General features: G+C 31.4%; 101 protein-coding genes and 1 other annotated feature. Of the genes, 20 read left to right on the top strand and 81 right to left on the bottom strand.

What is annotated here, in order from left to right:
• Positions 1 to 260: 260 nt before the first annotated feature.
• The 41 genes from KTF99_RS08840 to KTF99_RS08640 all read right to left on the bottom strand — a co-directional run bounded on the left by KTF99_RS08840 (position 261) and on the right by KTF99_RS08640 (position 48,687).
• Positions 261 to 2,033: an immunoglobulin-like domain-containing protein gene (locus KTF99_RS08840; protein ID WP_003536164.1), complete on the bottom strand. Its 1,773-nt coding sequence runs from the start codon at positions 2,031 to 2,033 to the stop codon at positions 261 to 263.
• Between the two features lie 16 nt (positions 2,034 to 2,049).
• On the bottom strand, positions 2,050 to 2,445 hold the full coding sequence (locus KTF99_RS08835; RefSeq protein WP_008791326.1) for an RrF2 family transcriptional regulator: 396 nt from the start codon (positions 2,443 to 2,445) through the stop codon (positions 2,050 to 2,052).
• A gap of 258 nt (positions 2,446 to 2,703) precedes the next feature.
• Positions 2,704 to 3,309, bottom strand: a complete 606-nt coding sequence (locus KTF99_RS08830) for a recombinase family protein (protein WP_003536161.1) — start codon at positions 3,307 to 3,309, stop codon at positions 2,704 to 2,706.
• Positions 3,310 to 3,554: 245 nt separating this feature from the next.
• Positions 3,555 to 4,883, bottom strand: a complete 1,329-nt coding sequence (gene nox, locus KTF99_RS08825; RefSeq protein ID WP_009009154.1) for a H2O-forming NADH oxidase — start codon at positions 4,881 to 4,883, stop codon at positions 3,555 to 3,557.
• Between the two features lie 123 nt (positions 4,884 to 5,006).
• A complete protein-coding gene (gene glpK, locus KTF99_RS08820; protein ID WP_003536141.1) occupies positions 5,007 to 6,500 on the bottom strand; it encodes a glycerol kinase GlpK in 1,494 nt (497 codons plus the stop codon).
• Positions 6,493 to 6,864: a DUF1667 domain-containing protein gene (locus KTF99_RS08815; protein ID WP_008791325.1), complete on the bottom strand. Its 372-nt coding sequence runs from the start codon at positions 6,862 to 6,864 to the stop codon at positions 6,493 to 6,495. Before KTF99_RS08815 ends, glpK begins: the two co-directional genes overlap by 8 nt.
• Before the next feature lies 1 nt (position 6,865).
• Positions 6,866 to 8,110 carry an NAD(P)/FAD-dependent oxidoreductase gene (locus tag KTF99_RS08810; protein ID WP_008791324.1) on the bottom strand — a complete coding sequence of 415 codons (1,245 nt, stop codon included), beginning with the start codon at positions 8,108 to 8,110 and terminating at the stop codon, positions 6,866 to 6,868.
• Positions 8,103 to 9,542, bottom strand: coding sequence for an NAD(P)/FAD-dependent oxidoreductase (locus tag KTF99_RS08805; protein WP_118672017.1), 1,440 nt, complete (start codon positions 9,540 to 9,542; stop codon positions 8,103 to 8,105). The genes KTF99_RS08810 and KTF99_RS08805 overlap by 8 nt, the downstream gene beginning before the upstream one ends.
• 169 nt (positions 9,543 to 9,711) lie before the next feature.
• Positions 9,712 to 10,581 (bottom strand): DMT family transporter, encoded by an 870-nt coding sequence (locus KTF99_RS08800; RefSeq protein ID WP_003536137.1) that lies wholly within the window; start codon positions 10,579 to 10,581, stop codon positions 9,712 to 9,714.
• A 40-nt stretch (positions 10,582 to 10,621) separates the two neighbouring features.
• Positions 10,622 to 12,064 carry a glycoside hydrolase family 1 protein gene (locus KTF99_RS08795; RefSeq protein WP_003536136.1) on the bottom strand — a complete coding sequence of 481 codons (1,443 nt, stop codon included), beginning with the start codon at positions 12,062 to 12,064 and terminating at the stop codon, positions 10,622 to 10,624.
• Between the two features lie 64 nt (positions 12,065 to 12,128).
• Positions 12,129 to 13,292 (bottom strand): YibE/F family protein, encoded by a 1,164-nt coding sequence (locus KTF99_RS08790; RefSeq protein WP_003536135.1) that lies wholly within the window; start codon positions 13,290 to 13,292, stop codon positions 12,129 to 12,131.
• 46 nt (positions 13,293 to 13,338) lie between these two features.
• The gene (locus tag KTF99_RS08785) at positions 13,339 to 15,852 is read right to left on the bottom strand and encodes an FN3 domain-containing metallophosphoesterase family protein (RefSeq protein WP_020994267.1); all 2,514 of its coding nucleotides are present in this window, start codon (positions 15,850 to 15,852) and stop codon (positions 13,339 to 13,341) included.
• A gap of 270 nt (positions 15,853 to 16,122) precedes the next feature.
• The gene (locus tag KTF99_RS08780; protein WP_020994266.1) at positions 16,123 to 16,806 is read right to left on the bottom strand and encodes an HAD family hydrolase; all 684 of its coding nucleotides are present in this window, start codon (positions 16,804 to 16,806) and stop codon (positions 16,123 to 16,125) included.
• A gap of 4 nt (positions 16,807 to 16,810) precedes the next feature.
• Complete coding sequence (locus KTF99_RS08775; protein WP_034558995.1) at positions 16,811 to 17,473, bottom strand: HAD family hydrolase; 663 nt, start codon at positions 17,471 to 17,473, stop codon at positions 16,811 to 16,813.
• 73 nt (positions 17,474 to 17,546) lie between these two features.
• Complete coding sequence (locus KTF99_RS08770; protein ID WP_217215524.1) at positions 17,547 to 18,932, bottom strand: glycoside hydrolase family 1 protein; 1,386 nt, start codon at positions 18,930 to 18,932, stop codon at positions 17,547 to 17,549.
• 405 nt (positions 18,933 to 19,337) lie between these two features.
• On the bottom strand, positions 19,338 to 20,543 hold the full coding sequence (locus tag KTF99_RS08765; protein WP_029480659.1) for an ATP-grasp domain-containing protein: 1,206 nt from the start codon (positions 20,541 to 20,543) through the stop codon (positions 19,338 to 19,340).
• A gap of 12 nt (positions 20,544 to 20,555) precedes the next feature.
• Positions 20,556 to 21,293 carry an esterase family protein gene (locus tag KTF99_RS08760; protein WP_003536129.1) on the bottom strand — a complete coding sequence of 246 codons (738 nt, stop codon included), beginning with the start codon at positions 21,291 to 21,293 and terminating at the stop codon, positions 20,556 to 20,558.
• Entirely contained in the window at positions 21,293 to 22,483 is a 1,191-nt protein-coding gene (locus tag KTF99_RS08755; protein WP_003536128.1) for an ATP-grasp domain-containing protein, read from the bottom strand. Before KTF99_RS08755 ends, KTF99_RS08760 begins: the two co-directional genes overlap by 1 nt.
• A 139-nt stretch (positions 22,484 to 22,622) precedes the next feature.
• A complete protein-coding gene (locus tag KTF99_RS08750) occupies positions 22,623 to 23,480 on the bottom strand; it encodes a prepilin-type N-terminal cleavage/methylation domain-containing protein (protein WP_029480670.1) in 858 nt (285 codons plus the stop codon).
• Positions 23,481 to 23,500: 20 nt separating this feature from the next.
• Positions 23,501 to 24,544, bottom strand: coding sequence for a type IV pilus twitching motility protein PilT (locus tag KTF99_RS08745; protein ID WP_008791315.1), 1,044 nt, complete (start codon positions 24,542 to 24,544; stop codon positions 23,501 to 23,503).
• A gap of 9 nt (positions 24,545 to 24,553) precedes the next feature.
• Complete coding sequence (locus KTF99_RS08740; RefSeq protein ID WP_003536125.1) at positions 24,554 to 26,224, bottom strand: GspE/PulE family protein; 1,671 nt, start codon at positions 26,222 to 26,224, stop codon at positions 24,554 to 24,556.
• Positions 26,225 to 26,241: 17 nt separating this feature from the next.
• A complete protein-coding gene (locus KTF99_RS08735) occupies positions 26,242 to 27,666 on the bottom strand; it encodes a type II secretion system protein (RefSeq protein WP_029480677.1) in 1,425 nt (474 codons plus the stop codon).
• A gap of 37 nt (positions 27,667 to 27,703) precedes the next feature.
• Positions 27,704 to 28,636, bottom strand: a complete 933-nt coding sequence (locus KTF99_RS08730; RefSeq protein ID WP_029480679.1) for a type II secretion system protein — start codon at positions 28,634 to 28,636, stop codon at positions 27,704 to 27,706.
• Positions 28,633 to 29,097: a hypothetical protein gene (locus tag KTF99_RS08725; RefSeq protein ID WP_003536122.1), complete on the bottom strand. Its 465-nt coding sequence runs from the start codon at positions 29,095 to 29,097 to the stop codon at positions 28,633 to 28,635. The genes KTF99_RS08730 and KTF99_RS08725 overlap by 4 nt, the downstream gene beginning before the upstream one ends.
• A gap of 17 nt (positions 29,098 to 29,114) precedes the next feature.
• Positions 29,115 to 29,747, bottom strand: a complete 633-nt coding sequence (locus tag KTF99_RS08720; RefSeq protein WP_009009141.1) for a type II secretion system protein M — start codon at positions 29,745 to 29,747, stop codon at positions 29,115 to 29,117.
• Positions 29,740 to 30,384, bottom strand: a complete 645-nt coding sequence (locus KTF99_RS08715; protein ID WP_008791310.1) for a hypothetical protein — start codon at positions 30,382 to 30,384, stop codon at positions 29,740 to 29,742. Before KTF99_RS08715 ends, KTF99_RS08720 begins: the two co-directional genes overlap by 8 nt.
• A gap of 8 nt (positions 30,385 to 30,392) precedes the next feature.
• The gene (gene pilM, locus KTF99_RS08710; RefSeq protein ID WP_008791309.1) at positions 30,393 to 31,289 is read right to left on the bottom strand and encodes a type IV pilus biogenesis protein PilM; all 897 of its coding nucleotides are present in this window, start codon (positions 31,287 to 31,289) and stop codon (positions 30,393 to 30,395) included.
• Positions 31,290 to 31,298: 9 nt separating this feature from the next.
• Positions 31,299 to 32,492, bottom strand: coding sequence for a type II secretion system F family protein (locus KTF99_RS08705; protein WP_003536118.1), 1,194 nt, complete (start codon positions 32,490 to 32,492; stop codon positions 31,299 to 31,301).
• Positions 32,493 to 32,505: 13 nt separating this feature from the next.
• Positions 32,506 to 33,270: a prepilin peptidase gene (locus tag KTF99_RS08700; RefSeq protein WP_009299990.1), complete on the bottom strand. Its 765-nt coding sequence runs from the start codon at positions 33,268 to 33,270 to the stop codon at positions 32,506 to 32,508.
• 239 nt (positions 33,271 to 33,509) lie between these two features.
• A complete protein-coding gene (locus KTF99_RS17485; RefSeq protein WP_009299989.1) occupies positions 33,510 to 33,932 on the bottom strand; it encodes a prepilin-type N-terminal cleavage/methylation domain-containing protein in 423 nt (140 codons plus the stop codon).
• A gap of 240 nt (positions 33,933 to 34,172) precedes the next feature.
• A complete protein-coding gene (locus KTF99_RS08690) occupies positions 34,173 to 35,000 on the bottom strand; it encodes a helix-turn-helix transcriptional regulator (protein ID WP_008791306.1) in 828 nt (275 codons plus the stop codon).
• 419 nt (positions 35,001 to 35,419) lie between these two features.
• Positions 35,420 to 36,880, bottom strand: coding sequence for a DUF1846 domain-containing protein (locus KTF99_RS08685; protein WP_029480682.1), 1,461 nt, complete (start codon positions 36,878 to 36,880; stop codon positions 35,420 to 35,422).
• Between the two features lie 182 nt (positions 36,881 to 37,062).
• Entirely contained in the window at positions 37,063 to 38,700 is a 1,638-nt protein-coding gene (gene treC, locus KTF99_RS08680; protein ID WP_029480684.1) for an alpha,alpha-phosphotrehalase, read from the bottom strand.
• Between the two features lie 16 nt (positions 38,701 to 38,716).
• On the bottom strand, positions 38,717 to 40,609 hold the full coding sequence (gene treP / locus KTF99_RS08675) for a PTS system trehalose-specific EIIBC component (protein WP_029480686.1): 1,893 nt from the start codon (positions 40,607 to 40,609) through the stop codon (positions 38,717 to 38,719).
• A 101-nt stretch (positions 40,610 to 40,710) separates the two neighbouring features.
• The gene (locus KTF99_RS08670; protein WP_229107940.1) at positions 40,711 to 42,495 is read right to left on the bottom strand and encodes a MutS-related protein; all 1,785 of its coding nucleotides are present in this window, start codon (positions 42,493 to 42,495) and stop codon (positions 40,711 to 40,713) included.
• Between the two features lie 23 nt (positions 42,496 to 42,518).
• Positions 42,519 to 43,232, bottom strand: a complete 714-nt coding sequence (treR, locus tag KTF99_RS08665) for a trehalose operon repressor (RefSeq protein WP_003536110.1) — start codon at positions 43,230 to 43,232, stop codon at positions 42,519 to 42,521.
• A 34-nt stretch (positions 43,233 to 43,266) separates the two neighbouring features.
• A complete protein-coding gene (locus tag KTF99_RS08660) occupies positions 43,267 to 44,025 on the bottom strand; it encodes an HAD-IIB family hydrolase (RefSeq protein WP_008791301.1) in 759 nt (252 codons plus the stop codon).
• 85 nt (positions 44,026 to 44,110) lie between these two features.
• Complete coding sequence (locus tag KTF99_RS08655; RefSeq protein ID WP_008791300.1) at positions 44,111 to 45,130, bottom strand: M42 family metallopeptidase; 1,020 nt, start codon at positions 45,128 to 45,130, stop codon at positions 44,111 to 44,113.
• Between the two features lie 166 nt (positions 45,131 to 45,296).
• Positions 45,297 to 46,802 carry a L,D-transpeptidase family protein gene (locus KTF99_RS08650; RefSeq protein ID WP_029480701.1) on the bottom strand — a complete coding sequence of 502 codons (1,506 nt, stop codon included), beginning with the start codon at positions 46,800 to 46,802 and terminating at the stop codon, positions 45,297 to 45,299.
• 105 nt (positions 46,803 to 46,907) lie between these two features.
• Positions 46,908 to 47,513: an HAD family hydrolase gene (locus KTF99_RS08645; protein ID WP_008791298.1), complete on the bottom strand. Its 606-nt coding sequence runs from the start codon at positions 47,511 to 47,513 to the stop codon at positions 46,908 to 46,910.
• On the bottom strand, positions 47,506 to 48,687 hold the full coding sequence (locus tag KTF99_RS08640) for an aminotransferase-like domain-containing protein (RefSeq protein WP_003536105.1): 1,182 nt from the start codon (positions 48,685 to 48,687) through the stop codon (positions 47,506 to 47,508). Before KTF99_RS08640 ends, KTF99_RS08645 begins: the two co-directional genes overlap by 8 nt.
• A gap of 114 nt (positions 48,688 to 48,801) precedes the next feature.
• Between KTF99_RS08640 and KTF99_RS08635 the strand changes: the two genes are divergently transcribed.
• On the top strand, positions 48,802 to 49,137 hold the full coding sequence (locus tag KTF99_RS08635; RefSeq protein WP_003536104.1) for a hypothetical protein: 336 nt from the start codon (positions 48,802 to 48,804) through the stop codon (positions 49,135 to 49,137).
• A 41-nt stretch (positions 49,138 to 49,178) separates the two neighbouring features.
• Here KTF99_RS08635 and KTF99_RS08630 read toward each other — a convergent pair whose 3' ends face one another.
• The 8 genes from KTF99_RS08630 to KTF99_RS08595 all read right to left on the bottom strand — a co-directional run bounded on the left by KTF99_RS08630 (position 49,179) and on the right by KTF99_RS08595 (position 55,852).
• The gene (locus KTF99_RS08630) at positions 49,179 to 49,790 is read right to left on the bottom strand and encodes a hypothetical protein (RefSeq protein WP_008791297.1); all 612 of its coding nucleotides are present in this window, start codon (positions 49,788 to 49,790) and stop codon (positions 49,179 to 49,181) included.
• Positions 49,791 to 49,829: 39 nt separating this feature from the next.
• A complete protein-coding gene (locus KTF99_RS08625; protein WP_029480703.1) occupies positions 49,830 to 50,270 on the bottom strand; it encodes a DUF1307 domain-containing protein in 441 nt (146 codons plus the stop codon).
• Positions 50,271 to 50,690 (bottom strand): NUDIX hydrolase, encoded by a 420-nt coding sequence (locus tag KTF99_RS08620; RefSeq protein ID WP_008791295.1) that lies wholly within the window; start codon positions 50,688 to 50,690, stop codon positions 50,271 to 50,273.
• A gap of 119 nt (positions 50,691 to 50,809) precedes the next feature.
• The gene (gene trxA, locus KTF99_RS08615; protein WP_029480710.1) at positions 50,810 to 51,115 is read right to left on the bottom strand and encodes a thioredoxin; all 306 of its coding nucleotides are present in this window, start codon (positions 51,113 to 51,115) and stop codon (positions 50,810 to 50,812) included.
• Positions 51,116 to 51,161: 46 nt separating this feature from the next.
• Positions 51,162 to 52,715: a hypothetical protein gene (locus KTF99_RS08610; RefSeq protein WP_254210118.1), complete on the bottom strand. Its 1,554-nt coding sequence runs from the start codon at positions 52,713 to 52,715 to the stop codon at positions 51,162 to 51,164.
• Positions 52,716 to 52,720: 5 nt separating this feature from the next.
• Positions 52,721 to 54,610: an ABC transporter permease gene (locus KTF99_RS08605; RefSeq protein WP_254210117.1), complete on the bottom strand. Its 1,890-nt coding sequence runs from the start codon at positions 54,608 to 54,610 to the stop codon at positions 52,721 to 52,723.
• Positions 54,585 to 55,487, bottom strand: a complete 903-nt coding sequence (locus KTF99_RS08600) for an ABC transporter ATP-binding protein (protein ID WP_217215522.1) — start codon at positions 55,485 to 55,487, stop codon at positions 54,585 to 54,587. Before KTF99_RS08600 ends, KTF99_RS08605 begins: the two co-directional genes overlap by 26 nt.
• Positions 55,487 to 55,852: a GntR family transcriptional regulator gene (locus KTF99_RS08595; RefSeq protein ID WP_029480718.1), complete on the bottom strand. Its 366-nt coding sequence runs from the start codon at positions 55,850 to 55,852 to the stop codon at positions 55,487 to 55,489. The genes KTF99_RS08600 and KTF99_RS08595 overlap by 1 nt, the downstream gene beginning before the upstream one ends.
• 183 nt (positions 55,853 to 56,035) lie before the next feature.
• Between KTF99_RS08595 and KTF99_RS08590 the strand changes: the two genes are divergently transcribed.
• From KTF99_RS08590 to KTF99_RS08580, 3 genes are all read left to right on the top strand, one after another.
• Positions 56,036 to 56,902: a DegV family protein gene (locus tag KTF99_RS08590; protein WP_003536095.1), complete on the top strand. Its 867-nt coding sequence runs from the start codon at positions 56,036 to 56,038 to the stop codon at positions 56,900 to 56,902.
• 78 nt (positions 56,903 to 56,980) lie between these two features.
• Positions 56,981 to 58,771, top strand: a complete 1,791-nt coding sequence (rnjA, locus tag KTF99_RS08585) for a ribonuclease J1 (RefSeq protein ID WP_003536094.1) — start codon at positions 56,981 to 56,983, stop codon at positions 58,769 to 58,771.
• Positions 58,768 to 59,586 (top strand): metallophosphoesterase, encoded by an 819-nt coding sequence (locus KTF99_RS08580; RefSeq protein WP_217215520.1) that lies wholly within the window; start codon positions 58,768 to 58,770, stop codon positions 59,584 to 59,586. The genes rnjA and KTF99_RS08580 overlap by 4 nt, the downstream gene beginning before the upstream one ends.
• 13 nt (positions 59,587 to 59,599) lie before the next feature.
• Here KTF99_RS08580 and argB read toward each other — a convergent pair whose 3' ends face one another.
• From argB to KTF99_RS08550, 6 genes are all read right to left on the bottom strand, one after another.
• On the bottom strand, positions 59,600 to 60,463 hold the full coding sequence (gene argB / locus KTF99_RS08575) for an acetylglutamate kinase (RefSeq protein ID WP_003536092.1): 864 nt from the start codon (positions 60,461 to 60,463) through the stop codon (positions 59,600 to 59,602).
• Between the two features lie 27 nt (positions 60,464 to 60,490).
• Entirely contained in the window at positions 60,491 to 61,714 is a 1,224-nt protein-coding gene (argJ, locus tag KTF99_RS08570; protein ID WP_008791291.1) for a bifunctional ornithine acetyltransferase/N-acetylglutamate synthase, read from the bottom strand.
• A gap of 13 nt (positions 61,715 to 61,727) precedes the next feature.
• A complete protein-coding gene (gene argC / locus KTF99_RS08565; protein ID WP_003536090.1) occupies positions 61,728 to 62,765 on the bottom strand; it encodes an N-acetyl-gamma-glutamyl-phosphate reductase in 1,038 nt (345 codons plus the stop codon).
• A gap of 45 nt (positions 62,766 to 62,810) precedes the next feature.
• Positions 62,811 to 63,022, bottom strand: a binding site (T-box leader).
• A gap of 84 nt (positions 63,023 to 63,106) precedes the next feature.
• Positions 63,107 to 64,717 carry a hypothetical protein gene (locus KTF99_RS08560; protein ID WP_009299977.1) on the bottom strand — a complete coding sequence of 537 codons (1,611 nt, stop codon included), beginning with the start codon at positions 64,715 to 64,717 and terminating at the stop codon, positions 63,107 to 63,109.
• A complete protein-coding gene (locus KTF99_RS08555) occupies positions 64,710 to 65,423 on the bottom strand; it encodes an ABC transporter ATP-binding protein (protein WP_003536088.1) in 714 nt (237 codons plus the stop codon). The genes KTF99_RS08560 and KTF99_RS08555 overlap by 8 nt, the downstream gene beginning before the upstream one ends.
• A gap of 219 nt (positions 65,424 to 65,642) precedes the next feature.
• Positions 65,643 to 66,779 (bottom strand): AI-2E family transporter, encoded by a 1,137-nt coding sequence (locus tag KTF99_RS08550; RefSeq protein ID WP_003536087.1) that lies wholly within the window; start codon positions 66,777 to 66,779, stop codon positions 65,643 to 65,645.
• Positions 66,780 to 66,938: 159 nt separating this feature from the next.
• Between KTF99_RS08550 and KTF99_RS08545 the strand changes: the two genes are divergently transcribed.
• Both KTF99_RS08545 and argH read left to right on the top strand, forming a co-directional pair.
• Complete coding sequence (locus tag KTF99_RS08545; protein WP_009299976.1) at positions 66,939 to 68,150, top strand: argininosuccinate synthase; 1,212 nt, start codon at positions 66,939 to 66,941, stop codon at positions 68,148 to 68,150.
• A 42-nt stretch (positions 68,151 to 68,192) separates the two neighbouring features.
• Complete coding sequence (argH, locus tag KTF99_RS08540) at positions 68,193 to 69,572, top strand: argininosuccinate lyase (RefSeq protein WP_029480724.1); 1,380 nt, start codon at positions 68,193 to 68,195, stop codon at positions 69,570 to 69,572.
• 84 nt (positions 69,573 to 69,656) lie between these two features.
• On the opposite strand, the gene KTF99_RS08535 is transcribed toward argH, so the two are convergent.
• The 3 genes from KTF99_RS08535 to purM all read right to left on the bottom strand — a co-directional run bounded on the left by KTF99_RS08535 (position 69,657) and on the right by purM (position 71,703).
• On the bottom strand, positions 69,657 to 70,052 hold the full coding sequence (locus KTF99_RS08535) for a hypothetical protein (RefSeq protein ID WP_003536084.1): 396 nt from the start codon (positions 70,050 to 70,052) through the stop codon (positions 69,657 to 69,659).
• A 173-nt stretch (positions 70,053 to 70,225) separates the two neighbouring features.
• A complete protein-coding gene (locus KTF99_RS08530) occupies positions 70,226 to 70,363 on the bottom strand; it encodes a MerR family DNA-binding transcriptional regulator (RefSeq protein WP_081723948.1) in 138 nt (45 codons plus the stop codon).
• A gap of 92 nt (positions 70,364 to 70,455) precedes the next feature.
• Complete coding sequence (purM, locus tag KTF99_RS08525; protein WP_008791283.1) at positions 70,456 to 71,703, bottom strand: phosphoribosylformylglycinamidine cyclo-ligase; 1,248 nt, start codon at positions 71,701 to 71,703, stop codon at positions 70,456 to 70,458.
• A gap of 235 nt (positions 71,704 to 71,938) precedes the next feature.
• Here purM and vanR point away from each other — a divergent pair, with 235 nt between their 5' ends.
• Positions 71,939 to 72,631: a VanR-ABDEGLN family response regulator transcription factor gene (gene vanR, locus KTF99_RS08520; RefSeq protein WP_003536081.1), complete on the top strand. Its 693-nt coding sequence runs from the start codon at positions 71,939 to 71,941 to the stop codon at positions 72,629 to 72,631.
• Complete coding sequence (locus tag KTF99_RS08515; protein ID WP_008791282.1) at positions 72,624 to 73,709, top strand: sensor histidine kinase; 1,086 nt, start codon at positions 72,624 to 72,626, stop codon at positions 73,707 to 73,709. The genes vanR and KTF99_RS08515 overlap by 8 nt, the downstream gene beginning before the upstream one ends.
• Before the next feature lie 84 nt (positions 73,710 to 73,793).
• Here KTF99_RS08515 and KTF99_RS08510 read toward each other — a convergent pair whose 3' ends face one another.
• The gene (locus KTF99_RS08510; protein ID WP_003536079.1) at positions 73,794 to 74,807 is read right to left on the bottom strand and encodes a glycoside hydrolase family 25 protein; all 1,014 of its coding nucleotides are present in this window, start codon (positions 74,805 to 74,807) and stop codon (positions 73,794 to 73,796) included.
• A 231-nt stretch (positions 74,808 to 75,038) separates the two neighbouring features.
• Here KTF99_RS08510 and KTF99_RS08505 point away from each other — a divergent pair, with 231 nt between their 5' ends.
• Both KTF99_RS08505 and KTF99_RS08500 read left to right on the top strand, forming a co-directional pair.
• Entirely contained in the window at positions 75,039 to 75,563 is a 525-nt protein-coding gene (locus KTF99_RS08505; RefSeq protein ID WP_022007501.1) for a VanZ family protein, read from the top strand.
• Between the two features lie 112 nt (positions 75,564 to 75,675).
• Positions 75,676 to 76,404, top strand: coding sequence for a C39 family peptidase (locus KTF99_RS08500; protein WP_003536077.1), 729 nt, complete (start codon positions 75,676 to 75,678; stop codon positions 76,402 to 76,404).
• A gap of 24 nt (positions 76,405 to 76,428) precedes the next feature.
• Here KTF99_RS08500 and KTF99_RS08495 read toward each other — a convergent pair whose 3' ends face one another.
• Together KTF99_RS08495 and KTF99_RS08490 are read right to left on the bottom strand one after the other, a co-directional pair.
• Positions 76,429 to 77,253, bottom strand: a complete 825-nt coding sequence (locus KTF99_RS08495) for a MurR/RpiR family transcriptional regulator (protein WP_003536076.1) — start codon at positions 77,251 to 77,253, stop codon at positions 76,429 to 76,431.
• A 3-nt stretch (positions 77,254 to 77,256) separates the two neighbouring features.
• A complete protein-coding gene (locus tag KTF99_RS08490) occupies positions 77,257 to 78,039 on the bottom strand; it encodes a metallophosphoesterase (RefSeq protein ID WP_003536075.1) in 783 nt (260 codons plus the stop codon).
• A gap of 103 nt (positions 78,040 to 78,142) precedes the next feature.
• On the opposite strand from KTF99_RS08490, the gene KTF99_RS08485 reads away from it, so the two are divergent.
• Positions 78,143 to 78,787, top strand: a complete 645-nt coding sequence (locus KTF99_RS08485; protein WP_003536074.1) for a hypothetical protein — start codon at positions 78,143 to 78,145, stop codon at positions 78,785 to 78,787.
• Between the two features lie 8 nt (positions 78,788 to 78,795).
• On the opposite strand, the gene argF is transcribed toward KTF99_RS08485, so the two are convergent.
• From argF to hflX, 3 genes are read right to left on the bottom strand one after another with little or no spacing between them, the layout of a single operon-like run.
• A complete protein-coding gene (gene argF / locus KTF99_RS08480) occupies positions 78,796 to 79,782 on the bottom strand; it encodes an ornithine carbamoyltransferase (RefSeq protein ID WP_029480726.1) in 987 nt (328 codons plus the stop codon).
• A gap of 59 nt (positions 79,783 to 79,841) precedes the next feature.
• Positions 79,842 to 80,033 (bottom strand): hypothetical protein, encoded by a 192-nt coding sequence (locus tag KTF99_RS08475; protein ID WP_003536072.1) that lies wholly within the window; start codon positions 80,031 to 80,033, stop codon positions 79,842 to 79,844.
• 13 nt (positions 80,034 to 80,046) lie between these two features.
• Positions 80,047 to 81,276, bottom strand: a complete 1,230-nt coding sequence (gene hflX / locus KTF99_RS08470; RefSeq protein ID WP_020994235.1) for a GTPase HflX — start codon at positions 81,274 to 81,276, stop codon at positions 80,047 to 80,049.
• A 54-nt stretch (positions 81,277 to 81,330) separates the two neighbouring features.
• Here hflX and KTF99_RS08465 point away from each other — a divergent pair, with 54 nt between their 5' ends.
• From KTF99_RS08465 to KTF99_RS08445, 5 genes are all read left to right on the top strand, one after another.
• Positions 81,331 to 82,245: a nucleoside recognition domain-containing protein gene (locus tag KTF99_RS08465; RefSeq protein ID WP_008791276.1), complete on the top strand. Its 915-nt coding sequence runs from the start codon at positions 81,331 to 81,333 to the stop codon at positions 82,243 to 82,245.
• Between the two features lie 120 nt (positions 82,246 to 82,365).
• Positions 82,366 to 83,223, top strand: coding sequence for a Cof-type HAD-IIB family hydrolase (locus KTF99_RS08460; RefSeq protein ID WP_008791275.1), 858 nt, complete (start codon positions 82,366 to 82,368; stop codon positions 83,221 to 83,223).
• A gap of 118 nt (positions 83,224 to 83,341) precedes the next feature.
• Positions 83,342 to 83,731, top strand: a complete 390-nt coding sequence (locus KTF99_RS08455) for a Fur family transcriptional regulator (protein ID WP_003536068.1) — start codon at positions 83,342 to 83,344, stop codon at positions 83,729 to 83,731.
• Between the two features lie 24 nt (positions 83,732 to 83,755).
• Positions 83,756 to 84,340, top strand: coding sequence for a rubrerythrin (gene rbr, locus KTF99_RS08450; protein WP_003536067.1), 585 nt, complete (start codon positions 83,756 to 83,758; stop codon positions 84,338 to 84,340).
• Between the two features lie 296 nt (positions 84,341 to 84,636).
• Positions 84,637 to 85,341 (top strand): restriction endonuclease, encoded by a 705-nt coding sequence (locus KTF99_RS08445; protein WP_029480734.1) that lies wholly within the window; start codon positions 84,637 to 84,639, stop codon positions 85,339 to 85,341.
• Here KTF99_RS08445 and KTF99_RS08440 read toward each other — a convergent pair.
• Genes KTF99_RS08440 through aroE form a run of 4 tightly spaced genes read right to left on the bottom strand, consistent with a single transcriptional unit; the run spans position 85,331 to position 87,937 of the window.
• The gene (locus KTF99_RS08440) at positions 85,331 to 85,981 is read right to left on the bottom strand and encodes a TIGR01906 family membrane protein (protein WP_029480736.1); all 651 of its coding nucleotides are present in this window, start codon (positions 85,979 to 85,981) and stop codon (positions 85,331 to 85,333) included. The genes KTF99_RS08445 and KTF99_RS08440 overlap by 11 nt on opposite strands.
• Positions 85,971 to 86,480: a tRNA (cytidine(34)-2'-O)-methyltransferase gene (locus KTF99_RS08435; protein ID WP_003536064.1), complete on the bottom strand. Its 510-nt coding sequence runs from the start codon at positions 86,478 to 86,480 to the stop codon at positions 85,971 to 85,973. The genes KTF99_RS08440 and KTF99_RS08435 overlap by 11 nt, the downstream gene beginning before the upstream one ends.
• The gene (rdgB, locus tag KTF99_RS08430) at positions 86,481 to 87,068 is read right to left on the bottom strand and encodes an RdgB/HAM1 family non-canonical purine NTP pyrophosphatase (RefSeq protein ID WP_008791273.1); all 588 of its coding nucleotides are present in this window, start codon (positions 87,066 to 87,068) and stop codon (positions 86,481 to 86,483) included.
• Positions 87,068 to 87,937 carry a shikimate dehydrogenase gene (gene aroE, locus KTF99_RS08425; RefSeq protein WP_003536062.1) on the bottom strand — a complete coding sequence of 290 codons (870 nt, stop codon included), beginning with the start codon at positions 87,935 to 87,937 and terminating at the stop codon, positions 87,068 to 87,070. The genes rdgB and aroE overlap by 1 nt, the downstream gene beginning before the upstream one ends.
• A 123-nt stretch (positions 87,938 to 88,060) precedes the next feature.
• On the opposite strand from aroE, the gene chbG reads away from it, so the two are divergent.
• Complete coding sequence (chbG, locus tag KTF99_RS08420) at positions 88,061 to 88,801, top strand: chitin disaccharide deacetylase (RefSeq protein ID WP_008791272.1); 741 nt, start codon at positions 88,061 to 88,063, stop codon at positions 88,799 to 88,801.
• A 137-nt stretch (positions 88,802 to 88,938) separates the two neighbouring features.
• Here the strand turns inward: chbG and KTF99_RS08415 are convergent, their stop codons facing one another.
• The 5 genes from KTF99_RS08415 to KTF99_RS08395 form a co-directional block, all read right to left on the bottom strand.
• Positions 88,939 to 89,691 (bottom strand): MurR/RpiR family transcriptional regulator, encoded by a 753-nt coding sequence (locus tag KTF99_RS08415; RefSeq protein ID WP_003536060.1) that lies wholly within the window; start codon positions 89,689 to 89,691, stop codon positions 88,939 to 88,941.
• Between the two features lie 56 nt (positions 89,692 to 89,747).
• Positions 89,748 to 90,494, bottom strand: a complete 747-nt coding sequence (locus KTF99_RS08410; protein ID WP_008791271.1) for a metallophosphoesterase — start codon at positions 90,492 to 90,494, stop codon at positions 89,748 to 89,750.
• Between the two features lie 141 nt (positions 90,495 to 90,635).
• Positions 90,636 to 91,685 (bottom strand): hypothetical protein, encoded by a 1,050-nt coding sequence (locus tag KTF99_RS08405; RefSeq protein WP_009299968.1) that lies wholly within the window; start codon positions 91,683 to 91,685, stop codon positions 90,636 to 90,638.
• Positions 91,678 to 92,217 carry an ECF transporter S component gene (locus KTF99_RS08400; protein ID WP_254210116.1) on the bottom strand — a complete coding sequence of 180 codons (540 nt, stop codon included), beginning with the start codon at positions 92,215 to 92,217 and terminating at the stop codon, positions 91,678 to 91,680. Before KTF99_RS08400 ends, KTF99_RS08405 begins: the two co-directional genes overlap by 8 nt.
• Before the next feature lie 671 nt (positions 92,218 to 92,888).
• A complete protein-coding gene (locus KTF99_RS08395) occupies positions 92,889 to 93,647 on the bottom strand; it encodes a formate/nitrite transporter family protein (protein ID WP_008791268.1) in 759 nt (252 codons plus the stop codon).
• A 198-nt stretch (positions 93,648 to 93,845) separates the two neighbouring features.
• On the opposite strand from KTF99_RS08395, the gene KTF99_RS08390 reads away from it, so the two are divergent.
• From KTF99_RS08390 to KTF99_RS08380, 3 genes are all read left to right on the top strand, one after another.
• Positions 93,846 to 95,009 carry an MFS transporter gene (locus KTF99_RS08390; protein ID WP_008791267.1) on the top strand — a complete coding sequence of 388 codons (1,164 nt, stop codon included), beginning with the start codon at positions 93,846 to 93,848 and terminating at the stop codon, positions 95,007 to 95,009.
• Between the two features lie 38 nt (positions 95,010 to 95,047).
• A complete protein-coding gene (locus KTF99_RS08385; protein ID WP_217215517.1) occupies positions 95,048 to 95,206 on the top strand; it encodes a hypothetical protein in 159 nt (52 codons plus the stop codon).
• Positions 95,207 to 95,287: 81 nt separating this feature from the next.
• The gene (locus KTF99_RS08380) at positions 95,288 to 97,192 is read left to right on the top strand and encodes an NAD(+) synthase (RefSeq protein ID WP_020994236.1); all 1,905 of its coding nucleotides are present in this window, start codon (positions 95,288 to 95,290) and stop codon (positions 97,190 to 97,192) included.
• 42 nt (positions 97,193 to 97,234) lie between these two features.
• Here the strand turns inward: KTF99_RS08380 and groL are convergent, their stop codons facing one another.
• From groL to KTF99_RS08340, 8 genes are all read right to left on the bottom strand, one after another.
• Entirely contained in the window at positions 97,235 to 98,851 is a 1,617-nt protein-coding gene (gene groL / locus KTF99_RS08375) for a chaperonin GroEL (RefSeq protein ID WP_003536029.1), read from the bottom strand.
• 13 nt (positions 98,852 to 98,864) lie between these two features.
• A complete protein-coding gene (locus KTF99_RS08370; protein WP_003536027.1) occupies positions 98,865 to 99,125 on the bottom strand; it encodes a GroES family chaperonin in 261 nt (86 codons plus the stop codon).
• A gap of 122 nt (positions 99,126 to 99,247) precedes the next feature.
• Positions 99,248 to 100,582 carry an MATE family efflux transporter gene (locus KTF99_RS08365; RefSeq protein WP_003536025.1) on the bottom strand — a complete coding sequence of 445 codons (1,335 nt, stop codon included), beginning with the start codon at positions 100,580 to 100,582 and terminating at the stop codon, positions 99,248 to 99,250.
• A 112-nt stretch (positions 100,583 to 100,694) separates the two neighbouring features.
• The gene (locus KTF99_RS08360; RefSeq protein ID WP_009009467.1) at positions 100,695 to 101,183 is read right to left on the bottom strand and encodes a PTS sugar transporter subunit IIA; all 489 of its coding nucleotides are present in this window, start codon (positions 101,181 to 101,183) and stop codon (positions 100,695 to 100,697) included.
• 12 nt (positions 101,184 to 101,195) lie between these two features.
• The gene (locus tag KTF99_RS08355; RefSeq protein WP_003536021.1) at positions 101,196 to 101,687 is read right to left on the bottom strand and encodes a hypothetical protein; all 492 of its coding nucleotides are present in this window, start codon (positions 101,685 to 101,687) and stop codon (positions 101,196 to 101,198) included.
• Between the two features lie 15 nt (positions 101,688 to 101,702).
• Positions 101,703 to 103,031 carry a 6-phospho-alpha-glucosidase gene (locus tag KTF99_RS08350; protein ID WP_008791263.1) on the bottom strand — a complete coding sequence of 443 codons (1,329 nt, stop codon included), beginning with the start codon at positions 103,029 to 103,031 and terminating at the stop codon, positions 101,703 to 101,705.
• 16 nt (positions 103,032 to 103,047) lie between these two features.
• Positions 103,048 to 104,637 (bottom strand): alpha-glucoside-specific PTS transporter subunit IIBC, encoded by a 1,590-nt coding sequence (locus tag KTF99_RS08345; RefSeq protein ID WP_003536005.1) that lies wholly within the window; start codon positions 104,635 to 104,637, stop codon positions 103,048 to 103,050.
• A gap of 179 nt (positions 104,638 to 104,816) precedes the next feature.
• Positions 104,817 to 105,464, bottom strand: a complete 648-nt coding sequence (locus KTF99_RS08340; RefSeq protein ID WP_003536004.1) for a DUF4867 family protein — start codon at positions 105,462 to 105,464, stop codon at positions 104,817 to 104,819.
• Between the last annotated feature and the right edge of the window lie 96 nt (positions 105,465 to 105,560).

Genomic DNA, 105,560 nt, shown 5'->3' with positions numbered 1-105,560 from the left:
GCATAATTTTTTTAAAACTAAATTTAAACGTGTCCAGAAAACTGGGTACACATCACAACCAACTAGAAGGGTTCACTACATTTAATGGGGCTGTCTTTATATTATCAATAATCTATATCTACCCTTATAAGTTTTAGAACATCATAATAGAGATAAATCAATTTTAATCTAATAAATATAAATATTTATCAATTTAGCGTATTTTTAAATCTTGCTAATACTAGATGGCTAATTTAAAAAATATTAATTTTTTTAATATTTTATTTTTCGCTTAGACTATTAGCCTTACTTTTCTTTCTGTTACATCCTATTACGATACTTCCTGACATCATAAGTGTGACCGCTAAGACACCTATATTATTAATATCACCTGTTTGTGGCACCTTACTAGAATTAGAAGAATTTGTATCATTATTTGTCTTATCTACTGGTTTATTTTCTGGTATAACTATTCGTTCTATTACATCAATTGTAATTGTCTTAGTTGATGAAGCACCTTGTTTATCTGTTACTTTATAAGTTACATTATATGTTCCTTCCTTATTTGTATTTACATCATTTGCTGCAATATTTGCTTCCGTTAACTTGATTATTCCATCTTCATTATCATATGCTGTCACATCTTTCAGTGGATCAAATGTATCTCCCACTGTCAGTACTTTATCTTCTGCCACAATTGTTGGTACTTTATTAATAACAGCGGGTGGTACGTTATTCTGTACAACTTCTACGTCTACAAATTTGCTTGAATAATCCGTCTTTTTATCGAAATTCAACTGTTCTGTAAAAATCGATAATTTATATTCTCCTGAACTAAATGATTTAGAATTCAATCCAATTTGATTTAAATCAATCGTCATTGTTCCTACATTTACTTTGTCTAGATTATCTTTTATATTCCCATAATACATAACATTATTATTTTCATCTTGAACTACAACACTCAAGTATTTTCCGTTTCCTATTGCTTCAAAATCAAAAGTTATCTTATCACGTTCGGTCTTAATATTTTCTATATTTAATTTTTGTTTATCATCAAGTAATGTTAATTTAAACTCATTTGTCTTACTATCGTTGACTGCTTTAATACCAATAATCTCTTTTTGATTATGACTTTTAACCAGCATAACTTTAGAAGTGTCTATGTTCATTGCTGGACGCATACTTTGTACTGTGTACATATTTCCATAATTTAATCCTCCAGCACAATTTGCACCATATACACTGTTACTATTTAACACAAATACAGGATGATACCGCATTCCATTTTCCATTGGCTTTGTCCAATGTTCCTCATATGAACGTATTAAATAATTTTTATCATCAGAACTAACACGACTTTTATCTCCAGTATGTAATCCAAGAGGTGCTTGATTTCTATTAAATGGAACACTGCTAAAACCATAACACTTATTGGTAAGCTCTTGTATACTTAAAGGAAACCATTTACTAGCAGTCATTTCTGTAGTACCTAATTTTTCCAAACCAACCGCTACATTTTGTGCATCTTCACTACTTTTTGAAGAAAAAATAATGCCCTCATTTTCAATTGACGAAAACTTATTTTTCATTTCATCTTCCATATTAGTCTTTAAATCACTTTTGTCCCATTCATAGCCTTTTTGCCAATATATAGGAGTTTCCCCTGGCTTTACATTACTATAATCAAAACCATAATCATTTTCACGATACCAAAAACTAGTTCCAATAGTCTTATCAGAGAACAAAAACATAGTACTATTTGCATTCTTACTAAAATCCTTATTATCTGAATCTAGGAGTTGCCATTTCAATGCTGAACCATCCGTATCTTCTCCATAGTAGATATAATCACCTTGCCAATTATCCTCTAAACTCTCTGTATAAATCGGGTCAAATAGTCCCCCACGTTGAGACTGTATCATTGACATAACATTCTGATGAACCAGCGTATTCTTTTCTAAAGCAAATACTGTATAATTATTTCCAATAATATTTATAAGTCCTACTACAAAAGATAATCCAACTATTAATATTCTTTTTAAATACAACATTCAGTTTCTCCTTATTTTAAATCAAATCTAAAATTTTTATTTTCTTTAAATATTCTTCAAAATGTTTTTGCATTGTACAATAAACTTTTCGAACAGGGCAAGTTTCTGTAGCAAATCTGCTACAATATTTATCTTCCTCAAGACAACTGTTAATTCTTATCGTTGGCTCAAATATATCTATAATGCTAAAAATACTTATATCCTTTGGGTGTTTTTTTAATTTAAATCCTCCCTGTATCCCTGTAGCAATGCTAATTATTTCATTATCACTTAGTTTCTTCCCGATTTTAAATACTGTACTTTGGGGAATCCCAAGTGTTTCTGATAATTCTTTCGACTGGACAATATCCTTTTTTATAGCGATATATAGAACTATTCGTATTGCATAATCAGTAGAAACCTTCAACTGCACCTCGTTTTCCTCCTTCCTTTCTAACTTAACCGATGTTAGGTTAGTTTCAAAATCCAGAAAAGTACAGCTATCTTTCCGATGGAAAATAAAGTAGACATTATTTTCCACTTTATATATAATAATTAATAGAAAAATACAGTTATATTTTTATGTGTTTCTAGCATAATTATTGGAAATAATACACGGAAATAAAAGTCTACCATGTTTGTCAATCGTGGATAAAAAAATCTACCTTATTTTACAAATACTTCTATTTTTCTATTCTTTTTTTAATTCATACCGATTTACCCAATTAGAAAATGTCGTATGATTGGTACTTAACCGTCTTGCACACTCTCTTTTGCTTATCTGTTTTTCCTTATAACACAAATAAATCTCTTCAAAATTTTCTGGATAAGGTAATTGAGGGCGTCCAAATCTGACCCCTTTTTCTTTTGCAGCCTTAATCCCTTCTGCTTGTCTTTGTTTTGTATTTTCTCTTTCTATTTGTGCGACATACGACAATACCTGCAATACTAAATCAGCAATGAATTTTCCTGTAATACCATTAACTTGATTTCTAGTATCTAAAAGTGGAAAATCTAACACAATTATCTCCACTTCTTTCTTCTTTACCAAATATCGCCATTGTTCAATAATTTCATCATAATCACGTCCTAATCGATCAATAGATTTAATATAAAGTTCATCACCTTTTTTTAGTTTTTTCACCAATTTCTTATAACCTTTTCGATTAAAATCCTTACCAGATTGTTTATCGATGAACATTTGTCTAGTACCTAATCCAATTTCTTTCATCGCAAATTTTTGTCTATCAATATTTTGATCTTTGGTTGATACACGGATATAAGCGTATTTATTCATTCACATTCCTCCTTATAAGAAAATAATACTTAGAGAATAAAAAAATGTATATATCTATTTAGAAATATACATTTAATCAAATATAAATGAAATTTTATAATTACAAACAAGTATTCTCTATTTATCAACAATATTATTCATTTTCTATACCTCATAATATTGATTAACATAGATACTTCAGCACAATAAAAATACATCCAAAAATTGCTTTTGATGCAAATCATTGAGATGTATTTTTGTTATTTCTATTTAGCAGTTAATCCAGCCATTGTTATATAATTATAAGGTTGATTAAAATGTGGCAAGAAGAAGATATCAAGCAATGCCAATTTATCAATTGTCAAATGCTCTTGAATCGCTAATGAGAACATATGAATTCCCATCGAAATATCATATTTTGATGCCATTTGACACCCTAAAATCCGCCTTGTTTCTTCATCATAAATAATTTCTATCATTACTTCTTGATTTTCTTTTATAAATGCCGGTTTTTGAAGATCACGATATGATACTGAAGTAGCCTTAAAACCTAATTTTTTTGCTTTTGATAAAGTTAACCCCGTTGATACCATCTTTAAATCATAGATACAAATTCCATTTGAGCCTTGAACTCCAATACTTTCTAGTGGTTGACCACAAACATTATGAGCAGCAACAATTCCCGAACGAACTGCATTTGTTGCCAATGCGATATAGTTAACATCATCAATCGTATTATCATAAACAGTCGCACAATCGCCAATTGCATACACATCTTTTAATGATGTTTCTTGTTTTTTGTTTACTAAATATGCCCCGTTAGAATATAGTTTAAGTACATCTTTTCCTAACTCATTATTAGGTTTAAAGCCAACCGCTAAAATAACCATATCTGCAGCATATTCACCTTTATCTGTTACAACTGATTCAACTTTTTGATTACCCTTAATTTCTAAAACAGATTGATTGAATGCCAATTTAATTCCATGTTCTGTTAAATTTTGATTCATTAAATCAGTAAATGAATGGTCATAATACGCTCCAAGGCAAGTATCAGCACAATCAATTAAAGTAACCTCTTTATCACAACGTCTAAATGCCTCAGCCAGTTCTACACCAATATAGCCACCACCAACTACTACAATGTTTTTTAACTCAGGATTATTTAATTTTTCAATTACATCTTGAGCATTTTGATATAATTTTACCATTTGAACATTTTCTAAATCACTACCAGGAATCGTTGGACGCATTGGTAAAGATCCACATGCTAAAATTAATTTATCATAACTTTCTTGATACTCTTTACCGTCCTTACCTTTTGCATAGACAATCTTTTTTTCATAGTCAACATGTTCCACTATCGTTTCCATGTATATAATTGCACCTTTTTCTTCCAATAATTCTTTACTTGAATAAAATAGTCCTTCTGGTCCATCAATTTGTTTTCCGATCCATAATGCCATTCCACACCCTAAAAAACTAATATTGCTGTTTCCATCAAAAACAACTACGTCATCTTCATAGTTATCTAGAATCGTATTAATCGCAGCTGTTCCTGCATGATTTGCCCCAATAACAATAATTTTACTCATTTTTTCAGTCTCCTTATTTTTTATATTATTATCATACCCATCATTTGTATTTATTTACAACTGATATGCACCAAAAAATTAGGAAACTATAACTACTAAAATAAAAAAGAGAGCCTTGCTCTCCTAAGCATCTTTCCACATTAACGCAAAACGTACAGCCTTAGCCCATCCTTCCAGACTTTTTTCACGTCTAGATTTGTTGATCCTTGGAACAAATTCATAATTTAATTTCCAATTATTCTTTATCTCCTCTTTACTAGCCCAAAAACCTGTTGCTAAACCTGCCAAATATGCTGCTCCTAATGCTGTCGTTTCTACAACCTGTGGACGATGAACTTTACAATTTGATATATCACTTTGAAATTGCATTAGAAAATCATTTTGACTTGCCCCACCATCTACTTTTAAACATCTCAACTCAATCCCAGTATCTTCTTGCATTGCTTTTAAAACATCATTAGTTTGATATGCAATAGATTCTAAAGCTGCTCTAATAAAATGTTCTTTACTGCAACCTCTTGTCAGTCCAACAATAGTTCCTTGAGCATAAGGATCCCAATATGGAGCACCCATTCCTGTAAAGGCCGGCACTAAATAGACACCATTAGTATCTTCAACTCGATTAGCATAATCGCTTGACTGAGGTGTACTTTTTAACATTCTAAGGCCATCACGCAACCATTGCATTACTGCTCCGCCAACAAAAACACTGCCCTCTAAAGCATAACTAACTTCATTGTTATCACTTGCTGCAATCGTTGTAATCAATCCGTTTTTAGAATGATATATTTCATTACCAGTGTTCATTAGCAAAAAACACCCTGTTCCATAAGTATTTTTAGCTTCGCCCGGTTCATAACAACATTGTCCAAATAAAGCTGCCTGCTGATCTCCAGCAGCACCCGAAACAGGAATATGTCCACCCAAAATTCCTTCTTTTGTATATCCATAAACGCAACTTGATGGTTTAACTTCAGGCAACATACTCTTAGGTATTTTGAAATATGCTAATAATTCATCATCCCAGCACAGCTGGTGGATATCAAACAACATAGTTCTTGAAGCATTTGTATAATCAGTGACATGAATTTTACCACCTGTTAAATTATAAATCAGCCAAGTATCAACAGTACCAAATAGTAATTTATTTTGATTGGCTAATTCTCGAGCGCCATCGACATTTTCTAGGATCCAAGCAATTTTCGAAGCCGAAAAATATGCGTCAGGAATTAAACCAGTCTTAGCAATAACCATTTCTTCTAAACCATCTTTTTTTAACTGCTCAATCATTGCTGCAGTTCTTCGACATTGCCAAACAATCGCATTATAAATAGGCTCCCCAGTATCTTTATTCCAAACAATTGTAGTTTCTCGCTGATTAGTTATTCCTATTCCTGCAATTTCGTCAGCTTTAGTATTATTCAATGCCATTGCTTCACTGGCTACTGCTAATTGTGAAGACCAAATTTCCATAGGATTATGTTCTACCCAGCCTGGTTGAGGAAAAATTTGTTTAAACTCACGTTGAGCCATCGCACTTATATTTCCTTTTTGATCAAATAAAATACAACGTGAACTAGTCGTTCCTTGGTCTAAAGCCATTACATATTTAGCCATAAAGCTCATCTCCTCCAATCGATTTTGTTGCAACAATATCTATCCCACTATCTAAAATATTAGCAACAATTATTTCATTCATACTAATTGGGGCTTGTACTTCGATTTCCTTTAGTATCTGTATACATTCAAAAATTTTATCTTTGGCAATTCCCCCATTACTCTTAACACTTAACATATAAGGACTATTTTTCACTCTAATTGTCGTTGTTAGAATTCTAGTAGGATTAGAAATTTCTGCTAGTGCATATTTTTTACCACGGATACAACGATTACCTGTAACCACATATTCCTCATCAATATACCGAACTTCTAAAGCACACCCTAACGGACAATTTATACAAGTCAGTTTAATCACTTCCATATCATTCATCCTCCAATGTAATTAAGATTTTTTTAATATGTTCGTTTAACCAGTCTTTTTTTATTACAATTTGTTCCATTTCACCAGGTGCAAGTACTAATTTACGTTGATGAATCTTCCTATCACCATCTAGATACAATGATAGATATTTATTTTGATAAACCTTATCAACTCTAAAACGAACAATAACATTATCGCCATTATTAGGATGAATTACTGAAGGAACTACATAGCGAATACCACATTCATATGAAATCGTAATAGTTTGACACAAAACAAGATGGTCTCGCAAATATTTAGCCGCATTTATTCCCGCCAGCTTTGCCTCATTAGATACATAATCAACTAAATCATGAACATGCAGAACATTACCACAGGCAAATATCCCCGGTTGATTTGTCTGCAAATAATCATCAACAATCGCTCCCTTAGTTAAACTTGAAAGCATAACATTAGCTTTAGTACTAATTTCATTAGCAGGAATCAACCCTACCGAGAGTAATAATGTATCACAACAAACGCGTTCCTGACTGCCTTCTATTACGTTAAGATTTTCATCCACCTTTGCAACAATAACAGCCTCAAGTCGTTCCTTTCCTTCAATATCAATAATTGTATGTGACAACTTTAAAGGAATATTATAATCATCTAAACATTGAACAATATTACGTTTCAACCCACTAGAATACGGCATTAGTTCGATAACCATCTTTACATTTGCACCTTCAAGTGTCATTCTTCGTGCCATTATTAAGCCAATATCTCCTGAACCAAGAATTACTACTTCTTTCCCCGGCATATAGCCATCAATATTAACAAAATATTGCGCTGTCCCAGCACTATAAATACCACTTGGACGGTAACCAGGAATATTTAATGCCCCACGACTCCGTTCACGACATCCCATAGCTAAAATTATTGCCTTAGCATGAATCATAAATGTCCCACTTGTTCCATTCATCGCAGTTATAACCTTGTCATTCAAGTCAATTACTACTGTATTTAATAGATAGGGTATTTTTAATTCATCTATTTGACGTCGATAACGTTCAGCATATTCCGGACCAGTTAATTCCTCATTAAATGTATGTAAACCAAAACCATTATGAATACATTGATTTAAGATTCCCCCTAAACACTCATCACGCTCAATAATAATTAAATCTTTTACACCTGCTTCATATGCCCCTAAAGCAGCGGCCATTCCCGCCGGTCCACCACCAATAATCACTAAATCTTTATTCATGATTGACCTCCTTATTTAATCCCACCAAATAGGTTGAATGTTTACCATTTTTAGTAATAGTAAAAATATCCTTATTTAATTCCTGACTTAATAATTTCATTGATTTATTTAAACAAAAACCGGATTGACATTTTCCCATCCCGACACGAATTCGTCTTTTTAATCCATCGATCGTAGTTGGGGATAGTGGACGATTTATTGCTTCAATTATTTCTCCAGCACTAACATTTTCACAAAAACATACTATTTGGCCATACAATGGATTCTTTGCAATCAATTGGTTACGTTTTTCAAGTGGCAATTCCATCACCTTAGTAATTCCTTTGCGATATTTAATAAAATTTTCTTTAGCTTTTGCAGGATACTTTTCGCCAACTAAATCATAAACATATTTGCCAATCGCTGGAGCACTTGTTAATCCCGGTGATTCAATTCCCGCCACATCAAAATATCCTGGATTATCTAGATCCTCTTTAATTATAAAATCTCCTGTTGTATTATGAGCCCTTAATCCAGCAAAAGAAGTTATTTGATTTGCATAAGGAACCTGCTTAATGCTTAAAGATGCGCGATCAACAATATCCTTTTGTCCTTCTATCGTTGTATTGATCTCTTCACGATTACAATCAATTGCATCAGGACCAATCATTAAATTACCATGTACAGTTGGAGTAACCAATACCCCTTTTCCTAACTTAGTCGGTAATTGAAAAATCGTTTTGCTTACCATTGAGCCAACGGTTTTATCAAATAAAACATATTGCCCTTTACGTGGAACTATTTTCATTTTCTCATTGCAAATTAGGTTATGAATCAAATCACAATTAACTCCCGCAGCATTAATAACGATCTTACTTTGATAACACTTATCCATAGTTTTAACAATATAATGATCAATATTTTTTTCAATTCCCACAACTTCTTGAGTAAATTTAAATTTCACACCATTAGCATAAGCATTTTCGGCTAATGCCAAAACAAGATCAAAAGGGCAAATAATGCCACCAGTTGGAGCATAAAGACCTTTTAAAACATTAGGATTTAAATTTGGTTCCATCTCAAGTAATTCTTTAGTATCTAAAACTTTCAATCCTTTTACCCTGTTTATTAAGCCTTGCTGGTATAATTCTTCCAAAGCTTCAAATTGACTTTCATCAAAACATAATACTAATGAACCATTTTGGACAAAGGGAATATCTAAATCTTTAGCTAACTGCGGCATCATTAAATTCCCTTCTAAATTTAATTTTGCTTTCAAGGTTCCGGGTTTAGCATCGTGACCAGCATGAACAATTCCAGAATTGGCTTTAGATGTACCTACACAAACATCACTACCTCTTTCAAGAACAAGAATTTTGCGTTGATCTCGAGACAATTCACGAGCAATCGCACAGCCCGTTACTCCCGCTCCAATAATAATTATGTCTTCCATAAAGTGCTCCTTTCTAAACAAAAATAGGGACGATTAAAAAATCCCCCTGCGTAACTTTTCCTATTTATAATTTTATCACAAACAACTCGTTTAAACACCATATATAATTATTATTACTTGTTTTTTTAAACATAAATAAAAAAGCAGAAGTTTTCCTCCTACTTAAAAATTATTCAGTTTGCTTCCCGTTAAAAACAATCAGACCAGTAATTGCACTTAAAATAATGAAACATCCAATTAATTTAACGATTGTTAACTGTTCATGGAGAATAATAATCCCAAAAATAACACTTGTTACCGGTTCAAACATACTTAAGATTGACGCTGTAGCTGCACCTAAATATCTAACCCCCTGTTGTAAACAGATAATTCCAACGATTGATGTTAAAACTGCAATCAAGAAAGAATAGCCATATGCTTCAACTGGTAAAATCAGTTCAAGCTGACCACTGATCAGTCCAATCATTAATAATGAGATTGAAATAACGATTGCAAAATAGAAATTTAATACATAAGGATTCAAAGACTGTAATCCTAACTTTTCAATACCTACCATATAATAAGCAAATGTTATACCTGAAAACAGAGCCAAAAATAGTCCTAAAAAAGATGAACCACCCAATTCGATAAAAAATAAAATTCCAAAACTAGCTGTTCCTAAACATATTTTAACAGCTTTAGATAATCTCTCTTTATAATAAAAGAAACATATTAATGAAACAAACATCGGGTAAAGAAAATGAAGTACCGTAGCACTCCCAACTTGAATAAAACTGTATGAAGTATATAGTGCCGCTACAGTCAAAGCATTACCAATAATTCCTACTAAACAAATATTCTTTAACTGATGTAAAGTTATTTTATAAGGCAATCTTTGGCATTTCATAATTAAAAATAAGATTGGTATTACAAATAAATGTCGAAAAAAGGCCATTGTAATTCCATTGCTCCCCATTGAATAAGTTATTTTAGCAAGAATCGGGGTAAAGCCAAAAATAACTGCTGATAAAATTGTTAAAAAATATCCTTTAGTTTTCATTTTTCCTCCATAAAAATAATAGATGTGCTATGCACATCTATTATCCCAAATCTTCACCATTAGTTTCAATAACTTTTTTATACCAATTAAATGATTTTTTCTCTCTTCTTGAAAAATCACCTGTTCCATCATCATATCTTTCAACATAAATGAAACCATAACGCTTAGCATATTCTCCTGTTGATGCAGATACCAAATCAATACATCCCCATGGTGTATAACCAATTAAATCCACACCATCTAGAATTGCTTCATGCATTTGTTCAATGTGACTTCTCAAATAATCAATCCGGTAATCATCATTAATTGAACCATCTGCTTCGATTTCATCATATGCTCCTAGACCATTTTCAACTACCATTACTGGAATTTGATAACGATCATAGATTTCATTTAGTGAATAACGTAATCCTTTAGGATCAATTTGCCATCCCCAATCAGATGCTTTTAAATATGGATTTGCTACACCGCCTAAAATATTACCTTCACCAGCCCCTTTAGTTGGATCGGCTGTTTGACATACTGACATATAGTATGAGAATGTATAGAAATCAACTGGTCCAGCTTTTAATATTTCTTCATCCCCAGGCTCCATCGTTACTTCAATATTATTTTCTTTAAAATAACGCTTCATGTATGTTGGATAATATCCACGGCATTGAACATCACTACAGAAATAGTTCATGATATGATTTTGTTGTTGATTTTTAATGATATCATCAGGATCACAAGTTAATGGATATGATGTTGCATAAATCATCATATTACCAACTTTATAATCAGGATCAATTTCATGGGCTAATTGAACGGCTTTAGCACTAGCAATAAATTGATGATGCAATCCTTGAAAACGTAATTGGGGATCATCAACCTGATTTGTAAAATCAGTGCTTTTTTCTTGTTCATTTAAAATTCCTTGTGATAAAAAAGCTCCCATTGGCATCGTTGCGCTATTAATTTCATTAAAAGTTAACCAATATTTTACTTTACCTTTATAGCGTTCAAAAATAGTTTTACAATAATTCATGTAATAGTCAATCATTTCTCGTGATGCCCAAGCATTGCATTTCTTTGTTAAACCAAACGGTACTTCATAATGTGAGATTGTGATCAATGGTTCAATATTATATTTTAAGCATTCATCAATTAAATCTTCATAAAATTTTAATCCTTCTTCATTTGGTGTTGTTTCGTCACCATTAGGAAAAATTCTTGTCCAAGCAATTGAAAAACGATATACTTTAAATCCCATTTTAGCAAATAAAGCAATATCTTCTTTGAAACGATGATAATGATCAATTGCCATATGTGATGGATAGAAAGTCCCTTCTTCTAATGTTGGTGTAATTCTTTTACTTTGAGTATGGCTTCCACCAGTACAAATGTCAGGGCATGAAATTCCTTTTCCACCTTCGTTCCAACCACCTTCTAATTGGTTAGCAGCAGTTGCACCACCCCATAAAAATCCTTTTGGAAAACTCATATAATACCTCCTTGTTTATGTCATGTACATTTTAACTGATTATTCAGATATTACAAAATTTTTTTCAACTCTTGAAAAAATTGTTATTACTCTTTTTATTAGTTAATGCCCAGGCACTAATAAACGAAGCAATTGGAACAGTTAATACGATTCCTAAAGTACCAGCAATTCCTTGAGCAAATTCTATTGCAATATAATTAGAACTTAATAGTTGTTTAATGTCGACATTGTATGAAAATAAGACTAATAATGAAACAAATGCACTACCAGTAAATGCTAAAATCAAGGTATTTGTCATCGTACCAATCATATCTTTACCAATTTCTATTCCTGAATCAAAAATTTGTTTTTGAGTCAAGTTTGGCTGATGATGAAATAATTCTGATAAGGCAGAAACAATTGACATTCCAACATCCATAATTGCCCCTAATGATGAAATTAAAATCCCAGCAAATAAAATATCTTTAATCGATAATCCCGTAGCTTGATTAATTAACACAAGGCTTTCTGCCTCATCAACACTAAAACCATTAACTTTTAGTACTAATGACATTAAATAAAATCCCCCTGCCGATAAAACTACCCCTAAAACTGTTGCCACAATTGCACTATAAGTCTTTTTAGAAGCACCATTTAACAACATTAATGTAACAATCGTTGATAAAGCAACACAGATAATACTCATTAATACTGGTGAGTAACCTGAAAATACAGTTGGCAGTAATAGAAAAATTACTAAATATAATGTATAAGCTAATCCTAAGATTGCTTTAACCCCTTTTCCGCGCCCAATTGCAATGATAACAAGCAATAATACACAAGTAAAAATAATCATTCCTAAGCCACGATCAAAATTATAAACCGTATAATACGAGTCTATTCCATCTGGTTCATCAGCTGAGATAATCACTTTCGAGCCAATCGCAACTTCAACATTATGAGCAGCTGTTAGATAATTATCGATCTCTACTCTTTTTCCTGCACTTTTTCCTTCAAGAATCTCAACCACAACTACTTGTTTTCCAAGATTTATTTTTAAATCTTGATCATATTCAAGATTACTGCTCGTTATTTCTACTATCTTCCCGCTAACAAAATCAGTTGAATCGTTATTAACCCGAGAATAATCCTTAGCTAAATATTGATTAAAAAAACCAGCTGCAATTATCGTAATGAGCATAATGATAATAACAACACGATTCTCTTTTAATTCATTAAATATCTTCATAAATGACCTCTAATAAAAGTTAGTGGTAATCAATGATTACCACTAGTTATTTTAACTTTTCTTCTTTTTTTGATTTATAAGCAACTAATGAACATCCCAAAGCTGTAAACAATAATGTTCCCCAAGCAATAAGATTACTATTATCACCGGTTACAACCTTATTATTTGTCGTTGTAGTAGAATTATTTGTATTTGATGGCTTAACTGTCGGAAGATTAGTATTTGAACCATTACCTGTATCTGGCTTTTTATTTTCTACATTGTTAACTAAAACAAATTGTCCTAATGAAGCTGTTTCAATAATAATCCGTCCATCTTTAATTGTATATGTAATCGGGTTTAGTGTTATATCATTGTTTTGACTATCTTGTACTTGATAGATCAATAACTTACTAGCATCATATCCCTCTGGTAGTGCTAATGATAATTGAACCTTTCCTAATGGATTTATAATATTTCCATTTTTGATTAGTGATAGATCAAATACTTTAAAATCCTTATCACTACCTAAAATAGTATTTAAGGTATTTTTAATTCCTTGATATAAGTCACCCTCATTCACTTCAACTGCTGATAAAGTACTGTTTTTTTCAACTGTTCCTACTGGAGCAACTACTCTAATATCATTTGCTGTTTCTTCTGGTACTAATGTAATTTCTTGATTGTTTGTTTCAACTGATTTATTAATAGTGAATTCATCTAAAGTTGACCATTGATTATCATTACTGTTGTATAAATAAGTTGTTACTTTAAAACTATTTTCACTAACTTCAATATTTGAAATTGAACGTTGTTTTGATTGATCCATTTTAGCAACAAAGTCAGTACTAATATTAGTCTTGATATCATAATACTTGCTGCCACTTGCTGAATTGGCAGTTAAATATAAGATTCCTTCAGGATCTGTTACACTAGTTAAATCCTTTGTTTCTTGACTAACTTTCATTCCTTTCATCATATTACTACGTACATAAACATGGTCATGTCCCATTAAAACAACATCAATACCTAAATCATCAAATACAGGTGTTAATTCTTCACGACGTTTTAAAATAGAACTCTCTACTGAATGAGAAGCAACTGAATAAACTGAGTGATGGAAAACAACTACTTTCCAACGAACATCTTGATTTTCCTTAATTGCTTCTTTCATAAATGCTTTGTGTTCTGCGGTACTTGTATTATTTGTATTGATATTCATAAATAAAGTATTATTATAAACATACCAATAATCAGTTCCTGCTGCAGTTTCCCCTTTAGCAGTTTCATTTGGCAAATTGAAATGTTGTGTATAAGCATTTGAACTACTATCATGATTTCCGATTGTTGTTGCCTGAGGTACACTTGTTAATTCTTCATGATCTAAGTAGCCACTGTATTGATTCTCGTCACTTGCAGTATTAACTTGGTCACCAGCTGAAAGAATGAAGTTTGGATTAAACTTATTAATTGAATCACTTAATGTTTTATCCCATCCTTCTGTATCTTTTGAAGCACTACCACTTGCTCCAATTTGTGGATCACCTGCAAAGATGAAGTTATAACTTCCATCAAAATCTTTAGTTGTGAAATCATAAATTTTGCTCACTTGATCACCATTAACAACGCGATATACATATTTAGTATTTTCTTCTAAGTTAGCCAATGTTGCTTGGTTATAGTAAAATCCCTTATCGTTTGCCTGATTATTCGTAGCTTCAACCGTTGTAAATTGACTTGGGAATTCACCATTGATCATAGCTCCTGCTTTAGCCAGCTGAACAGTTCCCGAAGTATTAGTATTAGCGTACCAGGTAAGATTCATTTTTGTTTCATCTTCACCGATAGTTAAATTAAGCGCCTTTTGTTCAACTGTTGTTTCTTCTTGGCCGTAATCAACTTGAAGATTATTAAACTCAAAATAGATATCTGAACTGCTCGCACGACCCTGATGTAATTCTACAGCAATCGTATTTTGACCAGTCTTAATAACATCTTTTAACTGTTCTTTTGTTAGTGAAATAACTCCTTCTTTAGGATTACTAGCATTTGAACCGCCATAAGACATGTTTGATTCAAAGCCACCCTCAGGTTCATCAAACGATGCTACCTTAACACCGTTGATATAAACAATTGCTGCATCATCATAATAGAGTTTCCCACTTAGACTACTGAAATCATCTAAATTACTAATATTAACTGTAGTTCTAAAGAAGAATGCTGGAATATCATCTCCATTAACCCCATTAATATATTGATTTAATAAAACTGTTGGTACAAAACCATCGCCTAAATCTTCTAATTTTCCTTTTTTTGCACCAAATTTTCCAGCTTCACTTTTCCACTCTGAATCGTTATAATCTGCTTTTGTCCAGGCATAACGGTCAGTTTCAGTTCCCGGATCAACATTATTGTCTAAATATTTCCATGTTGTTGCCGTACTAATCAATTGCGCTGAATCTCCAATTTTTGTTGTTTCAGCATAAGTTGGTGTAACTTGATAATCTTGCGCTACATATCCAGCCGACATCAACAATGCTAATGTCGCCATTGAAACTTTTAAAACTTTGTTTTTTTTCATTGTCTATTCCCCTTTATTTTTAACACCAACATCTTATCATTCATAAAATATAACAACAATACGGTTTACAAAGACTTAATTAAATTAACACAATATCTATTTTAGATACAAAAACTAAAAAAACGTTACCCAAAAAGTAACATTTCCTTAAAATATCCTCTATTTTTTTTACATCTGCTTTACCTAAATGAACATAATATAATTAGTGATATATCATTATAATATATAATTATTATCCTTATTTTTTAATACCGCACAAATTCATTTCATTTACAAAAAACTGCATACCCGATTTTCCTCAAAAATTTTCATAATCTCATTTTTCACCTCGACTAATGATGGTAATACAGCAGATGTACGAGCTAATACTTCTTTACAATTAGGAAGATAATCTGGAACACAAACCACTGGAATATTAGCGGCATTTGCTGCCAATATTCCATTTGTTGAATCTTCTAAAACAAGAGCATGATCAGCCGCTATTTTAAAATATTTTAAAACTTTTAAAAAAATTTCCGGATCTGGTTTACCATGTTCAAGATCATCACCGCCAACAATCAAATCAAAAATATTCTTTAAACCAGCTAAAGCTAAATATTCATTAATCTTACTATAGGCAGAAGAAGATGCAACTGCTATTTTTATTCCTTTATTCTTTAAATATGTGATTAATTCAAATAAGCCAGGTTTAATTACGATCCCATGCTTATATAAATAATCGCTTCTAAGTTTTTTTGATAATTCATGAATCTCTTTTGCCGGACAATCTTGACCAAATTTTGATTTCATCAAAGCATAATGATCATTGGCATTGATTCCAATCAGCTTATAGCGAAATTCTTCTTCAATTATGTATCCAAATTGTTTAGCCGCTCTTGCAAAACAGACTGCTCCCAATGGTTCTGTATCAAACATTAAACCATCCATATCAAAAATCACCAATTCCAATATCATTGTTTTATTTAGTGATTATCTTTTCAATTTCTAATTTAACTTCATTCAATGAAGGTAATGTGGCATATGTTAATTTAGTAATATCTTGACCATGTTTAACTAAATCAGGTACACAGATCACGGGGATATTTGCATTATGAGCGGCCATGATTCCATTACGAGAATCTTCTAAAATCAAAGCTTCATTTTTTTTCAACTCAAAGTGTTCAAGCACTTTTAAAAAGATCTCCGGATCCGGCTTACTATGTTCAACCATATTTCCAGCAATAATGTAATCAAAGACATTATCAAATCCAGCAAGATGATTATACTCATCGATTGTCTCTTTACTTGACGATGATGCTAAAGCAAGCTTAATTTCTTTTTTTTGTAAATAATTTATTAATTCACATAAACCAGATTTGATTATCATTCCATTTTTTCTTAAATAAGCCATTCGTGTTTTACGTGATTCTTTACTAATTAGATCATAAGGATAATCAGCACCAAATTTTTCTTTAACTAATTTTTGGTAATCATTAGCATTCATGCCAATTGAACTTAATCCAAATTCTTGATCAATAACATAACCAAATTTTTGAGCTGCATTGATTAAACAATCCATTCCAATTTGTTCAGTATCATACATTAAACCATCCATATCAAAAATCACTAATTTTAAATTCATCATTCTTCCCCCAATATAATAAAAGAGCGTTTTTTCGCTCCTTTATCTTACTATATTTTCTTTAATAATACAATTAACTTAAATCATCACCATTAGAGGCAATAACTTTTTTGAACCATTCAAATGATTTCTTTTTAGAACGTTTTAAAGTTCCATGACCTTGATTATCTTTATCAACATAGATAAAACCATAACGTTTCTTCATTTCGCCAGTACCTGCTGAAACAATATCAATAGGACCCCAGTAAGTATATCCAATCAAATCAACACCATCTTTAATTGCTTCCTTTAAAGCTTCGAGATGATCTCGAATATAGGCAATTCGATAATCATCATTGATTGAGCCATCTACTTCAATCTGATCAATATTTCCCATTCCATTTTCTACAATAAACAAAGGTACTTGATAGCGATCATAAAGCTCATTGCATACATAACGTAATCCTAAAGGATCAATTTGCCAGCCCCATGGTGTTTCTTTTAAATATGGATTAGCTTTTCCAATGACACCGCCAGTATTACCTAAAATTGGCATTCCATCTTCATATGTTGTTGTTCGATAATAACTAAATCCTAAATATTGTGAAGGGTAATCTTTAATTAATTCAAAATCTTCAGGACGTGTGTCCAACTGAATATTATTTTCCTCAAAAATTCGTTTAATATAACTTGGATATTTACCTCTAATCATCACATCACTGAAAAATAATGAACGACGACGTAAATTATAAGCACCCATTACATCTTCAGGTTTACAAGTAGCTGGATAAACACCACTTAATGACAACATACAACCAATCTTTGCATCTGGAATAATTTCATGACACAGCTTATTTGCTCGACTACTTGCAACAAACATATTATGAGCCGCTTGAAATTTATCTTGTAGATTACTATCATGACGGATTGCTCCAGCAGCAAAAGGAATCGTATGAACATTATTTATTTCATTAAAAGTCATCCAATATTTTACTAAATCTTTATAACGATTAAAAAGTGTTCGACAATATTTTTCAAAAAAACAAATCAGTTCTCTAGATTTCCAGCCACCATATTGTTCTACTAAATGTATTGGTGTTTCATAATGTGAAATCGTTATAACTGGTTCCATTCCCAGCTCCAGCATATAATTAAACATTTCCTCATAGTAATTTAACCCTGCTTCATTTGGCTCTTCATCATCACCATTAGGAAAAATACGCCCCCATGAAATACTTGTTCTAAAACAATTAAATCCCATCTCACTCATCAATTGCAAATCTTCTTTATACCGATGATAAAAATCAATGGCCTCATGACTAGGATAATATTTACCAGGAATAACACGATAGTCAGGTACATTGATTAATCCTGTACTAACGTCAGTAACATTAAGCCCTTTCCCATCTTCATCATAAGCCCCTTCAGTTTGATTGGCAGCAATTGCACCACCCCATAAAAAATTCTTTGGAAAGTTCATTGTATAAATTCCTCCTTGATATTACTATCTTAGCATTATCAATTTTAAAAATTATTCTTTTTCATATTTATAAAAGGCTTTTCAAAATATGAAAAAAGTGTCACGGTTTATATGGGAGAGGGGCCGTGACACTATACATGATATTATATCAGTCTTAAAAAAAGTTGTCTAGACTATTTCAATAAAAAGGAGTTAGGACTGGGATGTCCTAACTTTGTGGGGAGGGAAGAATAAATTCTTCCTTCATTTTGTGCTTATGCACATTTGGGATAAAGTGGTTCATTACTGAACCGCCCTTATAATAGCATATAAATTTCAAAAAGGAAATTTATTTTAACACAAATTTAACAAATATTGATAATATGGTAATATTTTTAACTTGAACACCTTAAAAATGTATTTAAATTATCGCCAATTACTACCATCACATCGCTTCAAAAATTCATTAATTAAATAGTCTAAATGCTCTTGATTTTCTGTTCTAACCATGTAAACATGATTACCCATCGCTGCACTTAAAACTTCAGGGACATCAACATCAAGCATAATATTTCCACCGAACTGACTAATTAACTGGTCATGATCAAACATATAACCAATATCATTACGACGACCAATATATGCAACTAGATATTTCTGCTTTAGTTCTATAAAACATTTATCATAAATTACCATATCAGCCCAAATTGTATAAACGTCACTTTCATAACTGAAATTTATCATATCTGGCATATAAGCCCCCGGAGCTCGCATATTGACTTCTAAACCAACTAAATCACCTTTTTTCCCTAAACCTTCTTTATCTGAATCAAGTCTGAAAAATTCTAAATGGAAAAAACGACTTCTTGTATCAAAAGCTTTAACTACTTTCGTTCCAATTTCTTCTATATCACTACCAGCAACAAAACGATTACAAAAAGCAGTGTCACAATGCTCATTTACATTATCCATAATTGAATTTAACATAATCGTGCTATTGGCGATTAAAACATTTTTATTACTGTCGGTAATTCCGTCAAAAGTTTCAACATGTCCGTTGACATATTCTTCCATAATATAAATACGCTCATCTTTAGTAGCAAAAAAATATTCTAATTCTGCTTGATTATTCAGTTTATAAGTAGATGTAGCTCCAACCCCATTATCCGGCTTTACCACAACTGGATACCCGACCGCATCAATAAAATTCAAAGCATTTTCAAAATTATCAATTAGACAATATCGTGCCACATTCAAACCAACACTTTCATAAACGGCTTTCATCTTTGATTTGTATTTCATCACTGCCAAATCTTCAAATTTAGTACCACTGCATATATTAAAATCACTGCGAATTCGTGCATCAGTCTCCAACCAATATTCATTTTGACTTTCAACAAAATCAATTCGACCATACTTACTAATATAATAAGCTACCGCTTTATATACTTCATCATAATTTTCCAAACTATTAACACGATAATACTCACTTAAACTTTCTTTTGTTTCATTGCTAATCTCACTATATTGAGCATCTCCAATTCCTAAAACATTTACTCCACGGTTTTTTAATCGAGAACAAAAGTTATGAAAATATAAAGGAAAATGCGGTGAAATAAATACTACATTCATATGTAATTCCCCCTATAAAATATGATTTATAAAATACGGCAATTGAATTTGCCACCAGTCCCAATCATGATTAACATCATATCCCCAATAATCAATCCAAGCTGGAATATCCTTATTCTCCAATAATTCTTGCATACGATGAGTTGAATAGATCATTTCATCTTCCCAGGCACCTTGACCACAGCATAGAATAATATCACAATGGCGGTACATTTCTACATATGGATGATCATATGACATTCCTTCTAAATATTGAATAGGACTATTATTATAAAGTCTCTCATCATGATAATTACCAAAAAATAAATCACTATCATAATATCCACTCAAACAAATGCATCCTTGAAATATATCAGGTCGCCTAAACATAAAATTAGCTGCATGAGTCGCTCCCATTGAACATCCTGTAGTATATATTTTTTGACCAGTACCATTAATATCAAAAATTCTTGGAATTAGTTCATTCATAACATAATAGTACCACTGCTCCATCATATAAGTACGATGCGGTCCATTTCCGCCTTCATCAGACCAACATTCCCCATCAATACTATCTAAACAAAATACTTGTATTGATCCCGCTTCGATCTTGTCTGCAATCACACTTACCATACCAAAATTCTCAAAATCATAAAACCGACCATCTTGAGCAGGAAAAACTAATAGCGGAATGCCGGTATGCCCATAGATTTTAAATTCCATTTCTCTATTTAAACAATTACTATATTCTTTAAAATATTCAACTTTCATTAACAGACCTCCTTTAATACCTTATCAATAAAATCATTTACTTCATCCATTGTTTCAAAGCGAGCAGTATATGTATAATTTCCCATCGCTCCCGATAAAATATCCGGCATTCTTTCGTTCATTACAATATGATTACCATACATTGCCATCAAAGCATCATCGTTATAATAATATTTCTTGCCATCACGGCGTCCACAATAGATACAATGATAGGAACGATTAGTATAATATTCACTATGATTGTATGTGACCATATCTGCATAGATATTATAAACATCAATATCATTAGCCCAGTTCATCATATCTGGCGTATAACCACCAGGTGGTCGCATATTAACTTCTAAACCAATAAAATCACCTTTATTTCCTAAGCCGGGTCGATCTTCTAATAATTGAAAGAACTCACAGTGAAAGAATCTAGCGTTCACTGGAAACTCCTTTACTACACTACGCCCTAATTTTTGTAATTCCTCAGGAATTTTTCGCAAAGAATAATAGTGAATATTACTATGATTATTAACTACATCCATAATTGAATTAGGAAAAACATGTGATGTTTCAAATAATACCTGATGCTCATTATTAGCAATTCCATCATATGAAAGAATCAAACCATTAACAAATTCTTCCATAATATATTGGGTAATATGATCAATATTATAGAACTCCTCCAACTCTTGATCATTATTAATTTTATATGTCGCAGCTGCTCCGACGCCATTGTCAGGTTTAACAACAACGGGATAACCCACTTCACTTATAAACTTCCTACCATTTTCTAAAGTATTGACAAGATGATAGCGAGCTGTTTTTACCCCAGCTTTTTGATAATAAGCTTTCATTCCTGACTTAGTTTTAAAAATCTTGGTAATATCTTCTTTCATCCCCGTATTGACATTAAAATCTGTTCTTAATTTGGCGTCGAGTTCTAACCAATATTCATTATTTGACTCAAGCCAGTCAATTTTTCCATATTTACTTGCTAAATATGCTACACAACGATATACATTATCGTAATTTTCCATGTTATTAACATAACAGTATTCAGTAACTGAATTTTTAAGTTCTTCACTAATACTTTCGTTTGGCATGTCCCCAATTGCCAAAACATTAACACCATGGTTTTTCATTCGATCACAAAAGTTCCAATAATTCTTGGGAAACATTGGTGATATAAATAAAAAATTCATCAAACCCCTCCTTTATTGTATACAATGACTTTTCATTGCTTAACATAATTATAACATACAAGTTAAAAACATGTTTAAAATATATTAAATCAATCTTTATAAACAAAAAAATCATCAATTATTATAATCGATGATTAATTTATTTAACTGGTTTTAAAGAATTCGCATTAGCTTCAATAACTGCATAATTATGTCTTATACCACTCGTGTCGTTCTCACTTTTTAAAACAGCTTTGGCTGTTCCGGTATATTTTGAATAATTTCCCTCTTTAATACCTCCAGTAAAAATATAACGAGTTATTTGAAATTCTTCTTTAGTTTCAGCCATTTCATTTGTAATCCGTTTGCTTGAAACCGTTAAAGTAAATGTTGCGTCAGATCCATCACCATTTTTACCATGATCATTCACATAAATTCTAAATGAACATAAACTAATATCAATTCCCATTTCTTTTAGTTTGGCTTCATATTTAATACCAAAATTCGGTCCATTAGAATCCATTACAACTTTTCCACTCTTGCTGAAATATTCTTCCCACATATCACCAAACAATATTAAAAAACCCCGTCGGACACGATCAGCGATATTATCCATATAATAGACTTCGTCTTTAGATATATACAATTTACCATTTTCATATATAACATAACATGAACCATCCTCTACCTTATAACAAAAGAAACCGACATCATCACGTGTATCATTAGGATAGATACTGACCAGCTCCCCTTTCAAGGCCGTTCTTTTTAAAATTTTACCATCGCTATCTTTTAAGGCAATATCATCTAATTTTGTCGCTCCATTGACTTCACTACATAATTTTTTGGCTTCAACTTGTGCTGCAGTCAATACTTTATCACCCTCAGCTAAATATATTTCCTCGTTACTATCACGATAATAATTTGCTAAAGCAGGCCAGGCTAGAGCCGCTAATATCGCAAAAATCATCAAAACAACAACTATTTCAATTAATGAAAAACCTCTCTTGCCTTTCATTCTCTAGCCCCCTTTATAATTTATTGTAAATACTGTTTAAACTCTGAAATATCACTAGCACACTTTTTAGCTGTATCTAAAGTTATTTTTCCTTCACGCACTAGATTTGCAAGAGCATGATTTAAAGATATCATCCCTTCTTTTTTACCCGTTTGAATAACAGAATTGATCTGGTGGCCTTTATTATCACGAATTAAATTTCTAACTGCATCATTAGCACGCATTATTTCTACCGCAGCAACTCGTCCTATTCCGCTTGCATGAGGTAATAAAGTTTGTGTAATTACCGCATTTAAAACACCTGATAATTGAGTTCTAACTTGAGCCTGTTTATGCTGAGGAAAAATATCAATTATTCGATCAATTGTCTTAGCTGCCCCAATCGTGTGCAACGTTGAGAAAACTAAATGACCAGTTTCGGCTAATGTAATAACGGCACTGATTGTTTCGTAATCACGCATTTCACCAACTAAAATAACATCCGGGTCTTCACGCATAGCAGAGCGTAATGCCATATCAAAATCTTTTACATCTTCACCAATTTCACGTTGATGAATTAATGCTTGTTTCTGTTTATAAACATATTCAATTGGATCTTCAATTGTTAAAATATGACAATTTCTCTGTTTATTCACTAAATCAATCATTGCTGCTAGAGTAGTTGATTTACCACTTCCTGTCGGTCCTGTTACTAAAACTAAGCCTCTTGGTTCCATTGCAATCTGATTTAACACGGTGGGCATTTCTAATTGCTCTAATGTTAAAATTTCATCATTAATAACCCTAATTGCAGCACAAATATTAGTTTGTTCATAATAAATATTGACCCGATAACGTTCCTCCCCAACATGATAGACAAAATCTGCATCTTCATGACGATCAACATTATCAATCAATCGTTTTGGAATTAACTCCATAATCATTTTGATTAATTCATTTTGAGGAAACTCAATTGGATAATCTGCCAATAAACCATCCTGACGAACCTTTATTCCTGTATTAGCACTAATATGAATATCTGAACATTTATTATTTCGAGAAGCTTTTAAAATTTCATTTATCATTATTTTCACCTAATCACTATATACCTTAATTTTATTTAATTCTGCGACTGTCGTAATTCCATCTTTAACTAATTGTACCGCTTGATCTTGCAATGTTTCTAATCCTTGTTCTAAATTTAAATACTCTTTGATCTCGTCGATTTCAGCCTTTCTAGAAATCATCCTTCTTACTGTCCCATCAATTAAAATAATCTCATGAACAGCAATTCGTCCCTTATAACCCGTATTATTGCAATATGGACAACCTTTACCAATTGAAACTTTTTTAATATCTTCACCAACAGCAATCTTATCACTAGCCTTCGCTGGTACTTCTTCTTTGCATTTCGGACAAATTGTACGTACTAATCGTTGTGCTACAACCCCTACTAGTGAATTAGCGACTAAGTACGGCTCAACTCCCATATCTTCCAAACGAACGATTGCACTGACTGCATCATTCGTATGCAATGTTGACAATACTAAATGTCCTGTGATAGCAGCTCTAACTGAAATTTCAGCAGTTTCTGCATCTCGGGTTTCTCCAACCATAATAATATCTGGATCTTGACGCATTAATGATCTTAACCCGACTTCAAAAGTTAATCCCGCCATATTATTAACCTGTGTTTGATTAATTCGCGGTAAGTTTTTTTCAACTGGATCTTCAATCGTTGAAATATTGATTTGCCTTTTAGAAATTGATTCTAACAACATATAGAGAGTAGTTGTTTTCCCACTCCCAGTTGGTCCTGTTACATATATGATTCCATGTGGCATATTGATCATACTTTCAATCTTATTATAATTATCAAGCGTCATTCCGTAAGTATCACTTCGTGTAATTGGAGTATTTGAATTTAAGTACCGCATAACGATTTTTTCGCCAAATACGGTAGGAATTACAGATACACGCATATTTAATTCCAATCCCTCTACTCTTCCTACAAAATGACCATCTTGGGGTAATCTTTTTTCAGCAATATCAAGATTAGATAGAATTTTGATTCTTACAATAAGTGAATTTTGAATATTTTTTTGTAGTGTCAAATAATCCACCAACATCCCATCGACCCGCATTCTTATAATTACTTTATCTTCAAACGGTTCAATGTGAATATCACTAGCATTATTTACATATCCTCGAGATAATAACGTATTAACTAGTTTTACAACAGGTGTATCATCTTCAGATTCATTGAAGAGATCAAGTGTATCTTCAACAACAATAGTATTTAACTTAATATCATCTGCAATATCTAATGCTGCAACATCATTATAATAACGATCTATCGCTTTAGATACCTCTGCTTTAGTTGCTAAACAAACATTTAAATGCATTCCAGTAACAAGACGTACATCTTCAATTCCATAGAAGTTCAATGGATCACTTGTTACAATAGTTAATTGTTGATCAGTTAAATCAATCGCAATAATATTATATTTATCAGCCATTGCACGCGGTATCTTTTGTACTGCATCTATATCAACCTTTATTTCGCTTAATTCAATTAACGGTTCTGCCAACTTATCGGACAAAGCTTCTAACATTTGATATTCACTTACAAATCCCAGATCAATTAAATGTTGACCTAAGCGTTTACTTCGATTAGACTTTTGCGCTTCTAATGCCACATTTAATTGCTCATCATTTATATATCCATATTCCTTTAATACTTCACCAATTGGTATATTCCTCATATATTTCGTCCTTCCTATCAATACATAGAATTCTTTTTATTAAAATAACTATATGGATTATCAATATCAATTCTATTTCCATTAATATTTGTACCATTGACTAGGTCTATTGTCAGATCAATAGTTTTATTAAATGTAATAAATATTGATCTACCACCATTTGTAACATAAACTACATCATCTTTAATATACGCACTTTCCAAATACCAATCTCTTGAAATTATTTGCCAGCCAGATGATGCTGAAAGGCCTGGAGCACTGCCATCACCATCAAATACTTTTAAATAATATTGTTTTCTTCCATCAACATCCTCATATACCCAACTGCCTACAGGATACACAACTGTATTTAAATATGCTGGTATTTTGTTAATTTGTTCTTTAGTCAAACTATCTAATTTGTTCATTACCGTTTTTATTCTATTTTTTGTGCTTAACTCTAAGCAGTCATGTCCACTATCTGTAGTAGGATTCGTTGTTCCTAAATCTTCCCAATAATTTTCATGAATCCCATTCCATCCAGTAGGTCCATATCCAGAATCGCCACCTTTATTGTCTAATTGTTTTAAACACTTATAGTAATGTCCATTTTCCGGATAATAAATTACATCATTAACTGTATATGCACTAAATCTATCGTAATTTTTATCAATTTTTTTCCATTTTTGTTCTCTATCCGGTTCTGCACCGAAACCATAATTATTTTCTTGAGTGATTAATTGCCACCAATAACCTTTATAATAAACAAAATCACCAATCATATAATGTCTTTGAACTCCATCAAATACACCTCTATTATTATAAGTATTTATACAATGTACTTGATCAGCTACTGTAATATTATCATTACTTTCATCAGGTTCTTCTACATCAGGCTTATCATTAGTATCTATTATATTTATCCCCTTGATATAATAAATCCTATACGTATCATTTACTTCGACCTGATTTGATGCACTAACTAAATAATCTTCTCCTCCAGCCTCAACTTTTAATTTCAAATTATCAAAAGAATAACTTTTAGCAGTACCATAGACTAGCTCACTTTTTTTATTAAAATCATACTTTACATCTAGACGATACCCGTCATACCCCTTAACCTTAATTGACACGGTATAATTATCATAGTATTTATCATCAAACACCTTTATTCCATCACGATATAATTTACCATCAATTATTGATAAATAGTGCCATTCTTCTCTTTCATACGGTGCCTCGTTATCGATTGCTAAATCTGTAACATAATTAATTTCATTATCAACATACTCAGCAATTCCATCTAATTTTTGTTTATTTTGATCGCTTAATTTTTGATCTCGAAAAAAATTAAGTGATGTAACAAGAATCGAGCCAACGATCGTCAAGAGGACCGTAGAGATCAATAAAACAACTGTGACTTCAATTAATGTCATACCATTATTATTCTTAAATTGTTTCATCTTAATCTCCCCTTCCCTCTTTATTTCTAAACTATGATTACTTTATTTTTATCCACTGACTTTGATCAGATAAATTTATTTTTTCGCTAATACTACCATCAAATAAACTATCTACAGTTGCCTTAGCATTACTGAACCCTGCCACATCCACATAGCTGTTTTGATCACTTGTACCAAATGCAAATACTTTATAATACCAGCTGCCACGAGCATAAATCAAATTAGTTCGCCATTGTGTTCCACCACTAATTCCTGGTAACTCTGATGCCATTAAAAAATAGCCATCCTCGCTATCAATTCCAACTTGCCAGATACCGCCACAAAAATATGGTTTAATATATAGTGTTTTATCACCGATACGAGCCTTTTTCTCATTTTGATTAGTTGCGGTTTGATGAACCTCATCAAAAATCCGATTACATTCATTAATAATATCCTGTTCTAATGTTAAATGCGCAGCCCCATATCTATTATAGTAATAATAGCGATAACAGTCGTTGTTTTTATACCAGCCATTATACGATGCCACATCAATTCCTTGCTCTGCTATCCATTCATCAAATTGTTTAATAGTTGTAAACGAAAGTACACTATCTAAAAAATCATTACAATTAGCTACTGTTTGTGGCGTATTTGAAAGATTTATGTTATTAAAATTCAATTTTGATAACATAGTTTGACTATCTTTTTTACTTGTAGCATTACTCTGATTTGTCTTAACAGTAATAACTTTATCAGCAACTTTAATAATAACCTTAGCGTCTTCATTAGAAACATTAATATCTTTATCAGTATTCTCATTTCCTAATAAGGCAGCATACTGTTTATTAGTTATATCTTTATACCGAGTACTATCAGCAAAAACATTTGCAGCAGTAGAAAAACCAACCAGCATTATTAATGAGGCAATTGAAATTATTGCCAAAGCTACTATTTCTTCTACTAACGTCATTCCTTTATTATTTATCATGCGGCTTCACCTCCGTCATAATTAATAACTTTCCATATACCGCCTATTTTTTGCATTACTGCTTGAACATTACTGGTACGATCATTATATTCATAAGTAATCTCAATATATATTAACGGGATTATCTTTTTATCATTATCCTTTTCTTGCTCTTTATCTACAATATGGATAACCGCTTGGGATACTTCTCCTTTAGCATTTGGTAAGCTGATTTCAGGATAAATGTTATCTTCAAAAGCACTACTTTTAGGAATTAAATCCGTTTCGTTATCACCAATTGCTTTTATAAGTGAATCTAAAGCACTCTTTGCATATAGATCACATTGTAATTGATTTCGATTATCGATCGAACGATTATAACTTGAATAAGCAAATGTTAAAGAGGCCCCTATAATCAATAATAATATCATTACGATCATTACCGCCCATGTAAGCCCTGAGCCTTTATTATTCTTAATCATATTTAGCCTCCTTCATATCATTTTTCAATCATATATAAATTATATGTTAAAATTGTATATTCTTTAGTACTATCCCTATTATAAGTGTACTGTAATTGAGTTAATGCAACTCCTGTATTTTCAGATATCTTACCTATATAACGAGCAATGTTTGTAGGGCTTCCTGTAACCTTTTGCTGCACATTTGCAACTAACGTTTTAGGGTTTTCTTCTTTTTCTTCGCTCTTATTTGAAGTTGTTTCGCTTTTACTGTTACTTTCAGCTTTTGCTTCTTGTAAGGCCACGCTAAAAGATTTAATTTCTGTTTCACTAGCCTCATTGATTGTTAAATCAACTGGTGTTAGGTTATACTCAGCTGCCAATTCTGAAAAATAAACATCTATTTCATAATCATTCATAATCGACATAAATTTATTATGATAATCGACTAACTCATCTTTCGCTTTTTTAATTGCAGCATTAACATCTATATTAGTTTCATATACCGCCTTTTTACTTTCCAACTCAAATTCAAGATTATCCCGCTGTTGTTTTAATGTTGTATTTTTTGCCATAGCAGGAGAAATCATAAAATACCAGCCCACAACAACTACCATTAGTAATACTAAGATATAAATCAAGATTTGTTCACGTCTACTTAATTTATTCATTGATCCCTCCTCCTAAACTACAGATAACTGTCATTTGATAAACAACTACCTTTTCTGGGGTTGTACTAGGCATATAGATAGAACCAGAATTACTAGATTCATCTTCTTTTTCCACTTCTTTATAACCACTATATCTTACTTTTGTAAAAATATTTAGATCCATCAGGTTTTTAACAATTTGTTTTGTGTATGGAACTTGACTTGTTTCAATAACCAAGGTTAGTTCCCCGGTTGTTTGTTCATAATTACTTGAAGTAATTTTGCCTTGTAAAGCCGCTTTATAACAAGCATTATAAATATCTTCACTTAAGTTAGGATAAGAAGCAATATTAGCATTAACTTTTTTTAGATTATCAATTATTTTTTGAATTTCTTGCAATGAAGCATATTTTTCTTCATAATCACTATCTTTATAACTTTTTTCTAAATCACTTATTTTCTGTTTAATTTCAGCAATATCATTTTTATAATTACCTTGTTTAACTTTTAAATAGCCAAAAGCACCACCTATAATGAATACTAAAACCAAAGGCAAGATAAGATATTTAAGGTATTCTTGGAAAATATTTTTTTTCTTGGTAGCTAGATAATATTGTTCCAGTAGATCAATATCTTTGCTTTTATTTCGCTTGAACATTATTATCCCTACCTTTCACATAAACTTCCAATAGCATAAACATACTTATGGAGTAAGAATTCCTTAGAGTTACCACTGTAATAAATCGTATTACTATTAGCTAAGCGCATTGCCCTTATATCGACACTATCACTTACTACTTCAAATAGCATTTTTTCTTCATAATCATCCAATCCACAAAAATATACTCTTTCAATATTTTGATTATAATCAGCCGTTTTAATAAACTGCTTAAACTTAATTAAAATATTGCTTACTTCCATAGTAAAGGAACTGCTTCCTCGCTCAGAAAACAATCTTGAACGGTTCGAGAAAACATACTTACCTTCCTCAAATAAATATAAAGCTATATCATTACCATTAATCACCGCAATAACAAAGTTTCTTTGAGAAAGTCTGATAATATCTTCTATTAACTTATCGATTGCATTAAGAGAAATATCAATTGCAGTTATTTCAATCCCCACATCATCAAAAATATTTAAATAATCTTCTATCATCTGCTTTTTCATTGCACAACAAAGAATCTCAATCCCTGGTTTATCTACTAATTTATCTTTTAAAATTGTATAATCATAGATCAAATCATGTTCACCATTTTCTAAGCTATCAATTTCTTCTTTAACGATTGCATGTATTTCTTTATCCTTGATCTTAGGAACAATTAAATTCTTATGCACGATTTGTCCACTATCAATAACCAGCTTACAATCACCAATTCCTTTTTTATTAATTATGCGCAATACATCTTTTAAAGCATCTTCATCCATGATTGCACCATCAAGCATAGTCCCCTCAGGTAATTGATAATCTTGAAAATCACTAATATCAATTTGATTACTGCCATTACATACACCACTGACCAATTGTGCACTCGTATTCGATAAATATATTATATTTTTCATAAAGTCCCCCTACATACTTCCAACATTTTGATACATTGAATAAATTGGTACTAACACAGAAATAATAATTACACAAATTACTACTGCTAAAACAATAATCATAGCTGGTTCCAAAATAGCAACCATTTTTTCTGACGCTAACATAGCTTCATAATCAAAATCATCAGCTAGTGAACTCAGTAAGTCTTCAAGGTTTCCACTTTCTTCACCAATATATACACTTGAAGTTAATTTAATATCAAATCCATCAATCATTCCAATTGCAACTGACAATGCCTCACCATTTCTAACCGCTTTAATAGAGTTATCAAACTGCGTTTCAATATATTTATTACCAATCGTAGATTTTACGATCACCATTGCATTAACAATTGAAATCCCACTAGAATATAAAGAGCATAAAGTTCTTGCAAATCTTGAGGTATAAATTATTTTCATTAGTTTCCCAATTATCGGCATTTTTAATTTAAAGCGATCAAACTGATATTTAACTTTTGGTAATTGCAACAATGACACAATTATTAATATTAATACTAGGATGCCAATCAACAGTGCGTACCAGTAACTCATAATAAATTTACTAATTATAATATTGATTTCTGTTATTAATGGTAATTCCATTCCCTCAAACATACTAAAGAACGATGGTAACACAGCTGTATAAACAATCAATAAAACAACAATTGTAACTATTCCTAATATGACTGGATAAGTCATTGCTGATTTAACTTTATTTTTAATCTTATTATCATTTGTAAATTGATTATTTAAGACCATCATTGTATCTTGCATGTTCCCGCTCGCTTCACCAGATCTTACCATTTGAATTAATATATCAGGAAAGGCTTTCCCCTGTTCTTTTAATGCATCTGATAATGTTTGTCCCTGCTGCAATTTTACATATATATCATTATAAATCGCTTTTAGTTTCTTATTATCTTCACGGCTTGCTAAAATTGAAACCGTTCGAATCAGCGGTAATCCAGAATTCATCATTGTTCCAATCTCACGACAAAAATTAGCTAATTCCTTCAATTTCATCTTATAATTTTTAGTTTCTTCTTTAGTTATATCTTTATGAGAAATCAAATACATATCTTTAACACGTAAAAGCTGACTAAGTTCATGCTCATCCCTAGCCTCCGTTTTTCCTGTTATTTTCTTTGCGTTTATATCACGTGCTACATATTTATAAATTGCCATTTCTCTTCCTCACTTATAAATTAAAAAATGATAGATACACCCTAATTATTTCATTTCCATATAATAGTGCTATAAATATCCCTAAACACAAATATGGTCCAAAAGCCATGTGTGACTGCTCTTTTGACTTTTTTGTTACCATCAAATAACTAGCATAAATCCCCCCAGCTAATAGTCCAATAAAACCAGCTAATAAAGTATTTATCCAGCCAAGCATAAATCCACAAACAAACATCAGTTTCATATCACCACCGCCAAAACAGTCTGGTATGGCTAATGTCATTAATAACATAAACCCACTAACTGATGCCATTCCAATAACACGACTACTAATACTAATTTGAGGCTCTAAAACTGCACAGACAATAACTGGAGCAACCAAAGCAATAACTAATCCATTAGGGATAGTCATAGTATCAAAATCAATCATTGTAATCGTCAATAAAATCATTGCTAAAACAAAACTAACTAATGTCATCCAAGTAAAACCATAACGATAAAAGCATAACATTGCTAACAAACCACCACATAATTCAATTAATGGATACCGTGGGCTAATTGGCTCTTTGCAAAAGCGACATTTACCTTTTAGAAACAGCCAACTAAAAACAGGTATCATATCATATGGTTTTAATGTATTGTGACAACTAGGGCAAAAACTTCGTCCATTAACAAAATCCAAATCTCGAGGAATTCGATAAATTAATACATTGATAAAACTGGCAATACAGCTTCCCAAAATAAACATATAGATATAAGCTATTATCAAAAAATCCACATTTTCACCCCTTATCAAACTACTAAAATTATATCATAAATTAATCTTCCAACCTAACATAACATCATCTTGAACACACTTCTATACCAGTAATTTAACTTTTTTCTGATACATCTATAATACTTTCTTAAATTTATAATAAATTTTTCTCTAAATAAGCTAAAGAAGCAAAAACTGGCTATCACATGATAACCAGTTTATTTTACAATGATATTAATTTTTCATCAATTGTAACATCTCTATTCTTTTCCATCAATTGTGATATCTTTATTCTTTGTTACAGTTGCCGTAACATACTTATCATCGTCACTTAACCATTTTATCGTATATTTCCCTTCTTCTTTGAGCTCAATTGATATCTTTTTGTCTGCTGTATCATTGTTAATTCCAGTTTTCTTAGCAGCTTCAGTAGCAATCGCAGTGTAATCAGCTGCATTACCTAGTGTTTCAGCTTTAGCTTCTTCTGTTTGGACTACTACATATATAGATCTAGCTTCTGCAATATATTTAGAATCCTTTGCTTCATCAATATATCCCATTACCGCTGGAACAGCAATAGCAGCTAAAATCCCCAAAATTACTAATACTACGATAATTTCAATAAGCGTAAAACCTTTCTTATTTTTAGATTTTTTCAATCTTTTTAATAATAATTCTTTCATTTTTTCTCCTCCGTTTATCATCAATGAATGTCTAAAAAGTTCTTAACAAAGTAAAACCGGTATTACCTCCTGGTCCCATGCAATACCGATTCTTTTCTTTCTTAACATAACTTTTTACTACAGTTTCATTATATACCCGAAGGTAAAAAATAACAATTAATATCTTAGACTAATCACACATAATTCAACTATTTTAATGTTTTTCGATAATTTGTGATGAACCCGTGATAAATATCATTATTAATCTTCTTGATTGTCTGTACAATTATTATTTTTATGTTGTTTTCGTTGTCTAAAATAATTAACAAGTGAATAATAAACAGGTATCGTTAAAAAAATTAACCAGGTTGGTGACCAAATATTTTCATAGAATCCCTCATACAAAAAATATAAAATTACTAATACAGGATACGGGAATCTGTTAAGGTTGCGGTGTTTAACTGCAGAAATTGCCCCTTCAATAATTGGAACAATTAATAAAAATATCCATAATGGATGCCATAACTCCGTGTATAAGGCTATCCCGATATAAGCAATAATTGCAAGTAATGCAAAAGGAAACTTTGTATAATCTTCATAGTAGTAATCCCAGCCTTTTTCTTTACGAATTTTACGCCATTCTTCTTGATCATATTTTTTATCATCCACAAACACACCAGAACCATCGATATGAATTCTTGAATCTTCTTTTGGATCCTCAACATGAATTCCATTCCAGCCAACATGAACCTCTTCACCATCTTCACCAGTCACATGAATCCCATGTTTTAAACTAATATGAACACTTTCTTTTTTCTTTTGTTTCTTATCTTCTTCTGTTTTTTCTTTTGATGCTTGTTGATTATTACCACTTTCAAATTCTTTTTGATCTGTTTTTAGTAAATCATCCAATGACATTCCATATAACTTGGCAAGTAAGATTAAATTATCTGTATCTGGAGATGCTTCTGCTCTTTCCCACTTACTAACTGCTTGGCGACTGATTCCTAATTCATTTGCTAAAGCCTCTTGTGAAAGATTTTTTTCCTTTCGCAATCTTACTAATCGATTTGCAATTTCTATATTCATAAATTTATTCCTCCCTAAATCACCTACATTATGCAAAATAATGCTTGGTTGCTCTAGATATTCTAGTTTTCAATTTCGCAACCAGTGGTTGCAATATGACCATTATATTATAATTTGTTCGATGAATACACATAAATTATAATATTTGTTGAAATATTTTCAAATAATGATTATCATAAAGTTAGGTGATACATTTGTATGGTGTAAAACACCTCCTTTCTGGTTAATGGACTGTTCCGTGCTTGCGCAGTCCATTTTCTTTTACTAAAAAAACCATTTTTTAAACTATACAAGTATTATTAATAGTATGATTTCTAAAAATCCTTTTGTCTTATCAAAATATAAAAACCTCCTAGTCAGTGTTTAATTATTTACACTGTCTGTTAGGAGGTCATCATATCATTTTTGATATTTTTACATTACAATTTTTTAGCATCATACGTTACTTGAATTCCAAGGTTACTAAAAACTTTAGCATCCATTGGTCCGATAGAAGAAGTAATGTGCGCTTGGGTCCCCTGTAGTTTAGGTAATTGTTGTAGCGCTAACTTAGCATTGTCATTATTAACAGCACTTAATGATAATGCAATCAATATTTCATCACTGTGTAAACGTGGATTAACACTTCCTAAATATTCAGTCTTTAAATTTTGAATTGGACCAAAGGCTGTTGGTGAAATTAAATGTTCATCATCACTGATATTAGCTAAATATTTAATAGCATTGATTAAAATTGCAGAACATGATCCCATGAAATCAGATGTACGACCTGTAATGATTGTTCCATCATCTAATTCGATTGCTCCTGCATAACAATTAGCTTCTTTCGACTTTTGGTTTGCAGCCGCAACACACTTACGATCTTCAACTACAACCTTTGCCTGATTCATAACAAGTTCTTGCTTATTAACTTCGTCTAATGAACACTCTTCACGAACATAGCGATTCATTGTATTATAGTAACGACGAATTATTTCTTGGCGACTAGCTTCCTTACAAGCTTCGTCATCACTCATACAAAAACCTACCATATTAACACCCATGTCAGTTGGTGAGTTATATGGACTAGTTCCATATATTTCTTCAAACATATTCTTTAATACTGGGAAGATTTCAATATCACGATTATAATTAACAGTTACTTTATTGTATGCTTCAAGATGAAAAGGATCGATCATATTTACATCATTTAAATCAGCAGTAGCAGCTTCATAGGCTAAGTTAACTGGATGATTTAATGCTAAATTCCAAATTGGGAATGTTTCAAATTTTGCATACCCAGCTTTAATACCGCGAATATGTTCATGGTATAGTTGTGATAAACATGTTGCCATTTTACCACTTCCTGGGCCCGGAGCTGTTACAACTACCAGCGGCTTAGTAGTTTCAATATAATCATTTTTTCCAAACCCTTCCTCGCTAATGATTCTTTTAGTATTAGTTGGATAACCATCAATCAAATAATGTAAGTACACGGCAATATTTCTTTTTTCCAATCGGCTTTTAAAAATATCCGCTGCTTTTTGACCATCATACTGAGTGATTACTACACTTCCCACATATAGTCCCTTTGCTCGATATATTTCAATTAGACGTAAAACATCATTATCATAAGTAATACCTAAATCGCCCCGAACCTTATTACGTTCAATATCACTGGCAGAAATTGCAATAACTACTTCTGCTTGATCTTTTAATTGTAATAGCATCTGCAACTTACTATCTGGGGCAAACCCTGGTAAAACTCTTGAAGCATGATAGTCGTCAAACAATTTACCACCAAATTCAAGATACAATTTATCACCAAATTGATTAATTCTTTCTTTAATATGCGATGATTGCATCGTTAAATATTTATTATTATCAAATCCTATCTTCATACTATCCTCCAAATATATTTTATCTAAAATATTCTACTTTATTTAACAAATGATTGCACGACTTTGCATTAAATCCTTCTTAAAGATAAAAAATTATCACGCATAAAAAGATTTACCCTAAGACAAACATTACCAATATCAATTTCAGCAGTTACAAAAAGAAGTTTAATTTCACTAAGAAACTAAACTTCTTTTTTATACAAAGCAACACTTTGATAAGGTTTTAAACAAAGGTTTGTTAAATCAATTTCATTATAATTATTAATTAAAACTTGATAATTGATTACATCAAGATTTAGGAGAACATCTTGACCATAAAAATTATTTAAAACAATTAATTCTTGATTATTTAAACTACGTTTATAACCAAATACTTGTGGATGATTTTCAAGAATAGGAATATATTCACCAGTACTGATTATTTTATATTCCTTTCTCAATTTAATTAGCTTTTGGTAGTGATAAAAAATCGAATCAGTATCTTTAAGTGCCGCATTCACATTTATTGTTTGATAATTAGTATTGACTTGAAGCCATGGTGTTCCATCAGAAAAACCACCATTTACATTTTCATCCCATTGCATTGGAGTACGTGCATTATCCCGTGATTTATCTTGTAAAATTTGATGAATCTCTTTTTCTTCAAGACCTTGATTTTTTAAAATGTGGTAAGCATTAATGCTTTCAACATCCCGATATTGATTAATATTTGTAAAGTAATGATTAGTCATTCCAATTTCTTCGCCTTGATAAATATACGGTGTACCACGCATTAAATGAATTGCCGTTGCCAACATCTTTGCAGAATGAACTCGAAATTTTTTATCATCTCCAAATCTAGAAACACTTCGTGGCTGATCGTGACAATTCCAAAATAAGGCATTCCAGCCTTGTCCTTCTTGCATTCTTACTTGCCACGTATTCAAAAGTTCTTTCAATTCTTGAAAATCAAATGGCATTGATGTCCATTTTTCTTTATTAACATAATCAACTTTTAAATGGTGAAAACTAAAAACCATATCTAATTCTTTATTTTGGGGATTAGTATAACCAATACAATTTTCAACACTAGTGGCTGACATTTCTCCAACCGTAATACAACCAGCTACTCGACCAAATGAACGGGTGTTGACTTCATGAAGATATTTATGAACTTTAGGCTGATCGCAATAAAATTGTTTTCCCAATCCATCAGGACTATCTGCAAAAACTCGTTTATCAATATTATTTATGACATCGAAACGGAATCCCCGAATTCCCTTTTTTAACCAAAAGTTCACAATTTTAATCAATTCATTTCTAACTTCTTCATTCTCCCAATTTAAATCAGCTTGTTTTTCATCATAAAGATGTAAATAATATTCATCAAATTCAGGAACATATTTCCAGGCTTTTCCACCAAATTTAGAATCCCAGTTAGTAGGCAAATTCCCATTTTTACCTTTTTTAAAAAAATAATAGTTTTTATATTTCGAGTTTCCTTTTAAAGCTTCTTGAAACCAAATATGTTCTGTTGAAGTGTGGTTAAATACCATATCAAACATTAAATAAATATTTCTTTTTTTAGCTTCTGCAATTAATAATTCAAGATCTTCCATGGTTCCAAAAATTGGATCAATACTATAATAATCTTTGATGTCATAACCACTATCCCGTTGTGGTGAAGCAAAAATCGGACACATCCAAATCATATCAATTCCAAGTTTTTGCAGGTAATCTAATTTTTCAGTAATTCCCTTAATATCTCCGATTCCATCACCATTAGTATCTTTAAATGATTTTGGATAAATTTGATAGATGACTTTATCTTCGTAATACATATTTTTCCTCGTTCCTTTAATCAATTTTAATAATTTCTGTTTCTAATTTTTTGATGTTACAATTTTCTTTTAATATACTAATCTTTTCTCCACTTGTAAAAATAACCGGTGAGACTATTGACTTCCCATGTTCTTTAATATAAGCAATATCGACTTTAGCTAATTTATCTCCTTGTTTTATATATTCACCAACTTTAACAAATGATTCAAATCCTTTACCTTCTAACTGTACTGTATCCATTCCAAGATGAATCAAGATTTCTACACCATTATTACCTCTTAGGCCATAAGCATGTTTAGTAGGAAATGTCATTACGATTTCTCCGCTAACTGGAGCTAGAACATCACTATCTGTTAATTCAATTGCAAATCCATCACCCATTGCTTTGGTTGCAAAAACTTGATCTTCTACATCCTCAATCTTAATTAGTTTTCCAGTCATTGGTGATACAAATTTCTCATTATCAATTATATCTGTTTCAATTCCTAAGTCTTTATCTGTTAATTTCTTTTTACCAACAATATATGTTAAAACAAATGGAATCACAATTGCAATAACCATCGCAATAGCAAAGTTTCCCATATATTTTGGAATAATTGATAAGATTCCAGGAATTCCACCAACTCCAACTGAAGTTGCCATTGTCCCTGTTGCTACCGAAAACGTTGCGGCAATTGCAGAACCAATCATCCCACACACAAAAGGAAACATATATTTTAAATTGACTCCAAACAAGGCAGGCTCAGTAACCCCTAAATAACAAGAAATACATGCCGGGATACTAACTTGTTGAGCTTTTTCATTTTTCTTTTGCAAAACTATCATCGCTAAAACAGCTGATCCTTGAGCAATATTAGATAATGCAATCATTGGCCATAAGATCGTTCCTTTAAACATACTTACTAGTTGCATATCAATTGCATTAGTCATATGATGCAATCCAGTAATTACCAATGGTGCATATACAAAACCAAATAATGTTGCAAATAACCAGCCAAAGTTAGATGTAAGACCACCATAAACCACATCAGAAATAAAGTTACCGATTACCCATCCAATTGGTCCCACTACAGTATGCGCAACTATTACCGCAGGCACTAACGAAAAGAATGGTACAATAATCATACTAATTGCTTCAGGCGAAACTTTTCTAAAGAACTTCTCCAAATAAACTAGAGTAAATCCCGCCATCATTGCAGGAATAACTTGTGCTTGATACCCAATCATCTGTACTTGGGCGAATCCAAAATCCCAGACTGGTATATCCTTAGCTGCTGTTGAAGCTACTGAATAAGCATTTAATAATTGTGGAGAAACTAATGTAATTCCTAAAATAATACCTAGAATTTGACTAGTTCCCATCTTTTTAGTTATTGACCAGCAAATACCAACAGGTAAAAAATGGAATACTGCTTCACCAATTAACCATAAAAATGAGTCTACACCACTCCAAAATTGTGAAATTTGAACTAATGTTTTTGTTCCATTTTCAAACATTGCAATTGAATCAATCACATTTCTAAATCCTAGAATCAACCCTCCACAGATCAATGCAGGAATTAATGGAGCAAAGATTTCCCCTAAATTTCCCATTAATCTTTGAAGCCAGGTTTGATTTGATTTAGCATCACTTTTTACTTGCTCTTTACTAACCCCTTCAATTCCAGCAATCTTAATAAACTCATTATAAAATTCTTGAACATCATTACCAATAATCACTTGAAATTGACCGCCTTGTGTAAATGTACCTTTAGCACTCCCCAAGGTTTCAATCTTGTCTACATCAGCTTTACTCTCATCCCCTAAAACAAAACGCATTCTAGTAACACAATGACTAACTGCTCTAATATTTTCTCTACCGCCAACAAATTCTAAAAGTTTACTTGCATCACTACTGAATTTTCCCATCTTTTTTCTCCTTTTTTACATGTACGTACATCTTTTGTAATTATATAATAACTTGTACGTACATGTAAGTCAATACATTTTTAATAAAATAAAAAAGGAAGCTAAACTTCCTTTGTAATTCCAACCATCTTCAATAAATATTGTGCATTTGTTGTTTGACTTCGACCATATTTAATTAAATAATCGAATTTAATCTTATCTCCTTGATAATATTCATTAAAATGATAATTACTGCATGAAATCTCATTTTCTAATTCACATAATTCAAAATCATGAGTTGTAATAAATGTGAAAATATTATTTGTTGACAATTGCTTGACCGTTTCTTGTGCTCCAATGATTCGATCTTTTGAATTAGTACCTTTAAAAATTTCATCAATTAACGCAATCATCAAATTACCTTGACGATTAGCTTCAACGATTTGTTTTATTCTTAATAATTCAGCATAAAATGATGAAATCCCATTAAGATCATCTTCTATTCTCATCGAAGTAAAAATTTGCATCAATGAGCAATCAAATGATTTTGCCATAACTGGTCCGCCTGCATACGCTAGTACAAGGTTAATCCCAATCGTCCTTAAAAAAGTCGTTTTTCCAGACATATTTGAGCCTGTAATTACACATACTTGGTGATTCATCATAAAACTATTAGCAACAGCTTGTTCATTTGGCATCAATGGATGATAAGCTTCACCAAATTCTAAATATGTAGTTTGATCACCATGAAAATTCGCAAAACAAGTAACATCTTTAGTATGGAGTAATACTTGTAAACTCGTTAAAGCTTCAAATTCGCCAATTGCATCTAACCACCGCTCAATTGAACTAGCATATTGCTTAACCCAACGATCATATCGTTCTTTACAATTGATATCCCATAACAAAAGTCCATTTAATAAAATGAATGCCAAAAGATTATTCCGTTGCTTAACAGCACTACTAAGACTTTTTAGTTCATCAAAAGCTATACTTGAAGCCTCTAATCTTGCTTGTAACTCTACCAAAAAAGGTGATGTAAAAGTGGATTGTTTAATCAGATGACTAATATTTTGATAATTATTCAAGCAATGTGATAATTTAGAAACTTGCTCAAAAATTATTCCATGACTGTTTAGATTTATAATTGCAATAATCAGTTGTCCAAAAATTAGCACTGGCACTAAAATTACTGATAACTTGAAATAAAATTCGAAAAGAAACATGACAATGGTAATAATCGTAAGTATCGGAATTAAATATTTAGCAAACCCCCAGCTCCGTTTAACTTTATTTTTTCCTAAATTATTAACAAAATCCTCAATAATTCGTTCATTAACTTTAGGTTTTTCAAGCATTCTGCCATAGGTTTCCAATGATAAAACAAAATTATTATTATTCGATAATTCTAAAACAGCTTTTTGCTCTTCAATAATACCTTTTTCATTAAAACTTGTACGCGTTAATTTATCAAGCAAACATTTCTTACCACGAATCGTACTTGCAACATTAAAATATTGGAACAATGAATTCTTTCCCACTAAATCTAAATCCTTCATCACCCCAGTAACATTATCAACATAGTCTAGTCCCGTTTCATCAAAAGCTTTCCAATCATTATTATAGCGATCTAAATAACGTTGAATTACAATTGCTTGAGCATTTAAATAACTCAATCGTTCCGTTATTTTACTATGAATAACTATTAAAATAATAAAAATAGCAATCCAAATTAATGATGAATATACTAATAACTGATTATTAGTAAAATTGCCTCCTAATAAAAATCCAACAATCAATAATCCAATAATTAAACGAGCAATTGAAATTTTTAATGATCTACTATCTAAATTCGCTTTTTCTTTTCTAATATTGTCTTGGAATAATAAATAATCTTTTTGTGTCATAGCCCCTCCTAAAAAAGAACTCATTAAAGTTGAGTCCTTCTTGCAAAATCAACAAATCTAAACTTATCAGGACGATGTTTCGAAATCGTATATTGAAACAATGAAGCATCTTCTAAATATGTATAAGATTTCACACATACTAATAGATCATATTCATGCATATCTAATAAATTCTTTTCCTCTTCTGTCGCCTTAACAACTGTAAACTCTTTTCTTGCAAAACTGATTTTTAAACCCAATTCATTTTCAATATAATTATATAGTGAATCAGCAGCAATTGTTTCTGTTATATTAGGAACAATATTAGCATTTAAATAATCGGTATCCAATATTACCCGCTCACCATCAAATGAACGAATTCGTCTTATTTTATAATAATTACCACTATCCATATATAGTTCTTTTTTCATTTGAACATCAACTGGGTTTAAAGATAATTCAATAACTTTAGTAACAACCTCGCTATTAATAGTCTTGGCTAGTTCTTTAAAACTCATTACGCCAGAAACTGGAAATGCGACTTTATCAACATCTAAAACTAGTGATCCTTTTCCTTTATTTTTTTGAATATAACCATTTTTTAATAAAATATCCAAAGCCTTACGGATAGTATCACGAGATGCATTATATAGCTTCATTAACTCATTTTCACTAGGCAAATATGAATGTACTTTGATTTCTTGTTTATCTATTTTATCGATTAAATCCTGAGATATTCTTTGATACTTACTTAACACCTTAACCACCTCTGATACATTATATCAAATAAATTTATTTGTGACACTTAATTAATTCTTCAATACATCCATCTATCCCGTCAACTAAATATTTGGCAACATTCTTGACTGTTTGATGAGAACGATTAAATGTAAAAGAATTTTCAACACTCTTTAACATCGGGATATCGTTCCATGAATCTCCAATAGCTGCCATATCTTCATAAGCTAAGCCATAGAACTCAATTATTCGTTTAATCCCCTTCCCTTTAGAGCATCCTTTCGCAGCAAAATCAAGGTGCCGCTCATTTTGATAAACATCAATAACATCACCAAACATATCAATCATTTTAGTGTATTCTTTACCAGCTTCGTCATTATTTTTAAAATGTAAAGAAAAAGCTTCAAACTGCTCCCCAACTTGATTAAATGATGTAATTAGTTTAACCCGTGGAGATAAATCAAAAGTACGATTAAGTACATACATATCTCCTTGGTAAACAATACTAGTATCGACAGCCTCGTATTGTTCATAAATACTTTGAGCAATTTTTTTATCTATAAATTTTTGATAAATTAAATTTCCTTCCTTATCTAATATTTTTGCTCCTGAACATAGAATATAAAAATCGTAATCTATCTGATGAGGATTAAAATCCTCAATTCCTTTATATGAACGACCAGTACAAACTCCAAATAAATTACCTAGACTTTGAAAATGTTTGATGGCTTGAACATCCTCTAACCGATAATATGAACCACTCTCATCGTAAAAAAATAGTGTTCTATCAAAATCACTTGCTAATGCTTTCATTTTCATCCCTCCATTATTTTTAGTACAACTTTTTTCTATCTCGATTGCTTGATTTTCAAATATTGACACAAGAAAAGGCGTATTACTACGCCTGTAGATAAGCCAAAATCAATTCAATCGTATTGTTGATAGCCTGTTGATGAGAGCGTTCCATCCCATGAGAAGCATGTACTCCCGGTCCAATCAAACCACCCTTAATATCATTACCACCTCGTAAGGCCGCACTAACATCACTACCATAGAATGGATAAATATCTACTGCATAGTTAAGTCCTTTAGCTTTAGCAAGTTCAATAAACTTTGAAGTAATCCCATAATCATATGGTCCACTAGAGTCCTTTGCACATATACTCACATCATATTCACTACATGCTAAATCATCGCCAATACATCCCATATCCACTGCAATCAATTCACTAATATTTTCGGGAATACTAGCACTGCCATGCCCTACTTCTTCGTAAGTTGAAATGATCATAATAACATTGTTGGCAGGAACAATATTCTTTTCTTTCAATTCTTTTAAAACAGTAACTAGGCAAGCTACGCTTAATTTATCATCAAGAAATCTTGATTTAAGAAAACCACTATTAGTGTATGTTGTTTTAGGATCAATAGCAATATAATCACCATTATCAATCCCTAAAGCTGTAACATCTTCTTTATTTTTTACAACTTCGTCTAATCGAATATGCATATTTTCACATTTACGAATAGCTGTTTTTGATTCCTCATATACATGAGCGGCAGGATAATTGCTTAAAATAGTTCCTGTATAAATTTTGTTTTCACGTGTAATTACTCGACAGTATTCACCATCTAGAGTCGGGACGATTGGACCCCCAACATTAGTGAAAGCTAATTCTCCATTATCTCTAATACTTCTAACCATTAAGCCTAGAGTATCCACATGAGCACATAAACCAATTGTTTTATCATTCTTGCCATCAACATAAATATAAAGATTTCCTTTATTATTCATTCCTGTACGATAACCTAATTGTTCAACTTCATTTTTAACAAATTCAATAACTTCTTTGCAATAACCTGTAGGACTATCAATATTTAATATTTTAGTTGCAAAATCTATTACATAATTTTCCATCATTTAACTCCTTTATTCTCTTCTTCAAGTATATAACTAATTACTAATAATTTAAACAATAAAAACAGCCTTATTTACTGATACGTTTTGAATAATTTAAAAGGATTAGGGCTACTCTTTTAAACTTTCTTTGAGATCGCAGCAATTTTAAGACTGTTTTACATTATTAATAATAACAAACTACAGGACAATTAACTTCAATACTATTATATAATTGTGAAGCAATTCCCGTAGGTAAATTAATACAACCATGAGAACCATTGTTCATATAAATAGTTCCACCCCACTTAGAACGCCAGCTTGAAGAATCATGTAACCCGATTCCTTTATTAAAAGGCATCCAATAAGAAACTGGAGTTTCATATGGCCATGTTCCATCAGGTAATTTTGTTCCCCGAAGAACACGATTTCTTTCCTTATTATATAAATAATAGGCACCCGCTGGTGTACGGCGATCAGCAATATTGTATGTACCAGAAACAATATCTGACTCTAATACGATCTGACCATTTTTATGATACCACATATGTTGCCCTGATAAATCAATTTCAACAAAAGTATCACCTAATCCACCATTATCCAAAGAAGCTTCACGACCAGTTGTAACAGGTGTTCTGACACCCACTTTATTGGCATAAATATCTTCTAATAAACCGCTTATTTCCTTACTATTTTGGAGTCTTAAACCATAATTACCACCGCTAACTGTAATCGTCCGATTATTAGCCCCAACAAAAGTTCGGCTTCCACCAACACTGTTAATTTTCTTCGCTAAACTTCCAACAAAGTCAGTTACTTTTTCTTTAAATACAGCATCATCACGATAATAATTACCACTTTCATCTATTGATAACCAAGTAACCAAAGTACTACCATCTAACACTACATCTCCAGAACGTGTTTTATAGGTTATCGCCGCAGATGCATACTTTCTAGCTGCATCTAATAAATTTTGTAATTTCGCATCATTAGCTTTTACAGCGGGTTCTACATAACATTTTTTCTCCGTTAAATTTAAACTTTCTTTACCTTCACTAAAGGCTAACTTTATTTCACTAATTAGTTTTTCTTGATCAATCGTTGAACCATTGACCTCGTTGGTGATGGTAAACTCATTATTTAGATATTCCACTTTAGCATCGACCGGTGCCACTTGCACCTCTTCTTGAAGATGTCCCAAAGAAGCCACCTTAGCTCTTAAAACTGTTTCATCAACTTCAGCTAGATCATTAACTACATTTTTCGATTTATTAAAATAAGCTCCAATCCACCCAAAAGAATTTTGCTTTTTCAAAATATTCTTAACATTATTATTACTATTATAGCGAACTCCACATTCGCTTCCTGAAACTGTTTCAGTTGCTTCATCATTAAAAATCAATTTTAAAGAACGAGCATCTATTTGTTCCGCTAACTTTTCATTCGCTTCAGTTAATGTTAAACCACTGACATTGATATCATTAATGTATGTACCACTTAAAAACTTCTTATTGAAATAAAAACTTCCAATTAAATAAATAATGACTAATAATGATACTAAGATTCCAATAATAATAATCTTTTTTTGTACCCCTGTTTTTTTCCCTGATCTTACTTTTTTAGTCATTTCTGACTTTTGCTTTGATTCAATCGTATCGTTTGTGTTACTCATATTTTCCTCTTGTTTATCCATCTAAATTCTCCCAATATAAGCGATTATTTTGTCTATTAGCATTCTAGCATTTTCCCCTTAATTGTCAACCAAAACAGTTGAAAAGTATGGTATTTTTAAGAATTATTAATAATTTATTGGTAAATCATGTTGTTTTTTTAGATATAATCGTAACTTTTTGATATCTCCATTATGCTGATAACCATGCATTTTAGCAATCTTTGCACCTTCAACATTAGCTTTTATATCGTCAATAAAAATACATTCCTCAGCCTTTAAATTAAATTTTGAAAGAAAATGTTTGAAGATTTCAAGATCAGGTTTTAATAATTGGTAGCGTGCAGAAATATAAAAATCATCAAAATATTTAAAAGCTTCGATATTTTGGTAATAATCATCAAATTGGAGACTGCAATTAGATAATAGATAAATATGATAACCTTGCTCTTTTAGTTCTTTAACTAATGCTACCATTTCAGCAAAAGGCTCAAAATAATCATACCAATGCAATAATGCATGTCTAATCAACTGCGGATTGTCGGTTTTTAATTCCTTAAGAGCTTCTTCCACGGTGAGTAATCCTTGATCTAGCTTTTGCCACTGTTTTGAAGCAAATAACTCTCTTTCAATCACATCTTGTTCTAAACTATCATTTGATAATTTACTAGCAATATAGTGCGGATCCCAACGCAAAATAACATTTCCCATATCAAAAACAATATTTTTAATCATGCATTAACGCTCCTAAAATAGCGACCCCTTTAATAATCTGTTCATTAGTTGGAGTTGAAAAATTCATCCGAAACGATTGACATGGTTTATTATCATCATCATAGAAAGCATTTCCTGGAACTACTGCTACTTTATGTTCAACAGCTCTTTTAACAAACTCCGGCATATCAATTCGTTCTGGTAGAGTCACCCAAATAAACATTCCCCCATCAGGAATTGTCCATTTACAATCTGGACTGAATTGTTTTTTCATTTCTTCCAACATCAAATTACATTTTTGCTCATATACTGCCTGTAATTTTTTTAAGTGTACCTCCATATCCGTTTCATTTAAGAAACGAGCCATTACACTTTGCGCCCAAGCATTTGTATGAACATCATTTGTCTGTTTAGCAACTGTGCATTTAGCTAATAGATCTTGATGACCAATCATAACAGCTACACGCATTCCCGGTGCAATAATTTTTGAAAAACTAGCTGCATAAACTACTAATCCTTCATCATCTAATGACTTAATTGAAGGAATTGCATCATTTCTAAATCTTAAATCACCATATGGATTATCTTCAAGAATCAGCACTTGATATTTTTTTGCTAATGTATAAATAGCTTGACGTTTTTCTAAAGAAGTTGTTATTCCAGTAGGATTTTGGAAATTAGGAATCAAATAAATAAATTTTGGTTTTTGCACCCCACTTAAAACTGCTTCTAACTGTTCAAGATTGATTCCATCATCTTCCATATCAATTCCAACTAATTTGGCACCATTACTTTTAAATGCATTTAAAGCCCCTAAAAAGCTTGGATTTTCACAAACAACTAGATCCCCTTCATTACATAAACATTTAGATAAAAAATCCATGATTTGTTGTGAACCAGAAGTAACCATAACACCATCATAGTCTTTCACTACTGTTTCATGCCGTGATAAAAATTCTATTGCTGCTTTTTTAAAGCTTCCGTCACCTTCAGTAATTCCATACTCTAAAATAGAATTAGGACAAGTATTAAAAATATCATCACTAATTCTTTTTAATTGTTCAACAGGAAAAGTCTCACTAGCCGGATTTCCACCACCAAAACTAATAATCTCTGGATCATTCATCATTTTTAAAATTTCCCTAATTGCTGATGCCTTAACACCACTGATCCGATTTGAAAATTCAAAATTCATTTAAATATACCCCCTTATTTGTATACTATTTATTATAAACCAAACATTTACTAATGCAAAGAGCAATAATATGGTTTATAATATATAATAGGATGTACATAAAGGAGGAATTCCATGCAAGCACTTTTCTTAGTTTTACACAAAGTGGAAAAATTAGATGATCTCTTAGCCGCATTACAAAAAAGTGGTATTAACGGAGGGACGATCATTGAAAGCAAAGGGATGCTTAATACATTAAAAAGTAATGATAATTTTATTATCGAATCATTACGAATTTTTCTTGAAGATCCCCGTGAAACAAGCAAAACACTTTTCTTTATTTTAAAAAATGAAGATGTTGAAAAAGCAAGGACCGTTATTGATAAAACTTTAGGCGGCATCGATAAACCCAATACCGGCATTATGTTTGGTATTGATCTAACCTTTGTTGCTGGACTAAACATTGAATAATACTAAAAAACCTTAGCATTTTATTTTGCTAAGGTTTTTATTTACCATTGTAACATTGTCATATACTCACTTGGACTGGATAGTGCTTCCTTATATGCAGTAATCTTGACCATTTTTTCTTTTTTTCCATCAATTGAAGCGATATACACACTATCATAATCATTCTCTAACAACAATGATTGTTTATAGTAATCAAGACGTGCATTAGCAATTTGATAAGAACTCTTTCCTTCACTATCTTTATACTCAACAATATCACCAGTTAAAACAAGAATATACGCTTCATGAGTAGGTACCTCACTGCTGTTATTCAATAAAGGAGAGCCCTCACCTGGCGGTAATAACTGCATCACTTTATTAAAAACTTGACGATTTGATATTTTATAGTTTAATACTTCTTCATCTGCTTTAATATCCATTGAAACTTCTTGATACTTATCATCAAAATCCTTATTACTTACAAAATCTAATAACTGAACTTTTAAGACCTGATTTTCAACAACTAATCCACTTAATGTTTCAGTTACTTTTTTTTCTGGTTGTTCACTTTTTGTCCCACCAAACTTTAAAACTAAAAAAGTTATCAATAGTAACGCTATTATCCCCAATAACATTAACGCATTTTTCGTTAATTTCAGAGGTTTTCGTGCCATAATCACACCTCCTTTTACTTATTATATCATATCTCCTGCTTATTTTTCTTTACAAGTTAATTTATTCTCTTTAGCATTTTTTGTTAATTTTTCAAAAGAAACCGTTCCATCACCATTTAAATCTATTAATCCAACCTCATTAAGTTTTTTTAAATCACCATTTTCTATATCAATTATAAATTCCTGACGAACAATTTGATCTTTATCAGTAAGCTTTATTTCCAACCCATCTATTTCTTTATATACATTTAATTGTGATTCAAGTGTACTAACTAAGGTCTCATCATCATAATCCGTATCTCTATAATCATTAATCGTCACATTCACGATCCTGATAACCTTATCGCCTTTAGCTTCATAAGTATTTTCAATATCGCCATAATCAAAACTTCCTTTACAAACTGTTATACTCTTAGTAGATGAATCACTACATCCAGTTAAAATTCCTGCTATCATCATTACTATAAATATTTTTTTCATTTATGATCCTCTCCGTCTTTTATATTCATCGATCATGTAAGGCTGAATTTCCGGATATGTCCAGCATTCGGGCAGTTCCTTCGATAAAAATATTTTTTCTATCTCAGAATCAGGTAAATCCGCCATTTTTTCAATTTCGGCATAAAATATTGTTCCAAAAGACTCTTTTGATCCAGTTTTCTCAACAACTCCGTAGTCGCAAAAACGTTCAAGCGTATAAGTAACAGCTCCCGTTTCTTCATACAATTCACGTCTTGCACATGCTTCAATGCTTTCCCCATTTTCACGATGTCCTCCAGGTATTTCAAATGTCTTTCGCTGTTTATGTTTACAAAATACCCACTGTTTTAAATAACGGCTAATAATTACCGCAAATTTTAAATCATGCTCCGCTACAGATTCATAAAAAGATACTTTCATCTAAATTCACCTACATTTCTATATGTATAGATTTTATCATATTTAGACTTATTTAGCTGAATTTTTCAAAAACTTTCAAAATATAAAAACCATGGTAACACTACCATGGCTTAAATACATTATAATAAATTCTGTAAATGTTTTACAATTTCATTTTCAGGAACAAAACCAGTAATCTGGTCAACTGCTTTACCATCTTTAAAAATAATTAAATTTGGAATTGCCTGAACCCCATAACGCCCGGCAATATCACTAGAAGCATCAACATTTAATTTATAAAAATTAACATGCTCCATCTTTTCTGCTAACCCTTCAATAACTGGAGATAACATTTTACATGGTCCACACCAGTCAGCATAAAAATCTACTAAAACGATACCGCTAGCAATTGCGTTATCAAATTCATTACTATTTAAAATTTTCATTTTTATCACCTCATTAACATTATGCCTAATCTATAAATAATTACAACTAATTTGCTTTAATTTTATCATATTCTTGTAAAGCAAGCGACATTGGGTCATTATCGTCAAAAGAAATCGAATCACCTTGATAACTTTCACTACCATCATTAGAACGCTTAAATCTAGTAATTTGACCCGGATTATCATAGTCAACTTTTACTAATAAATTAGGGTTATTTTCAAACTCCGACAGCTTTCTTTGAAGAATATTTTTAAATAATAGAATATCATTTTCTGTTCTAATTTCATTCTCACTTTCACCCGGCAATGCATAAGTAAGATATTGATATGTGTCAAGCTTATTAATAATATAATAATAATTATCAAACCAACTTTTTAAAAGTGCCGCATCTAACTTTTTGATTACCATTAAATATTCTTGATCCGAAATTTGATAACCTCTTGTTACCTTATCACCATTATCCTTATAATAAGTAATTTTTAAGTTATGACTGCCATAATCACTTTTTTGTTTTAAAATTTCCTGATGAATTGCCACTACTGTATCAATTGATTTTTGATCAGTTAATTTACTATTAATCTTGTTGTACCCAAAATTTGAATTAATTTCTACTGCTTTAATATCATGAGGAATATAATTTTCTAAATATCCTTTTGAACCAATAAAAATTACAATTGTAACTAAAACAATTAATGTTCCCTGCACTATGCACAATACATACCTAATACGTTTTGACTGAATAAATTGAATAATAAAAGTCGCAACAAAGGTTGCAATAATATTGATAATAATAAAACTCTTCAAAGATTGAACAGGAATATCCAAAATAGAAGTAATCAGCCAAGAAACTGAAATAATACAAATTAGTTTAATTACTTCACCAATGATTTTATAAGTGAAACCATGATAATTGTTAACACACTCCCGATTACTGCTTGCTAAAAAAGCCATTATAAATATAACTAGACCATAACCAGCATACAGCAAAAGATAATAAGAACTTAAACCACTAAGTCCACCAATAAATAATCGAAAAGCGGGCAAAATAATACTTACGACCTCCATTGAAAAATCAGCACTAATGATTCCTCTAACAAAAGTCTGATAAACAGAAAATAAACTCATATAAATAATGAATGGCGATATATTAATAACAATTTGTAGAATAATATCCATAATTACTGATGTCGTTAAATAGGCAGCTAGATTACCTAAACTATAATAAATCCAAATCATTAAAATTGCTGAAGAACAATTTTTAAGTACTAATCCTTGTCCTAAAATAACATCAACAATACAATAGATTATGACAGGTATAATTATGCACAATAATCCGCTTAAATATCTGATCATAAAACTTTGTATTTTTGTATATGGCAAAGATGAAAAATGAGTCTGTTGGGTTTGATCAAATAAGTAACTTAAATTAACCATCGGAACAACTAATGAATAGAGTAAGATAATTAGATAAAACATTCCTACAGGAACATCAGAGTGAAAAGAAATCAGACTGATTACCAAACTTAAAGCTAGAAAACCACTAAAAATAACAACTGTATTTTTTAGCTGTTTTAAATCATTTTTTAATAAACTGATCATCATCTTTAACCACCTACCTTTATATCATTAACGATCACGCCATCATCACCTTTCTTTAAGGTAAATTCTAATGGATAAGTATAGTTATTTCCTTCTTTTGTAACAACTTCATAGGTACCTTGATAAATAACTTCATCATTACTAAAGGCTATAACTGTGCTATCACCGTTTGGATAGACCATATCAATTGTTTCGTGACTAAATTGTGTACTCACTACGGCTTTGATTTGTTCTTCAAACTTTGTTGAATCACTATTAATATCATCAATAACATCTCGACAATTTTCAATAAAAACAGCTCGTTCGATCAACTCATCGCTAGTAATAAAATTCGTTATTGCTTCATTACTGCTTATTAAATAATTGACACTATCAGGATTTAATAAATTATATGTTTTAATACTAAATATATTTTTAGGTTTGATTTCTTGATTTGGCAACAATTTAATCAATTCTTGAATTTCCTCTTTATTTAAATAGACTGCATAATCATTAACATAACAAATTAAACTTTTTTCCTTTTTTAAACCCTCAGTATAATTAAGCAGCTTATCAAAATACTTATTTCCTGGTCCATTAAAGAAATCAATTACTGCTTTTTTATTAATATAATAGATACTATAGCTATAATAATCATCATCTAATCCATGTTCATATTGATAAGTATACATCATTGCTAAATCTTGTTGTTCATCATCATATTTTTCAAAATGAAGATCATCACGATGTTTACTCAAATAATTCAAGAATTCCTTTGTAACCTCATTATTTAAGCTTAAGCTAAGATACTCCTGATTACCAGCTAATTCAGCTACTAAATCAGCAGTAACTTCATATCTCGAATTATTAATTCCTGAAAGATATTGCTTATTGACAATCATAAAATTAGCACCAAAAACAATTGCTAAAACAGGTACATAGATTAATAAATTACGATAAACATGTCTTCCTTTAAAAATAATTTCAACGATTATCGCTACAATCATCCCAATCAAAATATAGATTAAAAATAAAAGTGACTGACCTTTGAATCCATATGTGATATTAATTTTTGATACTAATAAAATGACTTCAAAACCACATATCGTTACAGCAATAATCAAAATAGCTTTTAAAACAATAATAATTCGGCGAAATACTAAAGGTTCTCCAATATATTCATTTTCACGATTTTTATAAACATAATAGCTGCAGATTAAGGTAACAATTCCTAAAAATAAATGGAAAAATATATGTGGATACGCACTATAAATAAACTGCATTCCAGCAGCTAACGGAAAAGTAAGATAAAGATATGTGTCATTAATTCCAAGATCAAGATTACTTGGAACTAATTTAGGACTAATATAAATAAGCCCCAATAATAAAATTACTGGTAATGCATATGCTGCTAAACTAAACACAACTTGTCCCAAACGATTACCAGACAGTGAACAAACTAAATAAGTAAGGGTATAATAAATAAATAACAAAAGAAATATCGCCATTATAAATCTTATAAATATATTTCCTTCAGTCCCCGCATTATTTAATCCTAAAAACATCATCAAACCTAATCCCTCAATCAATAATGTAACTAGCGCAATTAAATATCCAGCTAAATAATTTGTAAACCAAACGCATCTTGTCGTCAACGGTAATGAACACATCATTGATGATTTCGTTTTATTAACTTGATAACTCTGAATAAAACAAGGGTATATCGTTGTTAGAACAACTGCACTTATTCCATATACAACTATACAAATTTGACTAAAACCACTATTAGAACCAGAAATAAGCGATAAAATAAAGACTCCCACAAAAATAATTAATGATACTTTAGCAGGAAAGAGATTATTTTTAATGATATTTTTTAGTAAGGGAATATTAACCCATGACTTCCTTGAGTTCATCATATTCTCCTCCTAAAGTAAATAAGAAAATCTCTTCTAATGATAATGATAAAGTTTCATTAATTAAAGGACAATACTTTTCCACAGTACGATTGATTACTTCAATTTCACCAGCAACGATCAAAGTATGAACACGTCCCATCATTTGATGAGATAAAACTTTTAATTCTTTCTCTAAAGCATACATATCATCACCACACTCTAAGACGATTTGTAATTTATGATAGCCTTCTTTAAGATGATCTAGTGCTTCTTCAAAAACAATTTTCCCATTGTTGATCAAAGCGATATGATCACACATACTATCCAATTCATTTAAATGATGACTAGAAATAAAAATTGTCATATTTCGCTCACTTACATCTTGAATCAAAATATCCCAAATAACTTTCCGAATATGTGGATCAAGTCCATCAAACGGCTCATCCATGATCAAATATTCAGGCATGATCGCTAAAGCCAAAATAAACATAACTTGCTTTTTCATTCCTTTAGAAAATTTACTAAAATTTTCTAAACTATCGTGCTTAAACATTTTCATCAATCTTAAATACCGTGCCTCGTTAAAACTTGGATAAATCCCTTGATATAATTCTTTAATATCCCGAATATTATGTCCGAAGGTATCAAAAAATTCATCGGGGATATATACTAATTTTGCTTTTGCTTCAGGATTTTCATAAATACGCATTCCTTCTAATTCAACAAATTCTGTATCACCTTGATAAGCACCTACTAAATGACGAATCAAAGTTGTTTTACCTGCACCATTTTCACCAATAATTCCATAAATTGAACCTTTAGGTATATTTAAAGTAATATTGTCCAAAATTTGTTTGTGATCAATTTTCTTTGATAATTCTTTGACTAATAACATTATTTTCCCTCCCAAGTCTGTTCCATAAATTGGCATAATTGTTCAAAGGTCAAACCAATATATTTACTTTTAGTAACAATCTCTTTTGTGAGAACTTTAATTTGTTGTTCAAACAACTTCGTTTGATTATTTTGTTTTGAGCTAACAAAACTTCCCTTCCCCGGCAAGGAATAAATAAAACCTTGCTCTTCTAAAAGACGATAGGCTTTAACAACGGTATTAGGATTAATATGAATTGATGAAGATAATTCACGGACAGAGGGTAGTTTATCGTCCGCATGCATTAACCCTGTCGTTATATATTCGAGCAGCTGTTTATAGATTTGTTCATAAATTGGAACACTGCTATTATTATCTATTTGCATAATAACTCCTTTCCTACTACATTCTTACAAATGTAGTATACCAAATATATAACTGTATTACAATATATAATACAGTTATATATTGTAATGCCTTTCATTTAATTATTTTTATAATAATGGTTAAATAGTTTGCATTTTTTATTATTTCAAGTAAAATATGGTTTAGAGATAGGAGGTTTTTAAATGAATAAAGTAGCAATTATCACTGATAGTAATTCTGGAATCACTCAGGCTGAAGGTACAAAATTAGGAATCAACGTACTACCGATGCCATTTACTATTGATGGTCAGACCTTCTATGAAGATATCAACTTATCTCAAGATGAGTTTTATAAAAAACTAATGACAGATGCTGAAGTTTTTACAAGTCAACCCGTAGTTGGTGATGTTAGTAAACTTTGGGATGAAGTATTAAAAGAGTATGATGAAATTGTTCATATTCCCATGTCTAGTGGCTTAAGCGGCTCTTGCCAAACTGCTTTGATGTTAGCAGGTGAATATGATGGACGAGTTCAAGTCGTTGATTCACAACGCGTTTCAGTAACTCAAAAATGGGATGTTCTGGATGCACTTGAATTATCTAAAGCTGGTAAATCAGCAAAAGAAATCAAAGAAATTCTTGAAGCAAATAAATTAAATGCTTCTATCTATATTACTGTTAATACGTTAGATTATCTTCGTAAAGGTGGAAGAATCACTCCTGCTGTTGCAATTTTAGGCGGAATGATGAAAATCAAACCAATCTTACAAATTCAAGGTGAAAAGCTCGATACTTTCTCTAAGACCAGAACAATGTCTAAAGCAACTAAAATTATGATGGAAGCAATAAAAAAAGATATTGATGAACGTCTTGATCCAGAAGGAAAAGGAAAGAATGTTCATGTTTGTATTGCATATACATACGACGAACAGCCAGCATTAGAATTAAAGAAAGAATTAGAAGCTATTTATCCTGATTCAACAATTATTTGTGACCCATTGTCACTTAGTGTTTCATGTCATATTGGACCGCATGCTCTAGCCATTGCTGCATGCAAAAAGATTATCTAGGCAAGAAACTTCGTTTCTTGTCTTTTAATATGTGTTATAATACTTAAAAAGATACAAAATATAATTAAGGAGGTTATTATGCAAGAAAAGCCTAATACAAATAATAAACGACCTGGCAAGTCACCACAAAAAAATCATAATAATAAAAGTAAATCTCGAAACAACACGCCAAAAAAAGCGGTAAATAAATCAAAACAAACAAAAAATAGTATTGATACTAAGGTATTTGCCCTTGGCGGACTAAATGAAGTCGGTAAAAATATGTACTGTGTTGAACACGATAATGAATTATTCATTATTGATGCCGGAGTAAAATTTGCTGAAGAAGGATTACCGGGAATTGATTACGTTATTCCTGATTACTCGTATTTAAAAAGAAATGAAAAGAAAATTCGTGGTTTAATGATTACCCATGGTCATGAAGATCATATAGGTGGAATTCCTTTCTTACTTCAAGTAGTTAAAATTCCTTTCATTTATGCTACACCACTTGCTAGTGCCATGATTAAAAGAAAGTTAGATGAAAAAAGACTAACTAATGCTACAAAAATTATTCAAATCGACGATGAGTATCAAATCAAATCTAAATATTTTAATATTGGATTCTTTAAAACAAACCATTCTATTCCAGAATCAATGGGAATTATTATTAATAGTCCTAATGGACGGATTGTTGAAACAGGAGATTTTAAATTTGATTTATCACCAGTCGGTGATCCAGCAGATTATCAAAAGATGTCTTTCCTAGGTGAAACTGGGGTTACTTTATTAATGAGTGATTCTACTAATTCTGAAGTTCCTACTTTTTCAATCAGTGAAAAGAAGGTCGCTAATAGTGTTCAAGAGGAATTTAGAAAAACAGAGGGACGTTTGATTGTAGCAACTTTCGCTTCCAACGTTCATCGAGTACAACAAATTGTCGAAGCAGCTGTTAAATTTAATCGTAAAATTTTAGTATACGGTCGTTCAATGGAAAACAACATTCAAGTTTCAAGAGCTATGGGCTATATTAAATGTCCTGATAAGTTCTTTATTAAAAGTGAACAAGCAAAAAAATTACCAGATAATGAAATTTTGATTTTATGTACCGGTTCTCAAGGTGAAGCATTAGCAGCATTAAGTCGAATTGCAAATGGAACTCATAAATATGTCAAAATCAAACCCGGCGATACTGTTGTCTTTTCATCAAATCCAATTCCAGGTAACGCTTATAGTGTTAATGTAGTAGTAAATAAATTATTTAGAGCTGGTGCTAAGGTACTAACAAATACCGCTTTCAATAATTTACATACTTCCGGACACGCTTCTCAAGAGGAACAAAAACTGATGATGTTATTGACAAGACCTAAATACTTCTTCCCTGTCCATGGAGAATATCGCATGTTGAAGATTCATGCTGAATTATCTCAAGATGTCGGTATTCCACCAGAAAATTCATTTGTTTTATCAAATGGAGATACAATTTTATTGAATAATGGTGAGGCTCGATTAGGTCCGAGAATTCATGTTGAAGATATTTATGTTGATGGTAATGATATTAGCGGCTTATCCACAGCTGTACTTCGCGATCGACAAATGTTATCTGAAGATGGAATGGTTTCAATTTTAATTAGTATGGATTCTCGTAGTGGAAAATTATTGACAAGACCAGTAATTATCTCACGTGGTTTCGTATATATGAAAGACAGTTTTCACATGATTCGTGAAGCTGAGAAGTTAGTTGAAACAAATTTATCAAAATTGTTACAAGGTAAAACTACTTTCGGAGAAATTAAGAATACTACCCGCGATACATTATCTTCATATTTTTATCGCAAAACTAAACGGAATCCAATGATTATTCCGGTTATCATGAATAAAAAATCATGAGAAAAAAAATAAGAACGATTAAACTACTATTATTGATAATCGTTATTATCGGGAGCGGTTTTGGTTATTATTATAGCCGATATATCGCTCCTGATAGTTATTCTATAAAAAAAACGACTATTACTAATAATAGTTTACCTGATGAATTCAAGAATTTTGAAATTGGTTTTATCAGCGATATTAATCTCCAAAAAAGTAGTGATGTTACTAGATTAAAAAAAATTGTCACTTCATTAAACAAAGAAAATGTTGATATGGTTATTTTTGGTGGTGACCTCTTTTCAGCCACGCCCTTTGATAACGATAAGGTAATCGAATTATTATTCAATATAAAATCTAAATATGGTAAATTTGCTGTTCTTGGTGAAAAAGATTTAGCTTCATCAAATGATGTCAATGCCATTTTAAATGAGGGTGGTTTTGAAGTTCTGCATAACGAATATCGTCCTATTTATTTTAATGGATCTACGATTAGTCTTTTTGGTCTTGAGGGAACAGGAGAATTAAGTGGTCTAATTAATGAAAATAATAGTGAAAGTTACAAAATAGTTGCAGTTCATGAACCAGATTATTTTAACACGACTTCAAATAATGAAATTGCTTTACAACTTTCCGGTCATACAATGGGTGGTTATATTCGTCTTCCTTTTATTGGCGGACTATTTAAAAAAACTAACGGTAATACTTATGTTAGTGGTGAACACACTAAATCAAAAAGTCAATTATTGATTTCTAACGGTTTAGGTATGGAAGACGGATACGAATATCGTCTTTTCTGTCCTAATCAAATCAATATTGTGACATTAAAAAAATAAAGGCTCTAAACCTTTATTTTTTTATTTCTGTCCCAACCCCGCTAGTTGTAAAAATTTCAATTAATAAACTATGTTCCAGACGGCCATCTAAAATATGGACTTTCTTTACGTCCTCCTGAACTGCTTCAAGACAATTTTTTAATTTTGGAATCATTCCCCCGGTTATAATTCCTTGTTCAAATAATTCAGCTGCTGACTCTGTATTAATTACTGATATGCGTGTACTAGGATCGCTCGGATTACGTAAAACTCCCTCAATATCAGTTAAAAATACTAACTTACTCGCTTTTAAAGCACGAGCTACACCCGTTGCTACATCATCTGCATTAATATTAAAAGCATTATACTTAGAATCTAATCCTACTGTTGAAATAATCGGTGTATAATCCTTTTCTAACAATGTTTCTAGTAAAGTAACATCAACATTTATAATTTCCCCAACATAACCAATGTCATCCCCTTTTGGCATTGCTTTTTTTACTGTAATCATATTACCATCTTTACCAGATAAGCCAACTGCATGGGTTCCTATTCTTTCCATATGTTGAACTAATCCTTTATTGATCTTCCCTGACAAAACCATCTCAGCAACTTCTAAAGTTTCTTTATCAGTTACCCGTAAGCCATTTTTAAATTCACTTTTAATATCAACTTTCTTTAACCATCCATTGATATCATTTCCCCCACCATGAACAATTACCGGTTTAATCCCAACTGATTTTAGAACCGCAATATCTTTTAAAACACTGTGTTTAATAACTTCATTAGTCATGGCACTACCACCATATTTAATAACTACGATATCTCCATGGAATTTTTGAATATAACTTAAAGCATCTACTAATACTTGTGCTTTATTTTGCTCAACTGTATGCACATTATTTCCCCCTTAATTAAATTTTTATTATGAACGATAGTCAGCGTTGATTTTAACGTAATCGTAAGTTAGATCACATCCCCATGCAATCGCTTTACAATCACCATTATGAATATCAATAATTGCTTTTACTTCGCTGCTTGATAAGATCTTAGTTGCTAATTCTTCACTATAATCAGTCGCCATTCCTTTAGCCACCAATTGCAATTCCCCAAATTCACTAGCAACGCTCAAATCAACATTATATGGATCAAATTGTTCACCAGAATAACCCATTGCACATAATAATCTTCCCCAGTTAGCGTCATTGCCATATACTGCTGTCTTTACTAACGGTGAAGTACAAACGCTTTTAGCGATTACTTTAGCCTGTTGAACTGTATCAGCATTATGAACTTGAACTTCTAACAATTTAGTTGCACCTTCGCCATCACCGGCAATTGCTTTAGCTAGATATTCATTAACATAATATAAGGCTTCTTTAAATATTTGATAATCCTGATCTTCTATAACAATTTCTTGATTTCCAGCTAATCCATTAGCTAATAACAAGACTGTATCATTAGTTGAAGTATCACGATCAACAGAAACCATATTGAAAGTATCAGGAATTACTTCTTTCAATGCCTTATTTAATAATTCCTTAGAAATATTACAATCGGTTGTAATAAATCCCAGCATGGTTGCCATATTTGGATGAATCATTCCTGACCCCTTACAGCAAGCCCCCAAAGTAACCGTCTTTCCACCGACTTCAATTTCAACAGCAAGATGCTTTGGTTTCGTATCTGTCGTCATAATTGATTCAGCTACGATTACCCCTGCTTCTTGGCTCTCACTTAATAACGGTTTAACAATTGGTACCCCATTAATGATTTTATTCATTGGTAATTGCTTACCAATTACACCTGTAGAACAAATTAGAACTTCCTCTTTTTCCAATCCAAAATTATCTGCTACAGTTTGAGCAAACTCTTCGTTACATTTTAAACCCTCATCGCCAGTACAAGCATTTGCGACCCCACTATTAACAGCAATGATTCTAACATGATCATAATTATCAACGATCATCTTATCCCATAACACTGGTGCTGCCTTAACAATATTTTGGGTAAAAGTTCCTACCGCTTTGGCATCAACTTTACTATAGATCAATGCTAAATCTTTTTTTGCTTTTTTAATACCAACATGTTCTCCAGCACCTAAATATCCTTTAGGCGAGGTTACCGTTCCATTCTCAATTATTTTCATTTTATTTTCCCCCTTATAAGATTGCTGGAGCAAGCATTAGCCCCTCTTTTTCATCTAATCCAAACATAATATTCATATTTTGAATTGCTTGGCCAGCTGCTCCTTTAACTAAGTTATCCATAGCTCCCATCATAATAACTCGATTTGTCCGTGGATCAACTTTATAATTAATATCAACAAAATTACTAGCCTTAACACTACGTACTTCTGGTAAGACCCCAGATTTCAATACCCTTACAAAATACTCATCATCATAACATTGATAAGCCTTTGCGACATCCACTTCATTAACTCCCTTTTTAAGTTTTGCATAAGCTGTAATTAAGATTCCTCGATTCATTGGAATTAAATGAGGCGTGAAGTTTAATAATACTTCTTGATTTGCCGCATAACCTAACTGTTCTTCAATTTCCGGAGTATGACGATGACTTGCAACCCCATAAGACTTGATACTTTCATTTACCTCGCAATATAAGTTTGCGACTTTAGCCCCACGGCCAGCCCCACTAACACCACTTTTAGCATCAATGATCAAAGTATCCATATCAATTAAATCCGCCTTAGCTAACGGATAGACTGATAAAATTGAACAAGTTGGATAACATCCTGGATTAGCTATTAATCGTGCCTGTTTCACTTTATCACGATTTATCTCACACAGCCCATATACAGCTTCATCGATAAATTGTGGTGAAGCATGATCAATTCCATACCATTGTTCATATGTCTTAACATCTTTAATTCGATAGTCTGCACTTAAATCAATCACTTTTACTTTGCTTAAAACTTCCTCATTAAGCATTTTGGCACAAACCCCTTGTGGAGTCGCAAAGAAAACCACATCAACATCATCAAGATATTTTGTAATATCCTCATCAACACACTGCTGATCCAATAATTTAAAATAGCTGGAATAAACCGAACTATACTCCTCATCAGTGTAGGTTCTTGATGAAACCCACTTAATTTCCACTTCTTTGTGAGTTAATAAAAATCGGACTAACTCACATCCCCCATATCCAGTTGATCCCACAATTCCTACTCTAATCATTTCTAGTCCTCCATTTCTTTGTTAAAATAAAAAATCGCCTCTTAAACAAGAGACGATTTAACCGCGTTACCACTCTATTTATCATAAGTTGACCCTATGATCTCTTTCATCGTTAAGGGTGATTACCCGAAAGCGATACTACTATTTCCCACTTTCCTCTCATAAATGCGCTTCATCCTAACTAGATTACCAGCCTTCCACCAACGCCAGCTCGCTAAAACCATTATTAAGACTACTCTTTTAGTCACCGAGTTTGGTTATTATTATATTACTAAAAAAAAATTTGTCAAATATTTATTTGAATTTCCAACAATTTAAAAGCATGTGTCGTAAACACATGCCTATAATTCTTCAAATCTTTTAATTCCCCAAGTATTTAACAAATAGTAGAAAGCAATATCGATAATCAAGAAAAGCGCTAGCATTATATAAACATAAGTTACAGCACCAATAAACTCATTTAAATAACCAATATAAATACCACCTATAAAAACTACAAGCGCCATCGTTCCAAACATTGTAATCATTACAGCAGCACTTTGTTTTACGACAACAGTCTCATTGATCCAATCAAATTTCGGCTTCCATAAATTAATCAATAAACCTAATAAAGCTTCAAAAACCGTAAAAACTATAGGGACGATAATAACTAATAAACTATCTACTAAACTCAATGAAAAAACTACACTTCCGACAATTGAAAATAACAATCCTGGTGGTACACATAAAGCTAAGTGTAGCATCAATTTACTTTCAAGAATATCTTTAGTTTTAATTGGTAGTGATTTAATGATCCATAGACGATTCCCTTCCAACGAGATCAAAGCAGCACTAATAATATTCATTGAATTAGTCCCAATCACTGCCAAACATAACAATGGAACTATAAATTCATTCACCAAAGCTTGATATTCTGGTGGAATTACTCCCAACATATCTAAAAGCTCAGGACCTTTAATCAAGACAGCACCAGCTAAAACAACGGTAAATGCAATTCCCAAAGCAGCATTCATCATGACCATCGGATTAGATGTAAAATGTTTTAACTCTCGTTTAAATAACGCTCCCTTTTGGCTACTAAATTTAATATCTGAATCCTTCAATTTAACTTTCTTTGATGGTGCTTTACTAGTTGCAATACTAATAAAATTCTTCGAAAGAAGATACATTACAATTACAAATGGCCCTACACTACAAACTAAATATAGTAACAAACTCACGACATTGACATCACTGATTGCTAAAGCTAAATGATAGATTGGAAATAACGTATTTTGAATCGCTTCACCAATCGATTTACCATTAGCTACTAATGCAACCAAATATTCCGGAAGTTTATTAATCAAATAAAAATAGAGTCCTAAAAATCCTAACGATAATACCATAGTAATAACTGTTTTATTCCGTATTCGTTTCATTAACATTGCCATTAACCAGCCAAATGCACAAGATAAAGCTAAGGCTAATAACGGCAACGTTATAATGACAATAAGGAAAAAGAGTAATTTTAAAAGATCAAACGGCACCTGAGTAAAATAAACAATTCCACCAGGGATTGCAATCAATGCCTCATATAAATAGTTGATGATTAATACCACAAAAATACGACTTAATAAAATATCACTTGTTTTAATCGGCATTGATAATAATATCTCATTATCTTTAGCACCATAAATTTCTTGTTGGGTTGTAAAAACACTCCCAATAAAGCAAAGTAAAACAATTAATACTGCCATGATTCCAAAATATAACCATTCATAACCAATTGCCGTAAATGGTTCTAAAACCATATTAAACATGTAGCCAAACATTGAACCAAAAACAATGGCAATATAAGCAAACACTAATACCATCAATGCTAATTTACCTATTCCGGCATTTTTATTTTTACTTCCTTTCATCGATCTCATAAAAATTCCTTGAAACCGAATCTTAATCAATGACTTAAGCATTGTCATCCTCCAACTCTAGGAACACTTCTTCTAATGAATCATCCCCAATGACATCTTGGGTGTTCCCGGATACGACAAGTTTACCCGCTTTAATAATAGCAATTTTATCACAAAGTTTCTCAGCTACTTCAAGAACATGAGTTGAAAAAAAGATTGCTCCACCACGATCGCACAAATCCCGCATCAAACCCTTTAATAAATGAGAAGCCTTAGGATCTAAGCCTACAAACGGCTCATCCATAATTATTAATTTAGGCTCATGGATCAAGGCTGATATTACTGCTAATTTTTGCTTCATCCCATGAGAATATGCACTGATCGGTTCCCCCAAAGAATCTGTTAGTTCAAACATATCCCCATATTTTTTGATTCTGTCAGTTCGTTCTGCCTGACTGACCCCATATACATCAGCAATAAAATTCAAATATTTGATTCCTGTTAAATATTCATATAGATCAGGATTATCAGGAATATAGGCCATTACCTTCTTACATGCTAACGGCTCCTCTTTAATTGATTTATTATCAATATAAATATTCCCTTGATCAAATTCCATAATTCCAGCAATCGACTTTAATGTAGTCGTTTTACCAGCTCCATTATGTCCAATAAAACCATAAATATGACCATTTTCAATCTCTAATGATAAATTATCGACGGCTTTTTTTTGACCATAAGTTTTTGTCAAATTTTCAATTTTTAACATTTTAATCTCCTCATTTCATAAATAAAATTATTTTTATTATTTATATTATCATAATATCCTACTTATATCCTAATTGCAAGTGATATTGTAACTATTTAGAATATTATCTAAATAGATTGTAACATAATATTAAACTATTTAGAATATTTTCTAAATAGTTATTAAAAAAATATCCTGCTTTAACAGGATATTCATTTCATTAATAAAAATTACTTAGATTTAATTATTAGTTATTTTAGGTTTAGTACCGCTTTTATTAACATGCCCCTTAATAAGAGCATAGACTACTGAAAGAACCGGAACACTAAATAACATTCCTGTAATTCCCCATAATCCTCCACCAACCGTTACTGCAAAAAGTACCCAGATCGACGGTAAACCTACTGAAGAGCCTACTACTCGTGGATAAATTAAATCTCCTTCCAGTTGTTGTAACACAACTAAGAAAATGATAAAAATCAATGCTTGCATTGGATCAACTGTCAAAATCATAAATGCCCCTATGCCACCACCGATAAATGCCCCTACAATTGGAACAAAAGCCGTGATCCCTACTAAAGAGCCTACCATTGGAGCATAAGGCAGATTTAACACAGCCATTCCAACGGCACACAAAGTTCCCAAAATGAAAGCTTCAACTGTTTGACCAATCACAAAATTTGAAAAAGTTGTTCGAGCGAGTGTCCCCACTTCTAACAATTTTACTGAAATACGTTTTGGAATATAGGCATCGATCAATTTATGACTTTGGCGTTTTAAAGTTTCTTTACTCATTAATATGTAGAGGGCAAATACAATTCCCACAACTAAATTAAGAATACTTGTAAAGAACATTGAAATGACATCAACAGTTGAACCGAGCATTCCAGTAAGTCCAATTTTAAATAAACCACTTAATTCACTTGCAATACTGTTTAAATCAACACTATTGATCCATGTTTCTAACTGCGGAAAACTATTGCCATTTTGATTGATCCACACTTGTAACTGTTCAAAGGTTTCTGGAAAAGATTTAACGATTACTTTTATCGCATTTGTTAATTCTGGAATAATTAAAGTAATAATTATTCCAATTACCCCAATAACAATCAACAATGAAACAATAATACTGATCACACGTTTAAAACTAGTATACTTTTTATCTAAAATAAATCTAGATAAAATCTTTTCGATTCTAATCATTAATACATTTAAGATAAAAGCAATCATAATTCCTAATAAAAAAGGCATTATTACTGCAAGAATACTATTAAAAATATCTAGTATTATTTGAAAATTATTTAAAGCCCAATAACATCCGATACCAATCAATACTATTTCTAATATTTTTTTATAGTCGATTTTCACTCCATCCATTTTATCCTCCCGATTACTTTAGTTAATCTTATTTTACCACTATTGCTTAAATATGAACAATCAACAAAATATTGCATAATTACGAGAAAATATTGCAATTATGAATTCTATAGTTTATTATAATGATAATTTAAAGTTATTTTAAGGGGGAATTAAATGATGAAAGAAAAAGTTATTCTTGCTTACTCTGGGGGACTAGACACTACTGCTATTATTCCTTGGTTAAAAGAAAATTATGATTATGAAGTAATCTGTTGTTGTATTGATGTTGGTCAAGCTGAAGAATTAAACGGATTAGAAGAACGAGCTAAAGCATGTGGGGCAACTAAATTATATATTAAAAATGTAGTTGATGAATATGTCAAAGATTATATCATGCCAACAGTTCAAGCTGATGCTGTATTTGAATATAAGTATTTATTAGGAACAGCAACAGCTAGACCATTGATTGCTAAAATATTAGTTGATGTTGCACGTCAAGAAGGAGCAACAGCTATTTGTCACGGTGCTACCGGTAAAGGTAACGATCAAATTCGTTTTGAACTCGGTATCAAAGCTCTTGCACCTGATTTAAAGATCATTGCTGCATGGCGTGATCCAAAATGGAATATGGACTCTCGTGAATCTGAAATTGAATACTGTCAAGCTCATGGTATCAATCTACCATTCTCTGCTGATTCAAGTTATTCACGTGATCGTAATATTTGGCATATTTCTCACGAAGGATTAGAACTGGAAAATCCTGAAAATGCACCAAATTATGACCACTTATTAGTGTTATCTACATCGCCTGAAAAGGCACCTGAAGAACCAGAGCATGTAGTTATCGAATGGGAAAAAGGATTCCCTGTTAAATTAAATGGTAAAGCAAAATCATTGACTGCAATCTTAGAAGAATTGAATGAAATTGGCGGAAAACACGGAATTGGAATCATTGATATTGTAGAAAACCGTGTTGTTGGAATGAAATCTCGTGGAGTTTATGAAACACCAGGAGGAACTATTTTAATGGAAGCTCATCGCCAATTAGAAGAATTAGTTTTAGATCGTGAAACATTAAAATATAAACGGCTAGTTTCTGTTGAATTTGCAGAATTAGTTTATGCTGCTAAATGGTTCTCACCTTTACGTGAAGCTTTAAGTGCTTTTGTTGATAAAACTCAAGAAGTTGTTAGTGGTACTACTAAATTCAGATTATATAAGGGGAATATTATTAAAGAAGGAACAACTTCACCTTATTCATTATATGATGAAGATATTGCAAGTTTTGCTACTGGTGATCTATATGATCATCATGATGCTGAAGGATTCATTACTTTATATGGACTTTCAACAAAAGTAAGAGCAATGAAATTAAATAATAAAGACTAATAAAAGGGCTAATGCCCTTTTATTATAACAGGAGGAAATGAAATGAATTTATGGGGTGGACGATTCACTAAACCAACCGATCAGCTAGTTTATGATTTCAATGCATCAATTAGCTTTGATCAAACTTTTTATACCCAAGATATCCAAGGAAGTATTGCTCATGTCAAAATGCTAGCAAAACAAGGGATTTTAACAAGTGCTGAAGGAACTGAAATTGAAACTGCTCTAAATCAAATATTAGAAGACCTTAATACTGGTAAATTAACGATTGATAATAGTCAAGAAGATATTCACAGTTTCGTTGAATCTACTTTAATTGAACGAATTGGTAACACTGGTAAAAAGTTACATACTGGAAGAAGCCGTAATGACCAAGTTGCACTCGATATGCGTTTATATACACGCGATCAAGTTGTTATATTAAATACTTTAATTCATAATCTATTAATAACGATTAATGATATAATGAAAACTCATATTGAAACAATCATGCCTGGTTTCACACATTTACAAAAAGCTCAACCAATTACATTAGCACACCATCTCGGAGCTTATTTTGAAATGTTTAAACGTGATAGCAGCCGATTAGAAGATATTTATAAACGAATGAATATCTGCCCATTAGGTTCTGGGGCTCTAGCAGGTACTACCTACCCATTAGATCGCGAATATACTGCTGAACTATTAGGTTTTGATGGACCTTGCTTAAATAGTATTGATGGGGTAAGTGATCGTGATTATTTGATTGAACTATTAAGTGCTATGGCTACAATGATGATGCATATGTCAAGAATCAGTGAAGAAATTATTATTTGGAATACTAATGAATACCAATTCGTCGATTTAGATGACACTTATTCAACTGGCTCTTCAATTATGCCACAAAAAAAGAACCCTGATATCGCTGAATTAATTAGAGGAAAAACAGGTCGAGTATATGGAGCTTTAACTAGTTTATTAACTACGATGAAAGGTATTCCTCTTGCTTACAATAAAGACATGCAGGAAGATAAAGAACTTGTCTTTGATGCACTCACAACGACTAAAGGCTGCTTACAATTATTAGACGGAATGTTAAAATCAACAACATTTAATAAAGATAAAATGCGTAAATCTGCTACTGGTGGATTTACTAATGCTACTGATGCAGCAGACTATTTAGTCAATAAAGGGGTCCCATTTAGAGATGCTCATGGAATTATTGGGCAGCTAGTCCTATATGCAATTGATCAAAATAAAGATCTTGATGACCTAACAATTGCTGAATTTAAAGCCATTTCAGAGGTTTTTGATGATGATATTTATGATGCTATCAACGTTGAAACTTGCGTTAATAAGCGTAATACTATCGGTGCACCTGGTATAACGGCAATGAAACAGGTTATTACCTTAAATGAAAAATATTTAGCACAATTTAAATAGTACTAGCAGCTGCTAGTACTATTTTTTTATCCCCCTCTTTTTAAGTGATGTCTCAAAAAATTATTATCTCGGGGATTATCAAGACTATCTTTTTTTTGCCCACTTTTTAAAATTAATGTCTAAATATTTATTTAATGCTACTGGATCTTTAGTTCGATATAATTCAATCAATCCATATCGATCATTTAGCCTTATCTGCTTTTTCTGCAAATAATCGAACATCTTTACAACTTGACTATTGTTTAATATTTGAAAAGAATAAACATCATAATCAGTACGGACATCTATATCAATATAATAATTTAAAAACACTCTTAGTAATGTAATTTCATATAAAACACTACACATTGAAATATTGAAATCAATAATTTCATTAATAGGAATAACTAGATTATTATATTTAATTTCTTCATTATTAAAAAATAAGGTATCACGGTCGATCCATTGTTTAAGTGATTCGTTATTAAAAGAAATTTTCACCTATCTACGTTTATTTTAATTGTTTATTTTTTTCAATATCTTCTAATTGAATTTTTGTATTTTCAATAAACTCTTTTTTGTTTTTAAAGCATCTCTAATTGAAAATTGATTATTTAAGATTAATTTTATTTCATCAATCGATATTTCCATCGACCGGAGCAATAAAATCAATTCTAAAATATCAAGTTCTTTTTTAAATAATTATGATAATTATTACTATTCCTCTGAGGTGTAATAAAACCCTCTTTTTCATAATAAATAAGTGTCTGTTTTGCTATTCCCAACATCTCTTCAACTTCATGTGTTGTCATACTATCACTCCTTTTTCAATTATATTAAACACTATATTCTTAGTATACAGTCAAGAATAATTAAAATAAAAGAACAGCATTAATGCTATTCTTTATAACCAGTTTAATTTATTTTCAAATTCCACTTTATCTTGGCCATTTTCAATTACACCAATTTCATAACAAGGATAGTACTCTGAAAGATGTTCCATGACTTGCCTTTTATCCTGTTGACTTACAACAACATTGAAACCAACCCCACAGTTAAATGTATTTAGCATCTCCTTATCATCAATATTACCACGATGTTTTATATATTTAAAAATTGGCAAAATATTAATCTTTGCTAAATCAATTTTAGCTGTTAAACCATCGGGAATAACTCGACATAAATTTCCTTCAATTCCACCACCAGTGATATGTGCCATACCGTGAATCGATACCTTCGTAAACAATCCTTTTAATGCTTGATAATATGGTGTGTGTGGTTTCATAATTTGTTCAATAAATGTTTCATTCATGATTCGTTCTAATTTAATTTGAGGATATTTATCCATTAACATTCTAACTAAAGAATAGCCATTTGTATGAAGACCATTTGAAGCAATTGCAAGTATAACATCCCCAGCACTAATTTTGGAACCATCAATTACCTTGTCCTTTGCAACTATTCCAGCAATACTTGATGTTAAGACATAAACACCATGTTCAACAACTTGAGGTTGAATTGATGTTTCTCCACCCACTAATGAGCATTCATTATTTTGACATGCTTGCGAAATTCCTTTCACCAATGAGGCAATCGTTTCTTTTTCAGCATTACCACAAACAATCGTATCTAATACCGCTAAGGGCTTTGCTCCCATAACAACAATATCATTAACCAAATGATTAATCATATCATGACAAATCGATTCACTATATCCATATTCCATCGCTAGTTTTTGTTTTGAACCTGGTTCCTCCGATTTAAGAACTAAAACGGGATGTTTAATATCTGAAAATGAAATATCATATAAAGAAGCAAACGGTCCTAACCCATTTAAGACCCGTGGATCACTAGTTTTTAAATATTGTTTCATTTCTCTTTTTATGGCATCACTATATGCAATATCTACCCCTGCCTTACTATATGATAATCCCTCTAGTTCTTTTTCTACACCTGCTAATAATTCATCAACAGTAATCTCTAGTAATGCGGCCAAATCTGATAATATCTCAACATTAGGCAAACCACCATTTTCCCATTTTGAAACAGCCTGGAAAGAAACAGATAGTTTATTAGCCAATTGTTGTTGAGTTAAACCTTTTTCTTTACGTTTTAAAGTAATGAATTCACCTACTTTATTTACATTGATCATATTTATACCACCTTTCTCTTTAATTATAAACATTAATATTAAATAAAAAAATAATCTTGCATTTGAGTTATCCCTTATAATTCAACTCTTAGTTGAAACAAAATCTTATCACTATATCTTACTAATCAATAAAAATTATTAAACTAAAAACCTAATTCTTACGATTTTCTTAAATATTGGTGTTTAAATTGTTTTTTAAGACAAAATAAGCTAAGATGATTTTTGAGGTGATAATATGGTTTATAATATCTTAGTCGTTGATGATGAACAATCTATCGCTGACTTAGTGGAATTATATTTACAAAATGAAAGTTATCAAGTTTTTAAATTTTATCATGGTCAAGAAGCTTTAGACAGCTTGAAAAAAAATCATTATGATCTAGCAATTCTTGATGTAATGATGCCCGATTTAGACGGGTTTAGTCTATTAAAAAAAATTCGTGAAGATTATTTTTTCCCAGTTATTATGCTTACTGCTAAAAATAATGACATGGATAAAATTAACGGTTTGACCTTAGGCGCCGATGATTATTTAACTAAACCCTTTAATCCTCTAGAATTGGCAGCTCGTGTTAAAACTCAATTACGTCGTTATACCCGTTATAACACTAACGAACCAGCGGTTAATCAACAAATATACGATTTTAATGGTTTAATGATCAATAATGATAATCATAAGTGTACATTATATGACCAGCCATTAAATTTGACTCCAATTGAATTTTCAATTCTTTGGTATTTATGTTCAAAACGTGGCAGTGTCGTTACATCAGAAGAACTTTTTGAAGCAGTATGGCAAGAAAAATATTTAGATAACAATAATACCGTAATGGCTCATGTTGCTAGACTGCGGGAAAAAATGAATGAGAATGCAAGAAAACCCAAATTTGTAAAAACTGTTTGGGGCGTTGGTTATACTATTGAATAATACTCATTTTAAGCAAAGTCTTACTGCTAATCTACTTAAAAAAATTGGAATCACAATTAGTGTCACGGTCGTAACTTTTGTTATTTTATTACTTTATTCTTATGAAGTATATCACCAGTATATTTGGCAAGAATATGATCTTGTCTACCAGGTAGCACAAATCATCAAGGATAATTTAGTGACTATTTCAATTACTTTGATTGCTTTTGATACTATTATTATTTTTTGGCTTCGCTACCGTGAATCTTTACAGTATATTGAAAAAATGCTTGAAGCGGGAAAAACTTTAGTTGCCGATAATAATTATCTGATCAGTTTACCATATGAGTTAAAAGAAATTGAAGATCAAATGAATCAAATTAAACGTGAATCTTTACAAAATAAAAAAGCGATTAAACAAGCAGAACAACAAAGGAATGATTTATTACTATACTTGGCCCATGATTTAAAGACACCACTAACCTCGATCGTAGGATATTTAGACCTACTAATGAATCAGCCTAATCTCACAATCGAGGAAAAAAGCAATTATACCAAAATTGCCTATGATAAAGCTATTCGTCTTGAAGAATTAATCGAAGAATTTTTTTCTATTGCTAAATATAATCTTAGTGATATTTCTTTAGAACGAAAAGCTGTTAATCTTTCAATGATGTTAGTTCAAATCTCTTATGAATTTATGCCTTTATATCATGAAAAAAATATCAACTGTGTTACCAAGATTGAAGACAATCTGTCTCTTGAATTAGATATTAATCAATTTGAACGAGTCTTTGATAATCTTATTCGTAATGCTATTAATTATAGTAAAGAAAATTCAGATTTAATAATCACTGCCAAAAAAGAAGTTGATTGCATTTTTATTCAGGTAGCAAACTTTGTCAAACATATTAGTGAACATAATTTAGAACGTATTTTTCAACCTTTTGTCCGCTTAGATGAAGCTCGTAATAGCAAAACAGGCGGTTCAGGACTTGGCCTTGCAATTACTAAAAAGATTATTGAGCTCCATGGTGGTACAATTGAAGCTGATTTAACTGATGATTTAATTACATTTACCATTAAACTACCAATATAAATAGGCTTTAATTTCCTAAAAGTCAGGAATTAAAGCTTTTAATTTATATAATCTTTCTAATAAAAAACAATAAAGGAAAATCCTTTATTGTCTTAATCTACCTTCCTTTAACAAACGAAGAAGTTCTAAATTTTGTTTTGCACTTCCAGTATAATCATATATCCCATTTTTTCTTGCTAACTCTCTTCGAGATGCGAATGAAGCATCTACCCCGATTTGGACCAATGCATCTACAAAAGAATCTCCTCGGTAGGTCGGATTAGATAAATACTGCATCATTCCCGTTATACTATCATTATTCACCCAGCCGAGTCCATTTCCAATCAAATATGGATTTCTCGCTCCCTTTACGACTCTTCGAATCGTTCCGTGGTTTATATATGGAATCAATGGTGTCGTGCTGTCAGAAGAAACAAACACATGATCGAATGTAACATGATCTCCTACCTGATAATTAGTAATCGGAGGAATTGTTTCATCACCTTCAAAGTTATTAAATCCACCTGCTATTATTTCTGCAGGAAAATCTCTATAAGCATAATTTCGATCAACCGGTGCATTAATCCCCTCAACAAATCCTTTATCAGTATATTGCCACATATCAAAACCTTCGGCCCCTAATTCTTCAGCATACCGTGCTACCCACTTTGTATAGCGATCAAATAAAGGTCCAGTTAATTTTTCCGTCCACCAATAATATGATGCATAAAATCCTGGAAAATATCTATTGTTTACTAGTTCTTCGGCCCATACACGACTATTTCTTTCAATCTGTTCATTCGATAATTGTCCAATTCTTGGATCTTCTAAATCTAAATATACTGGGTATTCCATCTTATATCCTTCAACCAATCGCATAACATGTCGTGCTTCAGACAATGCTTCACTTTCAGTTGTTGCATAAGAATACAAATATACCCCAAAAGGAATTCCTAACCGTGTACACTCATCAGCATTTCTTTTAAAAGTAGGATCGTCTTGACCAGGAATATCTTGACCATAACCACACCGTAAGATTGCAAAATCAATATGATTTTTAACTAACTCCCAATCAATTTGACCTTGATATTGTGAAACATCAATACCTTCTCTAACCATTTATTCACCCCCTCAAAATACTATATGATTTTTTTTATAAAATGACTTTAAATTCAACTCTATTTATAATTTTATTTTTATATTATATAGCCAGCTTCTTTTTAGACCATTTTCTATATACTTCGCTGTAAGAAATTTGTAAGATTTTCTTTAGAGTATCTAAATATATATTCTATTGTCACTTGATATAATAATCATTGTAGAATAGGTTTTTTGATTGGGGTGATAAAAATGGAAAAGAAAAATAACTATTTGATCAACATCACAATAGCTCTTTGTTCAATATATTATTTTTGGATGCTGATACGAATAATCATTTTAAAGAATGGTTTTATTGATATGGGCTATAATAGTAATCTAGTGTTATTTGATTTCATTAATCAATATCACCAGTCAGGGCTAACAAAAGTTCTACTTGTAAATATTATTGGCAATGTTTCCCTATTTATCCCTTTAAGTATTATCTTGAGACACTATTTTAGTTTTCTAAATAATTACAACATTGCCTTTATTGGTTTTTTTACTAGTCTATCTTTTGAACTAATTCAATTAGGCACCGGATGGGGAGTTTTTGATATCGATGACATTTTCCTAAATACTCTTGGCTGTTTAATTGGAATAATAATCTATCATTTTATTAATCAGCATCGTCAAAATAATGTTTCGACTAGTTTATTCTTACTTAGTTTCGGGAGTATCGGATTAATTTCTGTTTATAACTACGCTCCCCTTCTTCTCACTACATTCATCATTTAAGGAGCAATATTATGGAAAAAAAATTAAATAAAAAAGAAAAATTCTTTATTGTATTGGTTTTGGGGGTAATTACTATATTTTCAATTGTAATTAAATACTATTCAATGCATTTATGAAACTTAAAAAATTAAAAAAAATTCCTGCTTTTATCGCTTTTATCATTATATTTATATTTGGTTACTTATGTCTCCAAATAATCCCTCCCCTACTATACAATGATAATTCAGGTGCACTTGATAAGGTAGACTGCCCCCAATACATTAATGAATTTGTTGATAAAAATCCTCAAGCAATTGAACTGAAAGAAAATTATCAACCCAATGAAAACACCGATCCTATTATCTTAGATAGTCCTAATGGCATCCCTTTATATATCCAATGGGATAAGCGCTGGGCATATACTACATATGGTGATGAAATTATTGGAACTGCCGGTTGTGGCCCTACCTGTCTATCGATGGTTGCTGTTGGCTTAACTGGCAAAACAACTTATAACCCACGCTATGTTGCTAAATATGCTATTAAGAACGATTTTCTTGAAGGCAGTATGACAAGATGGGCATTGATGGAAAGCGGCTGTAATGAATTTGGCTTAATCGCTTCTGCTGTGCCATTGAGCAAAAATGAAATGTTTAAGCAATTAGATGCTGGTCATCCAATCATCGCCAGTTTACGTCCTGGCGATTTTACAACGACTGGTCACTTTATTGTCATTACTAAAACTATTAATGACAAGTTTTTAGTTAATGATCCTAACAGTAAAGAAAATAGTCATAAGCAATGGTCATATAGCCAATTAGCTCCTCAAATCAAAGCTATGTGGGCTTATAATACGATTTAGGACTACCAAATGGTAGTCCTTTTTTTATAATTCCCGTTTTTCTTTAACTCCGTATTTTAAATGATACAGGGCTTCTAAAACCTCAAAAATATAGGTTATTGAAAATTTACCAATCAGTGAATGATGATCTGTTCCAACCTTTAAGATCATATCGATACTATCACTATAAACAAATTCATCCAATTGAGAAATAACAATCTTATAGGCCGGACTCTTAGAAATTACTCGCATAACATCTGGATGATCAGTCATAAATCCTCCTGCAATACTTGAAACAATAATTACATCATTTTCATCTAATCCTTCTACCGTCAAAATTTGCTGTTCTAAAGGATACATCCCACTACATTCTTTACCCAAATATGATAGTTCAATCTGTAATTGCATCGATACTGATTGAGTAAAAAAGTTTCCAGCAAAACAAACCTTATTTGCATCATGAATTTTATCGACAATAAATTCCAGGTCTTCATAAGATACACTCTCGTATGTTTCTTTTAAATTATCTAAAATATTATCAAAATGAGCTTTAAACACTTCTTTACCTTTATGTAAATACTGCCTTTGGGGCAACTGATGATCAAACTGTAATCTGAGTGTATCGCGATTAAAATAATTTAAATTCATGGTAATATCCATTTTAAAATCAGCAAATGATTCATAATTTAGTTTTCTGCATAATCGGGAAATCGTTGCTGTTGAAACAAAACAAAGCTCTGCTACATCAGTTATTGTACTTCCCGGAATCACATAGATATTTTGAAGAATTTTTCTTGCTGCATTAGCATAAACATCATTTATGCTCGTTGTATTAATAAAATTAACTAAATTATAAAAAGCTCCGCGCATTCCCTACTCCTCCTTATTAACAATAATAATTTTGCCATCATCTAGGCATAAACAATTTAACTGTCCAATCACACCACAAGCCAAACCACCATCAATTCCAATTTTATTTTGATGGACATCATCAACCCAAATATCAAAACTCCGATCCTTGTTTAACATCGCTGTTGGAGTATGACCAAAAATATAAATCTTTGTCAAATCACCTCGTGCATGATAAAAATCATCTCGAATCCATAAAAGAGAATTTAATTTTTGTTCTTTTAGTGGATAACGAACATCGATTCCAGCATGAACTAACACATATTTTTGTTGATTTACCTCAATTTCTAAATAATTAGGAAGATTAATCAAATATTCATACAGACTTTTAAAAAAAGCTGTCCGGATAACACGATAATCTTCATATCTAAATTTATCTTTTTGAAGATATTCACGAATATTTCTCATCGTTGTATCACCACCATTGGCTAACCATAATTTTAACGCCCGTGAAGGATAATCAAAATCATCATAATAAACTCCATAATATAAAGCTTCTTGCCACATGTATTCATGATTTCCTTTTATTAAAATAATATTATTATGATCTTGAATATAAAATAATATTTTTAGACTGTCAGGTCCACGATCACAAATATCACCAATTATATATAAAATATCATTTTCACTAAATGATATCGTTTCTAGTAATTTTATCAATAAGTCAAAGTGACCATGTAGATCACTGATGACATAAGTTTTACCCGTCATTTTATCACCTAATCTTATCATATCATACTTTAGCATTAAAATATCACTTGATTTATTTGTAAGCGCTTTACTATTTTAGAAAAAATTTGTCTTTACCTTTATTTTTGATTATACTTATATTTGTAAGGAGGGGATAATTATGGTCGACGAATTCTATTTGGACGTTAATCTTGAATTGTTTGTACAATGGTTATTTGGAAATAAAAATAAGTATGATCATAATATACTATGTACATTAAAAAGCAATGAACCTTACGGGAAAACTATCACTTTTAATTATTATAATATTAGTGGTTCAATTGTTATTTGGGCTAATGGTATCATTGAAGAACAAATCTTTGATGATGAAGAAAATTTATTATTCTATCTTCATTACAAACTCGTTAGTTTAGCTCAAGGACAAAAATTATTTTACGACTTCTACGATTCATTGACCAAACATACAAAATGTCCCCCACTTAAAATAATTTTATGTTGCTCAGGCGGTTTATCATCATCATTCTTTGCAAATAAGCTAGCTGAACTAATCTCCTTAAAACACCTTAATTATGAAATTATTCCTCTTGGCTTCTATCAGTTAAATAGTAGTTATTTGGACTGTGATGCAATTTACCTAGCACCACAAATTTCATACTTAGAACCACAGGCAATGAATATTGTTAAAAATACCGTGCCAGTACACTGTGTTACACCAAGTGTTTATGCAACATACAATTATCGTGGGTTATTAGATATGATTACAAATGAAAATATATCTAAAACCAAAGAAAACGGAACTATTTAGCTCCGTTTTTATTTACCTAAAGTCGCTACCATAACTGCTTTGATAGTATGCATTCTATTTTCTGCTTCATCAAAAACAACCGAATTAGCACTTCTAAAGACTTCATCTTCAACTTCACGAATATCAATACCTTGTTCGTATTTTTCTTTTGCAAGAGTAGTTTCAAAATCGTGGAATGAAGGTAGACAGTGCATAAATAAAGTTCTATCATTACCTGTTTTAGCCATCATTGCCTGAGTTACTTTATATGGTGATAATAATTTCACCCGTTGTGGATATAATTCTTCTGCTTCACCCATTGAAACCCAAATATCAGTATAGATAACATCAGCATCTCTTACCGCTTCATCAACATTATCTGTCACCATAAAACTTCCACCAGATTTTTCGGCCTCAGCTTTACAATAGGCTACTACTTCCGGATCCATTTGTAGTTCACTAGGCCCTAATGCAACAAAATGCATCCCCATTTTAGCTGCTCCATACATCAAACCATAACAAACATTGTTACGAATATCACCCGTAAAAACAAACTTCACTTCGTTAAGCGGCTTATCTAAATGCTCTTCAATCGTTAAAAAGTCTGCTAAAGTCTGAGTTGGATGATCTACATCTGTCAATCCATTCCATACTGGTATTCCTGAATATTTTGCTAACGCTTCAACTGTACTTTGTTCAAATCCTCTAAATTCAATTCCATCATACATTCTTCCAAGTACTTTGGCAGTATCTTCAATTGATTCTTTTTTCCCCATTTGTGAATTACTTAAAAAAGTAACATGAGCCCCTTCATCTAATGCTGCCACTTCAAAAGCACATCTTGTTCTCGTTGAAGTTTTTTCAAATAACAAAACAATATTCTTACCCGCTAAGCTATTACTCGTTTTTCCTTCCTTTTTATCTTTTTTTAGCTGATGAGCTAAATCAAGAAAATATCTAATCTCTTCTTTTGAAAAATCTTTAAGTGTTAAAAAATTTCTACCATACAAATCCATTATAAATCCCCCTTTATAATTTTATTCTTAATTCTAACAAAAATAAAAGCAATAATCAACTAATTGATTATTGCAGGTTCACTATCTTCTTTTTCAAACATTTCTTTAATATTATCTTTCGACTTGATTACCAACTCTCTAATTTGTTTTAATGTTTCGTCTGTCACTAAAATATCAAAGGCTTCTTGAGCTGAAGTTGCTTCTACAGCAATTGATAGATCTAAGCGAAACAATTTCTTTTCATTATCCATTTCAAAACCTCCTTTAATGTTTTAATAAATATTGATCATACTGTACCATAAATCTTGGATGAGCTTCGATTTTCATATAAATACTATTTTCTAAATACTGAAATTCTAACACTAAACAATGCTGATGTAAATACTTAAATACTTCACCATCTTGATAAGGAATATTTAAATCATAGATTGCATAATCTTTAAAAAGGATATCGCTGATTGACTTTTCTAATACTTCTAGTCCAATACGTTCCTTAGCAGAAATAAATGCATATGGCTCTAACGGTACAATAAAGCCATATTTATTTAAATCAACTTTGTTATATGCATAAATCATCGGCGTATCCTTTATCCCTAATTCTTTTAAAACTGCATTAGTAGTATTAATATACTGCTCATAATTAGGGTTGGAAGCATCAACAACATGAATCAACAAATCGGCTTCAACTACTTCTTCTAAAGTTGAACGGAAAGCTTGAATCAAATGATGCGGTAAACGCTCAATAAAACCAACTGTATCTGTCAATAAACAGGGGTGCTGATTGATCGTAATATGCCGTGTCGCTGTTTCTAATGTTGCAAATAGCATATCTTTTTGCAATACCTGCTTATTTTTATTTAGACAAAAAGCATTCATTAAAGTACTTTTGCCGCTATTAGTATAACCGACTAAAGCAATAACCTTCATCTCATTGTCTTTTCGTCTTTTTCGTTGATTTTGACGCTGTTTAACAATATTAGCTAATTGCTTTTTAGCATTAAAGATTTGATTTGAAACCAAACGACGATCTAATTCAATTTGTTTTTCACCGCTTCCTCTGAATCCCGAACCACCCTGCTGGCTGTATAAATGTTCTTTCATGCCCGCTAGACGTGGCAATAAATATTGACCTTTAGCTATTTCAACTTGCAGTTTTGCTTCTTTGGTTTTCGCTCGAACTTCAAAAATTCGTAAAATTAGATCAGTTCGGTCAGTTACTTCAATATCTAAAATATCTGTTAAATTTTTTACTTGTAGTGGTGATAATTCTTCGTTAAAAATCACTAGGTCAAGATTATCTAACTGTCCTTTAATTTCTTGAACCTTTCCAGTACCAATATATAATGAAGGATTAATCTTATCAAGATTTTGCACACATCTTTTTATCACTTCAATATTACATGCTTTACATAATTCCTCTAATTCAATTAATGAATTATCTAAATCATAATTCATTTCTTTATATCTAACACCGACTATTAATGCCTTCATCATTTCACCCCACTCCATTTTACCTTATCTAATCTTATATTACTAGAAGGAAAGCATATGAAAAAATTCAATTACTATTTTACTTTACTATTAGTTGCCTTTATTACACTATTTTCATTCTTTAACATGTTTCAAATTGTTTCACTCTCTAATAATGTGATTAAAATAATTATTAATAATCTATTACCTTCATTATTACCATTTATGATCCTTATTTCACTCTGTTTATCTTTAGGGTTATTAAATCTCTTTAGCTATTTAATCCAATGGATCTTTAAACCATTATTTAAATTATCTCCAATCATGTCTTCTATATACTTCATCTCATTTTTTTGTGGTTATCCAACTAATGTTAAAATGATCAAAGAAGCATATGAATTAAATTATATTAATTCTCAAGAATTACAACATCTTTTATCTATTGCTTCATTTGCTTCAATTTCCTTTATTTTTGTATCATTGCATCTTGAATATCCATTGATCATATATTTTTGTCATCTAGCACCTAGTATTATTAAAGCTTTATTTTATCACCAGCATTATGAGTTTCAAAGTTTGAAGGAATCAATCATTAGACTAAAAAAGCCCCATGTCAGTTTTGTGGAAGCTTTGAAACAAAGCATTTTAAGTTCATGTTATGCTTTTATTTTCATCCTTGGTTATATGCTGGTTTTTCAATTCGTAGGATATGCTATTGGTCATATTATTAAGGACAGCTTCATTAATGCTATTATTCAGGGAGTTCTTGAGTTTAGTTCTGGAAGTCTTCAACTATTACAATTTAGTCATACCCCACTAGTATATAGCTTAATTTGTTTTAATCTATCTTTTAGTGGTCTTAGTGTAATGATGCAAACGGATAATCTTTTAGATGGAATTGACTATAGTTTTAAGGCTTATTTCAAAGCTCGCTTATTTCATGGTCTTTGTTCATTTACCTTATGTCTATTAATTTTAACTTATCTGTTATGAGCTTATCATTTTTTTAACCATCTTATTATTTTTAATGAAATAATTTTTTCATTTATTAAAAAGAATCGTCCTCGACAAATATTTTCAGTATAATAGAAAGATGTAAAGAGGAGAATGATTATGGAAAGCAAATTTAAAATAATTATTATGGATGTTGATGGAACATTAACCAACAGTCAAAAAATTGTTACCCCAAAAACTAAAGCAGCTTTAATGAAAGCACAAGAGTTAGGTATTAAATTAATTTTAGCTTCTGGGCGTCCAACATCTGGCCTTATTGGATTAGGGCATGAATTACAAATGGATAAATATCATGGTTTATTCGTATGTTATAATGGTAGTAAAGTTGTTGACTGCCAAACAAAAGAAGAATTATTTAATCAACCATTGAGCATTGAAGAAGGCAAAGCTGTCTTAGAGCATATGAAGAAGTTCGATCGTGTACGTCCAATGATTGACAAAGGTGAATATATGTTTGTCAACAATGTTTATGATAACTATATTAATTTCAATGGTGCACCATTCAATGTTATTGAATATGAATCACGTGGTGGAAACTATAAGTTATGTGAGATTGACGATTTAGCAGCTTTTGCTGATTTTGAGATCAATAAAATCTTAACTACTAGTGATCCTGAATATCTTCAAGAACACTATCAAGAAATGATGGAACCATTTAAAGATAGTCTAAGCTGTATGTTTACCGGTCCTTTCTACTTTGAATTTACGGCTCAAGGAATTGATAAAGCTAAAGCTTTAGATACTGTTTTAAAACCAATGGGTTATAGCCAAGATGAAATGATTGCTTTTGGTGATGGTCATAATGATGCATCAATGGTTAAATATGCAGGAACAGGTGTTGCTATGGCTAATGCCGTTCAAGACTTAAAAGATATTAGTCAATATATAACTTTATCTAATGATGAAGATGGTATTGCTGAAGCATTATATAAATACATTCCAGAATTAAAAGATTAGTACGCTGAAGCGTACTTTTTTCTTTTATTAATAATAATTATCAATAAGCTATTGACATATACTAACAAAAGATATACTATAATAGTAACCATTACTATTATAGAAAAGGAGGTAGCGTATGCCAAAGACAAGATACTCTAAACAGCGTGAATTGATTTACGAAAATTTAAAAGCAAGATGCGATCATCCTACTGCTGAAGCTATTTATAGTGATTTAAAAAAAGATAACCCCGGCTTAAGTTTAGGAACTGTTTATCGTAATCTTAACTTTTTAGCTGATGCTAAAATGATCAGAAAATTAGATGTTGGTCAAACAATCGTCCATTTCGACGGGGACATTAGTGATCATTATCATTTTATCTGTAATGAATGTAATCAAGTGTTTGACATCACTTACCATGATGAAAACATTAGTAATGTAGTACAAGAACATACTAAACATCATATCGAAAAAACGGATATTGTTTTTAGCGGTATATGTGAAGAATGTTTAAAAAAGAAAAATTAAAGAAAATAACGGAGGAAACTAACTATGACACTTAAAGGAACTAAAACAGCTAACAACTTAATGCATGCATTTGCGGGAGAAAGCCAAGCACGTAATCGCTATACTTACTATGCTTCAATCGCTAAAAAAGAAGGATTTGTACAAATTCAAAATATTTTCTTAGAAACAGCAAATCAAGAAAAAGAACATGCCAAAAGATTAATGAAATTAATGAATAAAGATTTAGCTGGAGAAACATTATATACTGATGGAAACTTCCCAGTATTATTAGGAACTACTGCTGAAAACTTAAAAGCAGCTGCTGCAGGAGAAAACGAAGAATATACAGATATGTATCCAAGTTTTGCTAAAACAGCTCGTGAAGAAGGATTTGAAGATATTGCTACAGTTTTAGACAGCATTGCAATTGCTGAAAAACATCATGAAGAAAGATATTTAAAATTATTAGCAGCTTTAGAAGCTGGTAATACATTTAAAAGAGAAACACCAGTTGTATGGAAATGTAATAACTGTGGATTTATTTTCGAAGGTTTAGAAGCACCAGAAAGATGTCCAGCTTGTGATCATCCTCAAGCTCACTTTGAAGTAAATACTTTCTTTTTAGGATAATTATTTAAAGCCCTTACTAGAGGGCTTTTTATTATTAATATTAAAAAACTGCTTTGAATAGTTTCTTTTGTACAGTCTAACTGCTATCTATATAAATCAACTATTTTAGTGATTAAAATATAATTGAAAACTAAATTTGATGATAGCAATTAATTCTTTTATATTTTTCATTCTTGCCACCTCCTACACTTATATAATAATCTATTTTAATAGTACAAACCATCGAACTTCATGACAATATTCTTACAATTTTGTAATATTTAATTTTATGATATAATGACTAGCGAGGTGCGACAATGAAACTAATTATCTTATGGCTCATTAATACAATTTTTGTTTTACCCTTAAAAATAATTACTATACTTTTTAAACTAATATATAAAATAATTAAAAATATTTACTTTAATAATTTAGATTTAGAATATATCAATACAATGGATGGTCATGATTTTGAGTATTTCACCAAAACATTATTAGAAAAAAACGGCTTTAAACAAGTGAATGTCAGCCAAAGCAGTAGCGATTACGGAATTGATGTCTTTGCATATAAAAACAAATATACATATGCTATACAATGTAAACGTTACAGCAAAACAGTAGGAATCAAAGCAGTTCAGGAAGCAAAAAGCGGTTGTGAATACTATCAGTGCGATATTCCAGTAGTCTTCACTAACAATACTTTTAGCAGTGCTGCAATTAATCTCGCTAAAAATACAAATGTTGAGTTATGGGATCAAGATACTCTTTATCACTATTTAAAAAAATCTAAGATTTTAACTAAATCATTACCACTTTATTATCCTCTGTTTACCTTCATTACTACCGCCATTTTATCTTATTACTATTTACAGCATCAAGACTATTTACTGATTCCTTTATTGATAAGTATGTTTTTGTTTATCAGTATCATTGTTAAAATTTTGAAAGATAAAAAAAAGACTCCTATTATTTTAAAAGAGCCTGAATATACGATTCATGATTATCACGATACTATTCAATAGTATCGTTTATTATTTGCTTTTGCTTATGATAATAATAAAATAAACATAACCCTGCTAGAGTAATTACAATTATAACAATCATAATAAAACAATGCATAAAAAAGGTTTCTGGTAAAATATTGATTACCGGATCATTACGATAATCAAATACCCAATAATTGTTTCTAAATACAATTTGATGAAAAGTTATAAAAGCACTTTCAAAATCTAATGCTACAACAAAACCCAACATTGCTGGTACAATAATAGTAATCAGCCCAGTAAGCTTTAAAAAACGATATTCTTTTTCTTTAAATCGTCTAATTACTAACGGTAATGAGATCAACCCACTAACTACCATAATTACCTGGATTGCCTCAAAAATTGTTTTTACTTCTTCAAAATGAATCCTACCGTTTGTTGACATTACAAAATCTGGCAGATTCAACGTTCCCCGATAAAAGATCGACTGATATGCAATTAAAACATCGTAATTCTTTTTTATTGTTTCAACTGACATTCCACTCGTTAAATCAATTCCTAAATAATTAATATCTAAATAATACAGCTGTTTAAAAAAGACAGTGAATACTATTGCTAATGAAATAATAAATAACATTAACATCGTTGCTAAAAAAATGTCTTTTTTATTATAACTCATATAAGAAATCTTCCCCTTTTTGAACTTCAACTTTTGAAAGATTTGGATAACTTTGTTGTCTTAAAACCTCGTAAATACAAATAGCAGCACAATTTGATAGATTCAAACTTCTAACTTTATCACTCATCGGGATTCTTAAACAACGATCTAAATGCTTGGTTAAAATTTCTTTAGGTATTCCATCATGTTCATGACCAAAAAATAAATAATGTTCTTTTTTATCATCGCTAAAGTCTTGATCAGTGTAACAAAGATGTGAATAACGCGTAAAAAAATGATATTCTCCAGGATTTTTTTGTTCAAACTCTTCATAGTTTTCATAAACATACAAATTTAGATCTTTAACATAATCTAATCCCGCACGTTTCATTTTTTTATCATCTAATTCAAAACTCATTGGTTTAATAATGTGTAAACTAGTGTTAGTAGCGACACACGTTCTCATAATATTCCCTGTATTTTGGGGAATGGCTGGATGAACTAATACGATATGATTCATTTATAATATCTCCTTTAAAATCGTATATAATTTTTTTAAAGCTTTAGCTCGATGTGAGTATTTATTTTTTTCCTCCATTGACATCATTGCCGAAGTCATCTGACATGGCGGAAAATAGAAAATTGGATCGTATCCAAACCCATTAGCTCCTTCAATTTTATCATTGATCAAGCCTTCCATCGTTTCTTCAATTAAAATTGGTTCTTGACCAGGTATAACTAAAGCCATCGCACAAACAAAGCGAGCAGTACGCTCTTTATCTTTAAGCGCATCAATTATGTATTGATTTTTAATATTATAACTAGTATCTGCACCTAAAAAACGTGCTGAATAAATTCCTGGTTGTTTGTCTAAAGCATCAACTTCTAGACCACTATCGTCGGCTAAGACCGGCTTGTTAACAATATTTGCAATTGTTTGAGCTTTAATCAGTGCATTCTCTTTAAATGTTGTTCCTGTTTCTTCAATTTCCAATTCTTGCTCTAAAACATCTTTCATCGATAATACTTCAATATCAATATCTTTAAGCATTGCTTTAATTTCTTTGATTTTTCCTTGATTAGTTGAAGCAACAATTATTTCTTTCATTATTTTACCTCGATTCCTAGTACTTTTTTTACTTCATTAATTGGCATTTCTTGACCTGTCCATATTTTAAATGATTCAACTCCTTGATAAAGCAGCATCAATTCACCATTCATCGTTGCACAACCCGCTTCTTTTGCTAATCGCAGCATTTTTGTAACTGCAGGCTGATAAATAATATCAGCTACTTTTAAATCTGGTTTAAAATAAGAAGCATCTGGTACTACTGATCGTTCTAACATCGGTTCCATACCGACACCAGTAGTATTGATAAAAAGATAACTGCTGTGCATATCTTTTTTCAAACTTTCTAAATCACTTAAAGATTTTAAGGTAATCGTACAACCTGTTTCAATAATTGTATTATTGATTATCTCCTGAAACTCTGTACGCATAGTTCGGTTATAAACGATTATTTCTTTTACCCCATCTAAAGCAAGCTGTACCATAATTGCAGTTGACGCACCGCCGGCTCCGACCATAGTTATCTTTTTGTCTTTAATCAACCATCCTTGCTCTTCAAGACTTCTAGTAAAGCCAATTCCATCGGTAATCGTACCATAATATTTTCCATCTTTAAAAGTAATTGTGTTCACTGCATTACATAATCTTGAAGCTGTTGATATTTCATCAAGGTACGGAATAATATTTTGTTTATGAGGCATTGAAACATTAGCTCCTCTAACTTTCATCGCCTTAAACCCAGCAATCGTATCTTTTAATTCCTCACTCTTTATATCAAATGCTAAATAAACACTATCAAGGCCTAATTGTTCAAAGGCTGTATTATGCATCGCTGGTGATTTAGAATGATGTGCAGGACTAGCGATAAAAGCATATAAACTTGTTGTTGCACTAATTTGTGATTTCATGATCTCCCTCCATTTTTTAAAAGTATTATAGCATGGATGACAGAAAGTTTGCAGTTTTTGAAAAAAATATATATTATTTTTATAATAGCCTATAATGGAGATATAGATACGGAGGACTATGAAATGATAAAAAAATTAATTGTTAATGCTGACGATTTTGGTATGACCGAAGGAAATTCAATTGGTATTTTAATGGCACATGCTGATGGAATTCTTACATCAACTACATGTATGATGAATATGCCATTTGCTAAATTTGCTTTAGATCAAGCTAAAAATTATCCAGATTTAGGTGTTGGGATCCACTTAGTCTTAACAGTTGGGAGACCATTAGTAGATGGTGCTAAAAGTTATACTGATAAAGATGGTAACTTTATTCGTCCAAAAGACTATCCAGATCATCAACCCCATGCTGATCCTGAAGAATTATACACAGAGTGGAAAGCTCAAATAGAGAAATTCATTGAAATAGCTGGTAAAAAACCAACTCATATTGACTCTCATCACCATGTTCATCTATTACCGCAACATCAAGAAGTGGTAATTAAATTAGCAAGAGAATATGATCTACCGATCAGACAACGGGACCAAATCATTGATAATTATGAATATGTACGTTGTAATGATCAAATGTATGATGATTTGATCACTTATGATTTTATGTCTAATTCAATGAAAGTTGATGAAGAAACTTTAGAATATATGTGTCATCCTGCATATGTTGATCAACGTTTATACGATATGACTAGTTATTGCTTACCACGAATGAAAGAATTGGCATTATTACGTAGTGAAGAAATGAAAAACTTTATTAAGGATAATAACATTCAATTAATTAACTATAGTGATTTAAAAAAGATATAAATGGATTTAAAAATAAAAATTAATTATTATATAAAAGGCTGTAAAACAGTCTTTTATTTTTTATATAGATTAAAAGGATCTCCATTTTGGAAATCCTCTTTTAATAATTAACAAAAAAAGATAAATTATTATTCATTTTACAAATAGTATTGTTGATAATAATGTACTCTTAATAAATCACAAATAGTCATAATTTGATAATTAAAATTGATTCCATCAAATTTTCCCGGTACTTGAATTACATAATCAGAAATCTTATATTCATCTAAAGCATATGTTTTATTTTGAGTAATTAAAATAGATGTTGTTAAATCAACCCGTAATTCTTTTTTTATTTCAACAAATGAATTCATTGACCTACCTGTTGCAGACACAAAAATAGTAACATCATTTTCATCAAGCTGGATATCTTTATCAAAATTATGATACTGAATTACTGGTTTCCCAAAACTAACTAAGTCAGTTTGAAATTCTACTGCAATAGACATCGGATATAAAGCTCCTATTAAAACAACACGCTTAGCTTTAAAGATAGCTTCACAAATAGTCGAGATATATTCACTCATTACTTCATTCGAACAAGATTTTTCCATTTCATCAATCAGCTGCTCACTATTAACCCCAAGCATTCGAGCCCGAATCTGATCTAAACGAATCATATGTGATCTCAACAGTTCGGCTTTAAATGTATCATAATCATCAAAACCAAGCAAAGCACAAAACCTTAAAATATCCTCTTTACTGATTTGACTTTTTTCACTAACTTCATTGAAAGATAAATCCTCTAATTCTAAGTAATGATAAACAATGAATTTACAAAAACGATAATGTGAATCATAAAGCAATGTCCCATTTAAATACGTTAATATTCTACTTATTAATAAATTCATAAAATACCTCCCTTGATTTAATTCTACTCTTATTAATTTTAAAATTAGAGTTTTTTCTATTCCTGAATAGCCAATTCACTTTTTTTAATTACAAATACTTCTTGAGTATTTAAACATAAACAATTTAGCTGCCCTTTATCAAATGGTCCTAAACCGCCATCAATCCCGATCTTATCTTTAAAAACCGGATCATACCAAACATCAAAACAGCCACTTGCCTGATGAATATAACAAGTTGGCGTATGACCAAAAATAATAATCTTATTATCCAAACCTTTTGACATAAAGAAATACTCGCGCATCCATGCACATTCTTCTTCAGTTTGTTCATATAACCCCTTTTCAGGATTGATTCCTGCATGAATCAATACATAATCTTGACCATTACAATTCAGTTCAATAAATGAAGGACAACGGTCAATGTAATCAATCATCATCTTATAAAACGCCGCTTTAATTACTTTATAATCACAGTCATTAAATGCTTTTTTATGTAAATATTCATGGTAGCTGTGAAATGTTTTATTTCCACCATTTTGAGCCCACATCCGGCCTTGTGATGAAGCAGGGTCATCAACTTTAAAAGCATCACGCATCATAATCTCGTGATTTCCCTTAATTAAATGAATGTTATCAAATTTTTGAATATATAAATAAATTTTTAAGCTATCTGGACCTCGATCACAACAATCCCCTAAAATATATAGAACATCATCATCAGAAAAATTAATTTTTTCCAACATTTTGATAAAAATATTGTAGTGGCCATGAAGGTCAGAAAGTACATATATATTTTTAGGCATTACTATCACCCTTTCTTATTTAAGTTTATCATTAAACAAACATTTTTTAAACAGATATGCTAAAAGTAATCAGTAATTTTTTGATTTAATAAGGCTTTTTCACAAAATAAAAACAGCAATTTATTTCCTTAAAATTGCTGCTTAATTACTATAATATTGCAAATCCGCAACATTAAAAATATTATATTGATCAAAATATTTATTCTCTAAAGGAATCCAGATTTTCTTAAATTTCTCATACATCATCTCACCATTACGCATTAAAATACGCTTAGCTTGAATATCATCAGATACATTCAAAGCAATCGTGAAATCATAAAACATTCCAAAATACGGATGCATACTGTAAGTTCCCTCAATAACATTAAAGCGAGAATATGGAATTAATTCTACATGAGCTTCTAAAGCCATCTTTGAACAATCAAAACGCTGATATTTAACGCTTTCCTGATGTTGCAAAGGAACAATTACTGTTTCTTTAAAACGTTCATAATCAATATTTCCACCCGGTTCATTTAAACGAGCAGCAGTTCGTTGAAAAGGCTGTAAGAAAAAATCATCCATTTTAAAAAGATTTGTTTCAAAAATTGCCTTAATCATTTCACCAAGGGTCGACTTCCCTGCACCACATTTTCCATCAATAGCAATATTTAAACGATCGGTTGTTTGCAATAATTGATTAATTTTTAAAATTACGGGAAAATAGCTATAAATCTGTTTATTAATAACTCGATAATGTGGCTGATATAGTTCCCGATATGTTGATGAATGACTAATAGGAGGATAATTAAGTTTCTCGTAATTTTCGATTTCTAAACAAATTTGCCTATAATCAAAACTAATTGTCCCTCTTTGACAAGCACTCTTTAATTGCTCTAACTTATTAATGAAGGAAATAATACTCCCGTTCATTAGTTTAGCAGAATATACAAATAATTGATTTAATGTAAGCAGTTCTAATTCACCAGCATTTCCTAAGTAAACACGAACCAAATCATTTCCTATGTCTTCTTCAATAAAACTATTATTTTTTAACTGCTTTGCCTCATCTTTTAAACGCTTTAAACTAGTCTCAGGATCATCAATCATATGACCACCACCAAATTCATTTTGATAAATCAATTTAATAATATCCTGAGCCTTCATTTGGGGATATTTCTCTAGCTGAGTTGTAACGAGTGCACTAATCATTATTATATTTAATTAAATGCGCATTTTCTAATGCCATAATTAATATTGGAATCACGATCAGCTGTAATATGATTCCAGGAATTGCATTGGTAAAAGCTCCAGCTATAAAGATTGCAAATCCAAATGGCTGTCCTGCCATTCCATATAATATTGCACTAATAATTCCCCAGATTACTCTTCCACCAATCATCGCTATTCCTAAAGCAATATAAGTATTGAGCGGCTTTTTAGCTAAACGATTATAAAATAACCCTGTTAAAGCTCCATAAGCAGCTAATTCAAAAGCCATAGCTAATGCAGTTGGATACATTGGCGGCATTGTAAATAACATACTTCTAAGCAATGATAAGATAAAACCAACAATTAATCCTAACGGCCACCCGCAAACAAACCCACAAATCAATACTGGGATATGCATTGGTAACAACATATTGCCGATACTTGGTATCTGCATCGTAAAAAACGGTAAAACAATTCCTACTGCCAAGAAAAAACCAGCTAAAACGATATTTCTAACACTTAAATTTTTCATTTTTCCCTCCTTATAAAACATGAAAAAAGCCATAAAAATACCTGTTTTTCAAAACAGTCTACTACCTTCATGGCATAATGTTATCTTCTTGACAACGTCTATTCTTGCTTTAATCATGTATAAAAATTTTATCGATAAACCACAGTTTTGTCAACATCAATAATCAAGTTCAATCGCTTAGGCAATAATTTTTTTTAAAATAAAAGAGTTATTGATGACTGTCAGTAGAAATTGTGTATGTATGCACCACAAAATAATCTTAAATTAACTATTTTCCTATATTCAGGTAAAATAAAGGTTACCAAAAATTTAATCCTTTAATTGGACTAGCTTCACCAAAATAATTAATTTCCTATCAATATCAAGCTAGTATTATTGAAGAAGATGAGCGTTTTATCTCTATAGGCACATTTTAAAAGAGCAATTAACTATACTGATACTTAAAAATAATCATCAAAACATACAATTTCTACCAATCAATTAACACCTCTATGTTATCGTACTTTTATCAACAAAGATGATTATGATGTTATTCTTAGTATTAATAAAGCTGATCGATTAGGTATTTTTGATATTGATATAATTTATTCCCGAACAAAAATTTAAAACCGTAATAAATGCAAATAAAAAAATCTATTAATAATGAATCATAAATTCATTATCATAGATTTTTATTTATTTGGCTTAATCATTAGATATAGTGGTAATCCTAACAAAACTCCACCACCAATCATATTACCAAAAGTTACTACGATCATATGTATAGCAATCAAACCAAAGTTAGCACCACTTCCTAAAGCCCCTATCGTTAAAGTGAAAGAACCCATATTAGCAATACTATGTTCGAATCCAGGTAAAACAAATGCCATAACCACAATCATCATAATAATTGTTTTGGCCGTATCGTCCTGCATCTTCATCCCTACGTAAGCACCTACACAAACGATAAAGTTACATAAAACTGCTTTGACTAATAATTCAATGATATCAAAACTTAATTTTGTATTTGCACAACTAACAACATATTCCGAAAGCAGTTCATGATTACTACCACTAATAAAAAATAAATAACAAACTAGTGCAATTCCTACAAAATTCCCAAAATAACAAACTATCCACATGGGAATTATCTGACGAAACTTCAATTTCTTACCATAAACAGGAATCATTGTTGTAAAACAATTTCCTGTAAATAACTCTGATCCTAAAATTACAATAATTACTAATCCGATTCCAAATGAACCTGCTACAGCAATTTTTGAAGCAATTAAATTATCTTTAAATAGCAATGTTCCTAATGTTGTTGATAAGATCGTCGCTAATCCTAAATATAATCCCGCAACTACTGAACGAGCAAAGAAGCGCCCAATATCATCACGACACATTTCATATTTTTTTATCCCTAAATCTGATAACATTTCAAAACTCATATTGAAACCCTCCAAACCTGTTTCATTATAAACCATTATTCTTCCAAGTTCAACAAATTACTTGTCTGGTGCTATGTTGTAAAAAATATAGCTCTTATACCGGATTCTAGATATTCTTTTCCAAAAAATGAAAAAGCGCTTACTTAAAAAATTTCAGTGATAAAATCGAAGCATCAAAAAATATTTGGAGGGTCATACATGTTCAAAAAGGGAAGTTATATCTACTACGCCTTAGGAAATGGGATGTTCTATTTTTCATGGGCAATGTTTTCTTGTATCATTTCTGTCTATCTTGCTGGAATAAACTGCTCGGCTACTGAAATTTCATTAATCACTTCGGCTGCGGCTTTGTTTGCAATGGCGACTCAACCAATTACAGGTTTTCTAGCTGATAAATTTAAAAGTCCAAAACTAGTCGCAATTATAACTGGTGCATTAACAATTATTTTTGGTTTACTATTTGCTTCAACAAAGTCTTTTATCTTTTTATTTTTATTGAACGGCTTCACTCAAGGTTGTTTAAACGGAATTACCGCCTTAACAGATCGTTTAGCTACTGCCTCACCATATCCATTTGGAGCAATCAGAGTTTGGGGATCTATTCTTTATGCTATTGCTGCTCAGGTAAGCGGTATTGTTTATGACTATATTTCACCAACTGCAAACTTCTATATTTTTGCAGCTGGTCTATTGCTCATGTTGTTTTCTTTTTATATGATGCACGATGCTAAACCGCTTATCGTTGGTAAAGCAGCCAAGGTAACAACTAAAGAAGTTTTAAAACATTTATGGCACAACAAACCTTTTAAAATTTTTATGTTAATCTATATTCTTTTTCAAGGCCCAAGTTCTGCCCAAATGGTTTACCTCCCATTAGTAATCAAAGGTTTAGGAGGGACTACTACGATTGTAGGAACGACTCTGTTATTTAGTACCTTATCAGAGATCCCTGCTGTCTTATTTTCAGATCGTTATATGAAAAAGATTTCATATAAAGCTTTAATGATATTTGCCTGTGTTTTATCTATCATTCGCTTTGTCTGGTATTCAACTTGTCCAGCACCATATTTGATTATGTCTGTTTTCTTTTTTCAAGGTCTAACAACAATTGTTTTTATTCTTGTTGCTGTAAGAATTATATTAGATTTAGTTGATGAACAATATGTCAATAGTGCCTATGGTATTTCATCGATGTTAGCCAAAGGCTTTTCAGCTTTGATTTTTCAAATTATTGGAGGTCGAGTTTTAGATATTTTCCCAGGAAATAATGGCTATACCATTATGTATCTAATTTTTGCTTCTTCAATTACAATTGCTTTGATCTTATGTTTTAAATTCAAGTTTACTAAAAAAGTTGAATAATCTAATCATGAAATGCAATAATTATTAATATTATAAATATGGTGGGAAATTTTGACAATCATAAAAAAGTAGATGAACAAAATCGCAAAATCGTTTTACAATTAGAAGCTGCCACTTCTTTATATCAAATGCGCGGCTTCCAATTCACCGACGAACTTGATTTAAAAAATGAAAAGGTCATGGTTTTAAAAAAGTAATCTAGTCAATAATTAGATTACTTTTTTCAGCTTGTTTAGAAACATTTATCAGTGTACAATATAGTCATTGGAGGAGATATAATGAAAGATGGATACATCCGTGTCGCTGCTGGTTCTTTTGAAACTAGTATTGCTAACGTAAAAAATAATAGTGAAAATATTTGTAACTTAATTAATGAAGCTTATCATAATGATGCTAGAGTTTTAGTTCTACCCGAGCTTTGTTTAACCGGATATACTTGTGAAGATCTTTTCAATCAAGATCGCTTATTAAATGAGGCTAAACAGCAACTGCAAACAATTATCACTGCAACAAATAATAAAGATTTAATCACCATTGTCGGTCTACCTTATCAACATTTAAATAGTCTTTATAATGTAGCTGCAGTAATTCATCAAGGGGCGCTGCTTGCCTTAGTCCCTAAAACACATATTCCTAATTATCAGGAATTTTATGAAGCCCGTCGTTTTGAACAAGCCCCAAAAGAAAATACATTGACAAACTTTAATGGTCAAAAGATACCTTTTGGAACTCACTATGTTTTTGCTTCAACAACTAATTCAGATTTTAAATTTGGAGTTGAAATTTGTGAAGATCTTTGGTTACCAGATGCCCCAAGTACTAAACTGGCTTTAAATGGTGCTAATTTAATTTTAAATCCTTCTGCCAGCAATGAAATTACAACAAAAAGCGATTATCGTCGTTTACTAGTAAGTTCTCAATCAGCTCGTTTAGTTTGTGGCTATGTTTATTGTAATGCCGGTAATGGCGAAAGTACCACAGATGTTGTTTTTAGTGGGCATCACATTATTAGTGAAAATGGAACAATGATCAAAGAGAGCCGAGGTTTTGACAGTGAACTGATCTATGGTGATCTCGATTTAAAGAAATTATCAAGTGAACGTCGAAAAATGACAACTTTTAAATCATATCATAATTATGAAACTATTTATTTTGATTCAACAAATATCGATTTAAATACCACATATTATTATGATCCCCACCCATTTGTCCCTAGTAATCGAGACTTACGGGCTAAACGCTGTAAAGAGGTATTTGATATCCAAACAAGAGGTTTAATGCAGCGCTTAAAAGCCACCGGAATCAAAAAAGTCGTTATTGGTATTTCGGGGGGGTTAGATTCTACCTTAGCCTTATTAGTATGTACGATGGCCTTCAAAAAACTAAATTATGATACAAAGGATATTATTGCAATTACAATGCCTTGTTTTGGAACTACTTCAAGGACTAAAAACAATGCCTTAGGATTAATGGAAGAATTAGCTGTAACAAGTATTGAAGTTGATATTACAGAATCTGTCCGTATTCAATTTAGAGATATTGAACAAGATGAAAATATTCATGATGTTACTTATGAAAATGTTCAAGCAAGAACAAGAACAGAAATTCTCATGAATAAAGCTAATCAAGTTGGTGGTCTTGTGATTGGAACTGGAGATTTATCAGAAGTTGCTTTAGGCTGGTCAACATACAATGGCGATCATATGTCAATGTATGCAGTAAATGTCTCTGTTCCTAAAACCTTAGTTCGTTATTTAGTTGATTACGTAGCTAGTTTGTATCATGGAGAAAAATTAGAAACAATCTTAAAAGATATACTAGATACACCTGTTTCACCAGAGTTATTACCTCAAGAAAATGATCAGATCGTTCAAAAAACTGAAGATATCGTAGGTCCATATGAGCTGCATGATTTCTTTATTTATCATATGGTCCGTTTTGGTGATGAACCACGTAAACTATATCGTAAAACTAAACTAGCTTTTAAAGATAAATACGACAAAGAAACTATTAAGAAATGGCTAACTAAATTTTATTGGCGTTTCTTTAGCCAACAATTTAAACGTAGCTGTATCCCAGATGGTCCTAAAGTTGGAAGTGTCTCTCTCTCTCCTCGTGGTGACTGGCGAATGCCAAGTGATGCAAACGTAAGTAACTGGATCGATGAAATCGAAAAAATATAACAAAAAGGTTTTGTATTTAAAATCAATACAAAACCTTTTTTATTAATACATTTGATTTGGCATCATTGGAGCCTCTGGTGTTTCAGACTTAATTTCTGCAACACCAGCTTCAGTTGTAATAAATAAAGCTGAGATACTTGCAGCATTTAATAATGCACTACGAGTAACTTTAGTCGGATCAATAATTCCTTTATCAAACATATCAACCCATTCACCATTTTTGGCATCAAATCCTTGATTTTTAGCTGCAGATTTTTGCATATCAACAATATCTTCGCTGTTATATCCAGCATTTTCAGCAATTTGACAAATTGGTGATAATAATGCTTCCATCACGATATTAATACCTTTTTGAACATCAACATTATCATTTTTAAGCACTGGTTTTAATTCTTTATAAGCTTCAACTAATGCTGCTCCACCACCAATTACAATACCTTCTGCAACTGCTGCTTTAGTAGCATTTAAAGCATCTTCAATACGTAATTTCTTTTCTTTTAATTCACTTTCAGTAGTCGCTCCAACTTTAATTGTTGCAACCCCATTTGTTAACTTACCAAGGCGTTCTTGGAATTGTTTTTTATCATAATCACTAGTACTGCTAGCAACTCTTGTTTTTATTTCTTCAATTCGTGCCTTTAACTCAGGATTTTCTTCATTACCACTGATCATAGTAGTATTATCTTTAGTCACAATAACTTTTTTAATAGTACCAAGTTCTTCTAATTGAAGTTCTTCCAACTTCATATTTAAGTCTTTATTATAAAGTTTTGCACCTGTTAATGCAGCAATATCTTGCAGCATTTCTTTTTGATTATCACCAAAACCAGGAGCCTTAGTTGCAACAACATTGAAAGTACCACGTAATTTATTTAAAACTAAAGTTGAAATTACTTCATTTTCATAATCTTCAGCAATCAATAATAATGGTTTGTTTGTCTTTAAAACTTGTTCAAGTACTGGTAAAATTTCTTGTAAATTATTAATTTTATGATTAGTTACTAAAACATATGGATTTTCTAATTCGACTTGCATTTTTTCACGATCAGAAACCATGTATGGCGAAACATATCCTTTATCATACTGCATTCCTTCACTGATTTCTAATTCATTATCAAATCCATTACTTTCATCAACATTAATAATCCCATCACGACCAACCTTATCCATCGCTTCAGCAATTAAATCTCCAATTTCTTTACTACCAGCCGAAATCGTTGCAACACTAGCAACATCTCCACTAGTTTCAACTTTACGTGAATTCTTCAAAATAGTTTTTGCTACCTCTTTGCTCGCATATTCAATACCTTCACGCATTAGAACAGGATTACATCCTTTATCAACGGCTTTCATCCCGCTATTGATCATATTACGAGCAAGAATAGTTGCTGTTGTTGTTCCATCACCAGCAACATCATTAGTATTATTAGCTACTTCATATACTAATTTTGCTCCCATATTTTCAAATTTATCTTCTAATTCAATTTCTTTAGCAATACTAACACCATCATTAGTAATCAATGGTGAACCATAACTTTTTTCTAACACAACATTTCGCCCCTTAGGACCTAACGTAATACATACAGCGTCTGCAAGAGTATTTACTCCTTTTAACATTGACTTGCGGGCGTCACTTGAAAATCTAACTTCTTTTGCCATTTCTAATTACCTCCTAAGCAATATAAGCTAAAATATCTTTTTCTTCGATGACAATATAATCTACTTCGTCAATTTTAATATTAGTTCCTGAATATTCTTTGTAAACAACTTTACTATTTTCTTTAATTTCGGATTTACAATCAGGACCTAAAGCAACAACTGTTGCTACACTGGGAATCTTTTTTGTTTCGGTTGTTAAAATAATTCCGCTAGATGTTTTATTTTCTACTTCATCTTTTTTCAAAATAACATTATCATGTAATGGCTTAATCATTTTAATCACTCCTTTTTAGCACTAGCCATTCCTAAGTGCTAAAATTATTATATCCTTTTCTAGCACTTTGTCAATACAAGTGCTAATTTTTTACAAAAAAAGATTCTTCAAAAAAGAAGAACCTAGTCATATAACCAGTTAGCTTTATAATAATATATGCCTAATACAAGCGAACTAAAAATCCAAGAAACTGGCCAGCCTAAATTTACAAAAACAATGTTATGGAAAATGTTAGTTGTTACTGTAACCCAGATTACTCTAAAAATACACCAGCACCCAATTAGAACAAACATTGGAATATTGGTTCTTCCAACACCCCGTAAAACACCACAAATACATTGGGATAGAGTTAAAAATAAATAGCCTGGAGCAATACATAACATCATCGTTCGTCCATATTCAATTACTTGGGAATTTGATGAAAAAATTCTTAATAAATACGGGGTTGTAAAAACAATAATGATTGTCAGTGTCAAAATGATCCCACAGCTGATCAAAGTTCCAATACGTGCCCCTTTTTTTATTCTTTCATATTCTTGTGCACCCTTATTTTGTCCAACAAAAGTTGTTAATGCCATTGCAAAACTTAAAACCGGTAAGATAGCAAATCCATCGATTTTAGTATATGAACCTGTTCCAGCCATCGCATAAGCACCAAACACATTAATATTTGACTGCATAATAATATTTGAAAAAGAAACTACCGCATTTTGCATTGCACTAGGCATTCCAATCTTAGCTGTCTTTTTTAAAATATCGGGATAAAAATGAATCTGCTGCAATTCTAGTTTATACATTTCTTTAGATCTCACTAAAATATAAATTGATAATAATGCGCTAGTGATCTGAGCAATCGTAGTAGCAATCGCCACCCCAGCAATTCCCATCTTAAAAATTACAACAAATACCAAATCTAAAATAATATTTACAATCGATGAAACAACTAAAAAATATAATGGATATTTAGAATCACCAACCGCTCTTAAGATTCCACTAATCATGTTATAAATAATTAAACCAATTACTCCTAAAAAATAAATCCGTAAATAAATAATGCTCTGCCCAATTACGGATGAATCAACTCTTACCCATTTTAAGATTATTGGGGTGAAAATCACTCCGACTATTGTTGTGATAAGACTTGAAACAAGCGCTAAAGCCATTGCTGTATGAACACCTTCTTTAACTCCCTGACAATCTTGAGCTCCAAAATAATTAGAAATTAAAACACCGGCACCTAATGATAACCCCATAAAAAAACTAACCAGCATATCAATAATTGGTCCACTGGAATTTACTGCTGCTAAAGCTTGATCACCAATAAAATTACCTACAACGATACTATCGACTGTATTATACAGCTGTTGAAATAAATTTCCAACCAATAATGGTATCGCAAACACGATCAGCTGTTTTGCAATATTGCCATGTGTCATTAAACCATTTTTCCCTTCCATTATTTTCCCTCCAAATATCTACAGTATACTCCAGTACACTAATGATTAAAATAGCTAACTAAAAAACTGATCACCAAATGATGATCAGTTTTTAACCAATAATACTTTTCTATTATTTTTTATAAACCATGATCGGATCGTTAGCCGCTTTAACCTCTTTATTTGTTAAGAACTGCTCCGGTTGAAAATCACCAGGATTAGTTACAACAACCATTGTAAGAGTATCCATCTCTTTTGATTTCAAAAATGCTTCATCGAATTTTATTAATGGATCACCCGGCTCTACTTTAGCTTCAACTTCTGTTAAAACTTCAAATCCTTCCCCTTCTAACGAAACTGTATCCATCCCCACATGGATCAATATTTCTAGACCATCCTCACTCAACAGACCAACTGCATGTCCAGAATTAGGCATTAACATTTTAACTGTCCCCTTAAACGGCGCTACAACTGTATCTGTAGTAGGCTTGATGGCAATTCCTTCCCCCATCATTTTTTCTGAAAAGACAGGATCTGGCACTTCTTCAATTGAAAGTGTCGTCCCGGTTAGTGGTGCTAATACTTCTACTGATTTACTTTTTTTCTTAAACAAATTTAACATTCCTGATTCCTCCTAGAATAGTATTCCTAATCTAATTTTAACAAATAAAACTAATCCGTACAACATACCAAGCGGAATCAATCCCACTAACATCGCTTTAGTACTATTATTTATAGTGAATTTTTTTATTGCAAACATTCCTTTACCATACTCTTGGAAAGTACCATAAATGATGAGAAAACTACAAATCATATTAAATGAACTAACTTGATAGACAATTAAGATCCATAACGGAATTAACAATCCATCACGTTTTTTTCGATCTTTAAGATCTTGACAGATATTGCGCATTGCAAGATAACAAAATGGCATTGCTAGAACGAGTAATAATTGTCCCACAATCAAAGGTTCATTAAACATCTTTTCAATATCCCCTTGGGCCATAAATAAATACAAGAATCCAAGAATCAAGATAGGAATACCCACAAATAGATATTTTACAATATCCAAGGCACTCATTCCTTTAAAAAATTTAAATATTGATTGTAGTTTTCCGTACACCATTTTCACTTCCTCCTATTATTTTAATTCTGGCCAATATCCTTTATTTGCTTCAATTAAATCATCTAAAATTTCTTTTGCTACCTTAGCACTTGGTACTGTTTTTGATAATGTTAAAGCTTGCCACATTTTTTGATAACTTCCTTCGATCCAAGCTTCAACACATAATTTTTCAACTGATACTTGTTGTTCCATCAAACCTTTTTGGAATTGTGGAATTTCTCCCATTTTTAATGGTTCAGCACCTTCATTACCAACGATACATGGAATTTCAACCATTGCTGTTGGGTCAAAGTTAATTATTGCACCATCGTTAGGAACAATCAACAACATTCTTTCTTTTGTATTAAAAGCAATTGCACAAGCTAAATCGACGATATAAGCAGCATGTGTATCCGTACTAAATCCACAATCTTTAGCAGTTTGTTTCGCTACAATATCAGCAGCTGCCCCAAATACTCTTTTTTCTCGTCCATCCATAACTTCATTAGCACGTGTATATTCTTTATTTGAATGTTCAACTACATAATCTGGATATAAATAATATTTTAAATAAGTATTTGGTAATGTATCAGGATCAACCGCATATACATCTTTAACTTTAGTATAAGTATCAATCCAAGATTGATCGCGATGTTGAAAATCTTCAGTATCAACAGCATAACCAAATTGACGACAATGTTCTTTAATTTTTGGCATTAAATCATTACCTTCTTTATCAGTAATTGATGTCCACCAGCCAAAGTGATTTAAACCATAATATCTTACAATCATATCTTTACGTGATTCTAAGCCTAAAATAGTAGCAAAATTTCTTTCAATTCCAATTGGCATATCACAAATATTAATAATTTTAGAATTTGGTCGTAATCTTCTAGTTGCTTCAGCTACGATAGCAGCTGGATTTGAATAATTCAACATCCAGGCATTAGGAGAATACTTTTCCATATAATCCAAAATTTCTAAAACACCACCAATTGAACGCATTCCATATGCTAAACCACCAGGTCCACATGTTTCTTGACCAACAACACCATGTTTTAATGGGATTTTTTCATCTAGTTCACGCATTGCGTATAAACCAACACGAATATGTGCCATACAAAAATCAATATCCGTAAATGCCGTTTCTGGATCAGTTGTCCAAGAAAAGGCAACTTCTGGATATCTTTCTTTCATTAAAATTCCTAATGCTTCAGCTAATTTATTTTGTCGCTCTGCATTATTATCATATAATTTAATTTGACGAATTGGAAAACGTTCTTGATTTTCCATAAGCATTAGAACAATTCCTGGGGTGAAAGTACTTCCACCGCCAGCAATACAAATAGATGATTGTTTTTTCATTCTTCTTCTCCCCTTTTTATAATAACTTTTCAAATTCTTCTCTTACATAAGGTACTGTTAATCCAACGATAACCTGGAACGCTTTACCTTTAGCAACTAAACCATGAGCACCAGCCTTTTTAAAGACTCCAACCGGTTGTACTAATGTTTCATCTTTAACTGATACTCTTAAGCGAGTTGCACAGTTTGTAACTGATTCTATATTATCTTTACCACCTAATGCCGCTAAGAAAGCTGCTGCTTTACCAGCATCGCCACCTTTAACTTCAATATTTCCAGTTGGATCATTGCTTGTATCCTCTTTAGAAGCTTTATATTCAGCTTTTGAAACCAACTTAACTTCTTCATCATCGTCTTCACGACCAGGTGTTTTAAAATCAAATTTTTCAATGATAAATTTAAATACAATAAACCAAATTCCTGAGAAAACTAGACCAATTACAACTGATAATAAATATTGTTGCCAATGTGCTGATCCAAGTGGAATCCAGTTCAAGGCCGCATTAGAAATAATTCCACTTCCAAAGTCACCACTAATTCCAATTAAATATTGTGCTGTTGCTAATGATGCTGCCAAAACAGAATGCACTGCAAACATTACCGGCGCAATAAACAAGAATGTAAATTCAATTGGTTCTGTAATCCCTGCAAACATTGCTGTTAAAGTAACCGGAATCATTAATCCTAATACTTCTTTTTTCTTGTTTTCTTTTGCTGTTGCATAGAATGCCGCACTAATACCTAGTGGAGCGAACATTTTAGAGAAACCATATAATGCATAACCACCAGCTGGGAACAATGTTCTTAATGAAGCTGTTGATTTAGCGATTTCTGGCATTGCTGCTACCCAAGCAGTTTTGATTCCGCCTTCAATTGCAACTGAATCATACATAAACGGCATATAAATAAAATGGTGTAATCCTGTTGGAATCAGAATTCTTTCTAAGAAAGTATACACCCATACCCCTAAGGCGCCACTGCTAATAATAAATGTTTGAACACCAGCAATTCCATGTTGAACTTGTGGCCAAATAAAGAAGAAAATAACTGCTAATCCAATCATTACGGGAAAACCAATCATCGCCACAAACGAAGAACCTCTAAATACTCCTAACCATTCAGGCAGTTTTGTATCGAAATAACGGTTATGCAACCATACTGCAACACCAGCAACAATCAATGCACCAACCATTCCAGTATCTAACGTTTTAATACTTGCTACACTAGCAAGACCTGTACCACTACCAGCTTCAATTGCGTAATCAATTCCTACAAATGAACCCCAATTGCTTAATAGTGCTGCTAATGCATAATTAAAAGTACAATATAAAACAAATGATTCCATACATGCTCTAGCATTTTGTTTTTTAGCTAGACCAATTGGTAACGAAATAACAAATAATAAGTTGACTTGTCTAAAGATTGTCCATGCTGCTTCTTTTACAACATACCATACTTTAAACCAAGTAGTGTCTGATGCTGCAATACTTCCCATGATGACATCACTTTGGAATACTGTACAAACACCGATGACAATTCCTGAAAAAGCAAATAACAAGACTGGTGTAAACATCGCCCCACCAAATCTTTGAATTTTTTGCATCATATTCTAAACTCTCCTCACTTTTCTAATGTATAGGTCCCTATATGCCTATCTTAACAATAATTAAAAGCGCTTACAATATTTTGAAGGCTGTTTGTACCGATGTTAAGATAATAGCCCATTATCACATTTTAACGTGAAATTTCACAAATAAAAAAGAAGCAAGATTATAAAAATCTTGCTTAATGATCAATTATGATTTTTCTGCCTAATAAACCCGGATAATCCCCTGAGGCAATCTTTTCTAGGTTATCCTGATGAGCAATAAACCATTTATTTTTCTTCTTTAAAATCTTTTTACGCTTTTCTAAAATATCGCCAGTTCCTTTTAATAATAAACAAATAGTTATAAAGCCTTCTTTACTAACCGCTATAGGAGTGTAATGTAAAGTAGCACTATAACATTCAACGATCGTACCTTTCGGAACATAGAAAAGTTCACATTTAGAACTATTATATGTGTCATCTTGCATATCCCATATATGCCCAACTACTAAAATATAATCAGTGACTGCAATAATTGTTTCACTTCCTTGATGATATTCAATTCCACTTAATTCAACATTATCACCGGCGACAATACCTGCAATTATTTCTAAATAACCATAAACACGATGTGACAGCTCAATAATCGAAGACAATTGTTCTACTTCTAAAACGCTAGGAAGATAAAAGTTATCTTGTTTAGCTGCCTGAACAAAGTCTATACAAAATTCAATTGCTTCATCAATATTATTATCAATAACCTTACCATAAGTTCTAAAAGCTTCGTCAGTAATACTTTTGATTGTATATTCAGGATTTAAAGTTTGAATTATTTCTAATGACATCTTACTTACATTGCCTCACTTCAATATCTTTGAGCATATCAATTCTAACTTGATGACGCCCACCTTCATACTCACCAGTTAACCAGGCATCAACAA

The organism is Erysipelatoclostridium sp. MSK.7.34 (assembly GCF_019041935.1).
In the GTDB taxonomy this organism is placed as follows: Bacteria; Bacillota_I; Bacilli_A; order Erysipelotrichales; family Coprobacillaceae; genus Thomasclavelia; species Thomasclavelia ramosa.
This window is presented reverse-complemented; position numbering and strand designations above follow the sequence as displayed.

What these genes read in the sequence shown, in the direction of transcription:
- KTF99_RS08840 (WP_003536164.1), bottom strand. Translation starts at nt 2,033, where the DNA reads ATGTTGTATTTAAAAAGAATATTAATAGTTGGATTATCTTTTGTAGTA.
- KTF99_RS08830 (WP_003536161.1), bottom strand. Translation starts at nt 3,309, where the DNA reads ATGAATAAATACGCTTATATCCGTGTATCAACCAAAGATCAAAATATT.
- nox (WP_009009154.1), bottom strand. Translation starts at nt 4,883, where the DNA reads ATGAGTAAAATTATTGTTATTGGGGCAAATCATGCAGGAACAGCTGCG.
- glpK (WP_003536141.1), bottom strand. Translation starts at nt 6,500, where the DNA reads ATGGCTAAATATGTAATGGCTTTAGACCAAGGAACGACTAGTTCACGT.
- KTF99_RS08815 (WP_008791325.1), bottom strand. Translation starts at nt 6,864, where the DNA reads ATGGAAGTGATTAAACTGACTTGTATAAATTGTCCGTTAGGGTGTGCT.
- KTF99_RS08810 (WP_008791324.1), bottom strand. Translation starts at nt 8,110, where the DNA reads ATGAATAAAGATTTAGTGATTATTGGTGGTGGACCGGCGGGAATGGCC.
- KTF99_RS08805 (WP_118672017.1), bottom strand. Translation starts at nt 9,542, where the DNA reads ATGGAAGACATAATTATTATTGGAGCGGGAGTAACGGGCTGTGCGATT.
- KTF99_RS08800 (WP_003536137.1), bottom strand. Translation starts at nt 10,581, where the DNA reads ATGAAAACTAAAGGATATTTTTTAACAATTTTATCAGCAGTTATTTTT.
- KTF99_RS08795 (WP_003536136.1), bottom strand. Translation starts at nt 12,064, where the DNA reads ATGAGTTTTCCAAAAGGATTTTTATGGGGTGGTGCAACTGCTGCTAAC.
- KTF99_RS08790 (WP_003536135.1), bottom strand. Translation starts at nt 13,292, where the DNA reads ATGAAGATATTTAATGAATTAAAAGAGAATCGTGTTGTTATTATCATT.
- KTF99_RS08785 (WP_020994267.1), bottom strand. Translation starts at nt 15,852, where the DNA reads ATGAAAAAAAACAAAGTTTTAAAAGTTTCAATGGCGACATTAGCATTG.
- KTF99_RS08780 (WP_020994266.1), bottom strand. Translation starts at nt 16,806, where the DNA reads ATGATATTGGAATTGGTGATTTTTGATATGGATGGTTTAATGTTTGAT.
- KTF99_RS08775 (WP_034558995.1), bottom strand. Translation starts at nt 17,473, where the DNA reads ATGAATTTAAAATTAGTGATTTTTGATATGGATGGTTTAATGTATGAT.
- KTF99_RS08770 (WP_217215524.1), bottom strand. Translation starts at nt 18,932, where the DNA reads ATGAACTTTCCAAAGAATTTTTTATGGGGTGGTGCAATTGCTGCCAAT.
- KTF99_RS08765 (WP_029480659.1), bottom strand. Translation starts at nt 20,543, where the DNA reads ATGAATGTAGTATTTATTTCACCGCATTTTCCTTTATATTTTCATAAC.
- KTF99_RS08760 (WP_003536129.1), bottom strand. Translation starts at nt 21,293, where the DNA reads ATGAAAGTTGAATATTTTAAAGAATATAGTAATTGTTTAAATAGAGAA.
- KTF99_RS08755 (WP_003536128.1), bottom strand. Translation starts at nt 22,483, where the DNA reads ATGAATTTTTTATTTATATCACCAATGTTTCCCAAGAATTATTGGAAC.
- KTF99_RS08750 (WP_029480670.1), bottom strand. Translation starts at nt 23,480, where the DNA reads ATGAAAGGCAAGAGAGGTTTTTCATTAATTGAAATAGTTGTTGTTTTG.
- KTF99_RS08745 (WP_008791315.1), bottom strand. Translation starts at nt 24,544, where the DNA reads ATGATAAATGAAATTTTAAAAGCTTCTCGAAATAATAAATGTTCAGAT.
- KTF99_RS08740 (WP_003536125.1), bottom strand. Translation starts at nt 26,224, where the DNA reads ATGAGGAATATACCAATTGGTGAAGTATTAAAGGAATATGGATATATA.
- KTF99_RS08735 (WP_029480677.1), bottom strand. Translation starts at nt 27,666, where the DNA reads ATGAAACAATTTAAGAATAATAATGGTATGACATTAATTGAAGTCACA.
- KTF99_RS08730 (WP_029480679.1), bottom strand. Translation starts at nt 28,636, where the DNA reads ATGATAAATAATAAAGGAATGACGTTAGTAGAAGAAATAGTAGCTTTG.
- KTF99_RS08725 (WP_003536122.1), bottom strand. Translation starts at nt 29,097, where the DNA reads ATGATTAAGAATAATAAAGGCTCAGGGCTTACATGGGCGGTAATGATC.
- KTF99_RS08720 (WP_009009141.1), bottom strand. Translation starts at nt 29,747, where the DNA reads ATGAATAAATTAAGTAGACGTGAACAAATCTTGATTTATATCTTAGTA.
- KTF99_RS08715 (WP_008791310.1), bottom strand. Translation starts at nt 30,384, where the DNA reads ATGTTCAAGCGAAATAAAAGCAAAGATATTGATCTACTGGAACAATAT.
- pilM (WP_008791309.1), bottom strand. Translation starts at nt 31,289, where the DNA reads ATGAAAAATATAATATATTTATCGAATACGAGTGCACAATTGGTCAGT.
- KTF99_RS08705 (WP_003536118.1), bottom strand. Translation starts at nt 32,492, where the DNA reads ATGGCAATTTATAAATATGTAGCACGTGATATAAACGCAAAGAAAATA.
- KTF99_RS17485 (WP_009299989.1), bottom strand. Translation starts at nt 33,932, where the DNA reads ATGAAAGAATTATTATTAAAAAGATTGAAAAAATCTAAAAATAAGAAA.
- KTF99_RS08690 (WP_008791306.1), bottom strand. Translation starts at nt 35,000, where the DNA reads ATGAATATAGAAATTGCAAATCGATTAGTAAGATTGCGAAAGGAAAAA.
- KTF99_RS08685 (WP_029480682.1), bottom strand. Translation starts at nt 36,880, where the DNA reads ATGAAGATAGGATTTGATAATAATAAATATTTAACGATGCAATCATCG.
- treC (WP_029480684.1), bottom strand. Translation starts at nt 38,700, where the DNA reads ATGTATTACGAAGATAAAGTCATCTATCAAATTTATCCAAAATCATTT.
- treP (WP_029480686.1), bottom strand. Translation starts at nt 40,609, where the DNA reads ATGGGAAAATTCAGTAGTGATGCAAGTAAACTTTTAGAATTTGTTGGC.
- KTF99_RS08670 (WP_229107940.1), bottom strand. Translation starts at nt 42,495, where the DNA reads ATGACACAAAAAGATTATTTATTATTCCAAGACAATATTAGAAAAGAA.
- KTF99_RS08660 (WP_008791301.1), bottom strand. Translation starts at nt 44,025, where the DNA reads ATGAAAGCATTAGCAAGTGATTTTGATAGAACACTATTTTTTTACGAT.
- KTF99_RS08655 (WP_008791300.1), bottom strand. Translation starts at nt 45,130, where the DNA reads ATGGAAAATTATGTAATAGATTTTGCAACTAAAATATTAAATATTGAT.
- KTF99_RS08650 (WP_029480701.1), bottom strand. Translation starts at nt 46,802, where the DNA reads ATGGATAAACAAGAGGAAAATATGAGTAACACAAACGATACGATTGAA.
- KTF99_RS08645 (WP_008791298.1), bottom strand. Translation starts at nt 47,513, where the DNA reads ATGATTAAAAATATTGTTTTTGATATGGGAAATGTTATTTTGCGTTGG.
- KTF99_RS08640 (WP_003536105.1), bottom strand. Translation starts at nt 48,687, where the DNA reads ATGAATTTTGAATTTTCAAATCGGATCAGTGGTGTTAAGGCATCAGCA.
- KTF99_RS08635 (WP_003536104.1), top strand. Translation starts at nt 48,802, where the DNA reads ATGCAAGCACTTTTCTTAGTTTTACACAAAGTGGAAAAATTAGATGAT.
- KTF99_RS08630 (WP_008791297.1), bottom strand. Translation starts at nt 49,790, where the DNA reads ATGGCACGAAAACCTCTGAAATTAACGAAAAATGCGTTAATGTTATTG.
- KTF99_RS08625 (WP_029480703.1), bottom strand. Translation starts at nt 50,270, where the DNA reads ATGAAAAAAATATTTATAGTAATGATGATAGCAGGAATTTTAACTGGA.
- KTF99_RS08620 (WP_008791295.1), bottom strand. Translation starts at nt 50,690, where the DNA reads ATGAAAGTATCTTTTTATGAATCTGTAGCGGAGCATGATTTAAAATTT.
- trxA (WP_029480710.1), bottom strand. Translation starts at nt 51,115, where the DNA reads ATGAAAATTTTAAATAGTAATGAATTTGATAACGCAATTGCTAGCGGT.
- KTF99_RS08610 (WP_254210118.1), bottom strand. Translation starts at nt 52,715, where the DNA reads ATGATCAGTTTATTAAAAAATGATTTAAAACAGCTAAAAAATACAGTT.
- KTF99_RS08605 (WP_254210117.1), bottom strand. Translation starts at nt 54,610, where the DNA reads ATGAACTCAAGGAAGTCATGGGTTAATATTCCCTTACTAAAAAATATC.
- KTF99_RS08600 (WP_217215522.1), bottom strand. Translation starts at nt 55,487, where the DNA reads ATGTTATTAGTCAAAGAATTATCAAAGAAAATTGATCACAAACAAATT.
- KTF99_RS08595 (WP_029480718.1), bottom strand. Translation starts at nt 55,852, where the DNA reads ATGCAAATAGATAATAATAGCAGTGTTCCAATTTATGAACAAATCTAT.
- KTF99_RS08590 (WP_003536095.1), top strand. Translation starts at nt 56,036, where the DNA reads ATGAATAAAGTAGCAATTATCACTGATAGTAATTCTGGAATCACTCAG.
- rnjA (WP_003536094.1), top strand. Translation starts at nt 56,981, where the DNA reads ATGCAAGAAAAGCCTAATACAAATAATAAACGACCTGGCAAGTCACCA.
- KTF99_RS08580 (WP_217215520.1), top strand. Translation starts at nt 58,768, where the DNA reads ATGAGAAAAAAAATAAGAACGATTAAACTACTATTATTGATAATCGTT.
- argJ (WP_008791291.1), bottom strand. Translation starts at nt 61,714, where the DNA reads ATGAAAATAATTGAGAATGGAACGGTAACCTCGCCTAAAGGATATTTA.
- argC (WP_003536090.1), bottom strand. Translation starts at nt 62,765, where the DNA reads ATGATTAGAGTAGGAATTGTGGGATCAACTGGATATGGGGGATGTGAG.
- KTF99_RS08560 (WP_009299977.1), bottom strand. Translation starts at nt 64,717, where the DNA reads ATGCTTAAGTCATTGATTAAGATTCGGTTTCAAGGAATTTTTATGAGA.
- KTF99_RS08555 (WP_003536088.1), bottom strand. Translation starts at nt 65,423, where the DNA reads ATGTTAAAAATTGAAAATTTGACAAAAACTTATGGTCAAAAAAAAGCC.
- KTF99_RS08550 (WP_003536087.1), bottom strand. Translation starts at nt 66,779, where the DNA reads ATGGATGGAGTGAAAATCGACTATAAAAAAATATTAGAAATAGTATTG.
- KTF99_RS08545 (WP_009299976.1), top strand. Translation starts at nt 66,939, where the DNA reads ATGAAAGAAAAAGTTATTCTTGCTTACTCTGGGGGACTAGACACTACT.
- argH (WP_029480724.1), top strand. Translation starts at nt 68,193, where the DNA reads ATGAATTTATGGGGTGGACGATTCACTAAACCAACCGATCAGCTAGTT.
- KTF99_RS08530 (WP_081723948.1), bottom strand. Translation starts at nt 70,363, where the DNA reads ATGACAACACATGAAGTTGAAGAGATGTTGGGAATAGCAAAACAGACA.
- purM (WP_008791283.1), bottom strand. Translation starts at nt 71,703, where the DNA reads ATGATCAATGTAAATAAAGTAGGTGAATTCATTACTTTAAAACGTAAA.
- vanR (WP_003536081.1), top strand. Translation starts at nt 71,939, where the DNA reads ATGGTTTATAATATCTTAGTCGTTGATGATGAACAATCTATCGCTGAC.
- KTF99_RS08510 (WP_003536079.1), bottom strand. Translation starts at nt 74,807, where the DNA reads ATGGTTAGAGAAGGTATTGATGTTTCACAATATCAAGGTCAAATTGAT.
- KTF99_RS08505 (WP_022007501.1), top strand. Translation starts at nt 75,039, where the DNA reads ATGGAAAAGAAAAATAACTATTTGATCAACATCACAATAGCTCTTTGT.
- KTF99_RS08500 (WP_003536077.1), top strand. Translation starts at nt 75,676, where the DNA reads ATGAAACTTAAAAAATTAAAAAAAATTCCTGCTTTTATCGCTTTTATC.
- KTF99_RS08495 (WP_003536076.1), bottom strand. Translation starts at nt 77,253, where the DNA reads ATGCGCGGAGCTTTTTATAATTTAGTTAATTTTATTAATACAACGAGC.
- KTF99_RS08490 (WP_003536075.1), bottom strand. Translation starts at nt 78,039, where the DNA reads ATGCTAAAGTATGATATGATAAGATTAGGTGATAAAATGACGGGTAAA.
- KTF99_RS08485 (WP_003536074.1), top strand. Translation starts at nt 78,143, where the DNA reads ATGGTCGACGAATTCTATTTGGACGTTAATCTTGAATTGTTTGTACAA.
- argF (WP_029480726.1), bottom strand. Translation starts at nt 79,782, where the DNA reads ATGGATTTGTATGGTAGAAATTTTTTAACACTTAAAGATTTTTCAAAA.
- KTF99_RS08475 (WP_003536072.1), bottom strand. Translation starts at nt 80,033, where the DNA reads ATGGATAATGAAAAGAAATTGTTTCGCTTAGATCTATCAATTGCTGTA.
- hflX (WP_020994235.1), bottom strand. Translation starts at nt 81,276, where the DNA reads ATGATGAAGGCATTAATAGTCGGTGTTAGATATAAAGAAATGAATTAT.
- KTF99_RS08465 (WP_008791276.1), top strand. Translation starts at nt 81,331, where the DNA reads ATGAAAAAATTCAATTACTATTTTACTTTACTATTAGTTGCCTTTATT.
- KTF99_RS08460 (WP_008791275.1), top strand. Translation starts at nt 82,366, where the DNA reads ATGGAAAGCAAATTTAAAATAATTATTATGGATGTTGATGGAACATTA.
- KTF99_RS08455 (WP_003536068.1), top strand. Translation starts at nt 83,342, where the DNA reads ATGCCAAAGACAAGATACTCTAAACAGCGTGAATTGATTTACGAAAAT.
- rbr (WP_003536067.1), top strand. Translation starts at nt 83,756, where the DNA reads ATGACACTTAAAGGAACTAAAACAGCTAACAACTTAATGCATGCATTT.
- KTF99_RS08445 (WP_029480734.1), top strand. Translation starts at nt 84,637, where the DNA reads ATGAAACTAATTATCTTATGGCTCATTAATACAATTTTTGTTTTACCC.
- KTF99_RS08440 (WP_029480736.1), bottom strand. Translation starts at nt 85,981, where the DNA reads ATGAGTTATAATAAAAAAGACATTTTTTTAGCAACGATGTTAATGTTA.
- KTF99_RS08435 (WP_003536064.1), bottom strand. Translation starts at nt 86,480, where the DNA reads ATGAATCATATCGTATTAGTTCATCCAGCCATTCCCCAAAATACAGGG.
- rdgB (WP_008791273.1), bottom strand. Translation starts at nt 87,068, where the DNA reads ATGAAAGAAATAATTGTTGCTTCAACTAATCAAGGAAAAATCAAAGAA.
- aroE (WP_003536062.1), bottom strand. Translation starts at nt 87,937, where the DNA reads ATGAAATCACAAATTAGTGCAACAACAAGTTTATATGCTTTTATCGCT.
- chbG (WP_008791272.1), top strand. Translation starts at nt 88,061, where the DNA reads ATGATAAAAAAATTAATTGTTAATGCTGACGATTTTGGTATGACCGAA.
- KTF99_RS08415 (WP_003536060.1), bottom strand. Translation starts at nt 89,691, where the DNA reads ATGAATTTATTAATAAGTAGAATATTAACGTATTTAAATGGGACATTG.
- KTF99_RS08410 (WP_008791271.1), bottom strand. Translation starts at nt 90,494, where the DNA reads ATGCCTAAAAATATATATGTACTTTCTGACCTTCATGGCCACTACAAT.
- KTF99_RS08405 (WP_009299968.1), bottom strand. Translation starts at nt 91,685, where the DNA reads ATGATTAGTGCACTCGTTACAACTCAGCTAGAGAAATATCCCCAAATG.
- KTF99_RS08400 (WP_254210116.1), bottom strand. Translation starts at nt 92,217, where the DNA reads ATGAAAAATTTAAGTGTTAGAAATATCGTTTTAGCTGGTTTTTTCTTG.
- KTF99_RS08395 (WP_008791268.1), bottom strand. Translation starts at nt 93,647, where the DNA reads ATGAGTTTTGAAATGTTATCAGATTTAGGGATAAAAAAATATGAAATG.
- KTF99_RS08390 (WP_008791267.1), top strand. Translation starts at nt 93,846, where the DNA reads ATGTTCAAAAAGGGAAGTTATATCTACTACGCCTTAGGAAATGGGATG.
- KTF99_RS08385 (WP_217215517.1), top strand. Translation starts at nt 95,048, where the DNA reads ATGGTGGGAAATTTTGACAATCATAAAAAAGTAGATGAACAAAATCGC.
- KTF99_RS08380 (WP_020994236.1), top strand. Translation starts at nt 95,288, where the DNA reads ATGAAAGATGGATACATCCGTGTCGCTGCTGGTTCTTTTGAAACTAGT.
- groL (WP_003536029.1), bottom strand. Translation starts at nt 98,851, where the DNA reads ATGGCAAAAGAAGTTAGATTTTCAAGTGACGCCCGCAAGTCAATGTTA.
- KTF99_RS08370 (WP_003536027.1), bottom strand. Translation starts at nt 99,125, where the DNA reads ATGATTAAGCCATTACATGATAATGTTATTTTGAAAAAAGATGAAGTA.
- KTF99_RS08365 (WP_003536025.1), bottom strand. Translation starts at nt 100,582, where the DNA reads ATGGAAGGGAAAAATGGTTTAATGACACATGGCAATATTGCAAAACAG.
- KTF99_RS08360 (WP_009009467.1), bottom strand. Translation starts at nt 101,183, where the DNA reads ATGTTAAATTTGTTTAAGAAAAAAAGTAAATCAGTAGAAGTATTAGCA.
- KTF99_RS08355 (WP_003536021.1), bottom strand. Translation starts at nt 101,687, where the DNA reads ATGGTGTACGGAAAACTACAATCAATATTTAAATTTTTTAAAGGAATG.
- KTF99_RS08350 (WP_008791263.1), bottom strand. Translation starts at nt 103,031, where the DNA reads ATGAAAAAACAATCATCTATTTGTATTGCTGGCGGTGGAAGTACTTTC.
- KTF99_RS08345 (WP_003536005.1), bottom strand. Translation starts at nt 104,637, where the DNA reads ATGATGCAAAAAATTCAAAGATTTGGTGGGGCGATGTTTACACCAGTC.
- KTF99_RS08340 (WP_003536004.1), bottom strand. Translation starts at nt 105,464, where the DNA reads ATGTCATTAGAAATAATTCAAACTTTAAATCCTGAATATACAATCAAA.